Source organism: Streptococcus hongkongensis, from assembly GCF_053206145.1.
Genome location: NZ_JBRUGD010000003.1, coordinates 57,672 through 173,014, shown reverse-complemented (window position 1 = coordinate 173,014; position 115,343 = coordinate 57,672). Strand labels below are relative to the sequence as shown.

The window sequence follows — 115,343 nt, the reverse complement described above, 5'->3', positions numbered from 1 at the left end:
TTTTTCCGACGGCATAGGTTGGCACACCAGCATCAGCTAGCTTATTAAGAACCGTGTCTTGGAATGGAGAGACAGCGTAGTCATGACGATTGGCAGTACGCGTGAAGTTCCCTGGCCTACCCACATATGGTCTGGCAATAATTCGCCCAAGGAGGGCTGGACGCTCTAAAGTAATTGAACGTGCATACTCACAGATACGATACAATTCTTCCAATGGAATAATGTCTTCATGAGCCGCAATCTGTAAAACAGGGTCTGCAGAAGTATAAACAATTAACTCCCCTGTTTCCATTTGGCGAGGACCAAAGTCAGCAATAACAGCCGTTCCTGAATAAGGTTTATTAGCTTCACGAATAATCTTACGACCTGAGAATTCCTCAATTTTGGTCAAAATCTCTTCAGGAAACCCATCCCAGAAAGTATCAAAAGGCTCTGTAATATTAAGACCCATAATTTCCCAGTGACCAGTCATGGTATCTTTACCAAGAGAAACCTCTTCCAATTTTGTCACATAGCCACTTGGATTTGCTTCTTTGGCAACAGTTTTTAGGGCTGTTCCACGAGGAATATTACCTAAACCGATTTTCGCCATATTTGGAACAGTTAAACCAACTTGTTCTGAAATATGACCTAGCGTATCAGAGTCTGTATCTGCAACACCAGCATTAAAAAACTTATCAGCGTCTGGCGCAGCACCGATTCCTACAGAATCCAGTACAACTAGGTGAATACGATTAAACTTAGACATACGTCTCCAATCTAAGGGAGGTTACGGTTAGCTCCCTAAAACCTATAATATTTTTTCTAAAGCCACTAGTTATTTGGAGCTTCTAAGACTTTAACCCCATCTTTACCTGCAACAATAACTTTATTGACCATGCCATTAAAAAGGCCATGTTCAACAACGCCAACTGTTTTATCAAGTGTATCAGCAAAGTCAATAGGATTGTCAATGCAACCGAGATCCAAATCAATAATATAATTTTTCATATCAGTGATCAGACGTTGCTCACCAGCCATTCTAAATGAAGGCTTGTATCCCGCTTTTTCAAAAACACGGAAGAGTCGGTTGGCACCATATTGAATAACTTCAACTGGTAATTTAAATGCACCTAACTGCTCAACCATTTTTGACTCATCAACAACCCAAATATACTCTTTGGTCGGCGTAGCAACTATTTTTTCCATTAATAGTGCAGCACCGCCACCTTTGATACCGTTAAACTCTTTATCAACCTCATCAGCACCATCAACTGTTAGATCGATACTGTCAATCTCATCAACAGATTTTAATGGGATTCCTAAACCTTTAGCTTGTTTAGTGGTTGTACTTGAAGTGGTCACACCAACAACTTGCAACCCCTCTTCTTTGATACGACGACCAATTTCTTCAACAAAGAAATAAGCTGTTGAACCAGTTCCCAAACCTACTGTCATCCCATCTGTGACATATTGAGCAGCCGTTACACCAGCAATTTTTTTCAGCGCTTCCATGATTCCTCCTAAATAAAAAGTGTTCAGACACTTTATTATAACATGAAAGCCCTATCTTGTTAATGAAAATATTCCTTGATGCAGAATTTTTATAAGGCTTTCAGTGGAATCAAGCAAAGACAAAACCTTGCAATCTTTGAGGACTTATTCTACAATTAGACTTATGAGTATAACTAAAGAATTTGATACAATTACTGCTATTTCAACCCCTCTTGGTGAAGGTGCCATTGGGATTGTTCGTTTATCTGGGAGTCAGGCCTTAAGCATTGCCAAATCAGTCTTCAAAGGGAGAGACCTTGATACAGTAGCCTCCCATACCATTAATTACGGACATATCCTTGATCCAGATAAAGATGAAATTCTCGATGAGGTCATGGTTTCAGTCATGCGCGAGCCTAAGACATTCACTCGTGAAAACGTTGTTGAAATCAACACCCATGGTGGGATTGCGGTCACAAATGAAATCCTTCAATTACTTATCAAGCACGGGGCCCGTATGGCAGAACCAGGTGAGTTTACAAAGCGTGCCTTTCTTAATGGACGCGTCGATTTAACCCAAGCCGAAGCTGTAATGGATATCATTCGTGCTAAAACAGATAAGGCCATGAATATAGCTGTAAAGCAACTAGATGGCTCCCTCAAGCAGTTGATTGATGATACCCGCCAGGAGATTCTCAACACCTTAGCCCAAGTCGAGGTGAACATCGACTATCCCGAGTACGACGATGTCGAAGAAATAACTACTGCTTTAATGCGTGAGAAGACCCAAGAATTTCAGACGCTTTTGGAGAATTTGCTACGCACTGCAAGGCGCGGCAAAATCCTTCGTGAGGGTCTCTCCACTGCTATCATTGGCCGGCCAAATGTCGGTAAATCTAGTTTGCTTAATAACCTCTTGCGTGAAGAGAAGGCTATTGTTACTGATATAGCCGGAACAACACGTGACGTGATTGAAGAGTATGTTAACATTAAGGGCGTACCCTTAAAATTAGTTGATACTGCCGGCATCCGCGATACCGAAGATGTGGTTGAAAAAATTGGTGTTGAACGTTCTAAAAAAGCCCTCAACGAAGCTGACTTGGTACTGCTTGTTCTCAATAGTTCAGAAAAATTAACAGAACAAGACCGTGCGCTTATTGACCTTAGCCAGGACAGCAACCGTATCATCCTGCTCAACAAGACAGACCTTGAAATACAGATTGAGAAAGACCAATTACCAGAAGATGTTATTGAAATTTCAGTTCTCAACAATGAAAATATTGACCAAATCGAAGACCGCATCAATCAACTCTTCTTTGATAATGCAGGCTTAGTTGAACACGATGCCACTTATCTATCCAATGCCCGTCACATTTCCTTAATTGAAAAAGCTGTCCAAAGCTTACAAGCTGTCAACGATGGTCTAGCCCTGGGCATGCCCGTTGACCTGCTTCAAGTAGACCTAACCAGAACATGGGAAATCCTCGGAGAAATCACCGGTGACGCTGCACCAGACGAACTCATCACCCAACTATTCAGTCAATTCTGTTTGGGGAAATAAAAGAGAGTGGGATAAAAATCAGTAATTTCGCAGAAGTTTGATTTTGTCGTCCCACCTCCGCAAAGTTGAGTAGGGCTGTAACCGTTGATTTTCAACGTATTAGAGCCCACTCAACCACTGCCTTACATACATAAATCTTTATAAAAAACGAGTCTGAGAACAGTTGTCCCAGACTCGTTTTTTGCTCTCAAACTTAAATAGTTAAGGCATCGTTATTAGTAAGCTTTTCAAAATCTATAAAAAATTTTTTAGTCCAGAATAAATTCTTCTCTGACATCAATAAGTGAAGTTATCTTACCTGATTGAATATCTTGATGACCTAACACTATTTCTTTTTTCAAGTTGTCAAAAAACAATTGATTTTCTGATTTGGTAACGTTAGGGGTATTCTTTATTTGAGAATTATCCATTTACACTTTCCGATTAACAATATCATATATATGGAGTTTACCAATTTACATAACAATTTTCAAGTGACATTTTTGCCTCTTATATTTTATTGGAGAAGAAAAGAAGCCTCGTGACTTCCTTTTCTCTCTTTATTTGATTAATTCATAAATAGCTTCTGCGTAGATTGCTGCTGAGCGGAAGATATTGTCTAATGGCATGTATTCGTTGGCTTGGTGCATTGTGTTTTCGTCACCTGGGAACATTGCTCCGAAGGCTACGCCACGTTCTAGGAGACGTCCGAAAGTTCCGCCACCGATGACTTGTTCAAATCCTTTAAGACCAGTTTGTTTTTCATAAACTGACAATAACGTTGATACTAATTCATCATCCATAGACACGTAGTGTGGTGTGTGTCCATGCTCTGATAAGCTCACGCGCGCAATACCAGCTAATTCTTCCAGACCAGCTTTAAGTCCTTCAGGATCAATGCCTTTTGGATAGCGGAAGTTAAGGGCAATTGTGTTATCATCTGATTCTGAATCAAAGTTGAAGACACCTGCATTCATGCTAAGGGCACCCATTTTGTCATCGACAAAAGCAAGACCAAGTTTTTTAGCATCAAAATCTTCATGAAGAATTTGACCTGCAGTTTTAAGAAAGGCTTCTGCTGGACCAGCAAATGTGAATTGGTTGAGGAATTTAGCTAATAAAGTAGCTCCGTTAATGCCAAGTTCTGGTGTTGAACCATGGGCAGATTTACCAATGACAGTCACTTTAATGCCGTCTTCTTCTTCTGTGATTTGACCTGTTACTTTTTCTTCAGTAAGGAATTGTTCAAAGGCAGCTGTTAGGACGTTAAAGTCATGTGCTGACGTGATAAGGGCAGTTGCTGATTCAGGAACCATGTTCTCACGCAAGCCCCCTTTGAAGCTCTTAAGCACAAAGGCTCCATCGTTAGCACCCTCAAAATGAAGGTATTCAGTGATATTACCTTTTTCACCATTGATAATTGGGAATTCCGCATCTGGTGAGAAACCAAAATCAGGATTTTTAAGGCCATTATGTGCGAAGTAATAATCCATATCACCCCATCCGGATTCTTCATCCGTACCAACGATGAAACGAACTTTTTTAGAAACAGGCAGACCTAGTTCTTTGATAATTTTTAAGGCATAGTAACACGCTAAAGTCGGTCCTTTATCATCAGAAGACCCACGCGCATAGATACGGTTGTCCTTAATCACTGGTTCATAAGGATCTGTATCCCAGCCAGCACCAGCAGGCACAACATCTAAGTGACCAAAGATACCTAAGACTTCATCCCCTTGACCAAATTCAAAGTCACCAGCGTAGTTGTCAATATTACGAGTTGTGTAGCCATCACGCTCAGCCATTGCTAAGAAATGTTCTAAAGCTTTAACTGGACCAGGACCAAATGGGTGTCGGTCATCCGCTTGACTATCATCACGCTCAGAGTTGATGCGTAACAAACTAATCAGGTCCTCAAGCATGGCCTCTTTGCGTTTTTCAACTTCTGCTTTAAAATCTATCATTCAATTACTCCTCTTCTAAAGGGAAATAAGCTGTATGGTCACATACAACTTACTTAACCTTTTATTGTTATTAATAGTAGTATTATACCATTTTTGCCAATAGAATGCTCTAGAAATCCTTAGCGACGTTCAATCAATTCATCAACAGGAAGTCGATAAGTAGGCTCTGGATGCTCATCGCTATAACCAACCGTGATTAAAATCTCAGGACGAAACCGTGAATCCACGTCCAAAATCTCATTGATCGTTGCTTTATCAAAACCAAGAATCATATTAGACGAAATCTTTTGGTCAGTCAAAGCAAGAACCAAGTTCATAGCCACAAGACCAGTATTGAAAGCTAAGTAATCACTCTTTTGGTCTGGTAAGAATTTTTCATAACGTGGAGGCAAGGTTTCCATATAGTAACCAATTAAATCATCAGGTAAAGATTTAACACCCACACGCGCAATTTTACGTGCACGCTTGCCCAAATCCGTATCAGAGAAAATGGCTACCACATATTGGGCTTGTTCAATTTGAACTTTATTTCCCTCTACCATATCTTTTGCAAGATCAGCTTTTTTGTTTTCAACCACAACAAACTTCCAAGGTTGAATATTATTGGCACTTGGAGCTAATGTCGCAATTTCAATGGCTGTACGTAAATCTTTAAAATCAACTTTCTGATCATTAAATCGTTTAACAGCATGGCGTTTCTTATTCAATTCTAGAAATTTCATAGCAAAACTTCCTATCTATCTTTATTTTCGTATACCTTATTTTAGCACTTTTTGAAACTGTTTTCATGCTTTTTTGCAAATTTCAACCAAAAATTTAATCCCCGTTTTCTTTAAAACTATCCAAGAGATTTTCGGCAACTTTTTGGGGAATCCCTAAGGCTTTAACTTCATCCACAGTAGCATTCCCAATAGCTGTCATATTTTTAAAATGTTTCAACAGAGCTTGCTTGCGCTTTGGACCAAGCCCTTCAATCTTGTCCAATTTTGAGGAGAAAGAATTCTTACTTCTGACTTGTCTATGGAAGGTAATAGCAAAGCGGTGGACCTCATCCTGAATGCGATGAAGCAAGAAAAATTCTTCTGAATTTCGAGGTAAATCAATAACTTCTAAAGGGTCACCAAACAAGAGTTCTTGGGTTTGGTGCTTGTCATTTTTTTGCAAACCTGCTACAGGGATAGCCAAACCCAATTGATTTTGGATGACATCCTTAGCAATGTTGACTTGTCCTTGTCCCCCATCAATGATAATTAAATCAGGAGCTTGTAAATTATCTTTTTGAACCCGACTATACCGACGATAAATAACTTCTCGCATGCTGGCATAGTCATCGGGACCAGTGACCGTCTTAATTTTGAATTTTCGGTAGTCTTTTTTACTGGGTTTCCCATCAACAAAAACAACCATGGCAGCAACCGGGCTTGTTCCCTGGATATTTGAGTTATCAAAGGATTCAATCCGAATTGGTGTTGGAATGGCCATTAATTGACCTAGATTATCAATAGCACCCTTTGTTTTTTTCAGATCCTTTTCTAGTAAATCAAATTTTTGTTGCAGTGAGACACGTGCGTTTTTGGTTGCTAGGGCAACCAACTGCTTCTTCTCTCCTCGTTGTGGTTTGATAATCTTGCTTGGCACAATGGCTTCTACCAGTTCTTGATCTATGTTAGCAGGGATGAAGACTTCCTTAGGTAGGAAATGTCGTTTATCTTGGTAGAATTGCCCCATATAGGTCAAGAAATCATCTTCTTCCTCGTTATAGTAGGGAAACATATTGACATCACGTTGGATTAATTTCCCCTGTCTGACAAAGAAAACTTGGACGCACATCCACCCTTTTTCGACGTAGTAGCCAAAAATGTCTCTGTCCATTAAGTCTTTACTCATGACCCGTTGTTTGGTCCTTAGCGTAGCAATTCCCGAAATCAAATCACGGTACTCGGCTGCTCGTTCAAATTCTAAGTCATCGGAAGCAGACTGCATCTTGCTTTTTAGTCCATCAATGATTTTGTCATCTTTACCATTCAAAAACAGTTTGACGTCTTCAACCAAGCCATCCCAGTAGGCTTTGTCTGTCTGACAGATGGTATGGGCATTGCACTGGCCGATATGGTAATAAAAGCAGACTTTGTTGACGGGATTGGTACACTTTTTAAAAGGGAAAATCCGATCCAAAAGTTTTTTAACCTCATTGGCTGTATAAGAGTCTGGATAGGGGCCAAAATAAAGGCCGTCATTCTTCCTAATTTGTCTCGTGATTAAGAGGCGCGGAAAGAGCTCGTTGGTAATCTTGATAAAGGGATAGGACTTATCATCCTTCAACTTGATGTTATAACGGGGCATATTCTCTTGAATCAAGTTAATTTCTAAAAGTAAGGCCTCGGTATTTGAGCTTGTCACAATAAACTCAAAATCAGCAATCTCTGAAACCAACAATTCCGTTTTGGTGTCATGGCTCCCCCTAAAATAAGAGCGAACTCGATTTTTTAAATTTTTGGCTTTTCCGACATAGATAATCTTACCATCTTTATTTTTGTGCAAGTAGCATCCTGGACTATCAGGAAGCAATTCTAGCTTATGTTTTATCAGTTCATTCATAGTTACTATTCTATCAAATTTTACGCCGAAAGAGTGAAAAAAGAGCTGACTGAATCAGCTCTAATCTCTAATTAATTTATCAATAACCACTAAGACACCATTTTCATTATTTGTCGTTGTTTGATAGGTTGCGACTTTTTTAACAGTGTTATTGGCATTTAACATAGCGTAAGAATTATCAGTCAAATTGAGCATTTCCAAATCATTATCACTATCACCAAAGGCAACCAAATTACTGGCTTTTAAGCCCCAATGGTTTAATAAAAAACTCATGGCTGTGCCTTTATTGACACCCCTTCCAATCACATCAACATTACCGTGACCAGTAGCCACTGCTTGAACCTGTCCAGAAAGTGTCTCATTGAGAACTGTAATAATCTCTTCAGTTACATCCATAGGTGTGTTAAATGAAAACTTCAATATATTATCTTGCGGCAGTTCTTGAAAACTTGCTACTTCTTGCAATTTAGTGTAATAAATACTAAAATACTCCTTATTTTCTTGACTTGCTGATGCTAAGATATAGGCTGAATTTTCACCACAAACGACTGCTTCTGAAGATAACTGATGTTGTTCCAAATAAGCAATCACTTGCTCAACAATAGCCTTCGGCAGTGGATAGGATTTCAAGACTTTCCCTTTATCGACGATATAAGCACCATTTTCTCCAACAACTGTCATCTGATCTAAGTAACCTTCAAAAAATGTTGCAATTTGATAATATTGATTGCCACTAATAGCTACAAAATGCATGCCTTTTTCAACTAGGGTTGGAAAAAGTGCCGCAAAATAGGCTTGATCATATGTGTTCTGGTCATTTAAAAAGGTACCATCCATATCAGTTGCAAATACGTTAATTGTCATTGTTGGCTCCTTATGTAAAAAGGCTTAAAAGAATCCCTTTTAAGCCTTGCGTGTCATTCTGACATGTTTATTTTTGGGGTGTATATACTAAATGTTCATTAACGAAGGCTGTGAAACCAAGTTCACTCAATTCACGACCATAACCTGAATTCTTAATACCACCAAATGGTAATTCTGGTAGGCTAGTCCAAGCAGAGTTAATAAATGACATACCAGTCTCAATTTTGGCAGCAACAGATTCCGCATGTTCTTTATTACTACTGAAAATTGTACCACCAAGTCCATAATTAGAATCATTGGCTACTTCAATGGCTTCTTCTTCGGAAGCTACTTTATAGATTTCACCGACTGGCCCAAAGATTTCTTGGTAGTAAATTGGATTATCTTTTGTCATCCCTGAGATGATTGTTGGCATCACAAAGTTTCCTGGATGGTCAATTGCTTCACCACCGTAAATAAGCTCCGCACCGTTATCTAAAGCTAATTTAATTTGTTTCAATACATCTTCTTTTGCTTGTGCTGATGATAATGGCGCAAGTGTTGTTTCAGGATCCATTGGGTCACCCCATTTAGCTGTTTTAAAGGTATTTGTTAATAAGTCAACGAAACGGTCATAATCTTTTTCAAGTACGATGAAGCGTTTAGAAGAGGTACATACTTGACCTGCATTGTAGAGACGAGAGAAATAGAGGACATTGGCTAATTCATCCCAATCTGCATCATCAAGAATAATGAAGGCATCATCGCCACCTAATTCTAGAGTAGTTTTCTTAAGGTTTTTACCTGCCACTTCAGCAATAGAAGCACCGCCACGTTCAGAACCTGTTAAGCAGACACCAACAACGCGTTTGTCTTCAATAATTTTAGAGACTTGGTCATATGATGCAAAAAGGTTAGTAAAGCTACCAGCTTCAGCACCTGCTTCTGTTACTAACTCTTGGAATGATGCTGCAGAGCGTGGACAGATTGACGCGTGTTTGAGAACCATTGGGTTACCGACGATAAAGTTAGGTGCAAAGACACGCATGATTTGATAGTATGGGAAATTCCATGGTTCTACTGCTAATACAACACCTGTAGCTTGTTTCAGGTAATAAGCGTCACCTGTATCAGTTTGTAATGGAGTTGATTTTAAGAAGTCATCTGCATTGTCTGCATAGTAATCAGCAATATCGGCACAAAGATCAATTTCACCTTGTGCTTCAGTGAAGAGTTTCCCCATATCTTTAGTCATGATTTCAGCATATTTATCACGGTCACGACGTAGGATATTGGCTACTTCATGTAATTGTTTTTTACGATCTTCCAAATGATCTTCTTGACGCCATTTTTTATAAAGGAGATGTGCTTGTTCTAAGACATCTTCTAATGCTTGTTCCGTCATGTTTTCATATTCATTTAGAACTTCGTTAGTATAAGGGTAAATTGTTTTATAAGCCATAATCAAAGCCTCCTTTATTATTACTTAAAGTCTAACAGATTTTGGAATCGATTACAAAAATCTACTACGAAATCCTTACATTTTCAAAATTAGCTTAATAAGAGGCGTCTTAATTGACGATAATCAGAAATAATATAATTCGGCATGGCCGGGCTGTGGTTTTCAAGTCCTTGTGGATTATACCAGACCGTCTCAATACCAGCATTATGGCCGCCTTGAATATCTGCTGTAAGACTGTCTCCAATCGCTAATGTTTTTTGCACATCAAATCCCGGAATTTGTGCAGCAATCCAGTCATAAAAAGCTCTGTCCGGTTTCTGACTGCCTGATTGCTCTGAGATAAACACTTTTTCAAAGTAAGTGCCAATATCAGAGTGCACCAGTCGTCCTTCTTGGATTTTAGTGATTCCATTTGTGACTGCATAGAGCTGATATCCTGCTGATCTTAGGTCTGCAAGTAGTTGTGCTGCGCCTGGATAAGTTTGCCCTTGGTTTTTGAGGTGGGCTTGGTAGCGTTCAGCTAAATAAGGTCCATCGACATCTTTTCCGAAATGGTCAAATAACTTGGCAAAACGCGTATTTACCAATTCCTGTTTGGTGATTTCTTTCTTCTCAAGGCTTTTCCACATAGCCTGATTCATTGGTTTATAGTAATCCTTGTAGGCTGACATGTCTGACACCTGACACTCGGCTAATAAATCAGTCAAGGCCACTTCTTCTGCCTGATCAAAATCCATTAAGGTATGATCAAGATCAAATAGGAGAATCTCTTTTTTCAAATTATATACTCTCATTTCTTGCAGTTTGTCCTATTATATCAAATTTCCCTTGAACTACTCAAACCATAAAAATTGTTCATTAATACAAAAAAGCCTCAGTAAGGCTTTTTCTAATTATTTCCAAATCGAATGTCATAAAAAAGCTATCATAAATCTTTGATAATTTCGACTCGAGTAATCAGCCCATTACGCATTTTATCAACCCGCAATGCAAAATGGCCTAGATCTAAGACTGCACCAGTGGAAACCGAGTGGTCTTCTTCTTTCAATTTACGTGCCATATAATCGCGGAGCTTTTCTTCTTTGGGACCATCAATAACCACATGGGCAATGGCCTTTGTCATTTTTAAGCTTTGGCTTCCGCGGACCATAATACTAATTGACTCATCAAACTTGACAAATAGATAGCGACGAATGACAAAGAGAATTGCAACGGCTATAATTCCCAAGAGGAAATCAAACATCTTAGGGTGATCAACAATCATTTGTCTGGTTAGGGCAAATAGCAACACTTCAATAACTGTACCTGGTGATGGCTTTGACAACATCTTAATTAATTCGACGCCGACAGCAAGTGTTAGGGCATGGCCTAGTATCACTTCAAATAGTTGGTTATTGTCAACTTTGTTAGACATAAAGTCTGGTAAATCTGAAATCAGTGTAAAGGCAAGAAAGATTAATGCAATGGTTAAAATTAATGATAACAATAGTTCCAAGTAATGGGAAATTTCTGTTTGAAGGTCTTGTAAATAGTTTTTCACGGCTACTCCTTAGTTTTATTATTGTGGTGACTTGTTTTTGGTCATTGTTTCCTTAAACCAATCCTTACTTAATTTGAGATAGGCTTGACTCCCTAAATTGCCGTCAATTCTGTCATAAGCATGGTTGGTATAAGGGACAATGACAAGTTTATTGGTTATATTTTTTGACGTTAATTGCTCTGCTAAGGCATAGGTTGCCTCCTGCGGCACTAAACTATCACGCGCACCTGAAATCAATAGAGTCGGGGACGTCTGATTACTAATGAAATTCTTGGGGGTCAAAGCCGAATATTGTTTGGGGAGCTGATCTGGTCGACCACCAAGATAGGAGACAACCATATACTTGGCAATATCCCCTTTGACATAATCACTATTTTCATAAAAGCTTCGTGGGTCGGCCACTGGATAAGCGACAGAGACAGCATCTATTTTGGGTAATTTGGTGTGATCAGCATACTGATACTTGCCACTGTTGATTTTATAGGCCAATTCCAGAGCTAAATTACCCCCAGCTGAGACACCAGTAACAAATAAATTCTTGGTGTTCCCACCATAGTCCTCAATATGATTCTCAACCCAGGCGAAGCCTTTTGTCAACTGCTTCTCGGTGACGTTTGAGAGATGACGATGCTTACTTGACAAATCATAGTCTAAACTCACAACGACGTAACCCGATTTAGCAAAGGATTTCCAATAGTAGGCATGGGAATTGCGATGCCCTGCAATCCAACCACCCCCATGAATGAAAATGAGGACAGGTTTATTTCTTTTGCCATCTGCAACTCGGTAAACATTCAGTTTGGCATGACCTAGGGCTGTTTGGTCATAGGTTTCAACGGTAACATCAACACCACTGGTATCTTCTGCTTGATAGGATCTTAAAAAGCTAACATCTGCTCCCAGTTGATTGAGATTGGTTTGAATTGAGATGATAATATAAACTCCAATAAGCAAACTGAGGCTTGCCAATATAGCATTTAGCAAATGCCAGCGACTGGTTTTATATTTTAAAGAATAACATAGACTGACAAGAAAGAGAGCGACCATCAGTGGTAACCAAAGCCGGACATAAGGAACAGTATAGTGATTAGCAACTGAGCCTAAATAAGGAATTGGAAAGAGAGTCGCCAAATTAAAAATCAATAAGGTTAGCACAGCACATTCTAATAGAATAAAAGCAAACTTTCTTAAATACTGCATTTTCCCTCCCTATTTCATCTTATTATTCTAGACTAACAAAACTTTTGTCGTCTTGCAATTTTGAGGCTTATAGAGAAAAAATTTGAAAAACAGACAAACATAGGTCTTTTACCATGTCCCTAGAAGAGCTTGCACTGTTAAGCTAACAAGGGAGATGGCGATCCAACAAATGGCACCTAAAACAATGGCTTTTCCGCCTGTTTTAAAAAGTTTGACAATATTGGTGTTTAAGCCAATAGCTGACATGGCCATAATAATGAAAAATTTAGATAAAGATTTCAACTGGTCAAAAAGAGCTGGAGCAAGTCCCATCACACTAAAAACAGTTGTTATAAGTGAAGCAAGTAGGAAATATAGAATAAAGGTTGGAAAAGCTTTCTTTAGACTAAATTGCGCTTCTGTATGGCCTTTTTGTTTTGCCTGATAGAATGATAAAGCTAAGGTAATGGGGATAATAGCAAGTGTTCGGGTCAATTTAATTATCGTTGCGCCATCTAAGGTATTTGACTGATGAATGGCATCCCAAGATGCTGCTGTAGCTGTAACTGACGAGGTATCATTGACAGCTGTACCCGCAAAAATCGCAAAGCCATGATTGGATAAACCAATGACCTGACCTAAACTAGGAAAAATAAGCGCAGCAATGACATTAAATAAGAAAATAACTGAAATAGCTTTGGCAATATCACCATCCTCAGCTTCAATAACTGGTGCTGTGGCAGCAATCGCAGAGCCTCCACAGATTGAGGAACCAACGCCTACCAGAGTTGCTGTTTTGACATCAATCTGCAACCATTTTTGTAAGAAATAGGCGACCAGTAAAGCAGTTGCAATCGTGGAGATAATAATTGGTAAGGATTCAATCCCAACTTTCATAATCTGCATCAAATTTAATCCAAACCCCAGTAAAACAACTGCAATTTGTAAAATATACTTGGAGGTAAATGCAATCCCCTTTTGTGACCTGTCACGTTTCTTATAAAAAAGAGCAAGTACCATCCCCAAAAGGATACCAAAAACCGGCCCACCAATAATTGGAAAGGCTTGGCCTAAAAACCATGCTACCAAAGCTATCACTAGACACACTAACATACCAGGCAATTTTTCTTTATACTGTACCATAAGCACTCCTTTTCTCAATCTATTATAAGATTTTTCAAATGGAATGTAAAATCACTCAAAAACACTTACCTAGTCAGATAAGTGTTTCTACATTATAAAGCCCCAACTATATGGTGAGGAAGGTAAGCTTGATCTAACATAGCCATTTGGTCATCAGTCAAGGTCAATTGGAAGGCACCTAAATAGTCATCCAAGTATTTTTCCTTGGTAACACCAACAATTGGGGCATCAATCCCTTTTTGCCATAACCAAGCAAGAGCTACTTGCGCACGAGACACATCTAATTCTTCGGCCAGAACGGCGACTTGCTTGACAATCTCTTTATCCTGGTCTTCCGTTTTGTCATATTTTGACTTAGCCGTTTCATCTGTCTTACTGCGTTTTGTATCCGCATCCCAATCACGAACAACACGACCCGCAGCCAAAGGACTATAAGGCACCAAAGCAACACCTGAATCCTTACAGAAAGGAATCATCTCACGTTCATCTTCACGATAAAGCATATTGTAATGATTTTGCATAACCGAGAATTTGGTCCAACCATTCTTTTCAGCCATATATTGGGCTTTTTGAAATTGCCAAGCGTACATGGCTGATGCCCCAAGGTAATGCACTTTTCCAGCACGAACTAAATCATTTAAAGCGGCCATGGTTTCTTCAATTGGCGTGTGATAATCCCAGCGGTGAATGTATAAAATATCAATGTAATCTGTGCCAAGGCGTTTCAAACTCGCTTCGACCTGAGTGAAGATTGCCTTGCGTGATAGGCCACGGGTATTTCTGTTTTCCGGATGCTGCCCATCACCAAAATAAACCTTAGTGGCAATGACGATCTCATCACGATCAGCAAAATCGCGAATAGCGCGACCCAGATATTCTTCACTGGTGCCAGCCGCATAGGTATTAGCTGTATCAAAGAAATTAATCCCCATATCTAAGGCCTTCTTGATAATCTTTCGACTGTCTTCTTCATCTAGCAACCAACCTGAATGGAAGCCTTTACTGCGATCACCAAAACTCATACACCCTAAACAAAGTGGTGACACTTTTAACCCAGTTTGTCCTAAAGTAATATATTCCATAAATCTCTCCTATTCTTCTATCCAAATTTCTTTTGCTCTGTTAAAGGGTGACCAGGCTTTTAGCCAGCCCACATAAAATGATAGATGGGTAATAATTTCAGAAATTTCTTCCTTTAATTCTGCAAACTTAGGAGCAAATTCCCCTAAATTATCACGACCAACTGTTTTTTTTTGCCATAAAATCACTCTTTCTATTTATTTAAAGCTTGATATTCTTGATCTGTAACAAGTTCTTTAAATTCACTTGCACCAGAGCAGAGGTAATGGCATCTGTTTCTTTTTCAATCACTGGCATTGGAAATTCAGTTACTTCCATTTTTCCTGTTTCAATAAATGTTGCTACTTTCATATCATTTCCCCTTATTAGTAATACGTCCATTATAAACCTTAGAGTGGACTCCAAGTCAAATAAAAACTCTAACAATATTTAACATTTCATTTTTACACCACAAATCTGCTGATTAATGAAATGGCATTTCACCAAGTTGTCTTTGAGTTGAAGTGCCCCATAAAAATAGAAAGTTGTCGCACCACTATCAATTAAGAGTGTAGAGCCAGTCATACAAAATAAGCGGTGTGACAATGATCTCCAGTGCAACAGCATTAATACCGGCGCCTCATCGCCCCCATTTGACAGCTTCTGCCATGACCTGTTATTCATTTACATGATTGCTTGCACGTGGCTTATTGATAGCCGTGCAAATAATTGACTTACATTGGGTATGGCTAAGGCAAGATTTTGTTCTTGCGTTAATGCTAGCATCCTAAAAACAGATTGACTAGAACTAGTTCCATCGCTACCACCTCTGTCAATGACTTTTCCTACTTCTTCTATCATAATCTTTAGAGTGAACTCCAAGTAAAGGAAAAAACAAAAAAAGTTGAAGAACACTTCAACTTCTACTTACCACTAAATACGGGGTATTTTGTGAATTCACCATAATCCGTTACATTAATTGCTTTTAATATGGTCATGTCTTTTTTATCAATTGTAAAATTATATTCCATATTTGATAACATATGATTTGGATTTTCAGTTTTAGGTAAAGCAACCATACCCAATTGCATCACATACTTGATACATAATTGTGCTGATGATACGTGATATTTTTCAGCCATTTCTATAATTGTTGCGTTTTGTAATGCTTTGCCATGGGCAATTGGAGAGTAAGCTTCTAATAATATCGTTTCTTTTTGACAAAATTCAATCAAGTCAAATGGTGTATTACCGATATGTGTTAGTATTTGATTAACAACCGGTTTGATTTTACCATGTTTTAAGATATTTTTTAAATCAGTCATTAAAAAATTGGAAACGCCGATTGATTTTACCTTGCCTGCTGTTTGAGCATCCTCTAATGCCCGCCAAACTTCTAGATTCCCTTTATCATAGGTTTTCCCTGATTGTCTCCACTCATTCCATGGTTGTGGGCTATGAATAATCATTAAATCAAGGTAATCTAAGCCTAGTTGTTTTAGTGACTGATCGATGGACGCCGCAGCAGCTTGATAGTTTTTATGCTCCGCAGCAACTTTACTCGTAACGAAAATTTCCTCTCTTGGAATACCAGAAACAAAAATACCTTTACCAACACCAACTTCATTGCCATAGGCTTGAGCCGTATCAATATGACGGTATCCTAATTTCAAAGCTTGTGATACAACTGATTCTGCTTTTTCATCTGGTATCATCCAAGTTCCTAAGCCTAAAACTGGTATGTTTAAGCCGTTGTTCATCTTAAATGTAGCAACCATAAGTAAACCTCCGTTCTAGTATTATTATAGCATTTAGCCCTTGGGATAGGTCAACTAAAAAACGTATTTCAAACACATTCAACCTTTTAAACTTGTTTTAGTCAGCGAGCTTTCCTTAGATTCGTTTTTTCAATAATGATTCCATTTTCTCGTGAAGTTTCTCAGAGACTTCTCGTTTACGTATACCTGTGTAATCATGAATTAGTTGCTTCATTGATTTAAATAGAATGGCTTTATGTTCTTGATCAATAGAATGAAGACCACTTAATGCATGGAAAAAACTAATAAAAGCTTTTTCATCAAAGGTGAAGGCATTTAGACTGGTAATGCCACTACTGATTACGGCATCAAAAAACAAATCACAAATCATTTTCAATTCTTGCTTTGATAATTGATGCGTCCATTCTTTAAACGTTAGGTCTAAATGGCGACTAAGACGACTTGGTTCTGAAACCGTTATAAATTTTCCCGTCACATCAACCTGCCAACTCGTTGTTTTATGTTGCAAGACGCCAATGGCGCTGCTTTTAACAATTTTTGGAACGACATCACAATAAAGCATGACCCCGACAATTGACTCTTCTGGTCGAATGACCCCTAGTTTATGCCTAATCTTTTTATAGCCTGGCAGTTTGATTAAGGCTTCAGACAGCCCTGGAGAATCCAATAAATAAACTCTCTTAATTGCCTTTTGATACAATGAACCAATAAAACTGCTAGCATACAATGCTAACGCCCCACCCTTTGAATGACCACTAAGGATAATGCTATCTGTCGGATGTTGATTGAGGTAAGTTTTTAGGTAGGTAATCGCTGCGCGATGAGCAGGAATTTCTCGCATATAGGTTAGTTTAAAATCTTCTTTCCAACCAATTAAACTATCGTCAGTTCCTCTAAAAACAATCTGCGTGTGATGAATACTGTCAATTTTGAATACCATGGCAGCAAACTGTCTTTCAAACTCAACATTAACCTCATTGACATAAGATGATAAGGTCAAGCCTTTGAAGCGTTTTGATTTTCTGATGGCATGAAATAAAGCTATTCTCTCTTTAGTAATTAAATAATTGTAGACACTGTTTAATAATCCCTCACTCTCATCAACAATTAATTCAGAAAGATGAATCGGCTGATCACTGCTAACAGTCTCCTTAACAAATTCATCAAAGGATAAGTAACCAATCTCATTAATAGCCACTATATCTACTTCATTGATAGGGAATTCTTTAAAACTTTTGTCTTTATTTTCATTTATATAATTGACTAATGTGGGCAAACTATCACCATCTTTCTACTTTCAAGGTTCATTTTACATAAGTTACGTGTAGAAATCAAGTAAAGAAAAAGCCTTATCAAAAGGCTTTCTTCTCATGGTTATTCAGCTATCAAAACCTAGTCTTTGAGGATCAACTCCATCTGTGTTTGTTGGGGCGTAAATGCCAAATCCTGATAAAAAGCATAGGCTTCTTGATTGGCATTCCACACGTTCAAGGTTAGATTATAGCAACCATTTTCCCTAGCTAAGTTTTCAGCAAAGGCCATTAATGCTTTCCCAACACCCTTGCCTCGACTTCCCTCTGAAACACACAAGTCTTCAATATATAGAGATTTATGAGGCTGTCTAACTAGTGAGTCAGGTATTTTATATTCTAAAAATAAATGCCCCAAAACTTTCCCTTCTTCATCACTATAGATATATATTGGTTTGTCAGGATGACCAAGCATGGCTTGCAAATTTTCTTGATTAAACTTACCAGCGTCAGCCTTAAAGATATCGGGTCGCACCTGATGATGAACTTGACAGATAGACTTTAAAAGCTCTAATATTGCAGGTATATCTGATTTTTCAGCTAAGCGAATCATTCTCTCCTCCTTAAAACTCTAAAAGCTAACGCAGTCCGTCCCATTCAGCATAGAACTGCTCTAGATAATCTAATAAAAATTGGTGCCTTTGCTCGGCCATTTTACGGCCATAAGAGGTGTTCATTAACTCTTTTAATTTAAGCAACTTTTCATAAAAATGCATGATGGCTGTATCTTGACCATTTCGGTATTCTTCTGGACTTAAGTCTTGACGAGGTTGCATATTAGGATCATGAATCAAGCGCCCTTTGTATCCAGAGTAGGCCATACAACGCGCAATCCCAATGGCCCCTATAGCATCGAGGCGATCAGCATCTTGGACCACTCTTCCTTCAATAGTTTCAAGAGGTATCCCGTGGCCACCTTTAAACGACATATTATCAATGATATAAAGAATCTTTTGACGGGTCCGAGTATCCACTGCATGTGCTTCCAACCAAGTGATAATGTCTTGTCTAGCAGATTTGGGATCAGGATTTAATTTTTCATCGGCCATATCATGCAAAAGTGCAGCGAGTTGGCAGATAAAAATATCCGCGTGTTCCACCTCAGCAATTGTTTTTGCAGTATTTGTAACGCGAACAATATGCCACCAATCATGACCACTAGACTCACCATCAAGTTTAGCCTTCACCCACTCCCTTGCTTCTTGAAGAATGACTGCATTATCCATTTAGTCTTCCTCACCATCAAATAACTCTAAGTAGTCGCCATAGCCTTTTTCTGCCATTTCCTTGTAAGGAATGAATTGCAGAGCAGCCGAGTTGATACAATACCGTAAGCCACCCTTATCCCTAGGACCATCATTAAAAACGTGACCCAGATGAGAATTAGCTTCCTTGCTTCGTATCTCAATACGTCTCATACCATATGAAGAATCATCGTGGTGTGTCACCGAACGATTTTCTACAGGCTTTGTAAAAGCTGGCCAACCGCATCCGGAATTGAACTTATCTAAGGATGAAAAGAGAACTTGGCCACTTACAATGTCCACATAGATTCCTTTTTCAAAAAAGTTATCATATTGACCAGTAAAAGCTGGCTCAGTAGCCCCATTTTGAGTCACCTCAAAAGCAAGCTTACCAATGCGTTTTTCAAGGTCGTTTGAATTCGACATATTACAATTCTCCTTTGAACAATTTCTTTTATCTATTGTAACAAACTTTTAGTATTAGTTGAAAAATGAAGTTTATCCGCTAATGTTTGTTTATTAAAAAAACTCTTAAGCCTTATATTACTTAAGAGGTTTTTTGATTTATTTCTAACTCCATTTCAGTGCATGGCAACTTTTCTCCCCAAATAATAAGTTCTCTTTTATTAACAAACCCCAACTTCTGATAAAACAATCTTGTTAATCTATAGTTTTCATCAGGATGTTTATCAGACAATGTTTTAACAACAATTTTCGAGTAGTTATTAAGTCTTGCATATTCAATTAAATTAGTTATTAACTGTCTGCCTACTCCTCGCTGATGGTATTTAGATTTCACTCCCATCGCATCAATTTCTAGAAAATCATTTGATTCATAAATTGATATAAAACCTATTATTTCATCATTCTCGTATGCAATAAGACATGGTTCAGTACTAGCAGATTCAATATAAGTTTGCGTAGACTCTTCAATTCCAAACCATTCAGGCAAGGTATGCAAAACTTCAGATGCAACCTGCTTATTTACTAAACTATCCTCAGAATAAATAATAGAGATCATAATTTCCCTTTCAGATTATTTGCATTTTTCAAATTTTGCTACTAATTTTCTAAATATAAAGGATTGCAATAATTGAAGAAATTAATTCTCTGTGTTCCTTAGTTCTTTTAAGAAGTCATTAACATCAGACAAATAGGATTCTTTTTCAATTATTTCTTCTAGAGCTTCTGAATCATGTGTACTACTTATTCCAAGCCTAATTAATTTTTCATACAGCTTTAAAAAAGGCAAACCTTTTTCTTTAGCACGATTCAATTCTTGCTCAATTGAATACGGAATCTTTCTAAATATAGGTGTAATTCCAAAGTCATCGATGTCTAGTATTGCATAATGAGCTCTCAGGTCTTTTTTAAATTCATCAAGCAGATTATAAGGTGACCCAACAGAACCTGGATTAATAATTAGTTGACCATCTTTACCATAACGGAGAACTTGCATGTGGATATGCCCATATATGACAACATCACAATTATTAGCAGCAAATAGATTATCAAAATTCTCTTGTTTAGCATTATGTGCTAATTCCCCTCCCCAGTTTTTATCTGGGAAATTATGCATAACAATAAATTTCAATCCTTCTGCTTCAATTATCTTATGATCTGGTAATGTTTTTAAAAATTCTATTTCACTTTTTGTTACACGGTTTTTTAAATAGCGACTCAGTTTCATTAAGTAAATATTAGTTGGATGGTCTAAATCGTATTTACCTTCAATAGCCTCAATAAATGAATCATCCCAATTTCCACGTATGAAAATAGTATTTGGAAGTGAAACTATCAAATCTAACAAATCTTTGTCACCATGACCTGGTAAAATAAAATCACCTAATAGCCAAAAGTCAGAAACACCATGTTTTTTTGCATCTAAAATGACTTCTTCAAGTGCAGTTAAATTTCCATGAATATCAGAAATCAATGCGATTTTCTTTGTCACTGTTACCTCCTTATTCTCTCTTATTAAATTTTAACATAAAAAATATCAATTTTGAGTCCTATATAAAAGGATTTATCTGATTTTCACAATAGACCTATTAGTAAAAATTATGGAAAAAGATTATTCAAAAAACCTCTTAAGCCTTATATTACTTAAGAGGTTTTTTGATTTATTTCTTAGCATCATCATCCATTGATAGGACGCTGAGGAAGGCTTCTTGTGGAACTTCAACCGATCCAATGGCTTTCATTCGTTTTTTACCGGCTTTTTGTTTTTCTAGTAACTTACGTTTACGAGAAACGTCACCACCATAACATTTAGCGAGGACATTTTTACGAAGAGCCTTGATATCTGAACGGGCAACGATTTTTTGACCAATGGCCGCTTGAATTGGCACTTCAAATTGCTGACGAGGAATGATTTTCTTCAATTTCTCAACAATTAATTTACCACGTTCATAAGCAAACTCTCTATGAACAATAAAGCTGAGTGCATCTACTTTATCGGCATTAAGAAGAATATCCATTTTAACTAATTGTGATTTTCTGTATTCAGAAATTTCATAGTCAAAACTTGCATAACCTTTTGTTGATGATTTTAATTTATCAAAGAAATCAAAGACAATCTCGGCAAGTGGGATTTGGTAAATCACATTAACGCGATTATCATCAATATAATCCATTGTCACAAAATCGCCACGTTTACGTTGGGCTAACTCCATAACTGCCCCAACATAGTCCTGCGGAACCATAATTTGTGCCTTAACATAAGGCTCTTCTATACTTTCCACTTTTGTTGGGTCTGGGAATTCTGACGGATTAGAAACTTCAACCATCTCACCATCAGTCGTATTAATATGGTAAATAACCGATGGCGCTGTCATAATCAAGTCAATATTGAATTCACGTTCCAAACGTTCTTGGATTACATCCATGTGGAGTAAGCCTAAGAAACCACAACGAAAACCAAAGCCTAGGGCTTGGGAGGTTTCTGGTTCAAATTGCAAACTGGCATCATTAAGCTGTAATTTCTCTAAGGCTTCGCGTAAATCGTTGTATTTATTTGATTCAATTGGGTAAAGACCTGCGAAAACCATTGGATTCATCTGCTTATAGCCTGCTAAGGCCTCACTTGCAGGGTTTGTTGCTAGTGTCACAGTATCCCCAACTCGTGTGTCGGCCACTGTTTTAATAGAAGCCGCAATATAGCCAACATCACCAGTTGCTAAAAATTCGCGTCCTATAGCTTTAGGTGTGAAGATTCCAACTTCTGTAACATCAAATGTTTTACCATTTGACATCATTTGAATCTTATCACCAGGTTTAACGATTCCGTTGACCACACGAACTTGGAGAATAACGCCACGATAAGCATCATAGACTGAATCAAAGACTAGAGCTTGTAATGGCGCATCAACATCTCCTGATGGCGCTGGTACTTTTTCAACGATTTGTTCGAGAATTTCCTCAATACCAATCCCTGCTTTTGCTGAAGCAAGAACAGCTTCAGAAGCATCTAAGCCAATCACATCTTCGACTTCTTGTCGAACACGTTCTGGATCGGCAGCTGGTAAGTCAATTTTGTTAATGACTGGCAGAATTTCCAAGTCATTATCCAGTGCTAAATACACATTAGCTAAGGTTTGTGCTTCGATTCCTTGTGCAGCATCAACGACTAAGACTGCTCCTTCACATGCAGCAAGTGAGCGAGATACCTCATAGGTAAAGTCGACGTGTCCTGGAGTGTCAATTAAATGAAGAATATAAGTTTCTCCATCTTTAGCTGTATAATTTAATTCAATCGCATTTAATTTGATGGTAATCCCACGTTCACGCTCTAAATCCATTGAATCAAGTAATTGAGCTTGCATTTCACGACTTGAAACAGTTTCTGTTTTTTCGAGAATACGGTCAGCTAGTGTTGATTTCCCGTGATCAATATGGGCAATAATTGAGAAATTTCGAATTTTCTCTTGACGATTTTTAAGTTCTTGACTGTTCATTATCATTTCCTATACACATTTTTCAATTCATTATATTATATCAGAAAAGTCACCTTCTCGCTATATATATAAGTTATCAAAGAAAAAGCTAGCTACTTTTCTTAATACTTTTCAGTTTTTGTCTTCCATTAAGACGAATGTTTTCTTTAATTTTATAAAAATATGACATCAAAACTTAATAATCCAATTAACTCTATTAAGATTATTTGTGTTATTATATTATATATGAAACAATTAAATCTCACGGGAGAGAGATTTGGTCGGCTATCCGTTCTAAAAAAAACTGATAAAAGAGCGGGTAATAATGAATTTGTCTATATTTGCCAATGTGACTGTGGCAAACTCATAGAAACATATACTTCCCTATTGAGACGTGGAAAAACACGTTCTTGTGGCTGTCTCCATAAAGACACCCGTATGACAAACTTAAGTTCATTAAATCAAAAGAAAACCTATGTTAACGGTATTGTAATGGACATGTTCACTAACCGGAAAAATAAAAATAACACCACCGGTTACAAAGGGGTCTACAAACATCACAAAGGTTATATCGCTAGAATTTGTGTTAAGGGGCAACATCATCGAGGACCGTTACGTCAAACTAAAGATGAAGCCTATCAGGACCGTCTTAAACTTGAGTCCCTTTACTTACCTAAACTAGATACAAAAAAAGAATAGTCGCTTGTTCGTTCCGTTTTTAGGAATCGCCAAGCTGACTATTTTTTATTTATGATCTAACTCATGGTTACCAAACCACAAGTCAATCTCTCTAAGCGCTGCTTCAGGAGAATCAGAACCGTGGACCACATTTTCAATCCCGCCATCATCACCGGGAGCCTGAGCAAAGTCACAACGAATACTACCCGGCAAAGCATCCTTAGGATTTGTAACACCCATCATCATACGCCAAGACGAAACAACACGATTGCCTGAAATAATCCCAATTAAAATAGGTCCCTTTGTCATATAAGCTTCTAACTCAGGATAGAAAGGTTTATCGACCAGCGCACTATAATGTTGCCTTAGTAAATCTGAACTAGCCTGACAAAGCTCTAATTTCTCAAGACGAAAACCACGACGCTCAATACGATACAAAACTTGACCAATTAAACCACGTTCAACCCCATCAGGTTTAATCATAAAAAATGTTTTCTCCATAGCTACCTCTTTTTCATTAATGACAGATTTCAAAAACTAACACTTCTTTATTCTAACATGACAAACCACTAAATACAAGAACTCCCATTTCGGCAACAACCCTACTTTAGAGACCTTCTCGCAAGCAAACACAGGCCACCAAATACACACTCATAGATTGAGAAAAAGACAAGGAAACAACCACTCAAAACAACACAGCTCTAAAACAAAAAGACTGAAACAAAGTTTTTCTCTGCTGTTTTGGAACCACTCAAAACAACACAGCTCTAAAACAGAGTAAAACCTCTTCTCTCTCTCCTAATTGTTTTGGAACCATTCAAAACAACACAGCTCTAAAACATGTACTTGATGACGTTAAAATTAGGATTAGTTTTGGAACCATTCAAAACAACACAGCTCTAAAACCCTAGAACTTTGAATCGCTGCTCAATAGCAGTTTTGGAACCATTCAAAACAACACAGCTCTAAAACCTATGATGAATTCTTGAGACAAATCTATCAGTTTTGGAACCATTCAAAACAACACAGCTCTAAAACCCTTTGATGGTAAACTAGCCATGTTTACATCGTTTTGGAACCATTCAAAACAACACAGCTCTAAAACAGTGTGCCATCAGGGCAGTTTTTGTGGACTGTTTTGGAACCATTCAAAACAACACAGCTCTAAAACTAGTTCGAGTAACTTTAGATAAAGGAATTGGTTTTGGAACCATTCAAAACAACACAGCTCTAAAACCAAGCTATTTTTTACTAAAGAATCCTCTAAAGTTTTGGAACCATTCAAAACAACACAGCTCTAAAACACATAAATCCACTGACCACCTCTGAACACCGTTTTGGAACCATTCAAAACAACACAGCTCTAAAACTCGTAGAATATTTTTTTCTACAAAATTTCGTAATCGCGCCATTTATCTCAGCATGACTTCAGTTTTAATGATTCCTTATTTAATAGCTTTCCTTACTACTATTATACCATATTTTCAGATATCAGAAAATAATCATGGTCTAGTACATATTGTGGAAATTCATAAACTTTTCTAGATTCTAAAAATAATACTGTCAGTTGTGACAGATGAATATATTCAAGTAATTTCTCATACTCTTCTCTAGTTAGATAAGAACCAACATTAATAAATACAAGTAGTTTTTTCTTACTTAAATAATGATATACCTGTAATATTTCAAAGCATTTTTCAAAAATCGTATCACTCTGCGTTTCAATTTTTATTCCTAATGCTTTAATTAATTCCAACAATGTAATTTCATCATACTCTAAATCTAGTTCATTTTCTAGGCATTCAAATACTAATAATTCCGTAATGGTGGCAACTAACTTGTCAATCATAGATTTGACTTCTGGTTTTTCATTCAGTTGGTTTTCCAAATCAGAATGAATTAATTTTAGAATTGCTGGCGCATTAACATCATACCCAAGAATATCAGTAACAAGCATTATCTCAGACTCTTTAAGTGATCTGAGTTTATTATCAAATAGTTTTAAACTTGAATCCTCCTTGTAGAGGTAAAGTTCCCTAATCACAGACGAAAATACTGTCACATCTTCAATAACTAAAATTGTCCCATTATTCAAATCAATTGGATTATCTAAAATTGGAAAATTAATTTTCAGCATCATAATCCTCCCCTAAGAATATGAGTCTTTTATCACAATTAGCAAGACAAGCATTTCGTTCCCCATGCAAGTAAAGCATTCTGGCAAACTGCTTCTCTGTTACAGTCAAAAGTGTAATATTCCCTTTTTGGGGATTATTTTCCTGGAGTCTATCAATCATTGCATTATTTGCAGAGTTATTTAATAAGAGTTTACTATAGACTGAAAATTGATGCATAATAAAGCCTTCGCTTAATAAAAATTTCCTAAATTTTCGATAGGCTTTTCGTTCTTCAGTTGTATCAGTTGGCAAATCAAACATTAATATCATTCGCATATAACGGTAACTCATATCCTAAATTCAGGAACTCCTTTCCCCTCATTATTAAGTGATTTCACAACCTTCTTTGTATAATCACTAACGATATTTGATAAATACATCTCTTTATTATTATAAGTATATGTTTCATAGAAAATTGCGAATAGTTGACGTTTTATTTTTAAAAAACTAGATTGTCGATTTTCATAGACAATTTTATCAATGATTGGACGAAAAGGTTCCATTATATCACTTGCAAAGTTAAATTGATTAAACTGATTAGAATGCTTTAAGCCAAATTGAGTCATACACCCTGAAACAACTAACTCACGTGCAAACAGACTGAGCAACAAAGTATACCCATAGTCTAAACCAGCATTTATATCACTCGATTGCTCTCTTGAAAAATCATTCCCAAACAATGTATTGAAATATATTCTAGCGGCATGTCCTTCACGATTACTTGGATCAAAACATTCTAAGCCATTATATAAATCTATAATTGACTGTGATTTCTCAAAATAGCCACAAGCCCCCAAAAAATAACTTTGGTTCAAAATTTTTTGAGCAATAATTTCCGTCCATACTTCAGCTTTTAACTCTTCTTTCCAGGAAATTTGGCGGGTCAATTGTAAACTCGAATCATGCCTACCATAAAAAGGTGTTAACATGGCTGTCGGTAATCGTTTATCGTCGCAAAAAATCACTAAAATATTTTCATCAATAAGACGTTTAACTAACATTGTTGACAATATGATATCCGTAGTTTCCAAAAGCAAGATGTCAATCTCAGACAGATGAATCATTTCTGTCTGAGAAGCATCTTTAAAAATCAAGTGATTATTTTTATAGGATAATTTTGAATGTGTATTAACAACTACTGTTCGCCATCCCATATTTCTTCTCCTAATTTACGTAAATCAAGACGTGTTTCATACAAACCAGTTATTGATTGTTGGATTAATACACTATCAAGAATTTCAGTCGTTGAAATATATCGTTTTCGATCAATATCAACACCAAAGAACTTAAAGGAGGCTGGTGCACCTAATTTTGTAAAAGTAAAAAGATTCAACATATTGATTGCTTGTTCCTCAATTGTAAATTGATTTTTTTCATTATAAAGTTTAATTATTTTTTCCAAATTCTTATCTGATAATAAATATCGTTTAGAAAATCCTTCAATAATTTTCATAATTTCGTCGAAATAATATAAATGACTATCAACAAAATGTCTTTGCTTTTCTCTGTCTTCTTCTTTACCAGTAAATTTTGTGTAACGAGATGCTAAATATAAGAAATTAACATATTTACTTGGTAAAGCTAATTCATTTCCTTTTTGTAATTCTTTGGCACTTGCTAAAAGGCGTCTTCTTCCATTTTCTAGTTCAAATAAACTAAACTTAGGTAATTTAATTATGAAATTTTCTTTAATTTCTTGATAGCCTCTTTTTTTAAGAAAAGCAATTTGGTTTTTTTCAAATTCATTTTGTTCCATGATTGTAATTCCAACAATCTCTTTCACTGTTTTTAAGGTTTTTTTCTTACCTTTTGCTACTTTCGCAACTACAAATACTGAATAAGCGACAACTGGACTAGCAAATCCACCATATTTTTTTGTATCCCATGCTTTCTTGCGTGCTATTAATTTATCAGAATCACCTTTTGACAGGATAGATTCTTTTGTAAAACCACCTGTTTGAATTTCTGGCTTCTTAACAACATTGACTTGTGGATAGGATAAAACTTTTTGAATAGTTTTTATATCGTTATCTTTATTCCAGACAATTTCTCCAGTTTCTGTATTAATTTCAATATTTGGTCTTGTGATCACAGTATCATCAGCTAATCTAATTTCTCTTTTAAAAAAGTTCATTATATTGGAATAAAAAAACATTTTTGCAGTTGCCTTACCTAACGATGGGTCAGATTTAGTTACCAAATTAGCCAAATCGTAATGTTTAAAATCTCCATAAACAAATTCAGCTTCCAGATTAGGATATTTTTTTAAGATAGCTGTTCCCACAACAGCATTGAGATACGCATCGTGAGCATGATGGTAATCATTTATTTCTCGAACCTTATAAAGCCCGAAATCTTTGCGAAAATCTGATACCATTTTTGATTTCAAAGTTATTATTTTTACATTATGTTTTTTATTAGTTTCATTATTTGGAATATTATTAAAACGGTTATCTAAAATTTGAGCTACATGTTTTATAATTTGTCTTGTTTCTACAAGCTGACGTTTAATGAAGCCTGCTTTATCATTTTCAGTTAAGCCCCCCCTTTCAATTTTAGTTAAATTGTCAAATTTTCGTTGTGAAATGGCTCCACATTTTAATTGCTTTTTCCAATAGAACTTCATTTTTCTTGCGATTTTAAGACTTGGTACATTGTCAGACTTACCTCTATTTGCGGCTTGAGTAGTCAATACCATATTATCAATTGAATTGTCTTTAATAAAACTTTGCGGAATGATGTGGTCAATATCATATTGACTTAAATTATCATATTCTAAGGGATCACCTGTATACATATCTATCCCGTCTTGTAAAAGATATAGATAAACTCTATCACTTTGTAATTTATTGTTATCTATATTATCATTAATTTTTTTCAAAATATCACTACCAAGATTTTTATGGATATCTGTTATTTTACGGAGTCTTTCACGAGAATTATTTACCCCTTTTTTAGTTGACTGGTTTTCCCGTGCCATCTCGATAACAATATTTGTAGGATTTTGTCCCATTACCTTGACAATTTCATCTACAATTTTAACACTTTGTAAAATTCCTTTTTTAATTGCAGGACTTCCGACTAAATTCGCTACTGTATCTTCAATTTTCTCACTTTTAATATTCTTTTCTTGTGCCCCCCTTATCAACTCTGCAAAATCTAATGAGGAATCATTAATTAATTGCATAAAATTACGATTGGCTTTGCCATCATCTTTCAAAAACTGAAGAATAGACTTCCCAGTTTGTCTATCAACGATACCATTAATTAATTTTAGAGATAAGCGCCCCCACCCTGTATAATGACGCTTTTTCAATTTTTTTAGAACTGATTTATCAAAAATATTCGAATATTTTGTCAGACGTTTTTCAATCATTTTCTCATCTTCAAATAGAGTTAAAGTTTTTACGATATCTTCCAAAATTTTCTCATTTTCCCTATTATCTAGAAAAGTTTTATCTTTAATAATTTTCAATAGATCATGATAAGTACCTAATGAGGCATTAAAAGTATTCTCAATACCAAAAATCTCAACAGAATCAATACATTCTATATTTCTAAAATATTTTTCTTTTAGTAACTTTAGATTAACTTTCCTTTCTTGTTTAAACAAGAGTTCAACTATATCTTCTTTTTGTTTTGCTGTTAAAAATTCAGGTTTTCTCATACCTTCAGCTTGATATTTAACTTTGGTCAGTTCATTATAGACATTAAACATTTCATAAACAAGGCTATGCTTTGGAAGAACTTTTTCACTAGGGAGATAGGTATCAAAACTTGTCATTTTTTCAATGAAAAATTTAGCGGAAGCCTCTTTGTCAACTATTTCATCGAAATTCCAAGGCGTTATAGATTCGTCAGAATTGCGTTTCAGCCATGCAAATGGGCTATTTCCATTTGATAGTGGACCAACGTAATATGGTATTTTGAAAGTAAATAACTTTTCTATTTTCTCTTTATTAATTTTCAAGAATGGGTAGAATTTTTCTTGTCGTCTAATAATAGCATTCAGCTCATTAAGATGCAATTGATGAGGAATTGAACCATTGTCAAACGTTCTTTGTTTTCTTAATAAGTCTTCTCGTTCAAGTTTTGTAAGGAGTTTTTCAGCTCCATCTAACTTCAATAAGATAGGTTTAATATATTTATAAAACTCCTCTTGAGTAGTTTGCCCATCAACATAACCAGAGTAACCATTTTTTTCTTTATTGTAAAAAATTTCTTCATATTTATCAGGAAGGTTATTTTTTACTAAACCTTTTAATACCATCAAATCTTCATGATGATCTTTATATCGTTTAACCATTGATGCTGATAAAGGTGCTTTTGTGCTTTCTCCTTTAACAGTTAGGATATCGGAAAGCAGAATAGCATCCGATAGTTTTTTTGCTGCAATAAATAAATCTGCAAATTGGTCACCAATTTGAAGCAAAAGACTATCAAGTTCTTCATCATAACTATCCTTCAAAATTTGAAGTTTAGCATCCTCAGGTAGCCCAAAAGTCGTTTTAAAATTCGGTGTTAATCCTAATGATAATGCAATTAGATTTCCGAAAAAGGAGTTTTTCTTTTGGTTTGGAATTTTCGAAATTAGACTTTCTAATCTTTTTGATTTACTTGTTTTTTCAGTTAATAATCTGACAATATCTAGAGAATTAATTTTTACAAAATCATCTTCAACAGAATGATTATATATATCTACTAAATTAAAAAACAATTCTGGTACATCAATATTTTCAGAGTCTAAGTCTCCTTCTATTAAAAAATGTCCTCTATATTTTATAATATGTGCAAGTGCTAAATATATTAATCTTAGGTCTGCCTTTTGATCACTATCAGCTAAATCTTTTCTTAAATGATAAATTGTTGGATATTTTTCATGATATTTAATCTCCTCTTTTAGATTACCGAAAATAGGATGACTATCTCCTTGTTTTTCTTCGGGAACTAAAAAAGAATCAGTTAGTCGTTGAAAAAATGAATCATCTACCTTTGATACTTCTTCAGAAAAAATACTTTGTAAGTATTTTATCCGGTTTTTTCTTCTAGTGTATCTCCTTCTAGTTGTTCTTTTAAGTTGTCGAAATTCAGCTGTTTCCCCATTATCAAATAAAAGTACTCCAATCATGTTTTTCTTTATTTGTTCTCTACCAGTATTCCCTAAAACTTTAAAAGTCTTTGAAGGAACTTTATAATCATCTGTTATAACGGACCATCCAACACTGTTCGTACCAACGTCAAGTCCGATAGAATAAGGTTTGTTCATATGATAACTCCTTTATTATATTTTTTAGTTTTAGCACTCTATATCTTATTTTATGCAACCTTAAGATATAACAATATTTTACCATTATTTTGTTTTTTTTTTCAACTTCAAAACTATCCATAGAAAAGAATTTTTGTTAAAATAACATTAACCTTTGGTTATATCTTAGTTTTAGTGCATTTTGTTTTAGGTTTTTTCTTTAAAAGTACTTGCATTTTCTTTTTGAAAACGCTATAATATTTTTGTTGGAACCAATCAAAACAACATAGCGAGTTAAAATAAGGTTTATCCGTATTCAACTTGAAAAAGTGGGCACCGATTCGGTGCTTTTTTGTTGCTTTCTATTTACTGATTTGAATAATCAAACTATAATTCTATTTTACAACTTTACATACAAAAAACAAGCGCTTTCAAAAAGGCCACTGAAAAAGTCATCATAAAAGATGGCTTTTTTGATATACTAAAGTAAGATAGAGGTAATAGTTATGCTTGATAATCAGATTACTTTAGAATTAAGTTCCTATTCTAGTTTATGTGATATTGTCGTCTATTATGATGTTTAAATATTTACTGTTAAAAGATATTTATAACTTATCCGATATAGACGTCGTTAAACGCTCTATGAGTGACATGCCCTTCAAGTACTTTCTAGGATTATCACCAGAGTCCTCAGTTATTGAAGCCTCTTCTCTCACTAAGTTTAGAAAACTTAGGATTAAGGATAGTAAACTACTTGACCTACTGATTCATAAGTCTATTCAAATTGCCTTAGAACATAAACTGATTAAGTCCAAAATTTTAATTGTTGACGCTACCCATACCAAATCACACTACAATCATAAGAAACCACAAGAGGTCTTAAGAGAACGCTCAAAAGCACTTCGTAAAATGGTTTATCAATATAATAACTCTATCAAGTCTGAATTTCCTACAAAGAATGACGAAGATAACCTTCAAGATGAACTGACTTATTCACAAAACTTGATATAGGTGCTTGAAACACATGAAGAATTAACCAACCTACCTCCTATTTCACAAAAATTGAATTATCTAAAGGAAGCTATTACAGATGACGTTGAACAGTTAGAAGCTTCTGTTAAAGAGGAAGCACGCATCGGTCATAAATCATCAGATAGTTCTTTTTATGGGTATAAAGAACATATTGCCATGACAGATGAACGTCTTATTACGTCTTGTGTGGTCACCTTAGGTGAAAATCACATTAGCACAAAAAGAAAAGATTCATCTCGTCGCCAAACTTAACCCTTCTGTTTCAAAAGGGTATCGTAAAGAAGAAGACCACTTTGAATTTAATAAAGATGCAGGCCTTTTTATCTGTCCACAAGGACACATGGCGATAAGAAAAGCTCGAACTGGTAAAAAAGATCAAGCCACTAATCAAGTCATTACACATTATTTTGATGTTAATAAATGTCAGACTTGTCTCTCAAAAGAGGGATGTTATAAGGACGGTGCAAAAACTAAGACTTACTCTATCACGCTAAAAAGTGATGAACATCTTTTTCAAAAGAGGTTTCAAGAGACACCACATTTTAAAATGATGTCTAAGCATCGTTATAAGATTGAAGCTAAGAATGCGGAATTAAAACAAAGACATGGTCTTGATGTCTCCAGGGCACCAGGTCTTTTCAACATGGAGTTACAAGCTGTGACCTGTATTTTTGTAGTCAATCTGAAGCGAATCATCACCTTAATAAACAAAAAAGAGGGATAAAAAAAGAGGAAAAACTCAATTTTTGAGTTCTTCCTCTTTTTATTTTGAAGTTAAAAGTCATTAAAAGACTACTTTTTCAGTGGCCTTCTTTCAAAGCGCTTGTTTTTATCTTTTATTCCTTCTTCTCGCAAGCAAATACAAGCCACCAAATACACACTCATAGATTGAGAAAAAGACAAGGAAACAATGCATAAAGAATGTTTCTGGCAAAATCCAAATAACAGGGTCTGTACTTGGGTTAAAGCTCCAGTTGCTTTTACCTGGGAAAAGGAGTTGGTGAAAAAGAATAAAGAAATTATCAAAGCCAATCATGACCGCAAATAGGGCAATTACAATCGGCAGAAAAGCTGCTAGCCGATAAAAATTTTGGTGAAACTTTATTTTTGGGTCTTTTATTGCAACCTTTAAAAACCTCAGTGATGGATAGGCTAATCCTACTGCCACAAATTGGCAAAAATGAAATAGCAGTTTGACATCTTGAAAATGAGCCAATCCTTCTTTTGACGATCTGAAACTAGCAAAAACTAGTTTCTTTGTCAGTGGATTCGTTAGGTAATCCATTAAGCCCTTAAAATTATAAAGGATGGCATCTTTGGTCATCAGAGCTGATTTTGTGATTTGTAACACATCAACTTCTGCTGGGTAATATAGCCAAGCAAGGTAAATTGTAGCTAATACAGAAAGACTGAGCAGCCACAACCATAAGGTTACTAATCGCCATTTGTCTTTCATTACAATTCCCATTCATCTAAACTTGCACAGACATGTGTTGGCTGAATAGGCAAACTGGGTACTTCTTCTGCTGCTGTAAAGCCAGTCGTCACTAATAGGCTGGCAATATCATTTTGAATCCCCGCCATGATATCTGTCAAATAATTGTCGCCAACCATTAAGGCATCATTTCTGTCGATTCCAAGGATATCTAATGCCTTATTCATGATTATCGCATTAGGTTTACCAATAAAGACAGGTTGGATGCGTGTTGCGGCTTCAATTAAAGCAACTAATGACCCTGCACCTGGCATCAACCCTTTTTCAGTCGGAATGTTCAAATCTGGATTGGTACCGATGAAGAAAGCTCCCTTTTGAACTGCCAGTGTCGCAGTTGCCAACATCTCATATGTCACCTGGGAATCCAAGCCGACAACGACATAAGCTGGGTTTTCCCTGTCTTCAGTATAACCAGCGTCAGCAATAGCTGTTTTTAAACCAGTCTCGCCAATGACGTATGCTGTTTTCCCGCGCGCCATATCATTCATATAGTCCACAGTTGCCATTGTTGCAGTATAAATAGTATCTAGCGGCGTCTGTATATCAAACTGATTGGCCAACATCTCTTGAACCATCTCTGGCGTGCGCGTTGTATTATTTGTCACCAACAAGTAAGGAATTGCCTTCTCCTGAAGGCGTGCAATAAAGCGCTCACCTGCAGGAATGCGCTCCTTCCCCTTGTACAGCGTTCCATCTAAATCAATCAAATAACCTGTATATTTCACCTTTTATCTCCTTTTTAATCCACTATTTCTTGCCATTGGATAATCGCTTGCGCATGCAGGGTGCCTTCAACAAAAATCGCATGTGTCGTTGTCAGTTGCTGTCGTTCAAATCGGGAAGCCACAGTTCCATCTGGAGAAACTTCTTTAATGTATCTTAATTGAATAGCTGCTGGGCGATGCTTAGACAAGAAATCAAAAGACATGACATCATAGACCCAATCTAAATATTTTCCATTGTTAACATGCCCATTCATGTCTAAATCATAGTAGCGAACATGGTAAATTTTTTCTTGTGGTTCTACTAAGGCTTTAATCTTTGGTGTACGACGTAATTGTTTAACAAATTCACTTTCAAATGGTTCGACAAGTTCCCTTGGAATTTGAGCAACTTTACGAGTAGCTGGGTTCATTAAAGCAAAATGGGTAATAATTTCAGCCATTTGCTGCTGGTCTTGATCATAAATAGTAAAACGACGGTAACAAAATAGTTTGTTATAAGCAAATGGTTCCGTTTCAATCGTTATTGTATCCCCAAAACGTGGTAAATGGTCTATTGTCATTTCATGATCAGTAATAATCCAAACCAAATGATAGTCTTCTAAAACCTTCTTGTCACTCATTTGGAGCAATTCTGTCTGACGGCCAGATAAGGCAAGACAATAGGAGATTAACAGTGGTAATTTAACGTCTAATTTGACATCACACATTTCAAATCCCAATTTTAATTCTTCTTTGTAAATGAGTCCCATCTTTTCCTCTATTCTAAAATAAACTCTTCAGCTACTGAATCGCCTAAAAAGAGCCCCTTCTTAGTCATTCTAATCCTATCTTGGTCTTCTTGCAAGAGACCTTGATTAACTAATTTAGCAACAATTTGTCCATACCGACTGTCAAAAGAAATGTCAAACTTTTCTTGGAAACGACTTTTGGAAACACCGGATTTTTTTCTCAGACCTAAAAAGAGTTCTTCTTCCATCTTTTCATTAGCCGTGAGAACCTCATTTGTGAGTCTTGCATCGCCAGCTTTTACTGCAGACAAATAGTGCTGGATGGGCACCTTATTGCGGTAACGCACGCCATCTAAATAGCCTGAAGCCCCAGCTCCACAACCATAATACTCATCGTTATTCCAATACATTAGATTATGCTGGCTATAGTAACCTGGTTTTGAAAAGTTTGAGATTTCGTAGTGCTCAAAACCATTAGCTTCCATTTCAGTGATGATATAGGTGAACATCTCAGCTTCCAAGTCTTCTGTCGGTAAGTTGAGTTTTCCTCGTCGCATCTTGTTCATAAAAACAGTATGGTGCTCTAAAATTAAGCTGTACAGACTCAGGTGAGGAATATCCAAGGCAAGTGCCTTAGCCACATTCTCTTTAACTTGGTCTAGAGTCTGTCCTGGAAGAGCATAAATCAAGTCAATTGAAATATTGTGGAAGCCGGCAGCCTTAAGACTGTCAATTGTACTATAGATTTGCGCTTCATTGTGACTACGACCAATCTGTTTTAAATGCTTATCATTAAAGGTTTGTACACCTAGTGAAACCCTGTTAACTGCAGATTTTTGCATGACAGCAATCTTATCTGGCGTCAAATCACCAGGATTGGCTTCAATAGTAAATTCTTCTAAATTAGCTAAATCCAAATCTCGAACTAGTTCAGTCAAGAGGTAGTCTAATTGCTGAGCTGATATGGCTGTTGGCGTTCCTCCACCGATATATAAAGTTTTTAAGGTTTTAATGTCATAAGATCTAAACTCAGCAATAAGAGCCCGTAGATAATCATCTACAGGCTGATTTTTGATAAATACTTTAGAAAAATCACAATAATAACAAATTTGTGTACAAAAAGGGATATGTACATAAGCTGATTCTGGTTTTATTAACATAAGATCATTATACCACTTTTGAAAAGGAGCTCATAGCTCTGAGCTTTTTGGTTCAATGGATACGCCAAGTTTCTTTTCCATTCGAATAAAGTCGTACACAGCTCCATTAGTCCTTTGTTTAACGTTTTCTACTTGTAAATAACCACAATTTTTATATAAGTTTATAGCACGGCTATTAAAAGCAGCGACACTAAGAGCAAGCTTATCTGTTGAATAATTAGCTTCTGCATACTCTTCAATAGTTTTTAGAAACTCCTTTCCATAGCCTTGTCCAGTCCACTTTGGAGCCATCCCAAGACCAATTTCAAGTTTTTTTTTATGTAATTCAAAAGAGGCAAAGCCAAATAAAATGCCATTACGAATAACTTGAAAATAACGATTCTCTCGTAATTCTGGTGTAATTAATTCCTTATAATCTTCTTGATCTACACTAGCATTATAAAAATCATAGGGTGACTCGTAATGCCAATTATTGGCAATGATTTCTGCAGCAGGTTGACTCATCGGCATAATATAATACCATGGCTTATCTTGCCAAACTTGGAAGAGTTTACTCATATATTTCAGCCGTCTATTTTGTATATCTACTTTATCAGATTGATAAATATAATCTAGGTATCCTTGTTGGTATTCTGGAATAATCGACTTGAAATAAGCAGAGGCTTTGGCATCCAATCGTTTGATAACATCTTCTAATTGCGTTTGCATTGTCTAGGCCCTTTCTTTATAAACTAATATTTTAATAAAAAAGTGTCGATTTTCGACACTTTTTTATTAGTCAATACCAATTTCAGCACGAACAACGTCGGCAATTGTATCTACATAGTAATCTACTTCATTATCTGTTGGAGCCTCCGCCATAACACGTAAGAGTGGCTCAGTTCCACTTGGTCGAACTAAGATGCGACCGTTTCCTTCCATTTCAGCTTCCATTTTCGCAATGATTTCAGCAATTGCAGGAACTTGCATGGCTTTATCTTTCATACTATTTTCAACACGAATATTGACCAGTTTTTGTGGGTAAATAGTGACTTGAGCAGCTAATTCTGATAACTTTTTCCCAGTCTCTTTCATCACTTTTGTCAATTGAATAGCCGTTAATTGGCCATCGCCAGTTGTATTATAATCCATGATAATAACATGTCCTGATTGTTCGCCACCTAAGTTAAAATTAGATTTTCGCATTTCCTCGACAACATAACGATCTCCAACTGCAGTGACAGCTTTATTAATGCCATGCTCTTCTAAAGCTTTATGGAAGCCTAAATTGGACATAACCGTTGTCACAATTGTATTTTGAGCTAACAGACCATTTTCTGATAAATATTTTCCAATGATAAACATTACTTTATCACCATCAACAATATCTCCATTTTCATCAACAGCAATGAGACGGTCACTGTCACCATCGAAAGCTAAACCAATATCAGAATTTGTTTCTTTAACTAGTTCTTGTAATTTTTCAGGGTGTGTCGAACCAATACCATCATTAATGTTTAAACCATCTGGTTTTTCACCAATAACAGAAATATCGGCAGATAAGTCTAAGAAAATATCACGCGCAGAAACTGAAGCAGCTCCATTTGCTGTATCCAAGGCAACTTTCATACCTTCTAAATCAATACCAGTTGAAACCAAGAATTTTTCATACTTTCTTAAGCCTTCTGGATAATCAACTAGAGTACCTAAGCCTTCTGCACTTGGTCTTGGTAATGTATCTTCATTTGCATCAAGCAAGGCCTCAATTTCAAGCTCTTGCTCGTCTGCTAACTTAAAGCCATCTGAACCAAAGAATTTAATACCGTTATCAAGTGCTGGGTTGTGACTTGCAGAAATCATAACACCTGCACTAGCTTTCTCTGTCCTTACGAGATATGAAACGCCTGGTGTTGCTAATACACCTAATTTATAAACTTCAATTCCTACAGAGAGGAGACCAGCAACCAAAGCAGATTCTAACATCTCTCCAGAAATACGCGTATCACGTGCAACAAAGACCTTTGGTCTTTCTGTTTCATGTTGGCTTAATACATAGCCACCAAAACGCCCTAATTTAAATGCTAATTCAGGTGTTAACTCTACATTTGCTTCTCCACGAACACCATCTGTTCCAAAATATTTACCCATAATGTAATAAGCGACTTGCGCTTCCTCCGATTCTAATCTTGTGATATTATCTATTATTTCTTCTTAACTGTCAACTGAACTGCAATTGACGACGGTTCAACGACTGCTTGGTCATGTGTTAAACTAACAGTTTTACTTGTTGATTTGGTCACATCGGTTATGTCAACTTTTGCAATGACTTCATCAATTGTGTCTAAAACTTCTCTTGGACCTGAAACAACAACAGTTTGTCTGGCTAAGCGAGGTTGAATTTCTGAAACAGACTCATGTAACTGTCCAATCATCAGAACTGTCACAGGTACTGTTTTACTGATTTTTTTAATTTTAACACTTAAGCCAGTTTTGGCTGGATCAATAGAACTTGCTAATATTGTTCCATCTGCAGAGACTGCTTGTAGCGTCACAGTGTCATTATAATCTGAAGACAAGCGAACATTATCAGGTAATTTTGCAATGACGTGATCAATTAAATCAACTTTTGATTCATCACTTGTTACTTCAACACGCTTATCTGAAGTCGTCATATTTTCAATTTCATATCCTGGTGCAATTTGTTTTGAATCGACAACTCCTGCAACAGAAAATGCCTTTGTTTTCTTCCGGCCGATCGTAACTGTCAAGCGATCTGGAATGACTTTAGCCGTTAAACCTGATTGTAGGTTGGTAACTTTAAGTGGCACTGATACTTTGCCTGGTTTTGCATTAGTCAAGTCTGCCACAATTTTAAATTTTCGCGTATCTCCATTTACCTCAGAATCAAGTTTGACTCTATTTGTCGACGACAGGTATACCTGTGCACCGTAAGAATAATCACTAATAAAATATTTGTTACTATCATATTTCAAGTCTATTGGGACATCTGTTAAACTTTGTGTAAAAGTTTCAACAGGGTTATTGATTTGAGATGAAATATTATTGGAATTTGTAACAGCAGATAAAAATAAGAGAACTGCAAAAAATATTGAAACTAGTCCTAGCCAAAGCCGACTATTATAAAACTTTTTCACCTTTATTTGCCTCCCAATAAATTTTTATACCATGGTAAATCATTTTTGATATCGCTAATTAAAAATGATTTTAGTTTTGTTTCAAATTCATCAATTGATAAATCATGTAAAAATTGACCTTTATGTGTAATAGACACACCGCCCGTTTCTTCTGAAACTACTATAGTAACAGCATCAGAGTGCTCAGATAAGCCAATTGCAGCTCTGTGTCGTGTCCCAAATTCCTTTGAAATGGTCATAGACTCAGATAATGGGAGATAAGCACAAGCAGCTTTTATTTTATTATCAGCAATAATAACCGCACCATCATGCAATGGTGTATTTGGAATAAAAATGTTAATTAATAGCTGATTTGAAATTTCGGCATTTAAAGGAATCCCAGTACTAATGAATTCTTGTAGTGTTTGTGTTTCTTGTATGGCAATAAGTGCGCCAATACGCCTTGGGCTCATATATGAAACAGACTTTACAATAGCATCCACTAAAATTTCTTCATTGCTTTTGGTTTCTTTTTGCAGAAAAACTTGTGTGGTTCGTCCAAATTTTTCCAAGACTGTCCTAATCTCAGGTGCAAAAATGATAACGCCCGCTATTACCCCATAAGTAATCACTTGGTTCATCAAATAAGTAATGGTTGTCAGCCCAATCCATTGTGCAATTATTTTTAGTAAGACAAAGAAAACAACACCTTGAACAAGGGACATAATCTTGGTCCCTGCTAAAGCCTTTATAAAGCGATAAATGACGTATGCAACGAGTAAAATATCAATGATATGTATAGCAAGTAGCCAAGGATCACTAAAGAGGTTCATTATAAATTTTGAATCAATATTGTTAAAGTTACTCATTTTACCCTCTTTCTATGTAAAATTGACATCGTAAATATTATAACATGTTTCGATAAGATTTTCTGTATCTAAATTTTGATATTGTATGTTAAAATATAAACATGACAATTAAAACATTAATGGGCATAACTGCCGGAAAATCAGCTCAATTTTTTTTAAAGAAACTGGGTCGTGGTTCAACTTACCCTGGTAAATTAGCATTACAGTTTGATAAGAATATTTTAGATACTTTAGCAAAAGATTATGAAATCGTCGTTGTCACTGGTACAAATGGGAAAACCTTAACTACCGCTTTGACAGTTGGTATTTTAAAAGAAGCATTTGGACAGGTTTTAACTAATCCTAGTGGCGCCAATATGATTACTGGTATTGTATCTACTTTTTTGACGGCGAAAAAGACAAAGTCAGGTAAGAAAATTGCAGTTTTAGAAATTGACGAAGCGAGCTTGCCTAAAATTACTCAGTTTATTAAACCGAGTTTGTTTGTTTTCACTAATATTTTCCGTGATCAAATGGATCGCTACGGTGAAATCTACACAACTTACCAAATGATCATTGATGGGGCCAAAAACGCTCCTGAAGCAACAATACTTTCAAATGGAGATAGTCCTATTTTTGCTTCAAAGGATATTGTTAATCCCGTAAAATATTATGGTTTTAACACTGAAAATCATGAACCTAGATTAGCCCATTATAATACTGAAGGCATTCTTTGTCCAAAGTGTGAGCAAATTCTCAATTACCGTTTGAATACCTACGCTAACTTGGGTCACTATATCTGCCCGAATTGCCAATTTGAACGTCCAGAATTAGATTATCAATTAACTGAATTGACTACTATTAGTCATAACATGTCAGAATTTGTTATTGATGACCAATCTTATAAAATTAATGTTGGGGGCTTATATAACATCTATAATGCCTTAGCTGCTGTTTCTGTTGCTGAATTCTTCGGAGTTGCTCCAGAAAAAATCAAAGCTGGTTTTGATAAGAGCCGTGCTGTTTTTGGTCGCCAAGAGACCTTTACCATTGGCAATAAAACGTGTACACTAGTTTTAATTAAGAACCCCGTTGGCGCTAGCCAAGCACTCGAAATGATTAACTTAGCTGACTTTCCATTTAGCCTGTCAGTACTGCTTAATGCAAATTATGCAGATGGTATTGATACGTCATGGATCTGGGACGCCAATTTTGAACTAATTAATCAAATGCCTATTACTGAGATTAATGCGGGGGGTGTCCGTCACTCCGAAATTGCCAGACGGCTTCGTGTAACAGGCTATGATGAAACAAAAATTACTCAAGCTGAAAAATTAGAAGATATAATGACTGCAATTTTAGCTCAGGAAACAGATCATGCTTATATCCTTGCTACTTATACTGCTATGCTTCAATTCCGAGAATTACTTGCAAACCGTCATATTGTTAATAAGGAGATGAACTAATGGCCTATACTTCTTTACAATCTCCTGAAAGACAGGACTATAAGTACCAAATTAGAATTGCTCATTTGTATGGCAACTTAATGAACACCTATGGTGATAATGGCAATGTCTTAATGCTTAAATACGTAGCTGAAAAACTTGGCGCTCACATTACTGTTGACATTGTCTCAATTGATGATGCCTTTGATTCTGATCATTATGATATAATTTTCTTTGGTGGTGGACAAGACTACGAGCAAACGATCGTTGCACGTGATTTACCCAGCAAAAAAGATGCTATTGCGGACTATATTGAAAAAGACAAAGTCATCCTAGCCATTTGCGGCGGTTTTCAGTTGTTAGGACAATATTACGTCCAAGCTAACGGTGAGAAGATTGATGGTATTGGCGTAATGGGACACTATACTTTGAGTCAAGACAAAAATCGCTACATTGGAGACATTAAAATTCATAATGAAGAATTTAATGAAACCTACTATGGCTTCGAAAACCATCAGGGTCGGACCTTCTTATCAGAAGATGAGAAACCTTTAGGAAAAGTTATCTATGGAAATGGAAATAATAAGGAAGATCAAACCGAAGGCGTCCATTACAAGAATGTCTTTGGTAGCTACTTCCACGGCCCAATCCTTTCACGCAATGTAAACCTAGCATACCGCCTAGTAACTACTGCCTTGAAAAACAAATATGGAACAGCTATTGAATTGGCTGACTACAGCTCTATCCTTGGGAATGAAGTTTCTGAAGAATATGCAGATGTAAAAAGTAAAGCCGAATTTGACTAAAAAAAGTTTCCCTTCAAATGGGAAACTTTTTTTAGTCTAACAAATGCTTGAGCATTCTTTCTGGATTGTCTAGAAAATCTTTGCTTAATTGATACTGCTCAGTCTCCCAATAATTAACTGCTTTAATCTCAGATTCTGTCAATTGAAGAATTTGAGCATCTGGCAATGTGATGAGAATTGGTGAATGGGTTGCAATAATAAATTGACAGCCTTCTTTGCATAGTTGATTTATCATCACCATCAATGACATCAGTCGACTTGGAGATAAGGCAGCCTCTGGTTCATCAAGTAAATAAAAACCATTGGCACTAAAACGATATTTTACTAAGTTGAAAAATGATTCCCCGTGAGAACAACGATGGAGAGGAATACCACCATACGAATCAAAGGTATCACCAATATCACTTAAGTAAGTGGCTAGATTATAGAAACTTTCAGCTCTTAAGAAATAACTGTCTTGAGGGTACTTTATTCTAATTGGTTTTATCAAGTCTCCTAATTGAGAATGGGTCCCCATTGTTTCAAAGATGGTATGTTTAGACCCACCTTCTGGATTTAGTCCCATAGCGACAGCTATTGCCTCAAGAAGCGTAGACTTCCCACTTCCATTATCACCAACCAAAAAAGTAATCGCTTTTTCAAAAGATAGCCCATTAGAGGATACGAGACTTGCAATTGCAGGAATATTAGCCAAGTAAGTGTCCTCTGGAAGTGGCTCTATACAGTCTATTTTACTTAAAAACATAAATTTACCCTTCTAATTATCATAAGTGGCTGTAGATGAGTTTCTTGTGTTTTAACTGACTTCGTCAAAATTAGACAGTCAAAAAATGTTAAGGTTATCAGAACCTTAACATTAGATGATGCCATTATGCCACAATTGCTTTTGCAATTTCTTCAACAGTGATGCGTGAGAAATATTGAGCAATATCGATGGTTTGTAATTTTTCAAGTACATCTTTATACTCATATTTTGTACCAATTAGTAATTGTTCTATGTCATCAACATCCTTAATACCGAAGAAATCTCCATAAATTTTGATATCTTTAATAACTGATTGTTGAACATTGGCAAATGTGTTGATTTTTCCAGCAGGGTAGCGAACATTACGTTCAATTGTGTATTCAGGGGCTTTGCCGTAAGTCCAGTCCCAAGTTCCAAATTGCGTATCTGCAGATTCTTGAATTTTAGCTAATTCATCTTCAGAAAGGACATATTCCGTCATATCTGGATACGTTTCTTTCATCTTTTCTAAGATTTTATCTGAGAATTCATTAACTGTAATTTTTTCTGGTAATTCATTAAGAATATTAGTTACACGTGCGCGAACTGATTTAATCCCTTTTGATTCAATTTTATCTTTACTTACTTTTAGAGCATCGCCAAGCACTGACATATCAACATCAAAGAGAAGACAACCATGGTGCATCATACGGCCTTTGTAATAAGCTTGTGCGTTACCACAGAATTTCTTTCCGTCAATTTCAAGGTCATTTCGGCCTGTAAATTCAGCTTTAACACCTAAGTCAGCTAGAGTTGCAATAACTGGTTGAGAGAAAGTTTTGAAATCGAAGGCACCTTCTTCAGATTTGTTAGAAATAATGGTATAGTTTAAGTTATTTAAATCATGGTAAACAGCACCACCACCTGAAAGACGACGACAAACATGAATACCATGCTCATCAGTATACTCTTTGTTAATTTCTTGAATCGTATTTTGGTGTTTACCAATGATAATAGCTGGTTCATTAATCCATAAAATAAAGATTTCGTCTTCTGAAGTTAATTCACGAAAGACATATGCCTCAAGGGCGATATTATAAGCAGGATTGTTGCTTTTATTTACAATATATTTCATTTCTACTCCTAAAATTCTCTATTTGATTACTTCTATTTTAATGCAATCGTTATCAAAACACAAGCCACTAATCCTAGTATTTTCAGTATTTAGCGACTTTTTAGAAGAAAAAAGTTTAGGAAATTCCTAAACTTTTTTTCATTCTTAACAGATTATTTTCTTTTTGGTGGGTTATGAATTGCTTCACCAAGAACATCTGCAAAAGCTTCATACATTACTTCAGAGAATGTTGGGTGACCATGAATTGATAAGAGCAATTCATCAACTGTTAATTCTGATTCCATGATAGTTGCTGCTTCATTGATCATTTCAGCTGCTGCTGGACCAATAATATGAACACCTAATACTTCGTGGAACTTAGCATCTGCAATCACTTTAACAAACCCATGAGCTTCATTGGATGCAATGGCACGACCATTACCTGTAAAGCTGTTACGTCCGACAAGAATCTCACCATATTTTGCGCGAGCTTCTTCTTCTGTAATCCCAACCATCGCTACTTCAGGATGAGTGTATACGGCAGCAGGAGTGAAGTCAAGATTTGCTTTACGAACATTACCATGCATAGCATTCTCAGCAGCTACTTCACCCATACGGTAAGCAGCATGTGCAAGCATTTTAGTTCCGTTTACATCACCTGGTGCATAGATACCTGGGATTGAAGTTTCTTGGTAGTCATTAACTTTAATACGGTTACGATCCATTTCAAGGTTAAGATTTTCAAGACCATTCATTTGTGGAACACGTCCGATTGATAACAATGCTTTTTCAGCGACAACTTCTTCACCATTGTTAAGCTTCAATGTTAATTGGTTATTTGCTTCAACAATTTCAGAAACACCAACTCCAGTCTTAATCTTCATACCTTTCTTAGAAAGGATTTTTTGAAGTTCAAGAGATACTTCTTTGTCCATTGCTGGGATAATGCGATCTGCCATTTCGATAACAGTGACATCAACACCATAAGAAGCCCATACAAGACCAAGTTCAATACCGACAACTCCACCACCCATTACAGCAAGTGATTTTGGCATTTCACGTAAATCAAGAATATCATCTGAAGTTAATACTAATTGAGAGTCAATTCCAGGAATATTGATACGAGATACTTTAGAACCTGTTGCAAGGATTACGTTACGTCCCTTAATTGTTTCAGAACCAATTGTAACAGTTTTATCTGGATTAACAGTTCCAAGACCATTGAATAAGGTAACTTTGTTAGCTTTAAGAAGTCCTTTAACACCACCAGTTAATGTTTTAACAACTGTGTTTTTGAATTCAACTGTTTTATCCATATCAATTGTATAGTTTGTTGAAGCAAGGTTAATACCACGACCTGCAGCAATTTTCAAACCGTCAAGGATTTCAGCGTTTTTCAAGTAAGTTTTTGTTGGAATACATCCAACATTCAAACATGTACCACCAAATTCTGATTTTTCAACAATCGCAATTTTTCCACCAAGTTGTGCGCCACGAATCGCAGCGTAGTAACCTGCAGGACCTCCACCTACGACAACAATATCATATTCGTTATCTGCAAGTGGTGCTTTATTTGTTTTTTCTGCAACTTTTTCAGCTGGTGCTTTAGGTACTTCTAAACCTGCAGCTTCAAGATCTGCAGTTGCTTTTTCTGCTGATGGCACTGCTGATGATGCATCCTCAATAGCTTCACCTTCGGCACCGATGTAGCCAATAACTTCAGTAACAGGAACTGTTTCACCATCTTTACGAACAATTTTCAAAAGGACACCAGCATCTTCTGCTTCGATTTCCATATTTGTTTTATCTGACATAATTTCAAGAAGGATATCTCCTTCATTGACAGCATCACCTTCTTGTTTTTTCCACTCGATGATTTCGCCTTCTTGCATGTCTACACCAAGTTTTGGCATAATAATTTCAACAGCCATTATTTTCTCCTTTTATTACATCTTATATTGGTATGTCACAGTTTAGACTAACTTCAATACAATGTCACTATACCATATTTTTCTTTATTACGGTTCAATCAAAAGTAACTTACTTAGATTAACAATCCAAAAGGATTTTCCATCAAGTTCTTAAGATCAACCATGAATTTAGCACCATTCATACCGTCAACAAGTCTATGGTCAATTGTTAAGCACATTGCCATAATCGGACGAGGAACAATTTCACCATTCACAACTGTTGGTGTAGGAATTGTTGCCCCAACACCTAAGATTGCTGAGTTAGGTTGGTTAATGATTGGGTTGAATGTTTTAGTGCCAAACATACCTAAGTTTGTGATAGAGAATGTTGACCCTGTCATTTCAGCTGCTTTCAACTTACCTTCTTGTGTTTTCTTAATAACATCTTTAGAAGCTATAACGAAGTCAGCCAACGACATTTTATCAGCATTGTGAACTACTGGTACGATTAATCCATCATCGAGACCAACAGCAATACCAATATTTACAAATTTGTGTAATTCAATTTCTTGAGCGTCATTGATTAATGAAGCATTCATATATTGATGTTCTGGTTTCATTAATGTTTTAACAACAGCCATACCAATTAAGTCAGTAAAGCTTACTTTCAAACCAGTTTTTTCCATGATTGGATCAATTAACTTTTTACGTAAAGCCATCATTTCAGTCATATCAATATCATAGTTCAATGTGAATGAAGGAGCTGTTAGGTATGAATTAGTCATACCTTTAGAAATAGCTTTACGCATTGCAGACATCTTGATTACTTCAACACCTTCAGGAAGTTCTGCCTTAGCTTTTTCTTCCTTAGCTGGTTTAGCAGCAACTTCTTCAACTGGTTTAGAAGCAGAGATCGCAGCTAAGATATCTTTTTTCATAACTTTGCCATTGAAACCACTACCTACAATGGCAGCTAAATCAAGACCTGCATCTTCTGCCATCTTACGTGCAAGTGGAGATGATTTTGGTTGTGCATTTTTAAAGTTTTCAACATCTTCTTGGTGAACACGACCTTTAGGTCCTGAACCAGGTACTTGACCTAGAGAAAGTCCCAACTCTGATGCAAGGCGACGTGCAGCTGGAGTTGCCCGAACTTTTCCACCGTCGCCTTGAGGAAGTGATGTTGCAACTTTGATTTCTGGTCTTGTTACTTCTTCTTTAGGTGCCACAGTAGGAGCAGCATCTGCCGAATTTGGAGCAGGAATTTCAGTTGTTTTCTCACTTGACGCAATATTATCAACAGATTCACCTTCGGCACCAATATAACCAATAACTTCCGTTACGGGTACAACATCACCTGCAGGGCGAACGATTTTTAACAAGACACCAGCATCTTCAGCTTCAATCTCCATATTAGTCTTATCTGACATAATTTCTAGAAGAATATCACCTTCTTTGACACTATCGCCTTCTTGTTTTTTCCACTCGATGATTTCGCCTTCTTGCATATCAACACCGAGTTTAGGCATAATAATTTCAGCAGCCATAATTTTCCTTTCCGAATCTCTATAAGCTAGTATACATTGAAGGAAGCCTCATATTGAGACTTCTTCTTCTGTATATTAGTTACCTTTTTTTGCCATTTTAACAATAGCAGCTTTGATTTTTTCAACGTCTGGTAAAATACCTTGTTCAAGCACTCGTGCATAAGGTACTGGTACATCTTCACTAGCTAAACGAACGATTGGATGATCAAGATAATCAAAAGCTTCACTTTCAGCAATCATCGTTGCAATTTCACCAGTGTATCCACCAGTTTTATAAGCATCGTTGACTAACAATACTTTACCAGTCTTCTTAACTGATTCAATGATCAGTTCTTTATCAAGTGGTACAAGTGTACGTGGGTCAACAACTTCAACGTTAATGCCATCGGCAGCAACTTCTTCAGCTGCTTGAAGAACACGTTCTAACATACGTCCGTAAGTTACGATTGTTAAGTCTGTTCCTTCACGTTTAATTTCACCTTTACCTAAAGGAATATAGAATTCAGGGTCTTGGTTAACTTCTTCTTTTTTACCGTATAGTGATTTTGGTTCCATGAAAATAACGATATTATTATCTTGAATCGCAGATTTCAAAAGTCCTTTTGCATCATTTGCATTACCCGGTGCAACAACTTTAATCCCTGGAATATGTGTCATCCAAGCTTCTAAAGATTGTGAGTGTTGGGCAGCTGATCCAATACCTGAACCTGAAGCAACACGGAAAGTTACTGGTGTTTTAAGACCGCCACCAAACATGTAATTATTCTTAGCACCATTGTTAACAATAGCGTCCATCATAATTGTAAGGAAATCCATGAAAGTAACGTCAATAATTGGTCTTAAACCTGTAATCGCAGCACCAATCGCAGCACCTGAGATAGCAGCTTCTGAAATTGGTGTATCTTTAACACGTTTAGCACCAAATTCTTCAAGCATACCAACTGATGTTCCAAAGTCACCACCATACACACCAACATCTTCTCCCATTAAGAAAATGTTTTCATCTTTGCGCATTTCTTCCGACATGGCAAGATTCACGGCTTCACGTAAAGCCATTAATTTTGTTTCACTCATTTAATTTTTTCTCCTAGTTTTTACAAAATAGAAATAATCCGTTAATTTAGTTAATTAGTTAAATTGATAGGTTTAAAGAGATTAGTCAACCCAAACATCTTCAAATGCAACTGAAAGCTCAGGATCTGGACTGTTTTGAGCAAATTCATAAGCATCATCAACTTCTTTTTTAACTTGTGCTTGGATAGCATCCAATTCTTCATCAGTTGCAATACCTTCCTTTGTAAGGTAAGCTCTGTACTTGATCATTGGATCTTTTTCTTTCCATGATGCAACTTCTTCTTTAGTACGATATTTACCAGCATCGGCTGTTGAATGACCAAACCAACGGTATGATTCAACTTCGACAATAGCAGGTCCGTTACCACCACGTACATGGTCTACAGCTTTACCCATTGTTTCATAAACAGCTAAAACGTCATTACCATCTTCACAGTAGAATCCTGGAATTCCGTATGCTTCTGCACGTGTATATAAGTGAGGAGTATTTGTTGCATTATTGATATTCATTGAAATACCATAACGGTTATTGATAACAAAGAAGATTACTGGTAATTTCCAAGTCGCTGCCATATTAACTGACTCGTGGAAAGAACCTTCATTTGTTGCACCATCACCTGAGAAAGCAACTGCAATATTATTAGTACCTTTGTATTGCTGTGTTAAAGCGGCACCAACTGCAAGTGCATAGCCACCACCAACGATACCATTTGTACCATAGTTACCTTTTTCAAAGTCAGCCAAATGCATTGAACCACCACGCCCTTTTGAGACACCAGTAGCTTTACCAGCAAGTTCAGCCATCATTTTGTTTAAGTCCATATCTTTAGCGATAGATTGACCATGTCCACGGTGATTTGAGAAGATAATATCATCGTAAGTCAAATGAGCAACCGCACCAACGTTTGCTGCTTCTTCACCAACAGAGAAGTGAGTCATCCCTTGTACAAATCCACGACGAACAAGTTTGTTGATACGTGAGTCAAATTCACGAATACGTTCCATTTTTAGGAACATATCCATATGTTTTTCTTTCGAAACTGTTACCATTTTGGCCTCCAAAATATTGATTTACATTTTAATCATATCTTTTTTTATAGTTAAATGCAAGAAATTGAATCACTAGATTTCCTTTAATAATCGGATTTTTAGCTATTTTTAGTTTGAGAATTCACAAACATTTTTGTTGTAAAATAGAATAACTGTTATATAATACAGATAAAAAGAGCTGACACTGCAACTCTTTTTTAGGTCAACTTATAGTACTTACAATTCTAACTGGTGCCCAATGCTTTCCCATTCAGTCAAAAGTACATCTTGCTTTTCATTTAGTTGGTCAATTTCATTTTGCATATCAATTAATTGACCCGTAACATTGGTTAAGCTCATTTTTTCTTCTAACTGTTCAACTTGTTCCTCAATGGATTCTAACAAGTCTTCAATTTCTGCCAAGCGTCTCTGTAACTTGCGGACCTCTTTTTGACTTTCTTTTTGAAGCTGATAGTCGGTTACTTTTTGAACTTCTTGACGCTCTTTGGCTAATGGCTGCGCCTCTAAGCATGCCATTTCCTCCAGCTCAGCTTTTTTCTCAAGATAATAATCGTAATCACCAAGAAAAAGTTGCGACCCTTCTTGCCCTATTTCTAATACTTTTGTTGCTACGCGGTTGATAAAATAACGGTCATGGCTAACAAAGACTAAGGTGCCATCATAATCAATGAGTGCATTCTCTAAAACCTCTTTGCTATCAATATCCAAGTGGTTAGTAGGTTCATCTAAAAGCAAGACATTATTATTTTCCATTGATAGTTTGGCTAGCAATAGACGTGCTTTTTCACCTCCAGATAACATGCCCACTGTTTTTTTAACATCATCACCACTAAAAAGGAATGCCCCCAGACGGTTTCGAATGTCGACTTCAGGGGTCCTTGGAAAGTCATTCCATAATTCATCAATAACGCGATTGTTGACTGTTAATCGAGACTGGGTTTGATCATAATAACCAATCTCTAAATTTGCCCCGTACTTTATTTGCCCTTTGATAAAAGGGAGTTGACCAATTAAAGATTTTATTAAAGTTGACTTACCTATGCCGTTTGGTCCTACAATAGCAATTGCATCGAACTTATTGACTTCAAAGGTAATTGGTTCAGAAAGAATCTGATCACCATAGCCGATAGCTGCCTGTTCAATAGTTAGAACCTTATTTCCTGAAGCTTTCTCACTGTAAAAAGTCATATGAGCCGATTTTTTTGAGGCAGATGGCTTATCTAGTCGATCAATTTTTTCTAATTGTTTGCGTCTAGCTTGAGCCCGTTTTGTTGTTGACGCACGGACAATGTTTTTCTGAACAAAATCTTCCAATTTAGCAATTTCTTTTTGTTGCTTATCAAAGTTTTTTTGTTCAGTTGCTAATTTTTCAGCCTTCAAATCGACAAACTGAGAATAATTTCCTGGGTAGGAATCTAATGAAAACTTATTCAAATCCATCGTGACAGTTGCAACTTTATCTAAAAAATATCGGTCGTGACTGACAATGATCAAAGCCCCTTGATAATTAGCCAAATAGTTTTCTAACCAAGCTATTGTCTCAATATCTAAATGATTGGTCGGCTCATCAAGAACCAACAAATCTGGACCTTCTAAGAGCATTTTTGCCAAAGCAAGACGTGTATTTTGACCGCCAGAAAGAGCTGAAATTGGCATATCCCACATAGACTCATCAAACTTAAATCCATTTAAAATAGCTTTAATTTCTGATTCATAGGTGAAGCCATGATTTTGTCGAAAACTCTCAGACAAGGTATCATAATCATGCATTACTTTGTCCAATTGCTCCGCTGAAAGCTTGGCCATATCTGCTTCCATTTGTCTAAGTCGCTCTTCATCTTTACGGAGTTCAGAGAAAACTTTGAGCATTTCTGCGTAAATAGTCTTTTCTGATTCAAAACGACTATCCTGAGCAAGATAGGATAAAGTCATATCCTTCTTCTTAATGATATCCCCACTAGTTGGCGATTCTTCTCCTACTAGAATTTTTAATAGTGTCGATTTACCAGCACCATTTGGGCCAACTAAAGCTATCCTGTCTCTTTCATCAACCTGTATGTTGATACCTTTAAATAATACATCTCCTGAGAAGGAGCGTTCAATTTTGTTACCTTGTAAAATTATCATAACTCTATTCTATCAAAAAAATGCCCCAGATGGGACATTTCTTAGTGACAAACTGACCAAGATTTAGTTGCTTTGATACAAGTTATTCACTTCATTGATATCAGTTTGCTCAATTCCAAAAAAAGAACCTGATGATTGCATTACTGAGTTTTCTGTATCCTTATGCTCAAGTCCGATGGCATGCCCAAGTTCATGTTCTGCAGTATGAACAATTCTATCCATTTGATAGCCATAAGACTTATCCAATAAGTAATAAGCATTCAAATAAACTTTGGCATTGTCAATGTATTGATTTAACGACCTACTCTCAACTTTTGCTAAGCCTGCTGCATTGATCTTACTGTCATTCATTTGATCAGCAATGATATTTGCAGCTTTTGCATTTTGGGTTAAAACAAAAGTAAAGGCACCTGTATTGTTCCAATTATTAATTGCAGCGTGGTAGGCATTTATAAAGACAGGGTCAGTCGCATTAATATATATGCTGGCTTCATTTTTAACCCATCTACTATTTTCATGATCCTTGATATGATCATTATCTTGATGCTTACTAGCAGTGCTTGATTTTTGTTTATTATTGTCAATGGCGTCAAAAATAGAAACAATTTGATTAGTAATACGAGAAATATTGTTGGCCAGGACTGAGTCACTATGATTCGAATAATAAATGAGACCAAAAATAACAATTGCTAGTAACAAAATAGTTTGGACAAATCCCCAAATGATACGGAATAACCATTTTATTAGTGTCATTGGTAGCCATAAAATTAATTTTAAAAATTTCTTCATTTTTCCTATAATCTAGAAATCGGCTTGATTTAAGATAACCTTTCTTCTTTAACATAATGAATGGGGAGCCATTCTAACAAAACTTCTAGCTGTTTATTCCAGTAATACCATTCATGCTTCCCATGTGATTTGTCATAGTGTATGCCTAACCCTAAGTCATTTAATTCCGCGACAGCTTTTTCATTTGCTTTGAATAAAAAGTCCTCATACCCACACCAGGCATAGAATTTGGTCTTAAAATCAAATCCTTTGACCATATGCGTCAAATAAAATGTCTCCAAATTATTGTCTGATTCTTGGCCAAATATCCCTTGCCAATAGCGCGACGTCTGCTCGTCCAATTCACTTTCAATTCTTTCTGGTATGCCTAAAGCGCCTGAAAAGGAAGCACAATAGGAGAATTTTTTACTGAGCAATGCTAACTTAAATGCACCATAACCACCCATAGAAAGGCCAGCAATAAAGGTTTTCTCACGTTTAGTTGTCATATTAGGAAAGAAACTAGATAATACCTTTGGTAATTCCTCGGCGATCATCCTATAGTAAGGCAGACCAGATGCTGTATCTGTATACCAGCCTAAATCAGTTGATGGCATGACAATAATCAGGTTCGTATGTCGAACAAGGCGTTCGATATTTGTCCGTTTCATCCACGAATTTTCATTGCCTCCCATCCCATGCAAGAGATAGAGTACTGGGATATCTGTATCCCCTTGATCTGAAGTTGCTAATTCAGATTGGTCGGGGTAAATAACATTAACATGTCTTTCCATCTCCATAACTTCAGATTTGTATTCAATGATTAGTGATGCCATAATTACTCCTTTAGTAGTATTCAGATAGAGAAAGAGGATAGACCTTTGAACACAGTCTTCCTCTTTTTTTCATTTTTCAATCTGCTTGCGCACTATTAGACGCTATACCTGATGATTATCTCACTTCCATTACAACTGGAAGAATCGCAGGTCGACGCTTTGTCTGTTCAAATAAGAATCTAGACAATTCATCTCTGACAGAACTCTTTAATTCTCCCCAGTCAAAATTATCTTCTAATAAATAATTGCCGACCGTTGTATTAACAAGTTCTGCACTTTCACGAAGAATATCTCGGCTCTTCTTAACATAAACAAAACCGCGTGTGTTAACTTTTGCTTTTGATACAATCATTTTTTCTTTTTTGTTGACAGTAATGACAACGATAAAGATACCATCTTCAGAGAGAACTTTACGATCCCTAAGAACAATATTACCAACGTCGCCAATAGCATTTCCATCTATCATGACGTCACTTGCAGGGACGCCACCTTCATGAAGGAATCCCTCTTGATTCAAGACCATGATATCCCCACGTTTCATGATATAAATATTTTCTGGGAATATGCCAACTTCTTGGGCTACAATGGCATGAGCAGCTAGGTCTCGGTACTCTCCTTGAACAGGGAAAAGATACTTAGGTTTCATTAAATTGATTAAAAGTTGCAAATCGCGCCCATTAGCATGGCCGGATACACGTAGGTTTTGGGTAATCAATTTGACACTGCCACCTGCTTTATAAACAAGGTTTTCAACACGCGCCATCATGGCTTCTTTTGAGACATTAGGCGTTGTAACAATATATACTAAGTCGCCATCTTTGATTTGTACATAGCGGTGACGACCAACAGCCATTTTTTGTAAACTGTTAATCGGCTCACCCATTCGACCAGCCTCTAAAATAACCAACTCATGGTCTTCAAATTTATGCATGTCTTTGGGCTTGATTAAAAGGCGCTCGTCAACAATCATTAATTTTTTCAAACGAATGGCTGTACGTACAATGTTTTCAACATCTGTTCCCGTCAAAACAACACGACGACCATGTGCAACAGCAGCATCTAACACCTGTTGAATACGAACTAAGTTTGAAGCAACTGCTGCCACAATAACACGACCATCTGCATCACCAATGACAGTTGCCATTTCTTCGCCAACTTCAGACTCACTTGCAATTTGAATATTGCTTGTCGCATTTGCTGAATCAGCTAATAAGGCTAGAACTCCTTCTTTACCAATTTCTGCCAGTCTTCCAAGGTCTGTTTCATAAAATTTACGTGCGGCAGGGTCAAACTTAAAGTCTCCTGTGTAGACAATATTACCTTGATCGGTTCCAATCACAATTCCTAAACTTTCTGGAATTGAGTGCGTTGTTTTAAAGAAAGATACTAAACCATCTTTAAATTCAATTTCGGTATTACTATCGACAACATGGAAATTGTTAAATTTCCTTGTATTGTTATTATTTTTAACAAATAACTTGGCTAGTTCAATAGTCAATTCTGAGCCAAAAACAGGCACTGAGACTTCTGACAACAAGTAAGGTAATGCCCCTATTGCGTCAGCATGCCCATGGGTTAAAAAGACCCCTTGAACTTTTTCTTTGTTTTCGATAACATAATCTAAATTAGGAATAACTAAATCCACACCTAATTGTTCATTTTCTGGATATTTAATACCAGCATCTAAAATGAACATTGACTCATTGACTTCCACCAAATAGAAGTTCTTACCATACTCACGAACTCCACCTAAGGCGATTATTTTAATATCACTCATGATACTCCTCTTTTTAATAATTATTACATACGGTCCTTAACTTGTAAGTCGATTTACTGCTTTGTAGCTTAGCTACACTCCCTTATAGTATACCATAAAAGAAGAAAATATACTTGAAAATCACTACCCTACTTTCAACAATTTAAAAACTAAGACCAACCTGGTCTTAGCAATTCATTCTATTCGAAAAGTTGATAATAATCCGTGATTACCATCTTAGCCTTTTCTGACGAGTCTAAGTCTTGAATAATCTTTCCATCTTTCATCACAATTAAACGATTGCCATAAGTCAGCGCATCTTCCATGTGGTGGGTAATCATCAGGGCTGTTAACTGATCCTCTTCAACAAATTGATTCGTTAAAGCCATTAATGACTTGCTAGTTTTAGGATCTAGTGCTGCAGTATGTTCGTCTAACAGTAGTAAATCTGGTCGTTTTATAGTTGCCATCAAGAGACTTAATGCTTGTCTTTGTCCGCCTGACAATAATCCAGTTGGCGTTTCTAAATGATTTTCCAAACCATTACCCGTCTTGGCTAACAAAGACAAATAGTGCTGACTTCTGTGAACTAAAGAACGTTTTCTCAGTTGTCTTTTTTCGCCTCTTTTTTCAGCAATCAATAGATTTTCTGCTACAGTCATGCGTGGAGCTGTCCCCATTTTAGGATCCTGGAAAACACGAGACAAATAAGTAGCTCGTCTTTCTGCACCTAAATGTGTCACATCATGGCCTAAAATGCGGATTTGGCCTTTAGATAAGAGTAAGGTTCCTGCAATAAGGTTAAAAAGAGTTGATTTTCCAGCTCCGTTACCACCCAAAATGGTAATAAAATCACCTTTGTTAATGGTCAAGGAAACATTATCAAGTATTGTTTTGGTCTCATCAAATCCATTGTTTACAAAAAGACTGGCATCAATTAGTTCAATAATTTTTTCACTCATCTGCTTAACCTCACTCCCTTAAGTATTTTTTGTCTGATCACTGGGACCATCAAACAGATGGCTAAAACAATGGCACTGAATAATTTTAAATAATTAGTATTAAAACCTAAAACAATTACTGTCGCAATTAAAAATTGATATAAAATTGATCCAACAACAATAGCAATAAGTCGTTCCAGTAAGGTTAATCCTGTCGAATACAGAACTTCACCAACTATAATACTTGCTAAGCCAATAACGATGACACCAATTCCCTTTGAAACATCAGCATAGCCATCTTGCTGGCTCACCAATGAACCTGCCAAAGCAATTAATGCATTCGAGACAACTAGTCCCATCACTTCCATACGGTCAGTTTTAATACCAAAACTTTTAGCCATTTCGCGGTTGTCTCCAGTTGCAATATAAGCTTGTCCTAAATCTGTATAAAGAAAATAAATCAAGACTGAAATGACAAGAATTACTGCAAGCAACCCCATCAAGAGAAGATTAATGTCCGGCCTAAATGGTAAATAATCTTGCAATCTTTTAAGATTATGAAGGCCTAAATTAGCACGCTTCATAACCATTAACATAATCGAATTACACGAAGTCATAACCAAGATTCCAGCGAGAATAGTTGGAATTTTACCTTTTGTGTATAAAAGCCCAGTTACTAGACCAGCTAATGCGCCTGCAAGCATTCCTAAGCTAACTGCTAACATTGGATGATATCCCTGATTCATAACAGTGACAGCAACGGCACCTCCCAAAGGAAAGGAACCTTCAGTCGTCATATCTGGAAAATTTAAGATTCTAAAAGTAAGGTAAATCCCTAAACCGAGAATTCCCCATAGGAGGCCTTGTGATACGGATGAAATAATCATATTTTTTCCTTTCTATTCTTTCACTAAAATATCTGATTCTTTCTTTAAATCGTCTGGAACAGATATGCCTAGAGCTTTTGCTGCTTTCAAATTAAGAACAGGTTTACCTGTATCGACAATTGTCACCGGCACTTGGGAAACCTTTTTACCAGCAATCAACTCCTTCACTTGCTTTGCAGTTTCAACACCTAACTGATACTGACTTTGTGAAATAGAAGCTACGCTACCATCTTTAACCATTGTGTCCACACTAGAATAGATTGGTAAAGTCGCAGCATTAGCTGACGATACAACTGTTGCAAATGCTGAAGCAATTGTATTATCCTGTGGAATAAATAAAGCATCTACTTTCCCAGCCATAGCTGACATGGTTGATGAGACCTCATTAGTTGACGGTACAGCATAGGTTTTAACAGTGTAACCTTTTGACTGTGCAATAGCTTTGAAGTCATTTACTTGAGAAATCGAATTATCCTCATTACTTGCATAAAGAATACCAATTGTTTTAACAGTCGGCGTTAGCTGTTTAATTAAGTCAACCGTCTGCTTCACTGGCACTCTATTTGATAAGCCAGTCACATTCCCTTCAGGCTTTTTCAGGTTTGATACCAACTTAGCTCCGACTGGATCTGAAATTGCTGACATAACAACTGGAATATCTTTAGTCGCTGCCGCAAGACCTTGTGCAGCCGGTGTAGCTATTCCAACTAAAATATCACTAGCTCCACCAGCTAATTGTTGACTCATTGTTTGTATCTTGCTTTGGTCTCCTTGAGCATTCATCAATTTGATTTGAATCTTAACCTTTGAACTATTTGATTTTCCTAATTCATCCTCAATCCCTTTTTCTATTTGATCTAGAGCTTCGTGGGTAAGTAGCTGCAAGATACCAACACGGACAACCTTTTTGTCTAGAAATTGATTAGCGCCTTTTGGCTTTTCTAATAGCAGAGCTGAACAAACCATTATGACCAGAATTAGTAATGTAGCCATTAAATTTTTATTTTTCATAAGTAACCTTTCGTGAGATAAAAAGAAAAAGCGCATAGTAAGTTATACTAAGCGCTTTTTTGATAGTCAAGACTCGCGCACAGATAGTTTTTTAGAGTACCTCTAAAAGCCGTATCTATGCCAAACCATAAACACAACTTTACCTATGCCAGCTTTGCCAATTAGAAATTTTCATTATGTTCATCATCTCGGACTACCTCTCATGTTTTTTTTACATTATATCTTAAATCCAGGAAATTGCAAGTCTTTCTTCTTATTATTTTCAACATATAACTTATGTTATAATTAGGAGATTAGAAAAACAGAAGGGAGAAACCATGTCATTTGACGGCTTTTTCTTACATCACTTAACACAAGAACTAAATGAGGATCTCTTAAATGGTCGCATTCAAAAGGTTAACCAACCTTTTCAAAGTGAATTAGTTCTAACTATCAGAAACAATCGACAAAATTATAAATTACTGATTTCAGCCCACCCCGTCTTTGGGCGCATCCAAGTAACTCAAAATGATTTCCAAAATCCCCAGACACCTAATACCTTTACGATGATTATGCGTAAATACCTTCAAGGCGCTGTTATTGAGACCTTAAAACAAGATGACAACGATCGCATCATTGAAATTGGGGTTTCAAATAAGAATGAAATCGGAGATGCGATCAAGGCAACTTTGATCATTGAAATAATGGGTAAACACAGTAATATCATCTTAATTGATCGAACTGAAGATAGGATTATCGAATCAATCAAGCACGTGGGGTTTTCACAAAATTCCTATCGAACAATTTTGCCAGGATCAACCTATATTCAGCCACCAAAAACTGAAGCAAAGAACCCTTTTACACTATCTGACATTGACCTATTTGAAATTCTTCAAACTGAGGACTTATCACCCAAATCGTTGCAAAGACTATTTCAAGGTTTGGGACGAGATACAGCCAGTCAGTTGTCTGCCTGTTTAAAGACTGATAAACTCGATAATTTTAGAGCATTTTTTAATAAACCAGTAAAACCAACATTAACAGAAAAATCCTTCTCTGCCATTGCATTCACAGATTCAAGATTAGAAAAATTTTCAAGACTGTCTCAACTTTTAGATTATTACTATCAGGATAAGGCTGAGAAAGACCGCATTACACAACAAGCAAGCGACCTTTTACATCGTGTCCAGTCTGAGCTAGAGAAAAATATCAAAAAGTTAGCTAAGCAAGAAGCTGAATTAATCGCAACAGAAAATGCCGAAGAGTTCAGACAAAAAGGCGAGTTACTGACAACCTATTTAGCACTAGTTCCAAATAACAAAGCAAGTGTAACTTTAGATAACTATTATACTGGTCAGCCTATTACCATTGCTCTCGATCTTGCCCTCACTCCAAATCAAAATGCGCAACGCTATTTCAAAAAATATCAGAAACTAAAGGAAGCAGTAAAACACTTAAGTACGCTCATTGATGAAACCAAGCAAAGTATTGCCTATTTTGAGAGTGTCGATTACAACTTATCGCAAGCAACAATTGATGAAATTACTGACATTCGTGAAGAACTCGTTGAAGCCGGCTTTATGAAACGCCGATCAGTTGATAAACGCCACAAGCGCAAAAAGCCGGAACAATATTTAGCCCGTGACGGCAAAACAATTATCATGGTTGGTCGAAATAATCTGCAAAATGAAGAATTAACCTTCAAAATGGCCAAAAAAGGCGAGTTATGGTTCCATGCCAAAGACATTCCAGGTAGCCATGTTATTATCAAGGATAATTTAGACCCTAGCGACGAAGTCAAAACTGATGCTGCTGAATTAGCGGCATTCTATTCAAAAGGTCGCTTATCGAACTTGGTTCAGGTCGACATGATTGAAGCCAAAAAATTACATAAACCTTCTGGTGCCAAGCCTGGATTTGTTACTTATACAGGTCAAAAGACATTACGGGTTACTCCAAGTCAGGAAAAAATTGAAAAAATGAAATTAAACTAAAAACTGAACCCAAAGTTCAGTTTTTTTATATGTTGTTTTTAAAATAGTATTCTATTTACTCTAAGATTACTCTAACTCACTTAAGAAGAGTTGCATATTTAAATCGTCTGGAATTAATTTCAAGTACAGTTCAACCATGTCTTTTGCTTTTTGACTTTGACCAAATTCTCTTAAAATAAAAGCATAGTCTCCTAAAAATTCCGGATTTCCTAATAAATCCACTTCCAACTGTTGATAGAGATAAAACGCCTCTTCTTCTCTATCCAAACCTTGCAACGCTTTTGCCAAATTCCATTTACTGAGGACATTGTCTGACGCTTCAAGATTTAATGCAATTACTTCTGTAAATCGCTGCGCATCAATGTAAAGATTAGATAGTCTCATCAAAATCTCATCATTATCCACACTGATTTCTTTTGCTTTCAAAAGATAGTTTTCTGCACTGCTCATATCATGCATTTCAAAAGCAAATTGTGAGGCCAACAACAATAGTTGCGAATCAAATTCATTTTTTCGAAGTGCTTGTTGAATTAAACGAAGTGCCTGATCTGTTTTATGCTCCGCATGCAAGCTTTGAGCATAGATGTATTCGTATCCCACAAAATCAGGATTTAATGTTTCTAATTGTTTAAAATAAAGATTAGCTTTTTGATACTCACCTTGATCATATAAAAGTGTAGCCAGTTCAAACAGACTGTCATCTTCATACTCTATTTCAACTGTTTTTTCTAAAAACTCAATGGCTGCTTCAAACTTGCCAAGACAAGCATAGGCTCGTCCAATTCGTTGATAAGTCGAAACACCTGTATCTTCTAAAATCTGACGATTATCCAATTTTGCATATAAAGCAATGGCTTGATTATAGTGTTTTAAATCCAACTCTATTTCTGCCAGTCCAAAAATAATCAGTGGGTCTGGATTCAGTTGACTGGCCTCAAGTAGCTTTTCTCGTGCAACATCTGTCAAGCCTTCCATATCATATAAATCAGCCATAACAAGTAAAGCATTAACATAGTATGGACTATCTTGATCGATATTATCTAAATAAAGAAAGGCTTCCTCAATCAAATTATCTTCAGCTACAATCTGTGCTAAATTAAGATTGACTTCTGGGAACTTATCTTTTAATTTTAAGTAAATACGTTTAGCATGTGGTAAAAAACCAATACTTTCTAAATAGTCTCCCAAAGCTAACAGGGTTTCATCTTCGTCCGTTTTAAGTGCCCGTTCAAAGTATTTTTCAGCATGAGCTAAATCTTGTTGATCTAGAGAGGCAATCATTTTCTCACTATTCTGCATGGTCTGGCTTCTCCTCAACAATAATTTTTTTATCTATGTAAAGACTACTTACTCCTTTATACCAAGCAAATAATTCTTTGACTACAACTTTAAGTGACGCGTAAATAGGAATAACTAAAAAGACACCCCAAACACCAAGCATGGCTCCCGCTGTTAATAACAAAAACATGATAGTAATTGGATGAATATTTAGCTTATTCCCTAATACTAAAGGTGCAACAAATCGACCTTCTATTGTTTGCTCAATAGTAAAAATGATGAGAACTTTAACCAACATGAGCGGTCCTTGTACCAAAGCCATAATAACCACAGGTACCATAGCTAAAAAAGACCCTAAATAAGGAATCATATTTAAAAAGCCTGCTGCAATACCGAATGTTATCGAATATTTTAAACCGACAATACTAAACATGACACTAAACATAATACCTACAGTAATTGCAACAATTACTTGACCTTGAACATAGCCTGATAGCTGCTTATTAATATCTCCTAGCACACGTGAGATAGGGATTCTCAAGTTAGTTGGAAGTGTCTCTACTAAACCATCTTTCATTTTGCCACTATCTCTTAGGAAATAAAAGAGGATAAATGGTGTAATGATGATTGAAATGGTAATCCGGGCTATCGCACCTGCAAAATTCCCAACCCAATCAATAGCATGTTTTGAGAAGCTTTGGGCATAATCTAAGGCTTTTTTAGTGACATTTGTTAGAATATCTTGAAGCTCTGTTTGATAATTAATTAACCACTTGTTTTCTACAATTTTAGTTGCTTCTTCGTTAACAGTTCCCACATACTTAGGTAAGTCATGAAGAAAAGTGGTTGTTTGATGACTAATCATAGGAATGAGTCCAGAAAAGGCCCAAACTAAAATACAAATAATCAAACCAAAAACAATGGAGATGGAAGTCGTTCGATTTGGTCCCAAACTCTCAATTAAATCGACTAATGGTTTCGTTAAGTAGTATAAAATAGTTGATATCACCAACGGTAGCATCAAAATCGTCAGAAACGATAGAATTGGTTTAAATAAGAATGAAACCTTAGTAAAAACTAAAATCGTCAATAAAAATATTAGGATTACAACAAGTGCACTTAAGGCTTGATTATTTAAAACCCATTTGTAAAACCAGCTCTCTGAAAATTGTGAATTATTTTTTTTATTCATTTATCTTTTATTACCTCATTTTTCTTGTCCATAGAAAGTCACTGATTGATCAATCAAGTTATTTTTATCATCATAAGTAAATTTAGCTGAGAAAAACGGCTTATCCTCTAAAATCCATCTAAAAATCTCATAATCACCTTCCCATGTAGGCTTAGTCAAAACTTGATCATAAGGAACCCATTCTAAAGTACCTTCTCGAGAATCCTGATCTGAAATCAATTGGCCTTCAAACTCTGTCACTTTGAAAACATAGGTATACCAATCCTGTCCTGGTGTGAATTCTGGAAATGTAATTACCCCTTTAAAGTCCATTTTTTTCACCTTTAAGTGGGTTTCTTCGTAGATTTCACGAATAGCACACTCATCTGGACTTTCGCTAGGTTCAATTTTACCACCTACTGATATCCACTTTCCTTCATGAACATCATTTTCTTTTTTATTACGATGTAATAATAGCAAAGAATCTCCATTATCTATATAACAAATTGTCGCAAGTTGTGTCATTATTGCCTTCCTTTTCTATATGTATCTATTATACCAGTCTAACAAAATATTGCTATCAATCACTAGGATTTTTCCTAATTATCTTTACTACAGCCTATCTATTACCTGTATTCATGTCAAGGATAGTAACTGCTATCAAATCATCAGTTACAATTATGAGTGGCATTAAAAATTTTGAAAAATCCTTCTTTCCCCATTTCACCTTCTCCATTTTGCCTAATTTATGCTATAATTTCATTAGAAATTGGAGGAAACCTATGCCTAAACCTATTTATTTTGGTACCTACACGAAGCGACAATCGCAAGGAATTTATCAAGCCGATTATGATCAAGAAAGTGGACAATTGGCTAATCTTAACTTATTAGCAAAACTAAAAAACTCAACCTACATTGCTAAATCTCTTGCGGAAAATTTCTATGTCACTACTAATGATAACGAAAATGGGGGGATAGTTGCTCTAAATAAACACGGGCAACTCATTAATTCGGCACTAATTCAAGGAACATCCCTTTGCCATATAGCAATTGACGAAAAAAGACAGCTTGTCTATGGCGCTAATTATCATAATGGCCAGATAAGTCTCCATCAAATTGATCAGACAGGTAGCGTAACCCTAAAAGATACTGTTCAATTAGAAGGAGCAGGTCCACACCCTAATCAAGAATCAGCTCACGCCCACTATGTTGGTCTAACCTCTGATAACTATTTGGTAACTTGTGACTTAGGGACAGATTCCGTCACTACATATGAAGTTCTAGGTGATTTTACATTAAAGAAAATTGCTAATTATCAAGCAGAGCCAGGTGCTGGTGCTCGACACCTGGTTTTTCACCCAACCGAAAAAATTGCCTACTTAATTTGTGAGTTAAATTCTAGTGTTGAAGTGCTTATTTATAACGGATTAGGCCATTTTGAAAAACTCCAAACGATCAGTACATTACCTATGGACTATCAAGGATTTAATGCTACTGCTGCTATACGAATTAGTAAAGATGGCAAAAACTTATATGCTAGTAACCGTGGACATCATTCGATTGCTGTTTATACGATCAGAAAAGACGGACAACTAGATTTACTAGAAATTGTCCCTAGTCAAGGCCATACACCGAGGGACTTCATTTTAACAGATAATCAAAAACATCTCATTATTCCCCACCAAGAATCAGACAATATTAGTATATTTGCCAGAAATCCATCAACAGGTCACTTACAACTGATAGCCAACGATTTTCTTATACCTGAATCAGTTTGTGTCATTGAAGGCTAAATTAATTGCTTATAATCCCTAGGTATGGTTAAACAAAGACAACTAAACAGAAGATGTAGTCTCATGAAAGCACAAGAACTTTTTGAAGAAGTAAAAGAATTAATCGCAAACAAAGATTTATCAGACGCAACTGATTTTATCAATGAAAACAAAGTCCGCATGGGTATCTGTCCCACTCTCTTTTTTGTGCCCTTTTTTCTGTCCATGATTCACCACATCTTAAACATCATTCTAATCTATTCTTGTCTTAAATATATTAAAAATGAAGACATCTCAGATGTCTTCATTTCGAAAAGTATGGCGCTACATTATTATTTAATAATCTCTTGTGTTTTAGCATAGTTAGCTTCTACTGCTTCCTTTTCAGCCTTCCACCACTCTTCATGCTCTTTATACCAGTTAATAGTCTCTTCTAAACCAGATTCAAAATTGGTAAATTCTGGAACCCAACCGAGTTCATCACGTAATTTTCTTGAATCGATAGCATAACGTAAGTCATGACCAGCACGATCAGTCACATGATCATAAGCATCTGGTGCTTGACCCATTTTTGCAAGAATCAACTCTAAAACTTCTTTATTATTTTTCTCACCATCAGCACCAATTAAGTAAGTTTCACCAATTTGACCTTTAGTAAGAATTGCCCACACACCTGTTGAATGGTCATTAGTATGGATCCAGTCACGAACATTTTTCCCTTCACCATATAGTTTAGGTTTAATACCTGACAAGATATTTGTAATTTGACGTGGAATAAACTTCTCAATATGTTGGTATGGTCCATAGTTGTTTGAGCAGTTTGAAATAGTTGCTTGAACTCCAAATGAACGAACCCAAGCTTTAACAATCAAGTCGGAAGCTGCTTTTGTTGAAGAATAAGGTGAAGAAGGGTTATATTTCGTTTCAGCTGTAAATTTTTCACCTTCGCCTTCACCATGACCAGGTAAATCTTCACGTAAGGGAAGGTCTCCGTATACCTCATCAGTTGAAACATGGTGGAAACGAATATTATATTTACGTGCTGCTTCCAATAGTGTATAAGTTCCAATGAAGTTAGTATGGATAAATGGACTTGGATCATTAAGTGAATTATCATTGTGGCTTTCAGCGGCATAGTGTACAATAGCATCTGCTTTTGCTGCTAATTGGTCAACTAAAACTGCATCAGCGATGTCGCCAACAACTAATTCTACGCGATCACCAAGAATTTCTTCAATGTTAGCACGATTTCCTGCATATGTTAACTTATCTAAAACAGTTACATGAACATCAGGATGATTGTTATAAACGTAGTGAACAAAGTTTGAGCCAATAAATCCAGCTCCACCTGTAACTATAATATTTTTGTATTCTGACATGATTTTTCCTTAATTCAATATTTTATAAATCTTCTGCTTTCAAAGGTGTCACACTTTCAAGCATTGGATGATTTTTATCTGCTTCTGAAACTTCTGCTTGGTCTAAATTTTCCCACTTGATCCCTAGAGCAGGATCAGCATAGTTTACAAAGGCATATTTTGGTTTTAATTCTAAAGCCCAATAATCATTGACAAGATAACTATAAGACACTTTGTCTGATAATACTTGGAAGCCATTTGCAACGCCACGCGGAACAAAAATTCCTTTAGAAGCATCAATAACGGTTTGATAAACATTACCAAAAGTGTCGCCATTACGCAAATCAACCCAAGATCCTAAAACCTTGCCATCATCTGCAACAGAAATATATTTATCCCATGGTTCAGCATGTAATCCACGTAAAACATTTTTTCGTGAGAAACTGACATTATTTTGTAATTTTCCCTCAGCAAAAAAGCTTTCAGGAAAACCTAAAGGAAGCATTTTTTCCTTTTGAAAATTTTCTTTAAACCAGCCACGATTGTCTCCATGAACCGGAATATCAAATTCGATTAAACCAGGAATAACTTCAATCGGCTTAGCTGCGAGTGTTTTTCCAAAAAAGGTTTCAGACATTAAGCTTCTCCAATCAATCTTAGTAAATATTGACCATATTCATTTTTCTTCAATGGCTGTGCCAATTCAGAAACTTGGTCTTTTGTGATATAGCCCATGCGGTAAGCAATTTCTTCCAAATTAGCAACTTGTGCATTTTGTAAGCGTTGAACAGTTTCAATGTACTGCGCTGCTTCTAATAGACTTTCATGTGTACCTGTATCTAACCATGCAAAGCCACGTCCCATTAATTCAACCGATAAATCACCACGTTCCAAATACGCTTTATTAACATCGGTAATTTCAAGCTCACCACGAGGACTTGGTTTAATATTTTTTGCAATTTCAACAACATCATTGTCATAAAAATAAAGTCCGGTTACAGCAAAGTTTGATTTAGGTTTCTCTGGTTTTTCTTCGATAGAAATAGCATTCATGTTTTCATCAAATTCTACAACACCAAAGCGTTCTGGATCTTTAACTTGATAGCCAAAAACGGTTGCTCCTTTTTCTTTTGTTGCAGCATTTTGAAGCATTTTGGTTAAGCCATTCCCATGATAAATATTATCTCCTAAAATCAAGGCTACATGATCATCGCCGATGAATTCCTCACCAATGATAAAGGCTTGTGCCAATCCATCTGGACTAGGCTGTTCAGCATAAGATAAATTAATTCCGAATTCTGCGCCACTTCCTAACAATTCTTCAAAACGTGGTAAGTCTTGTGGTGTTGAAATAATTAAAATATCTTTAATGCCTGCTAACATTAAAGTAGAGAGTGGGTAATAAATCATTGGTTTGTCATAAATTGGCATCAATTGTTTAGATGCTGCACGGGTTAATGGATATAAACGTGTTCCTGAGCCACCGGCAAGTATAATACCTTTCATTGAATAACTCCTATATAATTGTATTTGTATAAATCCCTATTATTTTATCATTTTTTAGGGTAACTGTCACGTTTGGAAATATATGAGGCAATAGGATAGTCCTCCGGATTTAAAAACAATTCCTTGTTCAGAACCATAGCAGCCAATTCCTTACCAACTAAGGCACCTACTGTTAGACCAGAAGAACCAAGGCCACTCGCAGCAAAAAGACCTTTTCTGTCAGTCACTTCTCCAAAAAAGGGTAAAAAATCACTACTATAGGCTCTAGTCCCAACCCTTACTTTTTTCTTGATTGCTGCGCCCAATTGAGGGTAGTAGGCAATAGCTGATGCGTCTAGTTCATCCACAACTCTCTCATCCACTGACAAATCAAATCCTTTATCATTTTCATGGCTTGCTCCAACAGATATCTTCCCTCCATTGAAAGGGATAATGTCAATTTCACCCTCAGGCATGACTACTGGAAAATCATCCGTTTTTAAATGCTCAAAATGATAATCAATTAGCTGACCTTTTTGTGGTTTAACATCCACTTGGTATCCTAAAGGATCAAGAATTTCTCCCAACCAAGCACCACAGGCTAGAATAACGCGATCAAATAACTGGCCATCAATCACAAACTTATCTCGCTCAAAGGATAAAGTTACTTTTTTGGAGACTAATTCAAATCCTGACGTTTCAATTAAGGTTTGACACAATTGAGCACCGTCAACTCGTGCACCTCCAGATGCAAACAAAAGCTCTTGAAAGTTCTGTAAGCCTGGAAATAGTGCATTAACCTGTTTTTTTGATAATATTGCTAAATCTCCAATTAGCAGGGCAGTTTCTTTTCTCGATTCTGCTAAAGTGACTAATTCTTCTAACTTCTCTTCATTCCTCTTTAAAAGAAGGACACCATTTTTTTGATAAAAACTGGTATCAACCCGATCTTTTTCTAAGTCCTTGATTAGTATCTGGTAAAAATCCGCACCTGATTTTGCCAAATGATACCATGCCTTATTTCTTCTTTTGGAGAACCAAGGGCTAATAATACCAGCAGCAGCTTTGGTCGCTTGCCCTTTCCCATAATCGAAAATTGTCACTTGACAATTCATATCCTTACTTAAATAATAAGCGGCAGTCGATCCTACTATTCCTGCACCTACAATAGCTACTTTTTTCTTTTTTATCATGTCACTTACCCCAATGCCACATCTAAAACCATCATTATCATAAAACCAAGCATGAGCCCTAATGTAGCTATGTCAGTATTACCATTGGTTTGTGATTCAGGTATTAATTCTTCTACAACAACAAAAATCATAGCACCGGCTGCAAATGAGAGCGCATAGGGTAAGATAGGTAACATTTTCAGGACTAAAGCCGCGCCAAGTACTGCACCAATTGGTTCAACGATAGCAGACATTGAGCCCCAATAAAATGCGATCGCTCGAGATTTCCCATCCGCACGAATCGGAATTGACAATGCTGCACCTTCTGGAATATTTTGAATCCCTATACCTATCGCTAAACTTATTGCACCAAGTAGCGCAGCTTTTGAAAAATCACCTTGCGCCAAAGCACCAAAAGTAACTCCAACGGCAAGTCCTTCTGGGATATTGTGAATCGTAATGGCTAAAAAAAGCAAGGCCGTCTTAGATAACTTTCGTCCAGATGCCATACCTTCCATTTCAGATACATCTTTATTCAAATGTAAATGAGGTACAAGAGCATCAATCCCCCTTAAAAATAAACCACCTAGTAAAAACCCCGTAGCTGCTGGTATCCAAGCATAGCTTCCGTATGTAGTTTTTGCAAACTCGATTGAAGGCGCTAGCAACGACCAAAAAGAGGCCGCAATCATAACACCGGCCGCAAACCCCATCATACTATCTAAGAGTCGTCGACTAATGGTTTTAAAGAAAAAAACAATTGCTGCACCAAAGATAGTGCATGCCCAAGTAAAGAGTCCTGCCAAAAAAGCTAACAAGACAATGTCTTGTTTAGCAATCCAATCCATAATAAACTCCTTTTCTATAAATAATGAAATGGATTAGTTGAGCTTTGACTAGCTAAAACCGTCACAGGCCACTCTTCTTCCATTTTCCATTCTTCTAGTATATGACTCATCTTTGAAATAAATAAGGCTTCAATATGATGTCCCGGATCAATTGCTAATAGACCTTCTGTTAGCATTTCTTGAGCTGTATGGTAATAGATATCTCCAGTTACATACAAGTCTGCCCCCTTAGAAAGAGCATCTTTGTAAAAGTCATCACCACTACCACCACAAATTGCTACCTTAGAAATAATTGGGTTGACATCACCATAACGAATTAAACGAACAGTATCTAAACCAAAAACTTCCTTCACACGCTGAGCAAAGGTTTCAAAAGGTTGTGGTTCAATGTTACCAATCCGACCGATACCAAACCCATCACCAACCTGACTAAGATAGCTTGTATCCGTAATTTCGAGCATCTCACAAAACCAATCATTTAGCCCACCACTAAGAACATCAATATTGGTATGGCTAACATAAACAGAGATGTCATGTTTAACCAAGTCCAAGAGAATATCCCTTTGCGGCGAAGCAACTAAGTCCTTAACCCCTTTAAAAATGGGCGCATGTTTTGTAATAATAAGATCGACACCTTTTGTAATAGCTTCTCTAACTGTCTCTTCGCGAACATCTAAAGTAACCATAATAGTTGACACTTCATTATCCAAACTACCAATTTGTAAGCCAAAAACATCCCCAGGCATTGATAACTGCGTCGGACAAAAAGCTTCATACTTTTCAATGACGTGACTAATTTTCATCTTCAATCATCTCCTTTATTAGGTCTATTCTTTGGGAGATAGCCGAGCGATTTAGCAGATTATCCTCAGGAATACAGGACAAAGCATAGGATAATTTATCTAGTTCTCTTTGCCACTTGGCTTTAAACAGGACTGATTTTTCCTGACCTAAAATAGGTCCAAAGCGGGTTTCCTTCAGTGATAATTCACGGTGACCATGCTGCGCAAGAATGATTTCATAAAACTTATCATTTTCAGACATGACTTTTTCTGCAGTAATCACGAAATCATTCTTTGTCAGCCAACGTCTTAAATCATCTTCGCGGTTATTAGGCTGTAAAACCAAGGTTTCAACTGTAGCTAATTTGTCTTTACCAGCTTCAAGAATCTCAGCAATTAAGCGTCCGCCCATTCCACAGATACTAATAGCTGTAACCTTGTCTGTTTCATCAAAGGCTGCTAAGCCATTTGCTAAACGAACATCAATTTTGTCCGCCAATAATTCTTGGGTAACATTTTTCTGAGCCGATTCAAAAGGTCCTTTTACAACCTCACCAGCAATTGCAGATGTAATCACTCCCGTTTTTACAAGATAAATTGGTAAATAAGCATGATCGCTTCCTACATCCAATAGTTTACTTCCTTTGGGAATAAAATTTGCGACAAGCGTCAATCGTTGTGATAAATTGTCCATTTAATACTCATACTTTCTTTTCTTAATCCTTTCCTATTATAACAAAAATAGAAAAAAAGAATAATAGCCTATACCATTATTCTTTACACCTCAAAAGTTGCATAGAACCTATTAGTTCATCTTAATACATTCTAAAATTAAGTCAGACACATACTGATATTATAAACAAGGTGAAGCGCAATGACTAAATCTAAACGCTTTGTCTTATAATAAATAAGCGAAAGCACTAATCCTACACCTCCATACATCACTAGCGATACAACATTTGACGGGAGTTGTAAGACTGTGAAAACAATAACACTAAAGATAAACCCTAAAAAAGGAAAATCTTCAAAAAGATAATAAATAATACCAGCTCTAAAGATGACTTCTTCACAAATCGGACCACAAACTCCAATGATGATTAGCGTTATAAAAAAGTTAAATGATCCAAACATTTGTTCAAGTAAATCTTGATTAAGCGTTGTCCCAATCTTTAAATAGTTCAGTAAAAAAAGTCCCCCATGACCTATAATTTCCATTATCAGCAAAGCAACAAAGAAAACGATAATATCTTTTTTTTTCCAATTTATTTCAAATTGATAATGTAGGATAAATTTCTTCAATAAAATGAGAATAACTAAGGTAGAAAAAACTGCCACAAACATTAGAATTATCTGTTCAATTATACTAAATTCAAATGAACTTTGAAATTTATAATTTCCCCCTAAGAATATAGACATAACATCGCTTAACAAGCCATAAACAAATAGTAATAAGATGATTAATAAAAATCTTCTCAAGAATTTCATTAAAATACTCCATAAATATTAGATTTAAATTAATCATAACATTAGAATCTTAATTATTCAAGAAGAAAAACAAAAACATAAAAAAGAAAACGCTTAAAATACTAAGTGTTCAGACCATAGACAAATCCCATTTCCCTATACCACTTCAAACCGAACACCTAGAACACTAAGCATTTTTACTTTCCTTATAATAAACACAGTAAGACTGTAGTGGACAGGTGGCACACTTGGGATTTTTGGCAAGGCAATGATATCGACCAAAAAAAATCAGACGATGATGCGTAACTACCCAATTCTTCTTAGGAATTTTGGCCATTAAATCTTTTTCGATTTGCTTAACGTCTGCATCAGGCGCAGAGATATTCAGCCGCTTTGACACCCTAGCGACATGCGTATCTACCGCAATTGATGGAATGCCATAAACTTCACCTAAAACAACATTTGCAGTTTTACGTCCAACACCTGGAAGGGTCTCTAATTCAAGATGGCTTTTAGGTACTTGTCCCTCAAATTGATCAAGAATAGCCTGAGCAGTTTTAATGATATTCCTTGCTTTATTTTTATACAAACCAATTGTTCGTAAACAATTTTCAACATCACTTAAGTTTGCTACAGCTAAATCTTCTATTTCAGGATATTTTGCCCATAACATAGGTGTTATCTTATTAACTGCTTTATCCGTTGTCTGAGCAGACAAAATAACAGCTATCAGCAATTGAAACGGGGTTTCCCAATCCAATTCTCCCTTAGCCTCTGGAAACATCTTTGCAATAATATCAAGTACTACTTTTAAACGTGCTTTCCCGATCCTCATTGATCACTCCAAAGATTCATAGCAGATAAAAAGTCTTCTGGAACAACAACATTTGATTGAGAGCGATCATCACGTTCTCTTTTTTTCTCTTCTACCTGATGTAAGTTAATGATACCCTCTTTGCGCCAATTACGGAGAATAGCTTGAATATATTTCCAATTCGTTTTACCATTAAAAACAGCTTCCTTCAAAGCTTCCCTAATAAGTGCTGGGTCAGTATGGTCCTCGTGTACGGTTTTTTCTAAATCCTCTAATTCAAAAGGACTTAAGAAGCGGCCTAATTCTCTTTCAAATTCATCGACAAGTTGTTTGTATTGATTAGAATTAGTTATCTCTTCACTAAGGTCATTATTTTTGGTTGCCATAAGTTGATCGAGCTTTTCTAAAGCAGGACTGGCATCAAATAGTATCTCAATCTCATCAGCAATCTTAATGGTCTTCATATCCAACAATTCCTGATTGGTTAAATTTGAAATAGATTTATTAACTTCTGCGACTGTTTTGCCAATTGCATTGGCAATTTGACTAGGTGCCAAGTCATCCATTTTTGTTGTGTTTTGCAAATAAAAAAATTGCCATACCAAATAATCATTGGTATCTGAAAAAATAGCATTAAAATGAAAAAGTAAGGCACTTGGAATCACCAAATTGCCTGACTTATAATTTTCTAAAAAACTCATAATACCTCTATCATGCTATAGCAATAGCCATAGTTTCTATCAGTTTTTTCTAAAATCTAATAGAATTAGCCAGGGAAATTCATTAGTACTTTGTAGTCGATATCACCTAAAGCATCTCGACCATTTAAGCCATCTAACTCAATTAAAAAAGCGCAACCTGCAACAACGCCACCTAATTGTTGAATCATGTCAATCGTTGCTTTAACAGTTCCCCCTGTTGCAAGTAAATCATCAACAATCAAAACGCGTTGCCCAGGTTTAATAGCATCTGAATGCATTGTTAATGTATCTAAACCGTACTCTTTTTCATAGTCAGCAGAGACAACTTCTCGTGGTAGTTTACCTGGTTTACGAACAGGTGCAAATCCAATACCTAGTTCAACAGCAACAGGACATCCGATAATAAAGCCTCTAGCTTCAGGTCCAACAATCATGTCAATATCTTTATCACACGCATATTGAGCAATTTCACGGATAGCATAGCTATAAGCTTTGCCATCTGCCATTAAAGGGGAAATATCTCTGAATGTAATGCCTTCTTTAGGATAATTGTCAATTGACGCAATAAAATTTGTTAATTCCATAATAAATAAAAATCTTTCTAGTGGTCTAAGCCAACAATAAAATACTCTTCATTATACCATTAAAAAAAACATTCGTAAATTAAAGCAGATAAGTGTTTTAAAAAATGGAGAGTTGCCTATACAAATGAGCTAAATTAGTCATCACCCAACAAAAAACGATAAATTTCTTGTGGTGTAGCTAGAGCCATCAATTCCTGGTATTTCACAAGTTGTCTTAAGTCCTGATAGATTTTGCTCTCTGCAATATCTCGTTTATCAGCATCTTTATTAACAGACATTAAACCATCCTTAATCGTGATAAATTCCAATTCCTCAAAAATTTGAATCATCTTTATTAAAAGCAGCTGGTCTATGTTCAAATAAGCACTTAATTGACTCAATTTATAGCGAACATCAAACTCTGGAAATTGATAAATGGTTTTATACAATCTGGCAAACTGCTCTTTACTACCAAATCCACTTAAATAATAAGGCTTTTCAATCACATTTTTAAAATAAATAGCTTCAAAGGGTTTATCTTGGAATTGCTGACGCAAAGCTTCCAAATCCTCTGGTAATGTAACGATTGCCACTTCCTGACTATCCGTTTCCGCCATGATATCCGAAACATACTCAGGTAAAGTCATATTCCTTGATCTAAAGTCAAACAATTGAGGACTCTTGGTTGCCCTGGCATCTACTAACATGAGCTGCAGGCTTGTATTACCGTTCCAAGAATTAACAGTTAGAGTGACTGCTAACTCTAAATCGGATAATTGACTAAACTCTTGACTGTACTGACCTTGGTTAAAGGCAACAACATCAGTTTCCAGTGTGCCTTTTTTAATACGTAATTTCAAATGACTTTGATCACTTCCCATTGTTCGACTTTGAACAAGTGTGAACTCCTTTAGAGCAAAAACCGGCTTTTCATTATCCATTCCAAATGGTGCAAGCAGATTTAATTCTTTTAAGAAGTCTAAAGTCAATTGTTCTGGCTCTAACCAGCTATCAATCTGTAACGTATTTTTCTTTTGGGTATCAATCGATTTCGAACGAACGTAATCACATAATGATTCTGAGAGTGCAGGGAGATTTTCGGCTGGCAATGTCATCCCCGCAGCACCACTATGACCACCAAAAGCAGTCATGATTTCTCTTTTATGGCTTAAAGCATCAAAAATATTCAAGGCTTCAATTGACCGTGCTGATCCTTTAGCCACACCATTTTCAATAGTTAAAACAATAACCGTTTGACTAATTTCTTCAAGAATTCGACCTGCGACAATCCCTAAAACCCCAGGATGCCAACCTACTTTTGCTAAAACTTGGACCGACTTACTGCTATCAATCATTTGCACAGCTTCATTATAAATTGTCTGAACTAAATTCTTGCGTTCTTCATTTTTTTCATTAATCATGACAGCAATATCATGGGCTTCTTCATCATCAAAGCCAGTCAAGAGCTCAATTGCTGGATTAGGATCATCTAACCGCCCTAGAGCATTCAATTGTGGAGCAATTTTAAAACCTACTGTATCTTCATCAATAGCATCAAAATCAACTCCTGAAATAGCCATTAATTCCTGTAAACCTTGGCGCTCACTATTTTTTAAGACTTTTAAGCCATTCTTAACTAAAACACGATTCTCATCGGTCAAAGAAACCATGTCCGCAATGGTCCCAATAGCCACTAAATCTAAAAATTCTGTTGGAACTGTTTCAAGCAAGGCGCAGGCAAGTTTAAAGGCAACCCCACAGCCAGCTAATTTTTTAAAAGGATAATTAGCTTCTGGGTGCTCTGGATGAATAACTGCGAAAGCTTGAGGCAATTGATCGGGTAAGGAGTGATGATCTGTGACAATCACATCTACTCCGGTTGCTTGCGCGTAAGCAATGGCCTCGTGACCTGCTACCCCATTATCAACTGTTATAATTAAACTAACTTGGTTTTGCTCTATAAAGTACTTATAGACACTTTGGTTGGGTCCATAGCCGTCTGTAAAACGATTGGGCAGATAAATAATGGCTTCTGCACCCATCATTTCAAGTGTTTCTTTCATGATGGATGCGGATGTCATCCCATCTGCATCGTAATCACCGTAAACCAATATTTGTTCAAAGTTTTCTATTGCTGTTCGAATCCGTTCAACAGCTTTTTGCATATCATTTAAGAGGTAAGGATTATGTAAATCCGAAAGATCTGAACGCAAAAAATGATCTAATTTCTCTTCTGTATCAATTCCTCTTTCAAAAAAGAGACGACCGACTGCTTCACTCAGTCCTTTTTTATTTGCTAGTTTAAAGAAGCCATCATCTGGCTTCTTGTCATCTATCTTCCAATCATATTTGGCTCTTATCATTTAAAATTAAAAACCTTTCTTGCTAAATAGTCTGAAAACTTTGGAAAAAGAGCATACCATTTTGCAGTTAGAGCTAATAACAAGGGCATATTGATATCACGCTTGTTTTTACCAATTGAAGCAACAATTTTTTGAGCGACTTGATCTGCCTCTAAAGCAACTTTATGAACCGATTCGAGGTAATTTCCATCTGGATCGGCAATGTCAAAAAATTTGGTTTTAATTGGTCCAGGGTTAATACTGGTGACAAGGACTCCGCTATCAGCTAATTCTAGGCGAAGGGCATTGGTAAATCCAATCATCGCGAACTTAGTCGCAGAATAGACACTTGACTTACTTGTTGAGACTAAGCCTGCAATTGAAATAATATTAATAATATGTCCACTTCCACGCGCAGCCATTTGCTGACCAAAAAGTCGAGCAAAATGCATGGATGCAAATGTGTTAACCTTAAACATAGCCTCAACTTCATGACTCTCAAATTGGTCATACCGTTTAAAGGCACCATAGCCAGCATTGTTGATTAAAACATCAATGGTTCCGTATTCTTGACTAACTGCCTCTACAACCTGTTCAATTGCTTGGCTATCACTAATATCAAGAGCAATCGTGACTTTATTAGCTCTATTTTGATACATCTGTTCTAGTTTTTCTTTATCACGTCCCAATAATATCAAAAAATCATCAGAAGGTAATAAATTGATAATAGCTTCTGCTAGACCACCTGAAGCCCCTGTGATTACTATTTTTCTATTTGCCATTAGATTGTAATTTCCTCTAAGTCCTTAACGATTTTAACATTTTCAAAAATAGTTGCAGCATCTTTTTCCATTTGGCGGCAATCCCTATATAAAAAACGGGCAGATACGTGATTTAAAAGCAAACGTTTAGCACCGGCATTTTTAGCAACCTGAGCTGCTTGCATATTAGTTGAATGCCCATGATTTCGAGCAATTTTTTCATCACCTTTACCATAAGTTGACTCATGGACTAGGATGTCGGCATCCTTACCAAGTCTCTCAGCTGCAGGCGTTTTACGGGTATCACCGATAATTGTGATGATTTTTCCAGATTTTGGTGCTGAAATATAATCTTTAGCAAAGATTTTTCGACCATCCTCAAGAATAATATCTTGACCACTTTTAATTTTGCCAAACAAAGGACCAAAACTAACACCTGCAGCTTTTAAGCCTTCAGCGTCTAAGGTGCCTTCCAAATCTTTTTGTACAACACGGTATCCCATACAAAAGACGGTGTGTGCTAATTTTTCAGCATAAACAATAAACTTATCTGTTTCTAAAATTTTGCCTAAAGTCTTGTCATCAAATTCATGAAAAGTAATCTGATAGGGAAGACGTGAGCCTGATATTTTTAAAGAATTTTGGACATAGTCTTTGATACCAACTGGACCATAAATTTCAATGTCTGTTTGCTCATCGCTAGCTTGAAAGGCACGACTTGATAAAAAGCCAGGTAAGCCAAAGATATGGTCTCCGTGTAAATGGGTAATAAATATTTTTTGTATTTTTCGTGGCTTGATACTTGTTTCCAAAATTTGCCGTTGCGTCCCTTCACCACAATCAAACATCCACACTTGATTAATTTCATCTAGTAATTTTAATACTAAGCTAGAAACATTGCGTTGCTTGGCCGGCTGACCAGCACCAGTTCCTAAAAATTGTAATTCCATTCAGTCTATTCTTTCTAATTAATTGGTAATATAAATCTTGAATTCTCGCTCTTTAAATTGATAGAAGAATTGGCCATCATAAGCTTTTGCTATGTCTAAGACTTCATCTTGGTTATAACCACTAATACAAATAATGTCATCTGATCGTTGAGATACTTTGCTTAATAAGACACCTTCTGGACTGATATCTTTTGCTTGTGAAAAATCCCAATTAGACAAGGCCATATGAATATGATTATCTTTCAGATAAACATGGTAATGAGGAAAAATCTGGGTAATTTCAAATAGTAAGGCCTGATCTACTTGAACAGCATTTTCTGAAAAGACAATAGCATCTTCTTGTGTCGATTTAGTATAAGAAAAACCGAATGACTGACCAGATAGATTTAAGCGAACAAATGGTTTTACTTCCTCAAAACTTGGCTGATCTTGTAATAAGTTTAATGCTTGTGATAATTGAAAATAATAATCAGTTGCATCTTTAGGTGATTGCTTCTGATAAATCTCTGCAAAATAGGCATTGATAACACTCGGAGGTGGCGTTATAAACCTTAACTTCTCAGCATCAGATAAGGTTGCCAAACTATTTTCTAAATAAGGTTTATCTAAACTAGTAAACCCACCATATGTAAGTGCTAGTGACACAAAATCAGTCATAAAAGTCTTCTAATCTCCATTTATTCTTACTTGCAATATAACCTGAAATATCTTCAACTTCTTGTTCAAAAGAATAGCTATCTAAAAGAGCTACCCTATTCAAAGCATATAATTTATAAGCTTTATCTTGATGCACTTTAATTGAAAAAGGCACAAAACTGTCTCTAATTTGATCGATGATCAGATTTCTTAATCTTTGTCGACTATCTTTGTCTCGAGCTGATAATCTAACATTAGGAAAAGCTGTCGCAGTCAATCCATTTGCAATATCCATTTTATTATAGATCGCCAATCTAGGAATAGTTAACATGTCCAAATCCTTTAGAATATCCAAAACAACCTTCTCATGTTCAGTATGATTTGGATCGCTGGCATCAATGACATGTAATAACAAATCCACATGTCGACTTTCTTCTAATGTCGATTTAAAGGCTGCAACTAATTCTGTTGGTAAATCCTGGATAAAACCTACCGTATCAGTTAGTGTCGCTTGAAATTGATTTTGAAGGTAGATTTGTTTGGTTGTGGCATCAAGTGTAGCAAATAATTCATTTGCTTCATATTGACCATCATCTGTTAAAACGTTCATAATCGTCGATTTACCAGCGTTTGTATAGCCAATCAAACCAATTTTAAAGGTTTCTGAACCAATTCGTTTATCTCTAATAGTCTGACGATTTTTTTCAACAATCGCCAGTTGTTTTTCAATATCGGTAATCTGATTTCTGATTGACCGACGATTCAGTTCCAATTGACTTTCCCCGGGTCCTCGACTACCAATTCCTCCTGCTTGTCGGCTTAACATAATCCCTTGACCAACTAATCGCGGTAACATGTATTTAAGCTGAGCTAGATGAACTTGCAACTTACCTTCGTGACTTCGCGCACGCATAGCAAAAATATCCAGAATCAATTGCATACGATCAATAACTTTTACGTTGAGTTCAGCTTCTAAATTAGAATTTTGTCGTGCAGTTAGGCGATTATTAACAATTACTGTATCAATTTCCTCTGCTTCGACAATGTCTTTTAGCTCTGCTAATTTCCCTGAACCTATAAAAGTCTTACTATCATACTTTTCGCGATTCTGAGTATAGGTATTAATCACTTGGGCACCCGCAGTTTCAGCTAAACTTGCCAATTCTTCCATAGACATGTCAAAGTTTTCACTAGTTTGCAAGGCAACCCCTAAGAGAATAACACGTTCTTTTTCTACTTTTGTTTCAGTCATTGCCATAAGTTTAGCCTCCAAATTCCGTAAGCTTTATTATACCATATTTCTCCAATAATACGCTTTGCTTCACACTTTGAATCCGTATTATTTTTCTAAAAATTGGTTAACAAAATGATCAACCTTTGGAAGATAATCAGGATCACTAATCTGAAAAAATGTGACTTGCATTCGATTTCTAAACCAAGTCAGTTGTCTCTTTGCAAAGCGTCGTGTATTTTGCTTTAATTTGTCAAGACATGCTTCCAATGACAGTTCTCCCTGAAAATATGGAAAGAGTTCTTTATAGCCAATTCCTCGACTTGCTTGAGCTTTTGGATGATTTTCAAATAACCATTGTGCTTCTTCTAACAGTCCAGACTCGACCATCTTATCGACGCGTTGGTTAATCCGGTCATAAATAACAGAACGTTCATCATCTAAGCCAATGAGTAAAACATCGTAAGGAAATTCTTTGTTTTCCAAATCAAGAGCAAACTTATCTAATTCTAAGGCACGAATTGCACGTCGACGATTTACTTGCTCTATAACAATCTCTTTAGCATCAAGTAGCTGAAAAAGTTCTAAATCAGATAATAACTCTAATTCTTGTCTATAGTTCAAAAGCTCGCTTTGATTAACCTGCCCACCTAGATGATAGCCTTCAATCAAACTTTGAATGTATAAGCCGGTTCCTCCGACAATGATTGGTAGTTTTCCTTTTGCTTCAATATTTTTGATAGCTTCCTTTGCGTCTTCTACAAAATCAAAGGCCGAATAGCTTTCAGTTACTTCTTTGATGTCAATTAAATGATGAGGTACGGCTCTCATTTCTGATTTGCTTGCTTTAGCGGTACCAATATCTAATCCTTTGTAAACCTGCTGACTATCACCAGAAATAATTTCACCGTTAAACTTTTCTGCTAAATTAATTCCCATTGCCGTCTTCCCAACTGCCGTTGGTCCAATGACAACTATTATTTTTTCTTTATTTTTCATATAACTCTTTCATATCAAAAACGTCTTTTCCTTGATATTTATTCTTTTTTTCGTTACCATATATTATAACATAAGTACAAAAAGACATATCATGTCTGTATATGAAATGGAGAAAAACTATGGCTAAAAAATATCAATTCGCTAAAGGTTTAGCAACTGGCGTCTTTGCAACTGTTGCAACTGTTGCAGGAGCAATATTTGCAGTTAAAAAGACTATTATTGAACCTGAAGAAGAAAAAGAAGCATTTATTGAGGAAAACCGTAAAAAAGCTGCTCGCCGTCGCGTAGCTCGTTAACATGTTAAAAGAAGCTATGGTCTAAACCACAGCTTCTTTTTTTGCTAAAAATCTGATGTATAAAGCAGTAACTGTTACAACTAAGACAGTTGCGACTGCTACTTCAATATGTACGAGTAACTTCCAACTATTTTCTAGCCCCAAAAATCCTAAAGACATTTTTAAAGAGGTCGCACTGATAACATAAGGAAAAGTGAAGGCTGAGAAACCTGGATTGAAAGGTCGATTGATTAGTTTTGGTAGTTGGACCAAGACAAACAAGTAAACCATTTGGGAACTAACTGTCAAGATAATAACCATGTTATGATTTGGTGTTGGAAACGTAACTAAATATGCAGCTAACAGAAGGGAAAGTGGGGCACAAAAGGTCGAAATATTTGGCATATTTGCTTCAGGTAGTCCCATTTTATAAACCTTCTTAGAGATAACTGGAAAAATGGCAACTGTAAAAACAAGACAAACCCAAAAGATCAGTTGACCAATCTGATACTGGTGACTGGCAGGTGCTGTTAAGCCAGCCATCGCAACCCCAACAAAAAGAACTGTCCATGATGGAAAAACTGATTGCCACTTAAATCTAATAACAAACGTCCAAATATAGTAAGCCATTAACGTCAAATTACCAATAAAAAAGAGCCACCAAAATAACTGAGCTACCATTACTTGCCAATTTAAAATAACAAAGGATGAAAATAACATTCCAGCCATAAAAAATGTAGGAAAAACAGAAGCAATTATAGGTGACTGCAGTTCGACTTTAGTTTGTTTCAGGTTTCTCACAATCCCAATTATTAAAATAAGATAGAAAATAAAGGCAAAGCCAGCTAAACCATACTTTAAACTATTACTATAATGCCCCAAAAGGTTCCCTAGGGCAAGCATTCCTAATACTAAACCTGCCATTAAAAGTGGTGGTTTTTTTAAATTCTTCATTTTTACCTTTCTCCTTATTTTGATAACTGAATAATGGAGTAGGCACTTTTTATCACAATACTATAAATAAGAGTACCAATTATTAAATCCGGAATAGGCGAATGGAAAATGCCAATTAAAACACTAGAAACAATAACCCCTACATTAATCAAGATATCATTTGATGTAAACAGTTGTGTAGCTTTCATGTGAACTTCTTGATGATCTGCTTTGGAGATTAAGTACAATGAAAGGATATTTGCTACCAATGCCATTATTGCTATAGTCATCATCCCCATCCCATTTGGTAAATACTGGTGATTAATTACTCGATAAATCACTTGGCCAAAACCCATTAGAGCTAACATAAGTTGTAGATAGCCTGCAATAGCAGAAACTTGTTTCTTCCGAGATACTGATTTGGCTACAGCCATCAATGCTAAGGAATAGACTAAACTATCAGCTAACATATCTAAGCCATCAGCTGAGAGAGCAAGTGAATTGAAAAAATAACCTGCTAACTCTTCAATTAGGAAGAATGTCAGATTGATTATCAGGACTTGCCAGAGAATAAAGCGTTGTATCACTTGTTTTGCTTCAAGATTCAGAGGCTCTTCTATTTTTTGACTATTGATAATCTGTGCGTCCAAATGGAGTTTGTTAATAGCTTGTAGAAGGTGTTCTGGTTTTTCCTGATGCGTCACCTCCACCAGTCTTTTCTCTAAATTAACTGAAATATCAGTAATTGCTGAGAAATCAGATAATGCCATTCTAACGAATTGTTCATCGCTGGGACAATCCATTTTATTAATCTGAAAAATCGTTTTTAAATAGGTCATTCCTACTCCTCTACTAATTGTACAAATTAATTCTATTATACCACAGCAAAATAAAAAAATTCGGTTTCCCGAATTTTTTAAACTGTTTCCATTACTGGTAATGTCTCACCGATTGCTTCTAAGCGACTAGCCCATTCTTCACGGCTAAGCTGGTTTTCAGCAACATAACGATTCTTTTCATGTGCACGACATTCTGGTGAACAACCACGAACATATTTGGCTTCATTTGCTTCACTGGCAAAAATTTGTTCATTACAAAATGGATTAGCACAATTCACGTAACGCTCACAAGGTTGCCCATCAAAGTAGTCTTTTGCGATGATGGTCGGATTGACATGATTGATTGGCACTGCAATCCGTTCATCAAAGACATACATGGCACCGTCCCACAATTCCCCTTGAACCTCAGGATCTTTACCGTAAGTAGCAATCCCACCATGTAATTGCCCAACGTCTTTAAATCCTTCACGGACCATCCAACCCGAGAATTTCTCACAACGAACGCCGCCAGTACAGTAAACAACAACGCGTTTTTCCATGAATTTCTCTTTATTGTCGCGAACCCATTGTGGTAGTTCACGGAAATTACGAATGTCTGGGCGAATGGCTCCGCGGAAATGTCCTAAATCATACTCATAATCATTACGCGTATCTAACACAACTGTGTTATCATCAAGCAAAGCCTCTTTGAACTGACTTGGTGACAAGTATTCACCTGTCGTTTCCAAAGGATTAATATCGCTATCAAAGTTATCATCTTCTAAACCAAGATGAACGATTTCTTTCTTGTAACGAACAAACATTTTTTTGAAGGCTTGGGCATCTTCTTCATCTTCTTTGAACCACAAATCAGAAAAACGGTCATCTGCATGAACCCAGTCCATGTATTTTTGAGTGGTTTCATAATCCCCTGAAACAGTTCCGTTGATACCTTCATCAGCTATCAAAATACGTCCTTTTAGACCAATTGATTTACAAAACTCAAGGTGTTTTGCAGCATATTCTTGGGCATCTTCAATAGCAACATATTTATAATAGAGTAATACTCTAATTTTTTCAGACATAATATCTCCTATAATAAAAAAACTTATAGTCTATTATAGCTAAAAATAATGTAGGCATGCAAAACTTTAGCTTGTGTATGATGTCACAATTTTATCAACATCTAATATTTTGACTTTAATTCCAATATATGACAAAATGAGAAGATATCATTTCAAAAAAGGAGATTTTCATGACTTATGAATTATGTTTAGAATATGGGACTTACCCATTAACAGTTGAGGATGCCCAATTAGATCAAGACAATGAAATTCCTGATTTTATTAAAAATGATCAGGATCTTTTAGCAAAATTGGAACGCGTTAATACCTTATTCCATGAATTATTTCTTACAATTGAGTGCCAATTTCATTATATTGGCAATGAACAGCCAAAAAAACGTCACGAAATTGCAAAGTTATACGATGAGATTATTACAATATTACAAACTAATTATACCGATCAGGATATTATTATTCGCAAATTATTAATTCATTGATATGAAAAGCAACTAAGAAAATTTCTTAGTTGCTTTTTTTTTAATTTTCTGAATGCCAAATATCAACATTGTATTGTTCAATTGTTCTATCAGATGAGAAGAAGCCTGCCTTAGCAATGTTATGCACAACTTTGGTCATCCAAAGTTCTTGATTTTCATAATCATTAAGCATTTTTTCTTTGACTTCAATATACTCTACTAAATCAATTAAGGTCATAAACCAGTCTTTAACAACTAATTCTTTGTAAAGACGAGCTAATCTTTCTGCATTACCAAGTACCATCATTTCTGGACTAATAATGAAGTTTACTGCTTCTTTAATTTGTGGATGAGCATCATAGTATGCTTTTGAAACATATCCACCATCAGCATATAGATTGATAATTGTATCAGAATCTTTACCAAAGGTATAGATGTTTTCCATGCCAGCTAATTCAGCAATTTCTACATTAGCGCCATCCATTGTTCCTAATGTTAATGCACCATTTAGCATAAATTTCATATTTCCAGTTCCAGAAGCTTCTTTTGAAGCTAAAGAAATTTGTTCTGAAATATCTGTTGCTGGAATTAAATGTTCAGCAACTGTCACATTATAGTTTTCAACCAAATGAACATTTAAGTATGGACTAACTTCTGGATCATTATTAATTAATTCTGACAGACATAAAATTAAATGAATAATATCTTGAGCAATAACATAAGCTGGCGCAGCTTTACCACCAAAGATAACAGTGATTTTACGTTTTGGTAAATTCCCTTTTTTGATTTCCAAATATTTATGGATAACATAAAGGGCATTCATTTGTTGACGTTTGTACTCATGGAAACGTTTAATTTGCGTATCAATAATTGAATTTTCATCTAATTCAATGCCTTTATTTTCTTTCAAGTAACGTTTCAATGCTAACTTGTTATTAAACTTGATCTCAGCTAATTTTGCATGAACATCTTTATCATCAGCAAAGGCTAATAATTTTTCAAGTTTTGCAGCATCAGTGAGGTAATCATCTCCAATTAGTTCTTTAATATAGGCAGCTAAATCTTGGTTAGCAAATTCTAACCAACGACGGAAAGTAATACCATTTGTTTTATTGTTAAACTTCTCTGGATACAATTGATAGAAAGCTTTTAACTCACTCGATTTAAGTATTTCCGTATGTAAGGCTGCTACACCATTTACACTTGTTGCAAAATGGATATCCATATGTGCCATATGAACACGACCTTCTTGGTCGATAATTGCTACAGATGGGTCATTATTTTCTGAAACAACCATATCGTTTAATTTTTCAATGATAGTAACCAAATGTGGAACGACTTCGTTTAAATAATCTAATGGCCATTTTTCCAATGCTTCAGCTAAAATTGTATGGTTTGTGTAGCCGACCATTTGTTTCACAATAGAAACGGCAACTTCAAAGGTCATATCATATTTCTCAGTCAATAGTCGGATCAATTCAGGAATGACCATTGAAGGATGGGTATCATTAATTTGAACGTAAGCATATTCAGGCAAGTCAAGAAGATTTGAACCACGTTGAATCGCTTCATCAATTAGTAATTGCGCAGCATTTGATACCATAAAGTACTGTTGGTAAATGCGTAGTAGCTCACCATTTTTATCTGAATCATCTGGATAAAGGAACAAGGTTAAGTTTTTAGCAATTTCAGTCTTATCAAATGAAATGCCGTCTTTAATAAGTCCGTAATCAATCCCTTCAATATCAAACAAATTCAAGTAATTTTTTGTATCACGTTTATAGCCAAGAACATCAATACGATCTAAGCGTGATTTCAAAGTAAAGTTTTTAAAAGGAACATCGTAAGAAATATCAGTTGGCACTAACCATGAATCCTTTTCAATCCAGTAATTTGGCTCTGCTTCTTGTTCATTTTGATTAAAAACTTGTTTAAATAATCCACAGTGATAATTTAAGCCGACACCCTCACCATTAATTCCCAAACTTGAAATGGAATCAATAAAACAAGATGCTAAACGTCCTAATCCGCCATTTCCAAGAGAAGGTTCTAACTCTATATCTTCAATTTCAGCAATTGATTTGCCGACAGCTGCTAATTCTTCTTTGATGTCTTGATAAATGCCAAGGTTGATTAAGTTATTTGACAATAACTTCCCAATTAAAAATTCTGCAGAAATGTAATAAACTTTTCGTTTAGCCGTATTTTTTGTTTTACCATCTGCCTCTTCTTTAACAAAATTTAAGAGAGTGACATAGATTTCTTGATTACTTGCTTGTGAAAGTGATTTGCCTAATTGAGTTTCCGCATAGTTTGTAAATGTATTCATGATTTCCTCGTTTCAATTATTTTTTTGTTGTTCTATTTGCTCTTCCATAGAGTTCAGTGAGATGAACCAAATAGTTTTTATGGTTATCTGTTAATTCTTCTTCCAACATACGCCATTGCCAGTTTCCACCAACTGTATTTGGCATATTCATACGACTGCTTGCACCCTTATCAAGTAAGTCTTGCATACATAAAATGGCTGTATCCCCAATAGATGCAAAGATTGTTCTAAGCATTGCTTCTGTAATGGACTCATCTTCACTACGATTAATATAAGTTTCTGCAAATCGTGCTTGCTTAACTGTCATATTCTCATACCAACCATTTACGACTTCATTGTCATGAGTTCCTGTGTAAACAATACAGTTAGTATCATAGTGATGTGGTAAATCAAAACTTTGACTGGTTTCATCATAAAGTCCAAACTGCAAAATTTTCATGCCAGGAAACCCTGTGGACTGGAGGAGGTGTTCAGCTCTCTCATCAATATAGCCTAAGTTTTCTGCAATAATTGGTAAGTCACCTAATTCTTCACGAATAGTTTCAAATAAAGCTAAACCAGGTGCAGACTCCCAGTGACCATTTCTTGCCGTAGTGTCACCGCCAGGAATTTCCCAAAAATCAGAAAAACCTTTGAAATGATCGATACGAACTTTATCATAAAGTTTGATACTTTCTTTAATACGGTAAACCCACCAAGCGAAATGCGTTTTTTCATGTTCCACCCAATTATAAATTGGATTGCCCCAAAGCTGCCCATCTTCACTAAATCCGTCAGCTGGTACACCAGCAATATATAATGGTTTTTTGTCAGAATCAACTTTGAAAAGCTCTGGCATAGTCCAAACTTCAACGCTATCAGCGGACACATAAATTGGCATATCACCAATAATCTCGATGCCATTAGTATTAGCATATAATTTTAGTTCGAGCCATTGTTGGTAGAAGAAAAATTGACACACTTTATGATAAGTTATACTATCCTTTAGTTTGTCACGGTAATAATCTAGTGCAGCTTCTTCACGTTTAACGATTGCAAGATCATCCCACTCCTGTAATGCTTTGTTGCCAAAATATTCCTTAATTGCCATAAATTCAGCAAAATCGTTAACCCAACTTGCACTTTCTTCAAATGTTGCTAATTGCTTCAAACCATTTGAACTAGTCATAAAATTCTTAACGGCAATTTCCAAGATTGGACGTCGATTATTGAAAATCACTGCATAATCAACAACTTCTGGATCAGATCCAAAATCAATGTCTTCATAGTCTGCTTTTTTTAGATAGCCAGCTTTTGTTAAACTATCAAAATCAATAAAATGTGTATTACCAGCAACTGCAGAGAACGATTGATATGGGGAATCACCAAAACTTGTCATCGATAATGGTAAAATTTGCCAATAAGATTGCTTGCTTTCTCGTAAAAAATCTACAAAGTTGTAAGCTGATTTACCAAATGTCCCAATACCAAACTCTCCTGGTAATGAACTGATATGCATTAAAATGCCACTTGCTCGTTTGCTCATAATTTCTCCTTACAGTAAATATCTATGTTGAAATTATAACGCAACCGTTTGCGTAAGTCAACCTAAAAAAGAAACATTCTTTAAAAATGCTTCTTTTTCTTATTTAGAAATATTTCGAACACTCTCTCGCTCTTTAAGTGTAAAGGGAACAAATATTTTTTGACTGAGTGTTGATTGTTTAGAACTGATAATTTCCATTAACTGTTTAAAACTAACAATCCCTAAATTTTCAACATTAATATCAAATGTTGTCAGGTAAGGATGAACCAATGTTGCATAGCTAGAATTATTAAAGGTGATAATAGAAATATCATCAGGTACCTTTAAATTATAATAAGATAATAGCTGAGTAACACGCACAGATAATATATCACCAATTACAATTAAAGCACTTGCCTGAAACTCTTTGATAGTCTCCATTATATTTTCAATTAAAAAAGGATCCTTACGATCAAACAATAACATTGGTTTATTATCTAATCCTAATTTCATGCAGCCTTTTAAATACCCTATATATCTCTCTGATGCTACTTCTGACAATAAATCGTCAGTAATAAAAAGAATTTTTTTATGACCTTTGTCATAGAGATAATTGACTGCCGATTTAGCCATCAACTGGTTATCGTTATCTATATAGGTTATTTTATTTTCAAACCCTTCGGGTGCCCCGACAATAACAAATGGAATCTGATTAGCCATTAGATAGCGTCTTACAGGGTCTTCTTGTTCAGAATACAAAACAATAAACCCATCGACACGTTTTTGGAGATGCATTAATTTAACTTGTTCCTCTAAATCTGCTACAGTCATACCTGTTGCAATAGAAACTGTAAAATGATTTGCTTTTGCTTCATTTGTAATTGTTGATAAAATTTGCATAAAAAACGGTTCACTGAGTCGGTCTTTGAAAGTAATTGGTGGAAATACCAAGCCAATGTTTTGAGTTAAACCACTAGCAAGCATTTGCGCAGCAACATTGGGGACATAACCCAATTCACTCATTGCTTTGCGTACTTTATCTTTAGTTTTTTGAGAAATGGTATTATTATCTTTTAAAACCCTACTTACTGTTGATGGATTAACTCCTGCTTTTTGAGCAACATCTTTTATTGTAACCATCCTTGCCTCTTCCTTAGTGTTCCTATTGAAACAAACTTCATTAATATGTTTTATTTTTTCATTATACAATTTTATGCGTAAAAATCAACTATCTCTACAGCTTAGATTTTCCTTTTAAAAAAAATTTTATAAAGAATTAAATAATTTTTTAAAAAAAGTATTGACAATTACTGCAAACGGTTGCATAATATAGATATAAGAAAATTTATCTTAGGAGGAAATAAGCTATGAAATCATGGCAAAAATTAGTTATCGGTGGAGCAAGTTTATCACTTGCTAGTGCCCTATTAGTGGGTTGCGGGTCTGAAGTAAAAAATAAATCAGAATCAGCAACAGGTGCAGATGCGAAAACAATTAAACTTTGGGTTCCAACAGGAGCTAAAAAATCATATGCCAACGTAGTTGCTAAATTTGAAAAAGATTCTGACTACAAAGTTAAAGTTGTTGAATCTGAAGATCCAAAAGTTCAAGAGAAAATCTTGAAAGATGCAACTACAGCTGCAGATGTATTTTCACTTCCTCATGATAAATTAGGACAACTATCAGAAGCTGGGGTTATTCAAGAAGTTCCAGAGAAATATGTAAGTGAAATTAAAAAAGATAACACTGAGCAAGCAATCGTAGGTGCTCAATATAAAGGGAAAACTTATGGATTCCCATTTGGTATTGAGTCTCAAGTACTTTTCTATAATAAAACAAAATTAAGTGCCGAAGATGTCGCTTCATACGACACAATCACTTCAAAAGCTACTTTTGGTGGAACCTTCAAACAAGCAAATGCTTATGCTACTGGACCTTTATTTATGTCAGTTGGTAACGCTCTATTTGGTAAAACTGGTGAAGATGTTTCAGGAACAAACTGGGGTAATGATAAAGGCGTATCTGTTCTTAAATGGATTGCAGATCAATCTAAAAACAAAGGTTTTGTTAACTTAGATGCTAACAACGTTATGTCTAAGTTTGGTGATGGTTCTGTTGCATCATTTGAATCTGGTCCTTGGGATTATCAAGCTGCTCAAGAAGCTATTGGAAAAGAAAATCTTGGGGTTTCAGCATATCCAAAAGTTACTATCGGTGGAGAAACTGTTCAACAAAAAGCTTTCTTTGGAGTAAAACTTTACGCTGTTAACCAAGCACCTGCTAAAGGTGACACTAAACGTATCGCGGCAAGTTATAAATTAGCTTCATACTTAACAAGTGCTGAAAGCCAGGAAAATCAATTCAAAACACGTAACATCGTTCCGGCTAACAAAACTGTTCAAAATTCAGAAGCAGTTCAATCAAACGAACTTGCCAAAACTGTTATTAAAATGGGATCTTCATCAGATTACACTGTTGTTATGCCTAAACTAAGCCAAATGAGCACCTTCTGGGCTGAAAGCGCTGCTATTCTTAGCGATACATACAATGGTAAAATTAAAGAAGGTGACTACCTTGCTAAGCTTCAACAATTCGACAAAGATATTGCTGCTGCTAAATAAGTCACTACATTAAAAGATTATCATAACAAGAACAGGAGTGAGAAACTTCTGGTCATCTAAAACCAGCATTCTCAACTTATTGGGAGTGGAACTGAGCTCCATTAACTTTATTTGGAACTTCAGTCCCACTCCTACTTGTTTTTGATTAGAATAGCCAAGTGCTACTTAAGTTTTTAAAACTTTAAAAATTTATGTAACACTTTGTTATCTCCAAAAACAAGTAGTTTATGGATTTTTATGAAGCACAAAAAGGAGATTCACTATGACTCAATCAAGCTTGTCACAACAAGTTTCTGTGATTGAAGCCCTCAAAAAAGGTGGAGTTGATATTAAGTTATCCACTCTTATCATGGGATTTGCTAATATAGCAAACAAACAATTCATTAAAGGAACACTATTTCTAATCAGTCAAATTATTTTTCTGATTGCTTTCATCTCACAAATTATCCCTTCTTTTTTCGGTTTAATTACTCTGGGAACACAAACTCAAGGGGTAGTGACTAAAAAAATTGATGGGATTAATATACAAGTAACAGTCGATGGTGATAACTCTATGTTGTTGCTCATCTTTGGATTAGCTTCCCTCATTTTCTGTCTACTTTTTCTTTATATTTATTGGTGCAACCTAAAAAGTGCCCGTAATCTCTATGTCTTGAAAAAAGAAAAATCTTCTATTCCAAGTTTCAAAGAAGATTTCCTTACCTTAACCAATGGTCGTTTCCATATGACTTTGATGACCGTTCCATTAATTGGCGTCCTCTTATTCACTGTTTTGCCTTTGGTATATATGATTTGTTTGGCTTTCACCAGTTACGACCATAATCATCTTCCTCCAAAATCACTATTTGATTGGGTAGGATTTGCAAACTTTGGTAATGTCCTGACTGGTCGTATGGCTGGAACCTTCTTTCCTGTATTTTCATGGACAATTATCTGGGCAGTTTTTGCCACTGTGACCAACTTCTTCTTTGGTATTATTTTAGCTCTTCTAATTAATACAAAAGGTTTGAAACTTAAGAAAATGTGGCGGACTATTTTTGTTATTACCATTGCAGTCCCTCAATTCATCTCTTTGCTCATTATGCGTAACTTACTTAATGATGAAGGACCATTAAATTCACTATTGTCTAGTATAGGTTTAACTAACAATCCACTTCCATTTTTGTCAGATCCTCTTTGGGCTAAATTTTCAATTATCTTTGTCAATATGTGGATCGGTATTCCATTCACCATGTTAATTGCCACTGGTATTATCATGAACTTACCAAGTGAACAAATTGAAGCTGCTGAAATTGATGGGGCAAGTAAATTCCAAGTCTTCAAGTCTATTACTTTCCCTCAAATTTTGATGATTATGACTCCTAACTTGATTCAACAGTTTATTGGTAATATCAATAACTTTAACGTTATTTACCTCTTAACAGGTGGTGGACCTACTAATTCACAATACTATCAAGCTGGATCAACTGATTTGCTTGTAACTTGGCTCTATAAACTGACCGTTTCGGCCTCAGACTATAACTTAGCCTCTGTAGTCGGTATCTTAATCTTCATCGTTTCTGCCGTCTTTAGTCTACTAGCTTACACCCGAACAGCATCATACAAGGAAGGAGTTGCTAAATAATGAAAAATAAACGTCGATTCCAACTTAGTCTTGTCTATGCCACATTGATTATCTTATCTATTATCTGGCTTTTCCCAATCGCTTGGGTAGTTCTAACAAGTTTTCGTGGTGAAGGAACAGCTTATGTTAACTACTTTCTACCAAAAACGTTTACCTTAGAGAACTACATTAAACTTTTTACAAATGAGTCCTTCCCTTTTGGTCGTTGGTTTGTAAATACCTTTGTTGTTGCTACCTTTACTTGTATCATATCAACTTTTATCACAGTTGCTATGGCCTATTCATTAAGTCGAATCAAGTTTAAACACCGTAATGGTTTCTTAAAATTAGCGCTTGTTCTAAATATGTTCCCTGGCTTCATGAGTATGATTGCTATCTACTACATATTAAAAGCACTAGGCTTGACTCAATCTTTAACTGCTTTAGTACTTGTTTATTCAGCAGGTGCGGCACTAGGATTTTATATTGCTAAAGGCTTCTTTGACACCATCCCATATTCACTTGATGAATCAGCTATGATTGATGGTGCAAGTCGAATGGATATATTCTTTAAGATTACGTTACCTTTATCAAAACCAATCATCGTTTATACTGCATTAATTGCGTTCATGGGACCTTGGGTTGATTTTATCTTTGCTCAAGTTATTTTAGGAGATGCCACAAGCAAATATACTGTTGCTATTGGTTTATTCTCTATGTTACAACCCGATACAATTAACGATTGGTTTATGGCATTTACCGCTGGTTCTGTTTTAATCGCAATTCCAATTACCCTTCTCTTTATGTTTATGCAAAAGTATTATGTTGAAGGTATTACTGGTGGATCAGTTAAATAATTCAAATATATTTAATAGTCTAAAGCTAGCTCTTAGTAGCTAGTTTTTTTATGTTTATCTAAAAAATCGACTTCAGAAACTTTTTTGTTACGCAATCGGTTGCATTGAGCCCTCAAATGGTGTAAAATAAGGATGAAATGACTAAAAGGAGATTTACTTATGAACCGTTCTGCAGTTTATCATCGTCCTGAAAGTGAGATGGCCTACCTCTATGATCATGATACTATTCATTTAAGACTTAGAGTAGCTAAAAATGATGTTTCTCAAGTAGAAGTCATTAAGGGTGATCCCTATTTGCTTGATGACCAAAAATGGTACCAAGAATCAGAAAAACTGTTCTTAAGAGCAAGTACTGAAGATGCAGATTATTATCAAATCGCTATTAATGCTGAGTTTCGTCGCCTTTCTTATATTTTTAGAATTACCTTTAATTCTGGCGAATCCATGCTCTATACAGAGCATGGGCTAGTCAATGATGATGATAATCACTTATGTTCAGCAGGCCATTACTTCCGCTTTCCATTTATGCATGCTGCCGATCAATTTCAAGCACCTCAATGGGTAAAAGACACCGTTTGGTATATTATCTTACCTGATCGTTTTGCTAATGGTGATCCTTCAAATGATCCTAAAATAACTCAAATCTGGGATAGTCTTAGAACACCCCATTACAGTGATTTTTATGGAGGAGACCTTCAAGGCATCATCGATAAATTAGACTACTTAGAAGATCTGGGTATTAATGGTATTTACCTTTGTCCTATCTTTAAAGCCGCGACGCATCATAAATATGACACTATTGACTATTTTGAAATCGACCCACATTTTGGTGATAAAGTCCTCTTTAAACAATTAGTCGAAGATTGTCATCGACGTGGTATTAAAATTATGATGGATGCCGTATTTAACCATATCGGTTCAACCTCATACCAATGGCAAGATGTCTTACGAAATGGTGAATCCTCTCGCTTTAGAGATTGGTTCCATATTAATCAGTTCCCTATATCTTTCACTAATAATTGTGTTGATGGCCAATGGAATACCCGTGCAAACTACCATATGTTTGCTTTTGACGAGCATATGCCAAAGCTAAATACGGCAAATCCTGAAGTCCGTCATTATCTACTATCTGTTGCGCGTTATTGGATCGATTATTTTGATATCGATGGTTGGCGATTAGATGTAGCAAATGAAATTGATCACGCTTTTTGGCGAGAGTTTCGCAATGTCTGTGATAGTGCTAAAAAAGATTTCTATATTATGGGGGAGATCTGGCATAGCTCCCAACCTTGGTTAGCCGGAGATCAGTTTCACGCAGTGATGAATTATGCCTATACGGGTTGTATTTTATCTCATTATGCCTATGGCAATATTACTTTATCTCAAATGATTGGAGATCTCAATCGTCAAAGCATGCTTTATCGTGAACAAACTAATCAAGTTATGTTTAACCTCTTTGCTGCGCATGACATGCCTAGATTAATTGACCTTTGTGGTAATGATAAAACCCTAATGCGTTTTGTTTTAGCCTTCATGTTCCTTCAAAAAGGCTCTCCAGCTATATTTTATGGTGATGAGTTAGGATTACTTGGCGGTCAGGATCCCGATTGCAGACGTTGTATGCCTTGGGAAAAAGAATTACAAGATAGTTCACTTCATGATTTCTATCGTGACTTAATCTCCCTAAGAAAAAAACATAGTCAACTCATTAGTTTAGGAGAACTTAAGATTACACACTTAGATGACCAAAAAGATTTATTAAGCTTTAAGGTTACTCTAGAAAATCAAAGTATTTCAGCTATTTTCAATGCTGGAGAAGATTACACATGTTCTATCTCGAAAAGCTTTCTTTCTAACGAATATGAAGGAAATACTCTAAAAAAACATGGCTTCATCATATATTAATTTTTCAAATTAGTTTAAAACAATAATTGAGTAAGAGTTCCCTGCTTTCATGTCAATGATTGCAATTTACGCGATCTTAAAAGTTTTTAACCTTGACCAAACATTGATAGCTTTAGTACTTGTTTATTCATCTAGTGTAGCTCTTGGTTTTTCTATTTTGATACCAGCAATCATCGCGTGTTGAAACATCAGTGGTTGATGGTCCAACACGTGCAAATATTTACACTGCACTTATCTAAACCTATTATCGTTTATACTACATTGATAGTCTCTAGCATCTCTTAGATAGATTTCATCTTTGCACAAGTTATCTATCTTAGGGGATGTGACTAATAGGTATATTATAGCAATCAGTTTCTTCAGCATGGTAACTAAAATTAACATATGCGAATGGTTCACTGCAATTGGAACTGATTCAATTTCAATTTCTATTCCTTTCACTTTACATTTATTTTCATGTAGAAATACTATGTGGAAATTATCACTGATGGATTGGTTAAATAAACCTTATCATTTATATCACTTTGAGAGTGGTTCATAAATCAGTAGTTTCGCAGAAATTTGATTTTGTCGTCTCACCTCCGCAAAGTTAAGTAAGGCTATAACAGTTGATTTTCAACGTATTAGAGCCCACTCAACCACTGTGTTTACATACATAAATCTTTATAAAAACTAAAGCCTGAGAATATTTATCCCAGGCTATTTTTCATGGCAGATTGATGGTTCATAATCAAAGAGGTTGAGGCTATATTCTTGGCCAATTTTGTGAGATTCATATTCATAAAAAGGAAGTCCAACTCTGTTTGGACAGCCTCTTTCGGATAACAAAAGAAAAAACAAACTATAAAAAGTTTGTCTTTTTGTATTAAGTAGGATAATAGCGCAGTAATTTCATCAATTGAAAAAGCCTAAAAACTAATCCAGATTGGCGTCTGGTTCAAATCAACTTGAGAGTCAGTCACGTGAATTTCCTGATTTGTTATTTGGTTTATGTAGACTCCATCTTCTAATGGAACCGATATTTTTCCTGTTTTACCTTTAAATGAAAATACCCCAACTGTTTCGATCTTCTCTGAGAAATAAGCAAGTACGATGGAATCCATCTGATCTGAAGCTTGGATTTCATAATTTGCATCTAAAGAAATAGACTTCTTCAACTGTGCCAATTTAGTTATATAGTCTGAAATATTATATTCATTATTCCAGTTAATAACACCTGTTTCAAATAGACTTGGAGACACTTGATCACAAACTTCTTGACCGTTGTATAGCAAAGTTGTCCCTTTTTGGAAAAATTCAAATGTAGTCCATTGCACTAATTGTTCATGGTCTGGTACTAAGGACGCAATTCGCTTAGTATCATGGTTTTCAAGATTACGGAGTTTAATATAATTTGCCGGGAAAATTAATTCTTGTTGACTTAGCGCTTCAGCGTAACGGCTTAATGAAATATTACCGGCCAAATAACCATCAAAAAAGCCTCTCATATCATAGTCATAAGTTATATCAAAGGCCTGATAAACTTCAGCATCACAGTGGGCAATTAATTTACGATTTCTTAATTCTCTTAAAAATCCAAAATCAATTGATTCAGACAACCAAATCTGATCAGGATTAATTTGCGAGACAGCCTGACGTGCTTTCTTCCAAAATGCCAATGGAACCAAAGGGGCCACGTCACATCGGAATCCGTCAACACCTTTTTTGGCCCACATGGTTAAAGTTTCAATTTGGTAGTTCCAGAGGTCTAAATTACTATAATCTAAATCAATAATATCTGTCCAATCACCTACTCTATTGCCGAAGGTACCATTCTCTTTTTTATAGAACCATTCTGGGTGTTCTTTGACTAATAATGAATCTGGCGAAGTATGATTAAAAACAATATCAATCATCACTTTCATGCCACGATTGTGTATCTCTGAAATAAGATGTTCGAAATCTGCCATAGTCCCCAATTCATTGTTAATGGAACGGTAGTCACTTATAGCATATGGTGAGCCTGCATTACCCTTTCTTTTGAGTTGACCAATTGGATAAATTGGTAAAAACCAAATAATATCTGTACCAAGCTTCTTGATGCGATCTAATTCTTTTTCAACTGTCGCAAATGTTCCTTCCCTTGAAAAATGACGCGTGTAAATACAGTAAATAAGATTATTTCTTAACTTCTTGTTTGTTTCAAATGCCATGATAGTCTCCAATCTTTTCTACTTGTATTATACAATAAAAGCAGCTATCAACGCAATCGTTTGCACAATTATATTAACCTTCTTCTATTTCTATCATTGATATAAAAACAAGGCTATGAGTTGCGACCGCTATATTTGTAGTCAATCCGAAGCGAATTATCACCTTAATAAAAAAAGAGCTAAGAAAAGAGGAAAAACTCAATTTTTGAGTCTTTCCTCTTTTTATTTAGTAATTGCTAGTCATTGAAAGGCTACTTTTTCAGTGGCTTTGGTTATGAGATAGTCTTGTTTTTTACTTTTTTTGATAATTTTGATAACTTAAATTTGCCCATTCTTTTGAGTAGAAATAATTATCAATATCATATGTTGGATTAGAGTGTGGGCTTTCTAGAAATGGTTTCACCTCTTTATCAAATGCTAACCATCCTAACCATCCTAAATGAATAGTATCACTCATAAAGTAAGGCTTTCCGCCATCTTGGCTTAAATCAGTAATATGATTAAAGCCTTGTGAACGTAATTGAAATTTCATTTTCTGAACGGCATCTTGATACTTTTGTAAATCTAATCCAGTATAAGCAGCCCATTCTTTATTCACTGGTGTGATAACAAACATAACATCTACATTATGTTTAGCAAATTGAGAGAGAACCAATTCAAGATCAGTATATTCTGGAGAAACGATATAAGATTCCTTCGATTGAAAACCTTTTAATCGTTTTAAATTTGAAGCGATACGTCCATTATAAAAAGAATTATTTATTCTAAACGCATTATTTGAAGTCGCTACCTTACCGCGTTGCACTGCCAAATTAGTTAAATCAGTATATGAAAACTGTTTTGGCAATCCTTTTAAACGCGGATAAATTCTTTGCGAATAGATATCTGAACCTGATAATTGACTAAATGCCACTTCTGCTTTTTGTGAAAAGAAAGCAAAGCTCTTTAAATAATTCAATTTAATAGAACTAATCTGCTGGCCGTGACTAATCTTCTTTAAATAACTAGAATAAACGACACTTGGATTAAGTAATAATAAGCGTTGAGCCGCAACTTGCGCTTCCTTATCCTTTGGATTTGCTTGAAGAATAAAATTAATCACTTGAGAATTAGACAAATACTTTTGTACAGCCTGACCGTTTGTTCCCCGAGCAGTAAACCATTGAGGAGAAATGACAAAGACAGCTTTCTTATTCTCCATATAAGATGTCATTTGCTGAAAACCAAAATAATGAGTCAAGCTTTGAGTTCCACGTTTTCCTACCAAATAAGGAATATAAGAGCGATTGTATTTTTCTGCTAAAACAGATGGATGCATACTATCCATTCGACTCCACTCACTAGAACCAAAGAAAGGCACAAAATGTTTTGATTTATCAGTAAAGGCTTGAGACTTTATTTGACCATTTTTAATAGAATTATCAGTTAAAGAAACAGCATTTTCTCTCTCCTGTTTAAAGGAATGAGCTAAATGTGACGGAAAACTTAATAGCGTTAAGATAACTAATAAAAATGCTAAAATTACTGGCCCCAAAAGATGCCAAAACCTTTTAAGCATGCTGTAATTCCTCAACACCTTCCACTATTTTGTTAACAGTATTCCAGTCGTCACGACCAAACTCAGAAATTGGCACTTTTATATTAAAAATGTTTTCAAGTTCTACGATCAATTCTACAGTTCCTAGACTATCTAATACACCAGCATCAAACAAATCTTCATCTAGGATATCTGATACGTCTTCCATAAATAGACGGTCAAATAAGTCAATAACGGTTTCTAATGTGTTCATTTTGTATACCTCATTTTATTTTTGAATAGTTGGGAACCATAAATCATTAAGAAATCCAGAGAATATTAATAGCGAAATCATAACAATATGGAAAGTAAAGACAATTGAGAAAACATGGAAAAGTTTACTCTCAAATAAAGGTTTAAGTCCACGTTTTTTACGGTTTCGATTGATTTCTTTTTTCTTTCTGAGCCAAATGTCAGTAAGAATAAGTCCAATACCATGAAACAGTCCGTAAGCGATGTAGTACCAAGTGATTCCATGCCAGAAGCCCATAATCAACATATTGACTAAATAAGCTACATTTGATGTCATATTACGATTTTTAAAAGTTTTCTTTTTGAAGAAATGGTGAACCAATCTCATAAAGACAAAGTCTCTAAACCAAAATGATAGAGACATGTGCCAACGATTCCAAAACTCTTTTAAATTTGGAGAAAGGAAAGGTTTGTTAAAATTCTCAGGAGTTCTAATCCCCATTATATAAGAAATACCAATCGCAAACATTGAATAGCCAGCAAAGTCAAAAAAGAGATTTAAGCCATAGCCATACATCACGTAAAGAGTTGAAAGACTAAATACCGTACCAACTTTTAATGCTTGTACTTGGACAAGTGGCAATAAGATATTTCCTAAGACATGAGAGATGATAAATTTATATAAGAAGCCAAGCATAATGTAATTTATTGCTTTCTCCAACATTTTAAAATAATCATCTTGGTTAGGAATGGTAAGATAATCTTCATTAAACCTTCTATAACGGTCAATTGGACCACTTGAAAAGGTCGGTAGGAAAATGATAAAACGTAAGAAGGACAAGAAAGTAAAGTCTTTTAAAGTACCATCTCTCATTTCAATAATCATTCCAACTGATTTAAAGGTCAAATAAGAAATACCAAGAAAGGCAAAGAGTGATTGATGTTCATCAAATGCTAGTATCGGAACTATTTTCACACATAATAATGGAAAAATAACAAGGAAGGAAGCTAAATAAAATATAAAAGTATTATTATGTTCTTTTCGATAGGCTTTATAGGTAAAAACACAAATACTTTGCCATATTATATAAAGTATAAATGCAAATAATTGATGGTAGTGATTTTCACCAAACATAAAGGCAATAAAGAGAACGGATATTATAAATTCATAAATGGGAAATCTCTTACCTTTAAAAATTCCAATAATTATCGGAATAAGTAATAGCAATAAAAAGATAAAATACTGTGGATTAGCATAAGGTTCAAGATAAGGTATGGATTCTAAGAATCTAATCATTGTTTATTGACCTCAGCAATCAAACCTTTAATATCAATCTTACCATTTGGTGTCAAAGGAAGCTCTGATCTAAAGATAAATTTTGACGGCATCATGTATGGCATCATGTGATTCGATACAGATTCCTTAATGACTTTAGTTATTTCGCGATCATTAAAAAATTGCTCTGCAACACCATCTTTTAGAATAATGAATGCTAACAAGTTTTGAACCTTATGTTGTTGATTATATCTAGGAACAGCTACTGCTGCCTCAACAAACGGCGACTGATTCAATTGTTGTGATACATCTTCTAATTCAATTCGGTAACCGCTATATTTAATTTGGAAATCCAATCGACCACCATATAATAAGATATTATCCTCTGTCAATTGACCTAAATCACCAGTATGGTAGGCTTGTTGACCATTGAACGTGAAGAAAGCTTCTTTTGTTTTTTCTGGGTTATTCAAATATCCCTTAGAAACTGCAGGACCTGCTACAATAATTTCTCCTTGTTGTCCAGCTTCCAAAATGGTTAAGTTTTCATCCACAATGTAAGTTGGCGAATCATCTTTTGGATAACCAATTGGTAATCTTGTAAGTGTTTCTGTCATTTCTTTTGTAATTTGAATAGCAGATAAGGCAACAGTTGCTTCAGTTGGTCCATAGGCATTGATAATCTGTGCATTTGGAAAACGTTCAAATAATTTTTTAGCAGTCGCAACTGTCAATTCTTCCCCATCAAAATAGAAATGAGTTAGTTTGTTCAATTTTTCTTGACAAAAATCATCACTCAGCATAGCCATATCAACAAATGATGGCGTTGAAGTCCAGATTTCAATTGGTAAATTAGTAATTGTTTTAAAAAGTAACTTATAATCGCCAACAATTTCTTTTGGTAAAGCATATAAAGTGCCACCTAGTGCTAAAGCTGGAGCCCAATACATAACTGATAAGTCAAAAGAATACGGAGCTTGTGCTAACATTTGTGGTTTCTTAGTGATATTAAAGGATTTATCTTCAATCATCCAATTGGTATAGCTTAATAAATTATTATGCGAAATTTGTACACCTTTTGGCTTACCAGTTGTTCCTGAGGTGAATATAATGTAGTAATTATCGTCACCTTCCACACAATGATCCAAACTATAAGTCACTTTTTGGCTCTTAACGTGATTAATCTGAGTGATATCTATAATAGAACAAGAGTCAACATTGAATGGAAAGGCTTCAATTGCAATGATAAGACTTGGCTTAGCAACTTGGATAATATCATTTATCCTCTCATTAGCTGAGTGGACATCAACTGGAATATAAGCATGTCCTGATTTTGTCAAGCCTACAAATGTAGCTAACATATCATATGATTGTGCACCAAAAACAAGGACAGGTGATTTTTCTGCTAAATTTAAACTGTCAATATACGCAGCAATACTATCTGAATGCTCTTTTAATTCCTTATAGGTATTTTTTTCTCCTAAGCAGTCATAGACAAAGCTGTCGCCAGAGACAGATGCAAAATGTTCCACTTGTTCAATAATATTTGTTATCATCTAACTCTCCTAAAATTCATTGTAAATAAAACTTCCTTGCCCATGCCCTGCATAAGCAAAAAAATATACCAATAACATAAAAATCATATAAAAAAGAAGAACTTTCCCAAAAAAGTATAAGTAATCTTTCTTCTTTCCACTTCCTTTGTCCATTTTTTACCTCATTTATTCGTCTCAACACACTAGAAAAATTTTACCTTAAATATGTCATTAGAGCAAGTTAAATCTTATTTTATTAAATAATAAATTATTATAATGAATTGCAAAAATTATTTAATCTAGTGGAAAGTTCTCCCATCTTTTCCTATAGTTTTACATTCTATTTCTTAAAAAATACTTAATAGTTGACCTAATTAACAAAAATATAGTCACCCTAAATTAAATTACCATGTATTAATCCATCGTTTTCAATTCAATAACCATATCTCTAATTTGTGCTGCTAGCTCAAAATCAAGCATTTCTGCTGCTTCATGCATTTGTTTTTGCAATTTCTTAATGGCTTCTTTGCGTTCTGATTTCGTCATAACTGAATAGTCAGGACTAGTTTCTTCAACATCTGTACCACTTGATTTACTAATTGCAATCAAATCTCGAATTTCTTTTTTAATAGTTTGCGGGGTAATACCATGCTGCTCATTATAAGCCATTTGTATTTGACGACGACGAGCCGTTTCATCAATTGCTTTACGCATTGATTCAGTCACTTTGTCTGCATACATGATGACATGTCCCTCAGCGTTACGTGCTGCTCGACCAATCGTCTGAATGAGCCCACGTTCATTTCTTAAGAAACCTTCTTTATCCGCATCTAAAATGGCAACTAAACTAACTTCTGGTACATCAATACCTTCTCGCAATAAATTTATACCTATCAAAACGTCAAACACACCGAGACGTAGATCTCTGATAATTTCAGTTCGTTCTAAGGTTTTGATATCACTATGCATGTATTTAACCTTGACACCCATCTCTTTAAGGTAATCTGTTAAATCTTCTGCCATCTTTTTAGTAAGTGTTGTGATAAATGTTCTCTCGCCTTTTTCAGCTCGCGTATTAATCTCACCAAGTAAATCATCCATTTGACCCATTGAAGGACGAATTTCAACTTCGGGGTCAAGCAAGCCTGTCGGACGGATAATTTGTTCAATAATGGTATCCGTTTGTTCCATTTCATAGTCACCAGGAGTTGCTGATACATAAACGATTTGATGGACATGACTTTCAAATTCCTCACGACGAAGAGGCCGATTATCTAAGGCCGATGGCAATCTGAAGCCATAATCTACCAACATCTTCTTACGAGCTTGGTCACCATTGTACATGCCTTTAATTTGCCCCATGGTCATATGACTTTCATCAATCATAATCATAAAATCTTCTGGGAAAAAGTCAAGCAGGGTATAAGGCGGTTCGCCTGCAGAGCGGCCATCCATATGACGGGAATAGTTTTCGACACCATTCGTATAGCCCATTTCGCGCAGCATCTCAATGTCATAGTCAGTTCTTTGCTTTAATCGCTGTGCTTCTAAAAGCTTACCTTCACTCTCGAACAACTTGAGTTGCTCTTCCAGTTCTGCTTGAATTTTAGCAATCGACATTTCCAAATGTTCATCATTAGTCACAAAGTGAGTGGCGGGGAAGAGCACTAGGTGGTCAACTTCGCCAAGTACCTTGCCTGTGAGACTTTCAATCTCTCTGATTCTATCAATTTCGTCACCAAAGAATTCAACCCGGAATGCATGCTCGTCGCGAGAAGCCGGAAAAACTTCAACAACGTCTCCACGAACACGGAAACGCCCTCGTTGGAAATCAATGTCATTGCGTTCAAATTGAATATCAACCAACTGATTGAGTAATTGATCACGTGAAATTTCTTGACCTGGTCTTAAGGAGACGGCTGAATCAGCATACTCTTTAGGAGAACCCAAACCATAAATACACGATACTGAAGCTACGACAATCACATCATTACGTTCCAAAAGTGAAGATGTTGCCGAATGTCGAAGCTTGTCAATTTCATCATTAACAGACGAATCCTTTTCAATATAAGTATCACTTGAAGGCACATAAGCCTCTGGCTGGTAGTAATCATAATAGGAAACAAAATATTCAACAGCATTGTCAGGGAAAAATTCCTTAAATTCACCATATAATTGACCCGCTAAAGTTTTGTTATGAGCAATAACCAGAGTTGGTTTGTTAACTCTATTAATCACTTGGCTCATGGTAAAGGTTTTACCAGTCCCTGTTGCACCAAGTAAAATTTGAGCTTTTTCGCCTCCTTCAATATTATCGACCAATTCTTCAATGGCTTGAGGCTGGTCACCAGAAGGTTGGTATTTTGAAACCAAGTGAAATGGTTTACTTATCTGTTTATCTATCATTTTATTTTCCTCTTTTTATTCCACTATCTTATTGTAACATAGCAGAAAAAAAATGCTATTTAAAAGACGTTTTGCTTGATGTTAGATTTCCTGACATGAATTTTCGAATTTCTTGCTCTTTTCTAAATCTTCTGATATAATAAACCAAGATTTTAAAAGGAGACATGTATGAAGAATAAACTAAAAGTCTTAATGCTTGCAATCTTATCCTCAATTTTCTTATTTGGAGGGATTGCAAGTGCTGAAACAATATCAATCGTTTCTGACACTGCTTATGCACCATTTGAATACAAAGATTCAGATCAAGTATACAAAGGAATCGATGTTGATATCATTAATGAGGTAGCAAAACGTCAAAATTGGGATTTTAAAATGACTTATCCTGGATTTGATGCTGCTGTTAACGCTGTTCAAGCTGGGCAAGCTGACGCTTTGATGGCCGGAACTACCATTACAGAAGAACGTCAAAAGGTCTTTAATTTTTCTGATCCCTACTACGATACTAAAATTGTAATTGCAACCAAAAAAGCAAACCCAATTAGCAAATACAGTCAATTAAAAGGGAAAACAGTTGGAGTTAAAAATGGTACAGCAGCTCAAACATTTTTAAACAAGCACAAAGATAAATACGGCTTTAAAGTTAAAACCTTTGACACTGGTGATTTAATGTATAACAGCTTGTCAGCAGGTTCTGTTCAAGCCGTTATGGATGACCAACCAGTTATCCAATTTGCAATTAATCAAAACCAAGATTTAGCTATCAATATGAAGGGCGAAGCAATTGGTAGTTTTGGATTTTCTGTAAAAAAAGGTAGCAAATATAACTATTTGATTAATGATTTCAACTCAGCATTAAAAGATATGAAGGCTGATGGAACTTATCAAAATATCATATCTAAATGGCTGGGAGATCAAGCTAGTACTCCTGACTTAGCAAGTACAGGCGATGCTAACGCAAAAGCAAAACCTATCAAAGAAACTTATAAAGTTGTTTCCGACTCGTCATTTGCCCCATTTGAATTTCAGAATGATAAAGGTAACTATGTCGGTATCGATATGGAGTTGATTAAAGCAATCGCCAAACAACAAGGATTTAAGTTAGAAATTTCTAACCCTGGATTTGATGCCGCACTAAATGCTGTTCAATCTGGGCAAGCCGATGCTGCCATTGCCGGTATGTCAATTACAGATGCCCGTAAAGAAATATTTGATTTTTCGGACTCATACTATACATCAAATATTTTGCTAGGTGTTAAATCTGGTAGCTCAATAAAAGCTTACAAAGACCTAAAAGGAACCACTGTTGGTGCTAAAAAAGGAACAGCTTCATATGTCTTCCTAGATAAACTAAAAGATAAATACCAATTCAAATTAAAAGCATTTGATGAAGCCTCATCAATGTACGATAGTTTAAATTCAGGTTCCATCAAAGCTTTAATGGATGATGAAGCTATTCTAAAATATTCAATCCAACAAGGTCGAAAATTCGAAACACCTATTAAAGGAGAACCTTCTGGAGAATACGGCTTTGCTGTAAAAAAAGGAACTAATCCTGAATTAATCACAATGTTTAATAATGGTCTGGCTAATTTGAAAAAATCTGGCCAGTACGAGAAAATTATTAATAACTATTTAGTTTCTGAAAAAAATAAAAAATCTGATAGCAAGTCTGCTGATGAATCAACAGTTGCTGGGCTAGTATCAAACAACTATAATCAATTATTTAGTGGATTATGGACAACTTTGAGCCTAACTCTTGTTTCATTTGCCTTTGCGATGCTAATTGGTCTCATTTTCGGAATGATGGCAGTTGCTCCAAGTAAAGGATTACGTATCGCTTCATCAATCTTCGTTGATGTGGTTCGTGGTATTCCGTTGATGATTGTTGCTGCTTTTATTTTCTGGGGTATTCCAAACCTTATTGAAAATATGACGGGACACCAATCACCTATTAATGATTTTCTAGCTGCTACTATTGCATTGTCTTTAAATGGTGGTGCATATATAGCTGAAATTGTCCGTGGTGGGATTGAGGCCGTTCCTCTTGGACAAATGGAAGCTAGTCGAAGTCTAGGTATCCCTTATAAAGTAACTATGCGAAAAGTTATTCTTCCTCAAGCTGTAAAATTAATGTTACCAAACTTTATTAACCAATTTGTTATTTCACTTAAAGATACTACTATCGTCTCAGCAATTGGTTTAGTTGAATTATTCCAAACTGGTAAAATTATTATTGCAAGAAACTATCAATCATTCCGTATGTATGCCATTCTAGCTATCATCTACTTGATAATGATTACTTTCTTGACAAGACTTGCAAAACGTTTGGAAAAGAGGTTTAAATAATGGCAGAATTAAAAATTGATGTACAAGACTTACATAAGTACTTTGGACAAAATGAAGTATTAAAAGGCATTAATGCCCAATTCTATGAAGGAGATGTTGTTTGTATCATTGGACCTTCAGGTTCAGGAAAGTCAACTTTTCTTCGCACTTTAAACTTACTAGAAACAATTACTTCTGGTAAAGTTGTGGTTGATGGTTTTGAATTGTCTGACCCACATACAAATATTGATAAAGCACGTGAAAATATTGGAATGGTATTTCAACATTTCAATCTCTTCCCACACATGACAGTTCTTGAAAATATTATGTTTGCCCCTGTTGAATTAGGAAAAGAAACAAAAGAAGTTGCTAATCAGCATGCTAGAGAATTGCTAAAAAAAGTTGGTTTATCTGATAAAGCTGATGCCTATCCTGGTAGCTTATCTGGCGGACAAAAACAACGTGTAGCCATTGCTCGAAGTTTAGCAATGAATCCCGATATTTTGTTATTTGACGAACCTACTTCTGCACTTGATCCAGAAATGGTCGGTGATGTATTAAATGTTATGCGAGATTTAGCACAACAAGGTATGACCATGTTAATTGTTACGCATGAAATGGGATTTGCAAGACAAGTTGCCAATCGTGTTATCTTTACAGATGGTGGGCAATTCTTAGAAGATGGTCATCCAGAGGACATCTTTGATCATCCTAAACACCCTCGTCTGATTGAATTTTTAGATAAAGTTCTTAATGTATAAGTCAAAAAGATTGGATTTTCCAATCTTTTTTGCTTTTAGTTGTCCAAAGTGAACAAGTTTCTATTTGACAGAGCCTTCTTTTGGTGCTAGAATACAAGTAATTATAAAACGGAGGTATAGGAGCCATGAAAAACTAAAAAACTAAAAGAAGATAACCTTATCAAGTTTTAGTTTTTTAGTGTGCCCCTATAATTACAACTACCTGCATTTAGTAGGGTAGTTTCTTATGTTGCATCTTCTTGACTTTCTACTTGCTAGGGTGGAAAGTTTTTTTCTCTTCTTTTTACATCACTTTTTAACTATAAAAAGGAGATACTATGCTAGAACTAAAAAATGTAACATTAACACATCAAAAAGATTTAAATAAACTGATTAATCAGCTCAGTTTAACAGTAACCGCCGGTGACAAACTTGCCATCATAGGTGAGGAAGGAACTGGAAAATCCAGTCTCTTACAAGCTATCTATCAGCCTGACAAAATCTTATCCTACATAGAAAAAGAGGGTAACATTACTAATCACTTCAAAAGAATGGCCTATTTACCACAAACCCTAGAAAAAAGCATGCTTAATTTAAGTCCATCAGATTTTCTTTATCAAGATTTGGATTTTGATCTTTTTGACTTCAACCAATTCTACCAACTTGCTAATCACCTTCATTTCAAGACTGAATTACTCGAAACTCCTCAGTTAAAGTTGACTGACTTATCAGGTGGTGAACGCTTAAAATTACAACTACTCAAACTCTTAGCAATCCATCCTGACCTACTCTTACTAGATGAACCATCAGCAGACTTAGATTTAGAGTCTTTAGAATGGCTAACGCGTTTTATCAAAGAAAGTTCGATAACCATTATTTTTATTTCCCATGACCAAGCACTTCTTGAAGCTTGCGCAAGCTCCATTCTCCACCTAGAATTAGTCAAAAAACGGACAGTAGCGACACATCATATCTCAAGAAGCAATTATGCCGACTATGTTACTAATAGACAAGCAGCATATGATAAACAGAGGAAATTGGCAACTAAGGAAAAAGAAGAATATAAAAAGAAAGAAGCTCGTTTTAAACGCGTGCATGATAGTGTGCAGCACCAACTTGAAAAGACAAAAGATTCCACGGCCGGACGCTTATTAGCTAAAAAAATGAAAGCTCTTAAATCACAGGAAAGTCGGTTAGCAAAAGATCAGAACCAGTTGACCAAAGCGCCCTTGGAAATAGATAGTCTTAACTTATTCTTCACAGATATTCCTTGCTTGGCCAAGCAGCGAACTATCTTGCACTTGCAGGATGAGCATCTAGCTACTGGTCAAGTTATTTCATTCTTGTTAAAAGGCCAAGATAAAGTTGTCATCACTGGTAAAAACGGAATTGGCAAAACACAATTCCTAAAATTTATGTTAGCAAAAATGCAATTGGATCCGACTCTGTCAATTGGCTATATGCCTCAAAATTACGAAGAAGTGCTAGACAAAAAGCTCACTCCCTTAGAGTTTTTAGGGGATTATCCAACTGAAACAGTCAAATCGCTTTTAGCAAGTCTTCAATTTACTAGAGAAGAAATCACACACGATTTAGAGCAATTATCTGGTGGGCAGCGTGCTAAACTGTTCTTGGCCAAAATGGTTTTAGAAAAGAATAATGTATTGATTCTTGATGAGCCGACAAGACACTTATCACCTACCAGTCAACCTTTAGTTCGTCAATTATTTATGGATTATCCTGGGGCGGTTATCTCTGTTTCTCATGATCACTACTTTATCAAGGAAACAGGGTTTTCAATTTTAGAATTGACTGACCAAGAATTATTAACTTGCCCTATTGACAGATAGTCTGGTCTGTGTTTGAATAAAAGCATGAAAACTTTACGTTATTTCACCCCGACCGAATGGTTTTTGTGGTTATTTTCAATCTGTGCAATTATTGCTACTGCTTTTTACTTCGGAGATCAAGAACCCTTAGCACTGATTGCTTCTCTCATCGGTGCAACATCACTGATATTTTCTGCAAAAGGTAATCCTATTGGACAAGGATTAATCATCATTTTTTCTGTCATCTATGCTTATCTAGCTTTCCATAACCATTATTATGGTGAATTAATTACTTATTGTTTTTTGACAATTCCGATGGCTTTATTTTCACTCTTATCTTGGTTAAGTCACCCTTTTCAAGAACAAAAAACACAGGTATTAATCAATTATCTCAAGTTTAAAGATATTTACCTTCTGATTGTCTCAACAATTGCTATCACCTGTATTTTCTACTATTTCCTTTCACTTTTTCACACCCCGTTTTTAGCCATTTCCACCCTTTCAATTTCGACAGCTTTTGCTGGTACCTTTCTTTCTTACAAAAGAAGTCCAATGTTTGCCTTAGCCTATCTCATGAATGATATTATCTTAATGACATTATGGCTTATGGAAGCTCAAACCAAGGTCAGTCACTATGCTATTGTCATTTGCTTTGCGATTTTTCTAATAAATGATATCTATACCGTTTATAACTGGCGAAAAATTTACCACTCTCAAGTGATCGCAATCAAAACTGCAGAAAATCTTTTTAACATTTAACTCAATACCAAAAAAATAAACAAAAGTATCTTATTACTTTTGTTTATTTTTTTGCTAATTTTTCCCGTTCCAGACGAAGTTGTCTATTGGGATTTAATTGGTTGAAAAGTTCTTCTAATTTCTCAGTATTCCAGACATCTGCTGCTGAAACGAAATTGCCATCCTTATCTTTAAAAGATATGGGTTTATCTCCCATAAGAAAACTCCTTTCCTTACTACCTATTGATTAATCAACAAATTCAAATTCATAATTACCGATACGAACGATGTCACCATCCTTAGCACCGCGTTCACGAAGAGCCTCATCAACTCCCATGCCACGCAATTGTCTTGCAAATTTCATGATTGATTCGTCACGTTCCATGTTTGTCATAACGAACAGGCGTTCAAGTTTATCACCTGATAATACCCAAGCAGCATCATCGTCACGACTAATATCAAATGCTTTTTCTTCACCAGCAAAGCCATAGTATACTTCTTCTTCATCTTGGAAATCTGATTCATCGTACAATAAGAACTCATCTGTTTTGGACAAGAGCTCAGCTGTCGCTTCTAAGAGATTTTCAAGACCTTGGTGCGCCAAAGTTGAAATTGGGAAGATCATTGGTTGTTCTTCAAATTCATCATACTCTGCAGCTAACTTCTCTTTGAAATCTTTTAAGTTGTCTTTAGCCTCAGGCATATCCATCTTATTTGCCACAATAATTTGTGGACGTTCCATCAAACGAAGGTTATAGGTTTCTAATTCATTATTAATTGATTTGTAGTCATCGTAAGGATCACGACCTTCAGAAGCTGACATGTCAATAACATGAAGAATAACACGTGTCCGTTCAATATGGCGTAGGAACTGTGTTCCTAATCCAACACCTTGGCTAGCACCTTCAATCAGTCCAGGTAAGTCAGCCATGGCAAAACTATCTCCGGATTTTGTTCTCACCATGCCTATATTGGGAACAATAGTTGTAAAGTGGTAAGCTCCAATTTTAGGTTTAGCAGCCGATACCACACTTAATAATGTGGATTTGCCAACAGAAGGAAAACCAACTAACCCAACATCAGCTAAAATTTTCAACTCAAGTTCTAACTCTCGTTCTTCACCTGGTTCGCCATTTTCAGCAATTTCTGGTGCTGGATTACGTGGTGTTGCAAAACGAATGTTACCACGGCCACCACGGCCACCTTGGGCAATAGTAAACTCTTGACCATGTTCCACTAAGTCGACAATAACTTTGCCCGTTTCAGCATCTTTAACCGTAGTTCCTTGAGGAACCTGAACGATTAAATCCTCAGCTCCTCGACCATGCATTCCTTTGGTCATTCCTTTTTCACCAGCTTTGGCACGGAATTTGCGGTTATAACGGAAATCCATTAAGGTTCTTAACCCTTCATCGACTTTAAAGGTGACAGATCCACCTTTACCACCATCACCGCCCCAAGGGCCACCATTTGGTACATATTTTTCACGCCTAAAGGCTACCATTCCATCACCACCACGACCAGCATGAACACTAATCTTAGCAGTATCTAAAAACATACTCATTATAATTCTCTAACTTTCTTTTCTGTTAAAAAAACGCCATACGGCGTTCTAACCTAAAAATACTGACAAGGCACCCATAATCAAGCCACCAACAGTTACTAAAACCATTAAGATGACAACAAACATTGTTATTTTTTCAAAACCTGTTTTCTTACGAGGTCCATTTTCTCCAAAAGCCACAATTACTACCTCTTCTATCGATATTTTCTCTATATATCTTAACATGAATGGTATCAATTAGCAAATCAGAAGACAAAGTTAAATAAGATTGTCATCCTTAAATCAAACCTAGAGTTTTTGAGTATTACGTGCATTTATGCTATATTAGAATAATAAACTATAACTAATCATAAGGAGACCCAAATGGTTTTACCTAATTTTCAAACTAACTTAGAGAAATACGCCAATTTGTTAATTAAAAAAGGTGTCAATGTTCAAAAAGGTCATACCCTTTTAATAGCAATTGCTGTTGAACATCATGAATTTGCGCGTATGTTAACCAAAAAAGCATATGAAGCTGGCGCAGTTGAAGTACTTGTTGACTATATCGATGATGCCATCACACGTGAAAAATTAATTCATGCAGACTACGAACGCTTGATTAATGTTCCAAATTTTGTTGTTGAAAAATCTGATTATTTACTTGGTAAAAATACAAGTCGTTTGTTTGTCCGTTCATCAGATCCAAATGCCTTTGCTGGTGTTGATTCTGAACGATTATCAGCTTCAACTAAGGCAACCGCTATTGCCTTAGAAAGACAACGAGCTGCATCACAGGCCAATAAATTTAGCTGGAATTTAGTTGCCGCTTCAAGTCCTGAATGGGCAAAAATGGTCTTCCCTGATTTAGCTACCGAAGAAGAGCAAGTTGATGCACTTTGGGATGCTATCTTCAAAATGAACCGTATCTATGAAGAAGATCCAATTAAAGCATGGGACTTACATCAAGAAAAATTAGTAGAAAAAGCAACAATCCTTAATGATTTCCAATTTGATGCCTTACATTATATGGCACCAGGTACCGATTTAACATTAGGAATGCCAGAAAACCATCTTTGGGAAGCTGCTGGCAGTGTTAATGCACAGGGTGAAGAATTCATTGCTAATATGCCAACTGAGGAAGTTTTCTCAGCTCCTGACTATCGTCGTGCAGATGGCTATGTCTCATCAACTAAACCATTGTCATATGCCGGTGTCGTTATTGAAGATATGACGTTCACTTTCAAAGATGGCCAAATTGTGGATGTGACTGCCAAAAAAGGGGAAGAAACAATCAAACGCTTGGTTGAAGAAAACGAAGGCGCACGTGCACTCGGTGAGGTTGCCCTAGTTCCTCATAAAACGCCTATTTCATTATCGGGCCTAACATTCTTTAATACCTTATTTGATGAAAATGCTTCTAACCACTTGGCCATTGGCGCAGCCTATGCCTTCAGTCTTAAAGGTGGAACAGAAATGTCTAACGATGAATTAAAAGCTGCTGGATTGAATCGTTCAACAGCCCACGTTGACTTCATGATTGGTTCAGAAAAAATGGATATCGATGGTATCACTAAAGATGGGCAAATTATTCCAATCTTCCGTGGTGGAGAATGGGCAATATAAAATTCTTAAAAAGTCAGTTAATAACTGGCTTTTTTTGTTGGCTCAGCATATAATAGACCTATGTACTATCATATCTTAGAAACATTAAAACCCACAACATTCAAAGAATGTTTCACAGCTAATTATCCTTTTGTTGCCATTCTAAAGCCTGAAGAATGGCAAACCCTCCAACATGATTTGCATATGGGGATTGATATCGATTTTAATATCCTCTCCGCCAATTCTACAAAGGCTGAAGTCAATTTGGATTCTTTGACAGGAACTTTCAAAATTCCATTTCGCGATGATCTTTTAGGCAAAGCTATGGACTTTTCATTTGCTCTGGATGAACGAGGTATTATTTTTATTGATCGTCATGAGCATGTGAAACAATTGCTCAAAAAAATCCAAAAAACTAAACGGTGGAAGCAGCCAAGTTTAGAACGCTTTATCTATGATTTTTTAGAATATATCATTAAAGATGATGTAGAACTTTTAGACGCATTCGATCGTGAATTGGATGACATTGAAGAGGCTATTTTGGATAATAGTGATGTGAACTATGATCATCGGTTAAATCAATTGCGTAAACAGTTTATTAAATTGAATCAGCACTATTTGCAATTGATTGACTTGGCTCAAGAATTCAATGAAAATGAAAATAATTTTTTCAAAGACGAAAACCTTCGCTTCTTTCACTTATTTGCTTCACGGGTCGCGCGTTTACAAACAACAGTTCAAACTCTGAGAGAAACTATTATTCAAATTAGAGATCTAGCGCAGTCACGACTTGAAATGAAACAAAACAAGATTATGGCAATTTTGACGATTGTGACGACTTCATGTATGCCTTTAACCATATTAGTTGGCTGGTACGGCATGAACTTTAAGTATATGCCTGAATTATCGAGCAAATGGGGCTACCCAGCTGTTATACTGATTGCAATCACAATTTTAATTTCAACATTGTCGTTTTTCAAATATAAAAAATGGTTATAAAAATAGAAGCTGGGAATATTTCTAGCTTCTTTACTATCTCTCAAATAAGCTCTCAACTTCTTCTGCTGTTAAGCGTCTGAACTCTCCTAATGCTAATGAATCATCTAAAACAAGGGCCCCCATGGCCAGACGCTCTAAATCAGTCACTTCCTTACCACAAGCTTTGACCATTCGTTTTACTTGATGAAATTTACCTTCTTTCAAAGTAATTTTAACCTTGCAACTTTGCTCCTGCTCATTTTTTTCAAGAATTTCTAAAGTGGCAGGTAAACAATGATGGTCAGACAATTGCATTCCATTTTCAAAAGCATGTTGATCCGCTACTGTCATTACTCCTTTAACCTGAGCTAGATAAACTTTATCAACATGTTTTTTTGGAGACAACAATTGATGTGCTAAGTCTCCATTGTTGGTTAAGAGTAACAACCCATGCGTATCCTTATCCAAACGCCCAACAGGAAAAACATTCTTTTGTCTTGCCCTATCATCTAATAAATCGACTACCGTCTGGTGAAGATTATCTTCGGTAGCAGAAACAACACCTGATGGTTTATTAAGCATGTAATAGAGAAACTCTTCATAGATAAGCTCCTGCCCTTGATAAACTATTTTATCCTTGTCAGAATCAATCTGAGCCTTAGCAGAGCTTTCAACCTTACCATTGACTAAAATTTCCTTTTTCTTAAGTAATTGTTTAACCTGACTACGACTACCAATACCAGCATCAACTAAAAATTTATCTAATCTCATCTTATACCCTATTTTGCATATGTTTTATAAAGCCAATTAAGCATATCTCTTAATTCAGTTTCTGGTAACTCCTGATTATGAAACAATTTAAAGCCTCTTTTACTATAATTTAGCCTTGGATAAATGGTTTTAAAACGTTCAACAGCTTCAGGTCCAATATAGATGTTCAAGTGTTGCCCATAATCCTGAAAATGGATTAGGTAAGTTCCTTGCCAATAAGAAGGCATGGACCAAGCTATCCCTTCCCTAACTGTTTCAGGTAAGTTTTCACTAATAAGACTACGTACAACCTCAAGTCTTTCATGATGATTCACTGGGCGATTACTGATGTAATCACTTACTCCTTGACTATTTGCTTTCATAACCGTCTCCCTTTTTATTTAGTATATCATAATCCACCAGAAAGAGATGACTAGATGACTAGCTTATACTATAATATAAAAAGGAGGTAATCCCATGACTATTTATTCAAAATCTTATGAAACAAAACCTGAACATTCAGCAAAAACTGTTGGTTCAGGTAGTTTAGATGTCCTTTCCACTCCGTCTTTAGCCGCCTTTATGGAAAATACTGCTTATCAATTTGTCCAAGCAAGTATTGCTAACAACTATTCTACGGTTGGAACCGAACTGTCTATACAACATCTGGCCCCCTCTAAAATCGGCCAAACCATCACAATTATCATC

At 35.8% G+C, this 115,343-nt stretch carries 107 protein-coding genes, 2 pseudogenes and 1 CRISPR repeat array (2 of these 110 cut by a window edge); of the genes and pseudogenes, 21 read left to right on the top strand and 88 right to left on the bottom strand.

Going from position 1 to position 115,343, the window contains the following annotated elements:
* Together ACVRZD_RS03100 and rpiA are read right to left on the bottom strand one after the other, a co-directional pair.
* Positions 1-748, bottom strand: partial view of a phosphopentomutase gene (locus ACVRZD_RS03100; RefSeq protein ID WP_447450253.1) — the 5' portion only. 464 nt of this gene lie to the left of the window's left edge; the window shows 748 of its 1,212 coding nt (coding positions 1-748); its start codon is at positions 746-748; its stop codon lies beyond the left edge, outside the window.
* A gap of 65 nt (positions 749-813) precedes the next feature.
* Positions 814-1,494 (bottom strand): ribose-5-phosphate isomerase RpiA, encoded by a 681-nt coding sequence (gene rpiA / locus ACVRZD_RS03095; RefSeq protein ID WP_037627261.1) that lies wholly within the window; start codon positions 1,492-1,494, stop codon positions 814-816.
* Positions 1,495-1,657: 163 nt separating this feature from the next.
* On the opposite strand from rpiA, the gene mnmE reads away from it, so the two are divergent.
* The gene (gene mnmE / locus ACVRZD_RS03090; protein WP_037627262.1) at positions 1,658-3,034 is read left to right on the top strand and encodes a tRNA uridine-5-carboxymethylaminomethyl(34) synthesis GTPase MnmE; all 1,377 of its coding nucleotides are present in this window, start codon (positions 1,658-1,660) and stop codon (positions 3,032-3,034) included.
* A gap of 248 nt (positions 3,035-3,282) precedes the next feature.
* Here mnmE and ACVRZD_RS03085 read toward each other — a convergent pair whose 3' ends face one another.
* From ACVRZD_RS03085 to lepA, 22 genes and pseudogenes are all read right to left on the bottom strand, one after another.
* Complete coding sequence (locus tag ACVRZD_RS03085; protein ID WP_155274963.1) at positions 3,283-3,444, bottom strand: hypothetical protein; 162 nt, start codon at positions 3,442-3,444, stop codon at positions 3,283-3,285.
* Between the two features lie 129 nt (positions 3,445-3,573).
* The gene (pepV, locus tag ACVRZD_RS03080; RefSeq protein ID WP_037627264.1) at positions 3,574-4,977 is read right to left on the bottom strand and encodes a dipeptidase PepV; all 1,404 of its coding nucleotides are present in this window, start codon (positions 4,975-4,977) and stop codon (positions 3,574-3,576) included.
* Positions 4,978-5,096: 119 nt separating this feature from the next.
* Entirely contained in the window at positions 5,097-5,699 is a 603-nt protein-coding gene (locus ACVRZD_RS03075) for a nitroreductase family protein (protein WP_037627266.1), read from the bottom strand.
* A gap of 94 nt (positions 5,700-5,793) precedes the next feature.
* On the bottom strand, positions 5,794-7,575 hold the full coding sequence (gene uvrC, locus ACVRZD_RS03070) for an excinuclease ABC subunit UvrC (protein WP_037627268.1): 1,782 nt from the start codon (positions 7,573-7,575) through the stop codon (positions 5,794-5,796).
* Between the two features lie 60 nt (positions 7,576-7,635).
* Entirely contained in the window at positions 7,636-8,439 is an 804-nt protein-coding gene (locus ACVRZD_RS03065) for a Cof-type HAD-IIB family hydrolase (protein ID WP_447450252.1), read from the bottom strand.
* Between the two features lie 67 nt (positions 8,440-8,506).
* Positions 8,507-9,880: an NAD-dependent succinate-semialdehyde dehydrogenase gene (locus ACVRZD_RS03060; RefSeq protein ID WP_447450251.1), complete on the bottom strand. Its 1,374-nt coding sequence runs from the start codon at positions 9,878-9,880 to the stop codon at positions 8,507-8,509.
* A gap of 89 nt (positions 9,881-9,969) precedes the next feature.
* A complete protein-coding gene (gene pynA / locus ACVRZD_RS03055) occupies positions 9,970-10,659 on the bottom strand; it encodes a pyrimidine 5'-nucleotidase PynA (protein ID WP_447450254.1) in 690 nt (229 codons plus the stop codon).
* Between the two features lie 146 nt (positions 10,660-10,805).
* Entirely contained in the window at positions 10,806-11,420 is a 615-nt protein-coding gene (locus ACVRZD_RS03050; RefSeq protein WP_037627271.1) for a hypothetical protein, read from the bottom strand.
* Between the two features lie 18 nt (positions 11,421-11,438).
* Positions 11,439-12,620, bottom strand: coding sequence for an alpha/beta hydrolase (locus ACVRZD_RS03045; RefSeq protein ID WP_037627273.1), 1,182 nt, complete (start codon positions 12,618-12,620; stop codon positions 11,439-11,441).
* 108 nt (positions 12,621-12,728) lie between these two features.
* Positions 12,729-13,742 (bottom strand): YeiH family protein, encoded by a 1,014-nt coding sequence (locus ACVRZD_RS03040; RefSeq protein WP_037627275.1) that lies wholly within the window; start codon positions 13,740-13,742, stop codon positions 12,729-12,731.
* A gap of 92 nt (positions 13,743-13,834) precedes the next feature.
* The gene (locus ACVRZD_RS03035) at positions 13,835-14,824 is read right to left on the bottom strand and encodes an aldo/keto reductase (RefSeq protein WP_037627277.1); all 990 of its coding nucleotides are present in this window, start codon (positions 14,822-14,824) and stop codon (positions 13,835-13,837) included.
* A gap of 9 nt (positions 14,825-14,833) precedes the next feature.
* A complete protein-coding gene (locus ACVRZD_RS03030) occupies positions 14,834-15,010 on the bottom strand; it encodes a carboxymuconolactone decarboxylase family protein (protein ID WP_155274964.1) in 177 nt (58 codons plus the stop codon).
* A gap of 76 nt (positions 15,011-15,086) precedes the next feature.
* Positions 15,087-15,173, bottom strand: a pseudogene (locus tag ACVRZD_RS03025) (alcohol dehydrogenase catalytic domain-containing protein); the annotation flags it as partial.
* A gap of 312 nt (positions 15,174-15,485) precedes the next feature.
* Positions 15,486-15,662, bottom strand: coding sequence for a Rossmann-fold NAD(P)-binding domain-containing protein (locus ACVRZD_RS03020; protein WP_155274965.1), 177 nt, complete (start codon positions 15,660-15,662; stop codon positions 15,486-15,488).
* Between the two features lie 62 nt (positions 15,663-15,724).
* Entirely contained in the window at positions 15,725-16,579 is an 855-nt protein-coding gene (locus ACVRZD_RS03015; RefSeq protein ID WP_447450250.1) for an aldo/keto reductase, read from the bottom strand.
* Positions 16,580-16,694: 115 nt separating this feature from the next.
* Positions 16,695-17,855: an Mbeg1-like protein gene (locus tag ACVRZD_RS03010; protein ID WP_037627279.1), complete on the bottom strand. Its 1,161-nt coding sequence runs from the start codon at positions 17,853-17,855 to the stop codon at positions 16,695-16,697.
* A 116-nt stretch (positions 17,856-17,971) separates the two neighbouring features.
* Complete coding sequence (locus tag ACVRZD_RS03005; RefSeq protein ID WP_037627281.1) at positions 17,972-18,442, bottom strand: GNAT family N-acetyltransferase; 471 nt, start codon at positions 18,440-18,442, stop codon at positions 17,972-17,974.
* Between the two features lie 25 nt (positions 18,443-18,467).
* Positions 18,468-19,115 carry an HD domain-containing protein gene (locus tag ACVRZD_RS03000; protein ID WP_447450249.1) on the bottom strand — a complete coding sequence of 216 codons (648 nt, stop codon included), beginning with the start codon at positions 19,113-19,115 and terminating at the stop codon, positions 18,468-18,470.
* Positions 19,116-19,559: a peptide-methionine (R)-S-oxide reductase MsrB gene (msrB, locus tag ACVRZD_RS02995; protein ID WP_037627284.1), complete on the bottom strand. Its 444-nt coding sequence runs from the start codon at positions 19,557-19,559 to the stop codon at positions 19,116-19,118.
* Positions 19,560-19,680: 121 nt separating this feature from the next.
* The gene (locus ACVRZD_RS02990; RefSeq protein WP_037627286.1) at positions 19,681-20,154 is read right to left on the bottom strand and encodes a GNAT family N-acetyltransferase; all 474 of its coding nucleotides are present in this window, start codon (positions 20,152-20,154) and stop codon (positions 19,681-19,683) included.
* 81 nt (positions 20,155-20,235) lie between these two features.
* Positions 20,236-21,087, bottom strand: a complete 852-nt coding sequence (locus ACVRZD_RS02985) for a metallophosphoesterase family protein (RefSeq protein ID WP_037627288.1) — start codon at positions 21,085-21,087, stop codon at positions 20,236-20,238.
* Between the two features lie 169 nt (positions 21,088-21,256).
* Positions 21,257-23,089 carry a translation elongation factor 4 gene (lepA, locus tag ACVRZD_RS02980; protein ID WP_037627290.1) on the bottom strand — a complete coding sequence of 611 codons (1,833 nt, stop codon included), beginning with the start codon at positions 23,087-23,089 and terminating at the stop codon, positions 21,257-21,259.
* A 417-nt stretch (positions 23,090-23,506) separates the two neighbouring features.
* Here lepA and ACVRZD_RS02975 point away from each other — a divergent pair, with 417 nt between their 5' ends.
* On the top strand, positions 23,507-23,767 hold the full coding sequence (locus ACVRZD_RS02975) for a hypothetical protein (RefSeq protein ID WP_230588979.1): 261 nt from the start codon (positions 23,507-23,509) through the stop codon (positions 23,765-23,767).
* Positions 23,768-23,812: 45 nt separating this feature from the next.
* Here ACVRZD_RS02975 and ndk read toward each other — a convergent pair whose 3' ends face one another.
* From ndk to cas9, 5 genes are all read right to left on the bottom strand, one after another.
* Positions 23,813-24,247, bottom strand: a complete 435-nt coding sequence (gene ndk, locus ACVRZD_RS02970) for a nucleoside-diphosphate kinase (RefSeq protein ID WP_037627297.1) — start codon at positions 24,245-24,247, stop codon at positions 23,813-23,815.
* A 237-nt stretch (positions 24,248-24,484) separates the two neighbouring features.
* A CRISPR array of direct repeats spans positions 24,485-25,116; the repeat unit is 36 nt; unit sequence GTTTTGGAACCATTCAAAACAACACAGCTCTAAAAC.
* A 101-nt stretch (positions 25,117-25,217) separates the two neighbouring features.
* The gene (csn2, locus tag ACVRZD_RS02965) at positions 25,218-25,883 is read right to left on the bottom strand and encodes a type II-A CRISPR-associated protein Csn2 (protein ID WP_155274946.1); all 666 of its coding nucleotides are present in this window, start codon (positions 25,881-25,883) and stop codon (positions 25,218-25,220) included.
* Positions 25,870-26,214 (bottom strand): CRISPR-associated endonuclease Cas2, encoded by a 345-nt coding sequence (cas2, locus tag ACVRZD_RS02960; protein ID WP_037626131.1) that lies wholly within the window; start codon positions 26,212-26,214, stop codon positions 25,870-25,872. Before cas2 ends, csn2 begins: the two co-directional genes overlap by 14 nt.
* Positions 26,211-27,077, bottom strand: coding sequence for a type II CRISPR-associated endonuclease Cas1 (cas1, locus tag ACVRZD_RS02955; RefSeq protein WP_037626129.1), 867 nt, complete (start codon positions 27,075-27,077; stop codon positions 26,211-26,213). The genes cas2 and cas1 overlap by 4 nt, the downstream gene beginning before the upstream one ends.
* Positions 27,059-31,189: a type II CRISPR RNA-guided endonuclease Cas9 gene (gene cas9, locus ACVRZD_RS02950; RefSeq protein ID WP_447450248.1), complete on the bottom strand. Its 4,131-nt coding sequence runs from the start codon at positions 31,187-31,189 to the stop codon at positions 27,059-27,061. The genes cas1 and cas9 overlap by 19 nt, the downstream gene beginning before the upstream one ends.
* Positions 31,190-31,674: 485 nt before the next feature.
* On the opposite strand from cas9, the pseudogene ACVRZD_RS02945 reads away from it, so the two are divergent.
* Positions 31,675-32,924: pseudogene (locus ACVRZD_RS02945) on the top strand (transposase).
* 105 nt (positions 32,925-33,029) lie between these two features.
* Here ACVRZD_RS02945 and ACVRZD_RS02940 read toward each other — a convergent pair.
* The 8 genes from ACVRZD_RS02940 to cdaA all read right to left on the bottom strand — a co-directional run bounded on the left by ACVRZD_RS02940 (position 33,030) and on the right by cdaA (position 40,290).
* Positions 33,030-33,656: a TIGR01906 family membrane protein gene (locus tag ACVRZD_RS02940; protein ID WP_037626127.1), complete on the bottom strand. Its 627-nt coding sequence runs from the start codon at positions 33,654-33,656 to the stop codon at positions 33,030-33,032.
* Positions 33,656-34,420 (bottom strand): TIGR01457 family HAD-type hydrolase, encoded by a 765-nt coding sequence (locus ACVRZD_RS02935; RefSeq protein WP_037626124.1) that lies wholly within the window; start codon positions 34,418-34,420, stop codon positions 33,656-33,658. Before ACVRZD_RS02935 ends, ACVRZD_RS02940 begins: the two co-directional genes overlap by 1 nt.
* A gap of 14 nt (positions 34,421-34,434) precedes the next feature.
* On the bottom strand, positions 34,435-35,169 hold the full coding sequence (locus ACVRZD_RS02930; protein WP_037626122.1) for an acyl-ACP thioesterase domain-containing protein: 735 nt from the start codon (positions 35,167-35,169) through the stop codon (positions 34,435-34,437).
* 8 nt (positions 35,170-35,177) lie between these two features.
* Positions 35,178-36,308, bottom strand: coding sequence for a radical SAM family heme chaperone HemW (gene hemW / locus ACVRZD_RS02925; RefSeq protein WP_037626120.1), 1,131 nt, complete (start codon positions 36,306-36,308; stop codon positions 35,178-35,180).
* A 30-nt stretch (positions 36,309-36,338) separates the two neighbouring features.
* Positions 36,339-37,016 (bottom strand): GNAT family N-acetyltransferase, encoded by a 678-nt coding sequence (locus tag ACVRZD_RS02920; RefSeq protein WP_447450247.1) that lies wholly within the window; start codon positions 37,014-37,016, stop codon positions 36,339-36,341.
* Positions 37,017-37,082: 66 nt separating this feature from the next.
* Positions 37,083-38,435, bottom strand: a complete 1,353-nt coding sequence (gene glmM / locus ACVRZD_RS02915) for a phosphoglucosamine mutase (RefSeq protein ID WP_037626118.1) — start codon at positions 38,433-38,435, stop codon at positions 37,083-37,085.
* A 53-nt stretch (positions 38,436-38,488) separates the two neighbouring features.
* Positions 38,489-39,442, bottom strand: a complete 954-nt coding sequence (locus tag ACVRZD_RS02910; protein ID WP_037626116.1) for a CdaR family protein — start codon at positions 39,440-39,442, stop codon at positions 38,489-38,491.
* 2 nt (positions 39,443-39,444) lie between these two features.
* Entirely contained in the window at positions 39,445-40,290 is an 846-nt protein-coding gene (gene cdaA, locus ACVRZD_RS02905) for a diadenylate cyclase CdaA (RefSeq protein ID WP_037626114.1), read from the bottom strand.
* Between the two features lie 101 nt (positions 40,291-40,391).
* Between cdaA and murT the strand changes: the two genes are divergently transcribed.
* Together murT and gatD are read left to right on the top strand one after the other, a co-directional pair.
* A complete protein-coding gene (gene murT, locus ACVRZD_RS02900) occupies positions 40,392-41,735 on the top strand; it encodes a lipid II isoglutaminyl synthase subunit MurT (protein WP_447450246.1) in 1,344 nt (447 codons plus the stop codon).
* Complete coding sequence (gene gatD / locus ACVRZD_RS02895; RefSeq protein WP_037626112.1) at positions 41,735-42,520, top strand: lipid II isoglutaminyl synthase subunit GatD; 786 nt, start codon at positions 41,735-41,737, stop codon at positions 42,518-42,520. The genes murT and gatD overlap by 1 nt, the downstream gene beginning before the upstream one ends.
* A gap of 31 nt (positions 42,521-42,551) precedes the next feature.
* Here the strand turns inward: gatD and ACVRZD_RS02890 are convergent, their stop codons facing one another.
* From ACVRZD_RS02890 to trpX, 13 genes are all read right to left on the bottom strand, one after another.
* A complete protein-coding gene (locus ACVRZD_RS02890) occupies positions 42,552-43,265 on the bottom strand; it encodes an AAA family ATPase (protein WP_052128128.1) in 714 nt (237 codons plus the stop codon).
* Positions 43,266-43,389: 124 nt separating this feature from the next.
* Positions 43,390-44,379 carry a lipoate--protein ligase gene (lplA, locus tag ACVRZD_RS02885; protein WP_037626110.1) on the bottom strand — a complete coding sequence of 330 codons (990 nt, stop codon included), beginning with the start codon at positions 44,377-44,379 and terminating at the stop codon, positions 43,390-43,392.
* Between the two features lie 152 nt (positions 44,380-44,531).
* On the bottom strand, positions 44,532-46,289 hold the full coding sequence (gene lpdA, locus ACVRZD_RS02880) for a dihydrolipoyl dehydrogenase (protein WP_037626108.1): 1,758 nt from the start codon (positions 46,287-46,289) through the stop codon (positions 44,532-44,534).
* A gap of 113 nt (positions 46,290-46,402) precedes the next feature.
* Positions 46,403-47,815, bottom strand: coding sequence for a dihydrolipoamide acetyltransferase (locus ACVRZD_RS02875; protein ID WP_037626106.1), 1,413 nt, complete (start codon positions 47,813-47,815; stop codon positions 46,403-46,405).
* Between the two features lie 75 nt (positions 47,816-47,890).
* Positions 47,891-48,889 (bottom strand): alpha-ketoacid dehydrogenase subunit beta, encoded by a 999-nt coding sequence (locus ACVRZD_RS02870; RefSeq protein ID WP_447450245.1) that lies wholly within the window; start codon positions 48,887-48,889, stop codon positions 47,891-47,893.
* A gap of 81 nt (positions 48,890-48,970) precedes the next feature.
* Positions 48,971-49,939, bottom strand: coding sequence for a thiamine pyrophosphate-dependent dehydrogenase E1 component subunit alpha (locus ACVRZD_RS02865; RefSeq protein ID WP_037626105.1), 969 nt, complete (start codon positions 49,937-49,939; stop codon positions 48,971-48,973).
* Positions 49,940-50,155: 216 nt separating this feature from the next.
* Positions 50,156-52,066 carry an ABC-F family ATP-binding cassette domain-containing protein gene (locus tag ACVRZD_RS02860; RefSeq protein ID WP_447450244.1) on the bottom strand — a complete coding sequence of 637 codons (1,911 nt, stop codon included), beginning with the start codon at positions 52,064-52,066 and terminating at the stop codon, positions 50,156-50,158.
* A gap of 63 nt (positions 52,067-52,129) precedes the next feature.
* Positions 52,130-52,855: a M57 family metalloprotease gene (locus tag ACVRZD_RS02855; protein ID WP_037626102.1), complete on the bottom strand. Its 726-nt coding sequence runs from the start codon at positions 52,853-52,855 to the stop codon at positions 52,130-52,132.
* Positions 52,856-52,884: 29 nt separating this feature from the next.
* Positions 52,885-53,670 (bottom strand): alpha/beta hydrolase, encoded by a 786-nt coding sequence (locus ACVRZD_RS02850; protein WP_037626101.1) that lies wholly within the window; start codon positions 53,668-53,670, stop codon positions 52,885-52,887.
* A gap of 115 nt (positions 53,671-53,785) precedes the next feature.
* Positions 53,786-55,447 (bottom strand): ribonuclease J, encoded by a 1,662-nt coding sequence (locus ACVRZD_RS02845; protein WP_037626099.1) that lies wholly within the window; start codon positions 55,445-55,447, stop codon positions 53,786-53,788.
* A gap of 179 nt (positions 55,448-55,626) precedes the next feature.
* The gene (locus ACVRZD_RS02840) at positions 55,627-56,388 is read right to left on the bottom strand and encodes an ABC transporter ATP-binding protein (protein WP_037626097.1); all 762 of its coding nucleotides are present in this window, start codon (positions 56,386-56,388) and stop codon (positions 55,627-55,629) included.
* Positions 56,385-57,254, bottom strand: a complete 870-nt coding sequence (locus ACVRZD_RS02835) for an ABC transporter permease (protein ID WP_037626095.1) — start codon at positions 57,252-57,254, stop codon at positions 56,385-56,387. Before ACVRZD_RS02835 ends, ACVRZD_RS02840 begins: the two co-directional genes overlap by 4 nt.
* A gap of 12 nt (positions 57,255-57,266) precedes the next feature.
* Positions 57,267-58,265 carry a tryptophan ABC transporter substrate-binding protein gene (gene trpX / locus ACVRZD_RS02830; RefSeq protein WP_037626094.1) on the bottom strand — a complete coding sequence of 333 codons (999 nt, stop codon included), beginning with the start codon at positions 58,263-58,265 and terminating at the stop codon, positions 57,267-57,269.
* Positions 58,266-58,582: 317 nt separating this feature from the next.
* Between trpX and ACVRZD_RS02825 the strand changes: the two genes are divergently transcribed.
* On the top strand, positions 58,583-60,238 hold the full coding sequence (locus ACVRZD_RS02825) for an Rqc2 family fibronectin-binding protein (protein ID WP_037626092.1): 1,656 nt from the start codon (positions 58,583-58,585) through the stop codon (positions 60,236-60,238).
* Between the two features lie 66 nt (positions 60,239-60,304).
* Here the strand turns inward: ACVRZD_RS02825 and ACVRZD_RS02820 are convergent, their stop codons facing one another.
* The 3 genes from ACVRZD_RS02820 to ACVRZD_RS02810 are packed head-to-tail and all read right to left on the bottom strand — an operon-like array spanning position 60,305 to position 63,212.
* Positions 60,305-61,537 (bottom strand): tetratricopeptide repeat protein, encoded by a 1,233-nt coding sequence (locus tag ACVRZD_RS02820; RefSeq protein WP_037626090.1) that lies wholly within the window; start codon positions 61,535-61,537, stop codon positions 60,305-60,307.
* Positions 61,527-62,708, bottom strand: a complete 1,182-nt coding sequence (locus tag ACVRZD_RS02815; protein ID WP_037626088.1) for an AI-2E family transporter — start codon at positions 62,706-62,708, stop codon at positions 61,527-61,529. The genes ACVRZD_RS02820 and ACVRZD_RS02815 overlap by 11 nt, the downstream gene beginning before the upstream one ends.
* Before the next feature lie 15 nt (positions 62,709-62,723).
* The gene (locus ACVRZD_RS02810) at positions 62,724-63,212 is read right to left on the bottom strand and encodes an NUDIX hydrolase (protein WP_037626086.1); all 489 of its coding nucleotides are present in this window, start codon (positions 63,210-63,212) and stop codon (positions 62,724-62,726) included.
* Between the two features lie 257 nt (positions 63,213-63,469).
* Here ACVRZD_RS02810 and ACVRZD_RS02805 point away from each other — a divergent pair, with 257 nt between their 5' ends.
* Together ACVRZD_RS02805 and ACVRZD_RS02800 are read left to right on the top strand one after the other, a co-directional pair.
* Positions 63,470-64,480: a lactonase family protein gene (locus ACVRZD_RS02805; protein WP_037626085.1), complete on the top strand. Its 1,011-nt coding sequence runs from the start codon at positions 63,470-63,472 to the stop codon at positions 64,478-64,480.
* A gap of 63 nt (positions 64,481-64,543) precedes the next feature.
* Entirely contained in the window at positions 64,544-64,822 is a 279-nt protein-coding gene (locus ACVRZD_RS02800; protein WP_037626084.1) for a hypothetical protein, read from the top strand.
* Here ACVRZD_RS02800 and rfbB read toward each other — a convergent pair.
* The 17 genes from rfbB to miaA all read right to left on the bottom strand — a co-directional run bounded on the left by rfbB (position 64,792) and on the right by miaA (position 80,565).
* Positions 64,792-65,838: a dTDP-glucose 4,6-dehydratase gene (gene rfbB / locus ACVRZD_RS02795; RefSeq protein WP_037626082.1), complete on the bottom strand. Its 1,047-nt coding sequence runs from the start codon at positions 65,836-65,838 to the stop codon at positions 64,792-64,794. The two genes, ACVRZD_RS02800 and rfbB, sit on opposite strands and share 31 nt — an antisense overlap.
* Positions 65,839-65,860: 22 nt before the next feature.
* Positions 65,861-66,454, bottom strand: a complete 594-nt coding sequence (locus ACVRZD_RS02790) for a dTDP-4-dehydrorhamnose 3,5-epimerase family protein (protein WP_037626081.1) — start codon at positions 66,452-66,454, stop codon at positions 65,861-65,863.
* The gene (gene rfbA / locus ACVRZD_RS02785; protein ID WP_037626079.1) at positions 66,454-67,323 is read right to left on the bottom strand and encodes a glucose-1-phosphate thymidylyltransferase RfbA; all 870 of its coding nucleotides are present in this window, start codon (positions 67,321-67,323) and stop codon (positions 66,454-66,456) included. Before rfbA ends, ACVRZD_RS02790 begins: the two co-directional genes overlap by 1 nt.
* A 47-nt stretch (positions 67,324-67,370) precedes the next feature.
* The gene (locus ACVRZD_RS02780) at positions 67,371-68,495 is read right to left on the bottom strand and encodes an NAD(P)/FAD-dependent oxidoreductase (RefSeq protein ID WP_037626077.1); all 1,125 of its coding nucleotides are present in this window, start codon (positions 68,493-68,495) and stop codon (positions 67,371-67,373) included.
* 5 nt (positions 68,496-68,500) lie between these two features.
* Positions 68,501-69,322 carry a ZIP family metal transporter gene (locus tag ACVRZD_RS02775; RefSeq protein WP_447450243.1) on the bottom strand — a complete coding sequence of 274 codons (822 nt, stop codon included), beginning with the start codon at positions 69,320-69,322 and terminating at the stop codon, positions 68,501-68,503.
* A 14-nt stretch (positions 69,323-69,336) separates the two neighbouring features.
* Positions 69,337-70,125, bottom strand: a complete 789-nt coding sequence (locus ACVRZD_RS02770) for a Nif3-like dinuclear metal center hexameric protein (RefSeq protein ID WP_037626075.1) — start codon at positions 70,123-70,125, stop codon at positions 69,337-69,339.
* The gene (locus ACVRZD_RS02765) at positions 70,115-70,798 is read right to left on the bottom strand and encodes a tRNA (adenine(22)-N(1))-methyltransferase (RefSeq protein WP_037626073.1); all 684 of its coding nucleotides are present in this window, start codon (positions 70,796-70,798) and stop codon (positions 70,115-70,117) included. The genes ACVRZD_RS02770 and ACVRZD_RS02765 overlap by 11 nt, the downstream gene beginning before the upstream one ends.
* 137 nt (positions 70,799-70,935) lie before the next feature.
* Complete coding sequence (locus ACVRZD_RS02760; RefSeq protein ID WP_037626071.1) at positions 70,936-71,589, bottom strand: CPBP family intramembrane glutamic endopeptidase; 654 nt, start codon at positions 71,587-71,589, stop codon at positions 70,936-70,938.
* Positions 71,590-71,755: 166 nt separating this feature from the next.
* Positions 71,756-72,403, bottom strand: coding sequence for an endonuclease III (gene nth, locus ACVRZD_RS02755; RefSeq protein WP_037626069.1), 648 nt, complete (start codon positions 72,401-72,403; stop codon positions 71,756-71,758).
* Positions 72,400-73,083 carry a DnaD domain-containing protein gene (locus ACVRZD_RS02750; protein WP_037626068.1) on the bottom strand — a complete coding sequence of 228 codons (684 nt, stop codon included), beginning with the start codon at positions 73,081-73,083 and terminating at the stop codon, positions 72,400-72,402. Before ACVRZD_RS02750 ends, nth begins: the two co-directional genes overlap by 4 nt.
* A gap of 65 nt (positions 73,084-73,148) precedes the next feature.
* Entirely contained in the window at positions 73,149-73,667 is a 519-nt protein-coding gene (locus ACVRZD_RS02745) for an adenine phosphoribosyltransferase (protein WP_037626065.1), read from the bottom strand.
* A 134-nt stretch (positions 73,668-73,801) separates the two neighbouring features.
* Positions 73,802-76,009 carry a single-stranded-DNA-specific exonuclease RecJ gene (gene recJ, locus ACVRZD_RS02740; protein ID WP_037626063.1) on the bottom strand — a complete coding sequence of 736 codons (2,208 nt, stop codon included), beginning with the start codon at positions 76,007-76,009 and terminating at the stop codon, positions 73,802-73,804.
* Positions 76,006-76,770: an SDR family NAD(P)-dependent oxidoreductase gene (locus ACVRZD_RS02735; protein WP_037626061.1), complete on the bottom strand. Its 765-nt coding sequence runs from the start codon at positions 76,768-76,770 to the stop codon at positions 76,006-76,008. The genes recJ and ACVRZD_RS02735 overlap by 4 nt, the downstream gene beginning before the upstream one ends.
* A complete protein-coding gene (rnz, locus tag ACVRZD_RS02730; protein WP_037626059.1) occupies positions 76,770-77,699 on the bottom strand; it encodes a ribonuclease Z in 930 nt (309 codons plus the stop codon). Before rnz ends, ACVRZD_RS02735 begins: the two co-directional genes overlap by 1 nt.
* 18 nt (positions 77,700-77,717) lie before the next feature.
* On the bottom strand, positions 77,718-78,356 hold the full coding sequence (locus ACVRZD_RS02725) for a cystathionine beta-lyase (RefSeq protein WP_037626057.1): 639 nt from the start codon (positions 78,354-78,356) through the stop codon (positions 77,718-77,720).
* Positions 78,349-79,587, bottom strand: a complete 1,239-nt coding sequence (hflX, locus tag ACVRZD_RS02720; RefSeq protein WP_155274947.1) for a GTPase HflX — start codon at positions 79,585-79,587, stop codon at positions 78,349-78,351. Before hflX ends, ACVRZD_RS02725 begins: the two co-directional genes overlap by 8 nt.
* A gap of 87 nt (positions 79,588-79,674) precedes the next feature.
* Positions 79,675-80,565: a tRNA (adenosine(37)-N6)-dimethylallyltransferase MiaA gene (gene miaA, locus ACVRZD_RS02715; protein WP_037626053.1), complete on the bottom strand. Its 891-nt coding sequence runs from the start codon at positions 80,563-80,565 to the stop codon at positions 79,675-79,677.
* Positions 80,566-80,684: 119 nt separating this feature from the next.
* On the opposite strand from miaA, the gene ACVRZD_RS02710 reads away from it, so the two are divergent.
* Complete coding sequence (locus tag ACVRZD_RS02710) at positions 80,685-80,861, top strand: DUF3042 family protein (RefSeq protein WP_080730847.1); 177 nt, start codon at positions 80,685-80,687, stop codon at positions 80,859-80,861.
* A gap of 21 nt (positions 80,862-80,882) precedes the next feature.
* Here ACVRZD_RS02710 and ACVRZD_RS02705 read toward each other — a convergent pair whose 3' ends face one another.
* From ACVRZD_RS02705 to trhO, 3 genes are all read right to left on the bottom strand, one after another.
* Positions 80,883-81,794, bottom strand: a complete 912-nt coding sequence (locus ACVRZD_RS02705) for a TDT family transporter (protein WP_447450242.1) — start codon at positions 81,792-81,794, stop codon at positions 80,883-80,885.
* A gap of 14 nt (positions 81,795-81,808) precedes the next feature.
* Positions 81,809-82,612 (bottom strand): cation efflux transmembrane domain-containing protein, encoded by an 804-nt coding sequence (locus ACVRZD_RS02700; RefSeq protein WP_037626051.1) that lies wholly within the window; start codon positions 82,610-82,612, stop codon positions 81,809-81,811.
* A gap of 77 nt (positions 82,613-82,689) precedes the next feature.
* Entirely contained in the window at positions 82,690-83,676 is a 987-nt protein-coding gene (trhO, locus tag ACVRZD_RS02695) for an oxygen-dependent tRNA uridine(34) hydroxylase TrhO (RefSeq protein WP_037626049.1), read from the bottom strand.
* A gap of 170 nt (positions 83,677-83,846) precedes the next feature.
* Here trhO and ACVRZD_RS02690 point away from each other — a divergent pair, with 170 nt between their 5' ends.
* A complete protein-coding gene (locus tag ACVRZD_RS02690) occupies positions 83,847-84,152 on the top strand; it encodes a hypothetical protein (protein WP_037626047.1) in 306 nt (101 codons plus the stop codon).
* Positions 84,153-84,192: 40 nt separating this feature from the next.
* Here ACVRZD_RS02690 and glgP read toward each other — a convergent pair whose 3' ends face one another.
* From glgP to ACVRZD_RS02675, 3 genes are all read right to left on the bottom strand, one after another.
* A complete protein-coding gene (gene glgP, locus ACVRZD_RS02685) occupies positions 84,193-86,460 on the bottom strand; it encodes a glycogen/starch/alpha-glucan family phosphorylase (protein ID WP_037626045.1) in 2,268 nt (755 codons plus the stop codon).
* A 16-nt stretch (positions 86,461-86,476) separates the two neighbouring features.
* A complete protein-coding gene (gene malQ, locus ACVRZD_RS02680) occupies positions 86,477-87,985 on the bottom strand; it encodes a 4-alpha-glucanotransferase (protein ID WP_037626043.1) in 1,509 nt (502 codons plus the stop codon).
* Positions 87,986-88,084: 99 nt separating this feature from the next.
* Complete coding sequence (locus ACVRZD_RS02675) at positions 88,085-89,104, bottom strand: LacI family DNA-binding transcriptional regulator (RefSeq protein WP_037626041.1); 1,020 nt, start codon at positions 89,102-89,104, stop codon at positions 88,085-88,087.
* A gap of 227 nt (positions 89,105-89,331) precedes the next feature.
* Here ACVRZD_RS02675 and ACVRZD_RS02670 point away from each other — a divergent pair, with 227 nt between their 5' ends.
* The 4 genes from ACVRZD_RS02670 to ACVRZD_RS02655 all read left to right on the top strand — a co-directional run bounded on the left by ACVRZD_RS02670 (position 89,332) and on the right by ACVRZD_RS02655 (position 94,950).
* A complete protein-coding gene (locus ACVRZD_RS02670) occupies positions 89,332-90,585 on the top strand; it encodes an extracellular solute-binding protein (protein ID WP_037626040.1) in 1,254 nt (417 codons plus the stop codon).
* Positions 90,586-90,847: 262 nt separating this feature from the next.
* Complete coding sequence (locus tag ACVRZD_RS02665) at positions 90,848-92,209, top strand: carbohydrate ABC transporter permease (RefSeq protein ID WP_037626037.1); 1,362 nt, start codon at positions 90,848-90,850, stop codon at positions 92,207-92,209.
* A complete protein-coding gene (locus ACVRZD_RS02660; protein WP_037626035.1) occupies positions 92,209-93,045 on the top strand; it encodes a sugar ABC transporter permease in 837 nt (278 codons plus the stop codon). Before ACVRZD_RS02665 ends, ACVRZD_RS02660 begins: the two co-directional genes overlap by 1 nt.
* A 159-nt stretch (positions 93,046-93,204) precedes the next feature.
* On the top strand, positions 93,205-94,950 hold the full coding sequence (locus tag ACVRZD_RS02655) for a glycoside hydrolase family 13 protein (protein WP_447450241.1): 1,746 nt from the start codon (positions 93,205-93,207) through the stop codon (positions 94,948-94,950).
* A gap of 908 nt (positions 94,951-95,858) precedes the next feature.
* On the opposite strand, the gene ACVRZD_RS02650 is transcribed toward ACVRZD_RS02655, so the two are convergent.
* The 7 genes from ACVRZD_RS02650 to uvrB form a co-directional block, all read right to left on the bottom strand.
* Positions 95,859-97,142, bottom strand: coding sequence for an alpha-amylase family glycosyl hydrolase (locus ACVRZD_RS02650; RefSeq protein WP_447450240.1), 1,284 nt, complete (start codon positions 97,140-97,142; stop codon positions 95,859-95,861).
* A 292-nt stretch (positions 97,143-97,434) separates the two neighbouring features.
* The gene (gene dltD / locus ACVRZD_RS02645) at positions 97,435-98,700 is read right to left on the bottom strand and encodes a D-alanyl-lipoteichoic acid biosynthesis protein DltD (protein ID WP_447450239.1); all 1,266 of its coding nucleotides are present in this window, start codon (positions 98,698-98,700) and stop codon (positions 97,435-97,437) included.
* Complete coding sequence (gene dltC, locus ACVRZD_RS02640; RefSeq protein WP_037626033.1) at positions 98,693-98,932, bottom strand: D-alanine--poly(phosphoribitol) ligase subunit DltC; 240 nt, start codon at positions 98,930-98,932, stop codon at positions 98,693-98,695. Before dltC ends, dltD begins: the two co-directional genes overlap by 8 nt.
* A gap of 15 nt (positions 98,933-98,947) precedes the next feature.
* Positions 98,948-100,207, bottom strand: coding sequence for a D-alanyl-lipoteichoic acid biosynthesis protein DltB (gene dltB, locus ACVRZD_RS02635; RefSeq protein ID WP_037626030.1), 1,260 nt, complete (start codon positions 100,205-100,207; stop codon positions 98,948-98,950).
* The gene (gene dltA / locus ACVRZD_RS02630; RefSeq protein WP_037626028.1) at positions 100,204-101,742 is read right to left on the bottom strand and encodes a D-alanine--poly(phosphoribitol) ligase subunit DltA; all 1,539 of its coding nucleotides are present in this window, start codon (positions 101,740-101,742) and stop codon (positions 100,204-100,206) included. Before dltA ends, dltB begins: the two co-directional genes overlap by 4 nt.
* Positions 101,743-101,751: 9 nt before the next feature.
* A complete protein-coding gene (locus tag ACVRZD_RS02625; RefSeq protein WP_037626026.1) occupies positions 101,752-101,895 on the bottom strand; it encodes a teichoic acid D-Ala incorporation-associated protein DltX in 144 nt (47 codons plus the stop codon).
* A gap of 240 nt (positions 101,896-102,135) precedes the next feature.
* The gene (uvrB, locus tag ACVRZD_RS02620; protein ID WP_037626024.1) at positions 102,136-104,127 is read right to left on the bottom strand and encodes an excinuclease ABC subunit UvrB; all 1,992 of its coding nucleotides are present in this window, start codon (positions 104,125-104,127) and stop codon (positions 102,136-102,138) included.
* 168 nt (positions 104,128-104,295) lie between these two features.
* Between uvrB and ACVRZD_RS02615 the strand changes: the two genes are divergently transcribed.
* The 4 genes from ACVRZD_RS02615 to pnuC all read left to right on the top strand — a co-directional run bounded on the left by ACVRZD_RS02615 (position 104,296) and on the right by pnuC (position 109,780).
* A complete protein-coding gene (locus ACVRZD_RS02615) occupies positions 104,296-106,473 on the top strand; it encodes an ABC transporter substrate-binding protein/permease (protein ID WP_037626022.1) in 2,178 nt (725 codons plus the stop codon).
* Positions 106,473-107,213, top strand: coding sequence for an amino acid ABC transporter ATP-binding protein (locus ACVRZD_RS02610; protein ID WP_037626020.1), 741 nt, complete (start codon positions 106,473-106,475; stop codon positions 107,211-107,213). Before ACVRZD_RS02615 ends, ACVRZD_RS02610 begins: the two co-directional genes overlap by 1 nt.
* A 317-nt stretch (positions 107,214-107,530) precedes the next feature.
* On the top strand, positions 107,531-109,042 hold the full coding sequence (locus tag ACVRZD_RS02605) for an ATP-binding cassette domain-containing protein (RefSeq protein WP_037626018.1): 1,512 nt from the start codon (positions 107,531-107,533) through the stop codon (positions 109,040-109,042).
* Positions 109,043-109,066: 24 nt separating this feature from the next.
* Positions 109,067-109,780, top strand: coding sequence for a nicotinamide riboside transporter PnuC (gene pnuC / locus ACVRZD_RS02600; protein ID WP_037626017.1), 714 nt, complete (start codon positions 109,067-109,069; stop codon positions 109,778-109,780).
* Positions 109,781-109,823: 43 nt separating this feature from the next.
* On the opposite strand, the gene ACVRZD_RS02595 is transcribed toward pnuC, so the two are convergent.
* From ACVRZD_RS02595 to ACVRZD_RS02585, 3 genes are read right to left on the bottom strand one after another with little or no spacing between them, the layout of a single operon-like run.
* A complete protein-coding gene (locus ACVRZD_RS02595) occupies positions 109,824-109,976 on the bottom strand; it encodes a hypothetical protein (protein ID WP_037626016.1) in 153 nt (50 codons plus the stop codon).
* A gap of 30 nt (positions 109,977-110,006) precedes the next feature.
* Entirely contained in the window at positions 110,007-111,323 is a 1,317-nt protein-coding gene (gene obgE / locus ACVRZD_RS02590) for a GTPase ObgE (RefSeq protein WP_447450238.1), read from the bottom strand.
* A gap of 48 nt (positions 111,324-111,371) precedes the next feature.
* Positions 111,372-111,503, bottom strand: a complete 132-nt coding sequence (locus tag ACVRZD_RS02585; RefSeq protein WP_447450237.1) for a DUF4044 domain-containing protein — start codon at positions 111,501-111,503, stop codon at positions 111,372-111,374.
* A gap of 183 nt (positions 111,504-111,686) precedes the next feature.
* Between ACVRZD_RS02585 and ACVRZD_RS02580 the strand changes: the two genes are divergently transcribed.
* On the top strand, positions 111,687-112,928 hold the full coding sequence (locus ACVRZD_RS02580) for an aminopeptidase (RefSeq protein ID WP_447450236.1): 1,242 nt from the start codon (positions 111,687-111,689) through the stop codon (positions 112,926-112,928).
* A gap of 60 nt (positions 112,929-112,988) precedes the next feature.
* Positions 112,989-113,906, top strand: a complete 918-nt coding sequence (locus ACVRZD_RS02575) for a magnesium transporter CorA family protein (RefSeq protein ID WP_037626015.1) — start codon at positions 112,989-112,991, stop codon at positions 113,904-113,906.
* 33 nt (positions 113,907-113,939) lie between these two features.
* On the opposite strand, the gene ACVRZD_RS02570 is transcribed toward ACVRZD_RS02575, so the two are convergent.
* On the bottom strand, positions 113,940-114,656 hold the full coding sequence (locus tag ACVRZD_RS02570) for a pseudouridine synthase (RefSeq protein WP_037626014.1): 717 nt from the start codon (positions 114,654-114,656) through the stop codon (positions 113,940-113,942).
* An 8-nt stretch (positions 114,657-114,664) separates the two neighbouring features.
* A complete protein-coding gene (locus ACVRZD_RS02565) occupies positions 114,665-115,018 on the bottom strand; it encodes an iron chaperone (protein WP_037626012.1) in 354 nt (117 codons plus the stop codon).
* A gap of 94 nt (positions 115,019-115,112) precedes the next feature.
* Between ACVRZD_RS02565 and ACVRZD_RS02560 the strand changes: the two genes are divergently transcribed.
* Positions 115,113-115,343, top strand: the 5' portion of a protein-coding gene (locus tag ACVRZD_RS02560; RefSeq protein ID WP_037626010.1) for a thioesterase family protein. Its footprint extends 129 nt past the window's final position; only the first 231 of its 360 coding nucleotides appear in the window; its start codon is at positions 115,113-115,115; the stop codon falls past the right edge of the window.

Bases quoted from the DNA above. Each gene is read 5' to 3' on its own strand.
- recJ (WP_037626063.1), bottom strand. From the start codon at position 76,009: ATGATAAGAGCCAAATATGATTGGAAGATAGATGACAAGAAGCCAGAT.
- ACVRZD_RS03015 (WP_447450250.1), bottom strand. From the start codon at position 16,579: ATGGTTGCTACATTTAAGATGAACAACGGCTTAAACATACCAGTTTTA.
- trpX (WP_037626094.1), bottom strand. From the start codon at position 58,265: ATGAAAAATAAAAATTTAATGGCTACATTACTAATTCTGGTCATAATG.
- dltD (WP_447450239.1), bottom strand. From the start codon at position 98,700: ATGCTTAAAAGGTTTTGGCATCTTTTGGGGCCAGTAATTTTAGCATTT.
- mnmE (WP_037627262.1), top strand. From the start codon at position 1,658: ATGAGTATAACTAAAGAATTTGATACAATTACTGCTATTTCAACCCCT.
- uvrB (WP_037626024.1), bottom strand. From the start codon at position 104,127: ATGATAGATAAACAGATAAGTAAACCATTTCACTTGGTTTCAAAATAC.
- ACVRZD_RS02705 (WP_447450242.1), bottom strand. From the start codon at position 81,794: ATGAAGAATTTAAAAAAACCACCACTTTTAATGGCAGGTTTAGTATTA.
- ACVRZD_RS03040 (WP_037627275.1), bottom strand. From the start codon at position 13,742: ATGGTACAGTATAAAGAAAAATTGCCTGGTATGTTAGTGTGTCTAGTG.
- ACVRZD_RS02750 (WP_037626068.1), bottom strand. From the start codon at position 73,083: ATGAGTTTTTTAGAAAATTATAAGTCAGGCAATTTGGTGATTCCAAGT.
- lpdA (WP_037626108.1), bottom strand. From the start codon at position 46,289: ATGGCTGTTGAAATTATTATGCCAAAACTTGGTGTAGACATGCAAGAA.
- rnz (WP_037626059.1), bottom strand. From the start codon at position 77,699: ATGGAATTACAATTTTTAGGAACTGGTGCTGGTCAGCCGGCCAAGCAA.
- ACVRZD_RS02930 (WP_037626122.1), bottom strand. From the start codon at position 35,169: ATGGGACTCATTTACAAAGAAGAATTAAAATTGGGATTTGAAATGTGT.
- nth (WP_037626069.1), bottom strand. From the start codon at position 72,403: ATGAGGATCGGGAAAGCACGTTTAAAAGTAGTACTTGATATTATTGCA.
- cas2 (WP_037626131.1), bottom strand. From the start codon at position 26,214: ATGAGTTACCGTTATATGCGAATGATATTAATGTTTGATTTGCCAACT.
- pnuC (WP_037626017.1), top strand. From the start codon at position 109,067: ATGAAAACTTTACGTTATTTCACCCCGACCGAATGGTTTTTGTGGTTA.
- ACVRZD_RS02775 (WP_447450243.1), bottom strand. From the start codon at position 69,322: ATGGATTGGATTGCTAAACAAGACATTGTCTTGTTAGCTTTTTTGGCA.
- pepV (WP_037627264.1), bottom strand. From the start codon at position 4,977: ATGATAGATTTTAAAGCAGAAGTTGAAAAACGCAAAGAGGCCATGCTT.
- trhO (WP_037626049.1), bottom strand. From the start codon at position 83,676: ATGTCTGAAAAAATTAGAGTATTACTCTATTATAAATATGTTGCTATT.
- ACVRZD_RS02820 (WP_037626090.1), bottom strand. From the start codon at position 61,537: ATGCAGAATAGTGAGAAAATGATTGCCTCTCTAGATCAACAAGATTTA.
- ACVRZD_RS03000 (WP_447450249.1), bottom strand. From the start codon at position 19,115: ATGGATAATGCAGTCATTCTTCAAGAAGCAAGGGAGTGGGTGAAGGCT.
- ACVRZD_RS02605 (WP_037626018.1), top strand. From the start codon at position 107,531: ATGCTAGAACTAAAAAATGTAACATTAACACATCAAAAAGATTTAAAT.
- ACVRZD_RS03035 (WP_037627277.1), bottom strand. From the start codon at position 14,824: ATGGAATATATTACTTTAGGACAAACTGGGTTAAAAGTGTCACCACTT.
- ACVRZD_RS02745 (WP_037626065.1), bottom strand. From the start codon at position 73,667: ATGGAATTAACAAATTTTATTGCGTCAATTGACAATTATCCTAAAGAA.
- ACVRZD_RS02650 (WP_447450240.1), bottom strand. From the start codon at position 97,142: ATGGCATTTGAAACAAACAAGAAGTTAAGAAATAATCTTATTTACTGT.
- ACVRZD_RS02810 (WP_037626086.1), bottom strand. From the start codon at position 63,212: ATGACACAACTTGCGACAATTTGTTATATAGATAATGGAGATTCTTTG.
- cas9 (WP_447450248.1), bottom strand. From the start codon at position 31,189: ATGAACAAACCTTATTCTATCGGACTTGACGTTGGTACGAACAGTGTT.
- ACVRZD_RS02855 (WP_037626102.1), bottom strand. From the start codon at position 52,855: ATGAAGAAATTTTTAAAATTAATTTTATGGCTACCAATGACACTAATA.
- ACVRZD_RS03075 (WP_037627266.1), bottom strand. From the start codon at position 5,699: ATGAAATTTCTAGAATTGAATAAGAAACGCCATGCTGTTAAACGATTT.
- ACVRZD_RS02570 (WP_037626014.1), bottom strand. From the start codon at position 114,656: ATGAGATTAGATAAATTTTTAGTTGATGCTGGTATTGGTAGTCGTAGT.
- ndk (WP_037627297.1), bottom strand. From the start codon at position 24,247: ATGGAGAAAACATTTTTTATGATTAAACCTGATGGGGTTGAACGTGGT.
- ACVRZD_RS02860 (WP_447450244.1), bottom strand. From the start codon at position 52,066: ATGATAATTTTACAAGGTAACAAAATTGAACGCTCCTTCTCAGGAGAT.
- ACVRZD_RS02700 (WP_037626051.1), bottom strand. From the start codon at position 82,612: ATGACCTATTTAAAAACGATTTTTCAGATTAATAAAATGGATTGTCCC.
- ACVRZD_RS03060 (WP_447450251.1), bottom strand. From the start codon at position 9,880: ATGGCTTATAAAACAATTTACCCTTATACTAACGAAGTTCTAAATGAA.
- ACVRZD_RS02625 (WP_037626026.1), bottom strand. From the start codon at position 101,895: ATGGACAAAGGAAGTGGAAAGAAGAAAGATTACTTATACTTTTTTGGG.
- ACVRZD_RS02920 (WP_447450247.1), bottom strand. From the start codon at position 37,016: ATGCAAACGCAATTAGAAGATGTTATCAAACGATTGGATGCCAAAGCC.
- dltB (WP_037626030.1), bottom strand. From the start codon at position 100,207: ATGATTAGATTCTTAGAATCCATACCTTATCTTGAACCTTATGCTAAT.
- obgE (WP_447450238.1), bottom strand. From the start codon at position 111,323: ATGAGTATGTTTTTAGATACTGCTAAGATTAGTGTTCATGCTGGTCGT.
- ACVRZD_RS02675 (WP_037626041.1), bottom strand. From the start codon at position 89,104: ATGGTTACAATAAAAGATGTTGCTCAAAAAGCAGGAGTTAATCCATCA.
- ACVRZD_RS02665 (WP_037626037.1), top strand. From the start codon at position 90,848: ATGACTCAATCAAGCTTGTCACAACAAGTTTCTGTGATTGAAGCCCTC.
- ACVRZD_RS02580 (WP_447450236.1), top strand. From the start codon at position 111,687: ATGGTTTTACCTAATTTTCAAACTAACTTAGAGAAATACGCCAATTTG.
- dltA (WP_037626028.1), bottom strand. From the start codon at position 101,742: ATGATAACAAATATTATTGAACAAGTGGAACATTTTGCATCTGTCTCT.
- murT (WP_447450246.1), top strand. From the start codon at position 40,392: ATGACAATTAAAACATTAATGGGCATAACTGCCGGAAAATCAGCTCAA.
- miaA (WP_037626053.1), bottom strand. From the start codon at position 80,565: ATGAAAAATAAAGAAAAAATAATAGTTGTCATTGGACCAACGGCAGTT.
- glgP (WP_037626045.1), bottom strand. From the start codon at position 86,460: ATGAATACATTTACAAACTATGCGGAAACTCAATTAGGCAAATCACTT.
- ACVRZD_RS02865 (WP_037626105.1), bottom strand. From the start codon at position 49,939: ATGGTAACAGTTTCGAAAGAAAAACATATGGATATGTTCCTAAAAATG.
- cas1 (WP_037626129.1), bottom strand. From the start codon at position 27,077: ATGGGATGGCGAACAGTAGTTGTTAATACACATTCAAAATTATCCTAT.
- ACVRZD_RS02870 (WP_447450245.1), bottom strand. From the start codon at position 48,889: ATGAGTGAAACAAAATTAATGGCTTTACGTGAAGCCGTGAATCTTGCC.
- ACVRZD_RS03065 (WP_447450252.1), bottom strand. From the start codon at position 8,439: ATGACAATTAACGTATTTGCAACTGATATGGATGGTACCTTTTTAAAT.
- ACVRZD_RS02765 (WP_037626073.1), bottom strand. From the start codon at position 70,798: ATGGACAATTTATCACAACGATTGACGCTTGTCGCAAATTTTATTCCC.
- ACVRZD_RS03045 (WP_037627273.1), bottom strand. From the start codon at position 12,620: ATGCAGTATTTAAGAAAGTTTGCTTTTATTCTATTAGAATGTGCTGTG.
- ACVRZD_RS02990 (WP_037627286.1), bottom strand. From the start codon at position 20,154: ATGATCTCTATTATTTATTCTGAGGATAGTTTAGTAAATAAGCAGGTT.
- ACVRZD_RS02655 (WP_447450241.1), top strand. From the start codon at position 93,205: ATGAACCGTTCTGCAGTTTATCATCGTCCTGAAAGTGAGATGGCCTAC.
- ACVRZD_RS02825 (WP_037626092.1), top strand. From the start codon at position 58,583: ATGTCATTTGACGGCTTTTTCTTACATCACTTAACACAAGAACTAAAT.
- dltC (WP_037626033.1), bottom strand. From the start codon at position 98,932: ATGAACACATTAGAAACCGTTATTGACTTATTTGACCGTCTATTTATG.
- ACVRZD_RS02575 (WP_037626015.1), top strand. From the start codon at position 112,989: ATGTACTATCATATCTTAGAAACATTAAAACCCACAACATTCAAAGAA.
- ACVRZD_RS02845 (WP_037626099.1), bottom strand. From the start codon at position 55,447: ATGAGTGATATTAAAATAATCGCCTTAGGTGGAGTTCGTGAGTATGGT.
- rfbB (WP_037626082.1), bottom strand. From the start codon at position 65,838: ATGTCAGAATACAAAAATATTATAGTTACAGGTGGAGCTGGATTTATT.
- ACVRZD_RS02890 (WP_052128128.1), bottom strand. From the start codon at position 43,265: ATGTTTTTAAGTAAAATAGACTGTATAGAGCCACTTCCAGAGGACACT.
- rfbA (WP_037626079.1), bottom strand. From the start codon at position 67,323: ATGAAAGGTATTATACTTGCCGGTGGCTCAGGAACACGTTTATATCCA.
- ACVRZD_RS02735 (WP_037626061.1), bottom strand. From the start codon at position 76,770: ATGGCAAATAGAAAAATAGTAATCACAGGGGCTTCAGGTGGTCTAGCA.
- ACVRZD_RS02780 (WP_037626077.1), bottom strand. From the start codon at position 68,495: ATGATAAAAAAGAAAAAAGTAGCTATTGTAGGTGCAGGAATAGTAGGA.
- ACVRZD_RS02800 (WP_037626084.1), top strand. From the start codon at position 64,544: ATGAAAGCACAAGAACTTTTTGAAGAAGTAAAAGAATTAATCGCAAAC.
- ACVRZD_RS02615 (WP_037626022.1), top strand. From the start codon at position 104,296: ATGAAGAATAAACTAAAAGTCTTAATGCTTGCAATCTTATCCTCAATT.
- ACVRZD_RS02790 (WP_037626081.1), bottom strand. From the start codon at position 66,454: ATGTCTGAAACCTTTTTTGGAAAAACACTCGCAGCTAAGCCGATTGAA.
- ACVRZD_RS02595 (WP_037626016.1), bottom strand. From the start codon at position 109,976: ATGGGAGATAAACCCATATCTTTTAAAGATAAGGATGGCAATTTCGTT.
- ACVRZD_RS03085 (WP_155274963.1), bottom strand. From the start codon at position 3,444: ATGGATAATTCTCAAATAAAGAATACCCCTAACGTTACCAAATCAGAA.
- glmM (WP_037626118.1), bottom strand. From the start codon at position 38,435: ATGGGTAAATATTTTGGAACAGATGGTGTTCGTGGAGAAGCAAATGTA.
- ACVRZD_RS03005 (WP_037627281.1), bottom strand. From the start codon at position 18,442: ATGATTCGCTTAGCTGAAAAATCAGATATACCTGCAATATTAGAGCTT.
- ACVRZD_RS02840 (WP_037626097.1), bottom strand. From the start codon at position 56,388: ATGAGTGAAAAAATTATTGAACTAATTGATGCCAGTCTTTTTGTAAAC.
- csn2 (WP_155274946.1), bottom strand. From the start codon at position 25,883: ATGCTGAAAATTAATTTTCCAATTTTAGATAATCCAATTGATTTGAAT.
- ACVRZD_RS02690 (WP_037626047.1), top strand. From the start codon at position 83,847: ATGACTTATGAATTATGTTTAGAATATGGGACTTACCCATTAACAGTT.
- rpiA (WP_037627261.1), bottom strand. From the start codon at position 1,494: ATGGAAGCGCTGAAAAAAATTGCTGGTGTAACGGCTGCTCAATATGTC.
- lplA (WP_037626110.1), bottom strand. From the start codon at position 44,379: ATGAAATATATTGTAAATAAAAGCAACAATCCTGCTTATAATATCGCC.
- ACVRZD_RS02835 (WP_037626095.1), bottom strand. From the start codon at position 57,254: ATGATTATTTCATCCGTATCACAAGGCCTCCTATGGGGAATTCTCGGT.
- ACVRZD_RS02610 (WP_037626020.1), top strand. From the start codon at position 106,473: ATGGCAGAATTAAAAATTGATGTACAAGACTTACATAAGTACTTTGGA.
- ACVRZD_RS02725 (WP_037626057.1), bottom strand. From the start codon at position 78,356: ATGACTGATTTTGTGTCACTAGCACTTACATATGGTGGGTTTACTAGT.
- uvrC (WP_037627268.1), bottom strand. From the start codon at position 7,575: ATGAATGAACTGATAAAACATAAGCTAGAATTGCTTCCTGATAGTCCA.
- ACVRZD_RS02670 (WP_037626040.1), top strand. From the start codon at position 89,332: ATGAAATCATGGCAAAAATTAGTTATCGGTGGAGCAAGTTTATCACTT.
- ACVRZD_RS02975 (WP_230588979.1), top strand. From the start codon at position 23,507: ATGACAAACTTAAGTTCATTAAATCAAAAGAAAACCTATGTTAACGGT.
- hflX (WP_155274947.1), bottom strand. From the start codon at position 79,587: ATGACTGAAACAAAAGTAGAAAAAGAACGTGTTATTCTCTTAGGGGTT.
- gatD (WP_037626112.1), top strand. From the start codon at position 41,735: ATGGCCTATACTTCTTTACAATCTCCTGAAAGACAGGACTATAAGTAC.
- ACVRZD_RS02875 (WP_037626106.1), bottom strand. From the start codon at position 47,815: ATGGCTGCTGAAATTATTATGCCTAAACTCGGTGTTGATATGCAAGAA.
- ACVRZD_RS02940 (WP_037626127.1), bottom strand. From the start codon at position 33,656: ATGAAAGACAAATGGCGATTAGTAACCTTATGGTTGTGGCTGCTCAGT.
- ACVRZD_RS02565 (WP_037626012.1), bottom strand. From the start codon at position 115,018: ATGAAAGCAAATAGTCAAGGAGTAAGTGATTACATCAGTAATCGCCCA.
- msrB (WP_037627284.1), bottom strand. From the start codon at position 19,559: ATGTCGAATTCAAACGACCTTGAAAAACGCATTGGTAAGCTTGCTTTT.
- ACVRZD_RS02850 (WP_037626101.1), bottom strand. From the start codon at position 53,670: ATGGCATCACTAATCATTGAATACAAATCTGAAGTTATGGAGATGGAA.
- hemW (WP_037626120.1), bottom strand. From the start codon at position 36,308: ATGTTAATAAAACCAGAATCAGCTTATGTACATATCCCTTTTTGTACA.
- ACVRZD_RS03020 (WP_155274965.1), bottom strand. From the start codon at position 15,662: ATGATAGAAGAAGTAGGAAAAGTCATTGACAGAGGTGGTAGCGATGGA.
- lepA (WP_037627290.1), bottom strand. From the start codon at position 23,089: ATGAACAGTCAAGAACTTAAAAATCGTCAAGAGAAAATTCGAAATTTC.
- ACVRZD_RS02770 (WP_037626075.1), bottom strand. From the start codon at position 70,125: ATGAAAATTAGTCACGTCATTGAAAAGTATGAAGCTTTTTGTCCGACG.
- ACVRZD_RS02805 (WP_037626085.1), top strand. From the start codon at position 63,470: ATGCCTAAACCTATTTATTTTGGTACCTACACGAAGCGACAATCGCAA.
- ACVRZD_RS02710 (WP_080730847.1), top strand. From the start codon at position 80,685: ATGGCTAAAAAATATCAATTCGCTAAAGGTTTAGCAACTGGCGTCTTT.
- cdaA (WP_037626114.1), bottom strand. From the start codon at position 40,290: ATGAGTAACTTTAACAATATTGATTCAAAATTTATAATGAACCTCTTT.
- ACVRZD_RS02660 (WP_037626035.1), top strand. From the start codon at position 92,209: ATGAAAAATAAACGTCGATTCCAACTTAGTCTTGTCTATGCCACATTG.
- malQ (WP_037626043.1), bottom strand. From the start codon at position 87,985: ATGAGCAAACGAGCAAGTGGCATTTTAATGCATATCAGTTCATTACCA.
- ACVRZD_RS02760 (WP_037626071.1), bottom strand. From the start codon at position 71,589: ATGAAATTCTTGAGAAGATTTTTATTAATCATCTTATTACTATTTGTT.
- ACVRZD_RS02815 (WP_037626088.1), bottom strand. From the start codon at position 62,708: ATGAATAAAAAAAATAATTCACAATTTTCAGAGAGCTGGTTTTACAAA.